The sequence below is a fragment of the Sporosarcina sp. NPDC096371 genome, from assembly GCF_044762865.1.
Classification (GTDB): domain Bacteria; phylum Bacillota; class Bacilli; order Bacillales_A; family Planococcaceae; genus Sporosarcina.
Map to the genome: position 1 here is coordinate 288,358 of NZ_JBIWFE010000002.1, position 115,343 is coordinate 403,700.

At 43.0% G+C, this 115,343-nt stretch carries 110 protein-coding genes, 1 tRNA gene and 1 riboswitch (2 of these 112 only partly in view); of the genes, 86 read left to right on the top strand and 25 right to left on the bottom strand.

Annotation, left to right across the window (positions count from 1 at the left end; translation table 11 throughout):
* The 21 genes from ACIQ0H_RS07340 to pcp all read left to right on the top strand — a co-directional run.
* Positions 1-384: the end of an aldehyde dehydrogenase family protein gene (locus ACIQ0H_RS07340; RefSeq protein ID WP_403412896.1), read on the top strand. The gene continues 1,095 nt to the left of window position 1, outside the view; only the last 384 of its 1,479 coding nucleotides appear in the window; the start codon falls outside the window, past its left edge; its stop codon occupies positions 382-384.
* A 24-nt stretch (positions 385-408) separates the two neighbouring features.
* On the top strand, positions 409-1,575 hold the full coding sequence (locus ACIQ0H_RS07345; protein WP_403412898.1) for a saccharopine dehydrogenase family protein: 1,167 nt from the start codon (positions 409-411) through the stop codon (positions 1,573-1,575).
* A gap of 15 nt (positions 1,576-1,590) precedes the next feature.
* On the top strand, positions 1,591-2,781 hold the full coding sequence (locus ACIQ0H_RS07350) for an acyl-CoA dehydrogenase family protein (protein WP_403412900.1): 1,191 nt from the start codon (positions 1,591-1,593) through the stop codon (positions 2,779-2,781).
* Between the two features lie 190 nt (positions 2,782-2,971).
* A complete protein-coding gene (locus ACIQ0H_RS07355; RefSeq protein ID WP_403412902.1) occupies positions 2,972-3,199 on the top strand; it encodes a hypothetical protein in 228 nt (75 codons plus the stop codon).
* Between the two features lie 61 nt (positions 3,200-3,260).
* A complete protein-coding gene (locus ACIQ0H_RS07360; RefSeq protein ID WP_403412904.1) occupies positions 3,261-3,959 on the top strand; it encodes an AIM24 family protein in 699 nt (232 codons plus the stop codon).
* A 124-nt stretch (positions 3,960-4,083) separates the two neighbouring features.
* Positions 4,084-5,259: an aminotransferase class I/II-fold pyridoxal phosphate-dependent enzyme gene (locus ACIQ0H_RS07365; RefSeq protein WP_403412906.1), complete on the top strand. Its 1,176-nt coding sequence runs from the start codon at positions 4,084-4,086 to the stop codon at positions 5,257-5,259.
* A gap of 226 nt (positions 5,260-5,485) precedes the next feature.
* The gene (locus ACIQ0H_RS07370; protein WP_403413443.1) at positions 5,486-5,851 is read left to right on the top strand and encodes a DUF2089 domain-containing protein; all 366 of its coding nucleotides are present in this window, start codon (positions 5,486-5,488) and stop codon (positions 5,849-5,851) included.
* Positions 5,852-5,863: 12 nt separating this feature from the next.
* Positions 5,864-6,250 (top strand): hypothetical protein, encoded by a 387-nt coding sequence (locus ACIQ0H_RS07375; RefSeq protein WP_403412908.1) that lies wholly within the window; start codon positions 5,864-5,866, stop codon positions 6,248-6,250.
* A 9-nt stretch (positions 6,251-6,259) separates the two neighbouring features.
* The gene (locus ACIQ0H_RS07380; protein WP_403412910.1) at positions 6,260-6,541 is read left to right on the top strand and encodes a hypothetical protein; all 282 of its coding nucleotides are present in this window, start codon (positions 6,260-6,262) and stop codon (positions 6,539-6,541) included.
* 330 nt (positions 6,542-6,871) lie between these two features.
* Complete coding sequence (locus tag ACIQ0H_RS07385; RefSeq protein ID WP_403412912.1) at positions 6,872-8,605, top strand: ABC transporter ATP-binding protein; 1,734 nt, start codon at positions 6,872-6,874, stop codon at positions 8,603-8,605.
* 481 nt (positions 8,606-9,086) lie between these two features.
* Positions 9,087-9,746, top strand: a complete 660-nt coding sequence (locus ACIQ0H_RS07390) for a GntR family transcriptional regulator (RefSeq protein WP_403412914.1) — start codon at positions 9,087-9,089, stop codon at positions 9,744-9,746.
* A 91-nt stretch (positions 9,747-9,837) separates the two neighbouring features.
* Positions 9,838-11,139: an MFS transporter gene (locus ACIQ0H_RS07395; RefSeq protein WP_403412916.1), complete on the top strand. Its 1,302-nt coding sequence runs from the start codon at positions 9,838-9,840 to the stop codon at positions 11,137-11,139.
* Between the two features lie 57 nt (positions 11,140-11,196).
* Complete coding sequence (locus ACIQ0H_RS07400; protein WP_403412918.1) at positions 11,197-11,982, top strand: carbon-nitrogen family hydrolase; 786 nt, start codon at positions 11,197-11,199, stop codon at positions 11,980-11,982.
* A gap of 21 nt (positions 11,983-12,003) precedes the next feature.
* Positions 12,004-12,693 carry a DUF2848 domain-containing protein gene (locus ACIQ0H_RS07405; RefSeq protein ID WP_403412920.1) on the top strand — a complete coding sequence of 230 codons (690 nt, stop codon included), beginning with the start codon at positions 12,004-12,006 and terminating at the stop codon, positions 12,691-12,693.
* Positions 12,694-12,738: 45 nt separating this feature from the next.
* Positions 12,739-13,086 carry a cupin domain-containing protein gene (locus ACIQ0H_RS07410; RefSeq protein ID WP_403412922.1) on the top strand — a complete coding sequence of 116 codons (348 nt, stop codon included), beginning with the start codon at positions 12,739-12,741 and terminating at the stop codon, positions 13,084-13,086.
* Between the two features lie 391 nt (positions 13,087-13,477).
* Entirely contained in the window at positions 13,478-14,209 is a 732-nt protein-coding gene (locus tag ACIQ0H_RS07415; protein ID WP_403412924.1) for a class I SAM-dependent methyltransferase, read from the top strand.
* A 63-nt stretch (positions 14,210-14,272) separates the two neighbouring features.
* Positions 14,273-14,392, top strand: coding sequence for an RAxF-45 family protein (locus ACIQ0H_RS07420; protein ID WP_403413445.1), 120 nt, complete (start codon positions 14,273-14,275; stop codon positions 14,390-14,392).
* A gap of 147 nt (positions 14,393-14,539) precedes the next feature.
* Positions 14,540-16,405 (top strand): ribosomal protection-like ABC-F family protein, encoded by a 1,866-nt coding sequence (gene abc-f, locus ACIQ0H_RS07425; protein WP_403413446.1) that lies wholly within the window; start codon positions 14,540-14,542, stop codon positions 16,403-16,405.
* Between the two features lie 211 nt (positions 16,406-16,616).
* Positions 16,617-17,186, top strand: a complete 570-nt coding sequence (locus tag ACIQ0H_RS07430) for a TetR/AcrR family transcriptional regulator (protein ID WP_403412926.1) — start codon at positions 16,617-16,619, stop codon at positions 17,184-17,186.
* A gap of 69 nt (positions 17,187-17,255) precedes the next feature.
* Complete coding sequence (locus ACIQ0H_RS07435; protein ID WP_403412928.1) at positions 17,256-19,457, top strand: YhgE/Pip family protein; 2,202 nt, start codon at positions 17,256-17,258, stop codon at positions 19,455-19,457.
* Positions 19,458-20,864: 1,407 nt separating this feature from the next.
* Entirely contained in the window at positions 20,865-21,473 is a 609-nt protein-coding gene (gene pcp, locus ACIQ0H_RS07440; RefSeq protein ID WP_403412930.1) for a pyroglutamyl-peptidase I, read from the top strand.
* A 134-nt stretch (positions 21,474-21,607) separates the two neighbouring features.
* Here the strand turns inward: pcp and ACIQ0H_RS07445 are convergent, their stop codons facing one another.
* Positions 21,608-22,486 (bottom strand): SDR family oxidoreductase, encoded by an 879-nt coding sequence (locus ACIQ0H_RS07445; protein WP_403412931.1) that lies wholly within the window; start codon positions 22,484-22,486, stop codon positions 21,608-21,610.
* Positions 22,487-22,677: 191 nt separating this feature from the next.
* On the opposite strand from ACIQ0H_RS07445, the gene ACIQ0H_RS07450 reads away from it, so the two are divergent.
* The 3 genes from ACIQ0H_RS07450 (at position 22,678) to ACIQ0H_RS07460 (ending at position 26,260) form a co-directional block, all read left to right on the top strand.
* The gene (locus tag ACIQ0H_RS07450; protein WP_403412933.1) at positions 22,678-24,804 is read left to right on the top strand and encodes a beta-propeller domain-containing protein; all 2,127 of its coding nucleotides are present in this window, start codon (positions 22,678-22,680) and stop codon (positions 24,802-24,804) included.
* Between the two features lie 212 nt (positions 24,805-25,016).
* A complete protein-coding gene (locus ACIQ0H_RS07455) occupies positions 25,017-25,763 on the top strand; it encodes a threonine/serine exporter family protein (RefSeq protein WP_403412935.1) in 747 nt (248 codons plus the stop codon).
* A gap of 41 nt (positions 25,764-25,804) precedes the next feature.
* Positions 25,805-26,260, top strand: coding sequence for a threonine/serine exporter family protein (locus ACIQ0H_RS07460; protein WP_403412936.1), 456 nt, complete (start codon positions 25,805-25,807; stop codon positions 26,258-26,260).
* A gap of 40 nt (positions 26,261-26,300) precedes the next feature.
* Here ACIQ0H_RS07460 and ACIQ0H_RS07465 read toward each other — a convergent pair whose 3' ends face one another.
* Positions 26,301-27,968 carry a sensor domain-containing protein gene (locus ACIQ0H_RS07465; protein WP_403412938.1) on the bottom strand — a complete coding sequence of 556 codons (1,668 nt, stop codon included), beginning with the start codon at positions 27,966-27,968 and terminating at the stop codon, positions 26,301-26,303.
* Positions 27,969-28,271: 303 nt separating this feature from the next.
* Here ACIQ0H_RS07465 and ACIQ0H_RS07470 point away from each other — a divergent pair, with 303 nt between their 5' ends.
* Positions 28,272-29,177 carry a DMT family transporter gene (locus ACIQ0H_RS07470; RefSeq protein WP_403412940.1) on the top strand — a complete coding sequence of 302 codons (906 nt, stop codon included), beginning with the start codon at positions 28,272-28,274 and terminating at the stop codon, positions 29,175-29,177.
* 38 nt (positions 29,178-29,215) lie between these two features.
* Here the strand turns inward: ACIQ0H_RS07470 and ACIQ0H_RS07475 are convergent, their stop codons facing one another.
* From ACIQ0H_RS07475 to ACIQ0H_RS07490, 4 genes are read right to left on the bottom strand one after another with little or no spacing between them, the layout of a single operon-like run.
* Complete coding sequence (locus tag ACIQ0H_RS07475) at positions 29,216-29,923, bottom strand: hypothetical protein (RefSeq protein WP_403412942.1); 708 nt, start codon at positions 29,921-29,923, stop codon at positions 29,216-29,218.
* On the bottom strand, positions 29,923-30,666 hold the full coding sequence (locus ACIQ0H_RS07480) for a hypothetical protein (RefSeq protein ID WP_403412944.1): 744 nt from the start codon (positions 30,664-30,666) through the stop codon (positions 29,923-29,925). Before ACIQ0H_RS07480 ends, ACIQ0H_RS07475 begins: the two co-directional genes overlap by 1 nt.
* Complete coding sequence (locus tag ACIQ0H_RS07485) at positions 30,638-31,546, bottom strand: ABC transporter ATP-binding protein (RefSeq protein WP_403412946.1); 909 nt, start codon at positions 31,544-31,546, stop codon at positions 30,638-30,640. The genes ACIQ0H_RS07480 and ACIQ0H_RS07485 overlap by 29 nt, the downstream gene beginning before the upstream one ends.
* Complete coding sequence (locus tag ACIQ0H_RS07490; RefSeq protein WP_403412948.1) at positions 31,543-31,926, bottom strand: GntR family transcriptional regulator; 384 nt, start codon at positions 31,924-31,926, stop codon at positions 31,543-31,545. The genes ACIQ0H_RS07485 and ACIQ0H_RS07490 overlap by 4 nt, the downstream gene beginning before the upstream one ends.
* 265 nt (positions 31,927-32,191) lie before the next feature.
* Here ACIQ0H_RS07490 and ACIQ0H_RS07495 point away from each other — a divergent pair, with 265 nt between their 5' ends.
* Together ACIQ0H_RS07495 and ACIQ0H_RS07500 are read left to right on the top strand one after the other, a co-directional pair.
* Positions 32,192-33,934 (top strand): ABC transporter ATP-binding protein, encoded by a 1,743-nt coding sequence (locus ACIQ0H_RS07495; protein WP_403412950.1) that lies wholly within the window; start codon positions 32,192-32,194, stop codon positions 33,932-33,934.
* Positions 33,918-35,744, top strand: coding sequence for an ABC transporter ATP-binding protein (locus tag ACIQ0H_RS07500; RefSeq protein ID WP_403413448.1), 1,827 nt, complete (start codon positions 33,918-33,920; stop codon positions 35,742-35,744). The genes ACIQ0H_RS07495 and ACIQ0H_RS07500 overlap by 17 nt, the downstream gene beginning before the upstream one ends.
* Before the next feature lie 54 nt (positions 35,745-35,798).
* Here ACIQ0H_RS07500 and ACIQ0H_RS07505 read toward each other — a convergent pair whose 3' ends face one another.
* Together ACIQ0H_RS07505 and ACIQ0H_RS07510 are read right to left on the bottom strand one after the other, a co-directional pair.
* Complete coding sequence (locus ACIQ0H_RS07505) at positions 35,799-36,269, bottom strand: YusW family protein (protein WP_403412951.1); 471 nt, start codon at positions 36,267-36,269, stop codon at positions 35,799-35,801.
* A gap of 199 nt (positions 36,270-36,468) precedes the next feature.
* Complete coding sequence (locus ACIQ0H_RS07510; RefSeq protein ID WP_403412952.1) at positions 36,469-37,488, bottom strand: DUF2804 domain-containing protein; 1,020 nt, start codon at positions 37,486-37,488, stop codon at positions 36,469-36,471.
* 67 nt (positions 37,489-37,555) lie between these two features.
* Between ACIQ0H_RS07510 and ACIQ0H_RS07515 the strand changes: the two genes are divergently transcribed.
* The 5 genes from ACIQ0H_RS07515 to ACIQ0H_RS07535 all read left to right on the top strand — a co-directional run bounded on the left by ACIQ0H_RS07515 (position 37,556) and on the right by ACIQ0H_RS07535 (position 40,942).
* A tRNA-Ala gene (locus tag ACIQ0H_RS07515) sits at positions 37,556-37,628 on the top strand.
* Positions 37,629-37,714: 86 nt separating this feature from the next.
* Positions 37,715-38,443, top strand: coding sequence for an amino acid ABC transporter ATP-binding protein (locus ACIQ0H_RS07520; RefSeq protein ID WP_403412954.1), 729 nt, complete (start codon positions 37,715-37,717; stop codon positions 38,441-38,443).
* Positions 38,444-38,578: 135 nt separating this feature from the next.
* Complete coding sequence (locus ACIQ0H_RS07525) at positions 38,579-39,097, top strand: sigma-70 family RNA polymerase sigma factor (RefSeq protein ID WP_403412955.1); 519 nt, start codon at positions 38,579-38,581, stop codon at positions 39,095-39,097.
* Positions 39,090-40,397, top strand: coding sequence for a DUF4179 domain-containing protein (locus ACIQ0H_RS07530; protein ID WP_403412957.1), 1,308 nt, complete (start codon positions 39,090-39,092; stop codon positions 40,395-40,397). Before ACIQ0H_RS07525 ends, ACIQ0H_RS07530 begins: the two co-directional genes overlap by 8 nt.
* 59 nt (positions 40,398-40,456) lie before the next feature.
* Positions 40,457-40,942 (top strand): amidase domain-containing protein, encoded by a 486-nt coding sequence (locus tag ACIQ0H_RS07535; RefSeq protein WP_403412959.1) that lies wholly within the window; start codon positions 40,457-40,459, stop codon positions 40,940-40,942.
* Between the two features lie 169 nt (positions 40,943-41,111).
* Here ACIQ0H_RS07535 and ACIQ0H_RS07540 read toward each other — a convergent pair whose 3' ends face one another.
* Positions 41,112-41,957: a DegV family protein gene (locus tag ACIQ0H_RS07540; RefSeq protein WP_403412961.1), complete on the bottom strand. Its 846-nt coding sequence runs from the start codon at positions 41,955-41,957 to the stop codon at positions 41,112-41,114.
* Positions 41,958-42,128: 171 nt separating this feature from the next.
* On the opposite strand from ACIQ0H_RS07540, the gene ACIQ0H_RS07545 reads away from it, so the two are divergent.
* The gene (locus ACIQ0H_RS07545) at positions 42,129-42,710 is read left to right on the top strand and encodes a nitroreductase family protein (protein ID WP_403412963.1); all 582 of its coding nucleotides are present in this window, start codon (positions 42,129-42,131) and stop codon (positions 42,708-42,710) included.
* A gap of 216 nt (positions 42,711-42,926) precedes the next feature.
* On the opposite strand, the gene ACIQ0H_RS07550 is transcribed toward ACIQ0H_RS07545, so the two are convergent.
* Positions 42,927-44,324, bottom strand: coding sequence for a dipeptidase (locus tag ACIQ0H_RS07550; RefSeq protein WP_403412965.1), 1,398 nt, complete (start codon positions 44,322-44,324; stop codon positions 42,927-42,929).
* 154 nt (positions 44,325-44,478) lie between these two features.
* Here ACIQ0H_RS07550 and ACIQ0H_RS07555 point away from each other — a divergent pair, with 154 nt between their 5' ends.
* Positions 44,479-45,714, top strand: coding sequence for a hemolysin family protein (locus ACIQ0H_RS07555; protein ID WP_403412967.1), 1,236 nt, complete (start codon positions 44,479-44,481; stop codon positions 45,712-45,714).
* Positions 45,715-46,502: 788 nt separating this feature from the next.
* On the top strand, positions 46,503-47,048 hold the full coding sequence (locus ACIQ0H_RS07560) for an RNA polymerase sigma factor (protein ID WP_403412969.1): 546 nt from the start codon (positions 46,503-46,505) through the stop codon (positions 47,046-47,048).
* A 99-nt stretch (positions 47,049-47,147) separates the two neighbouring features.
* Here the strand turns inward: ACIQ0H_RS07560 and ACIQ0H_RS07565 are convergent, their stop codons facing one another.
* Positions 47,148-47,333 carry an SE1832 family protein gene (locus ACIQ0H_RS07565; protein ID WP_403412971.1) on the bottom strand — a complete coding sequence of 62 codons (186 nt, stop codon included), beginning with the start codon at positions 47,331-47,333 and terminating at the stop codon, positions 47,148-47,150.
* A gap of 24 nt (positions 47,334-47,357) precedes the next feature.
* A complete protein-coding gene (locus ACIQ0H_RS07570) occupies positions 47,358-48,422 on the bottom strand; it encodes a hypothetical protein (RefSeq protein WP_403412973.1) in 1,065 nt (354 codons plus the stop codon).
* A 225-nt stretch (positions 48,423-48,647) separates the two neighbouring features.
* Here ACIQ0H_RS07570 and ACIQ0H_RS07575 point away from each other — a divergent pair, with 225 nt between their 5' ends.
* Positions 48,648-50,573: a cation:proton antiporter gene (locus tag ACIQ0H_RS07575; RefSeq protein WP_403412975.1), complete on the top strand. Its 1,926-nt coding sequence runs from the start codon at positions 48,648-48,650 to the stop codon at positions 50,571-50,573.
* Between the two features lie 98 nt (positions 50,574-50,671).
* Complete coding sequence (locus tag ACIQ0H_RS07580) at positions 50,672-51,235, top strand: NADPH-dependent FMN reductase (RefSeq protein ID WP_403412977.1); 564 nt, start codon at positions 50,672-50,674, stop codon at positions 51,233-51,235.
* A 64-nt stretch (positions 51,236-51,299) separates the two neighbouring features.
* Here ACIQ0H_RS07580 and ACIQ0H_RS07585 read toward each other — a convergent pair whose 3' ends face one another.
* Both ACIQ0H_RS07585 and ACIQ0H_RS07590 read right to left on the bottom strand, forming a co-directional pair.
* Positions 51,300-51,434 (bottom strand): hypothetical protein, encoded by a 135-nt coding sequence (locus tag ACIQ0H_RS07585; RefSeq protein WP_403412978.1) that lies wholly within the window; start codon positions 51,432-51,434, stop codon positions 51,300-51,302.
* Positions 51,435-51,439: 5 nt separating this feature from the next.
* Positions 51,440-52,717 carry a tetratricopeptide repeat protein gene (locus ACIQ0H_RS07590; RefSeq protein ID WP_403412979.1) on the bottom strand — a complete coding sequence of 426 codons (1,278 nt, stop codon included), beginning with the start codon at positions 52,715-52,717 and terminating at the stop codon, positions 51,440-51,442.
* Between the two features lie 724 nt (positions 52,718-53,441).
* Between ACIQ0H_RS07590 and ACIQ0H_RS07595 the strand changes: the two genes are divergently transcribed.
* The 15 genes from ACIQ0H_RS07595 (at position 53,442) to ACIQ0H_RS07665 (ending at position 72,805) form a co-directional block, all read left to right on the top strand.
* The gene (locus tag ACIQ0H_RS07595; RefSeq protein WP_403412981.1) at positions 53,442-55,607 is read left to right on the top strand and encodes a DNA topoisomerase III; all 2,166 of its coding nucleotides are present in this window, start codon (positions 53,442-53,444) and stop codon (positions 55,605-55,607) included.
* 86 nt (positions 55,608-55,693) lie between these two features.
* Complete coding sequence (locus tag ACIQ0H_RS07600) at positions 55,694-56,296, top strand: hypothetical protein (protein ID WP_403412983.1); 603 nt, start codon at positions 55,694-55,696, stop codon at positions 56,294-56,296.
* Between the two features lie 59 nt (positions 56,297-56,355).
* A complete protein-coding gene (gene ybaK / locus ACIQ0H_RS07605; RefSeq protein ID WP_403412985.1) occupies positions 56,356-56,850 on the top strand; it encodes a Cys-tRNA(Pro) deacylase in 495 nt (164 codons plus the stop codon).
* 144 nt (positions 56,851-56,994) lie between these two features.
* Positions 56,995-57,627 (top strand): YczE/YyaS/YitT family protein, encoded by a 633-nt coding sequence (locus ACIQ0H_RS07610; protein ID WP_403412986.1) that lies wholly within the window; start codon positions 56,995-56,997, stop codon positions 57,625-57,627.
* Positions 57,628-58,098: 471 nt separating this feature from the next.
* Positions 58,099-59,337: an ABC transporter substrate-binding protein gene (locus tag ACIQ0H_RS07615; protein WP_403412988.1), complete on the top strand. Its 1,239-nt coding sequence runs from the start codon at positions 58,099-58,101 to the stop codon at positions 59,335-59,337.
* 77 nt (positions 59,338-59,414) lie between these two features.
* Complete coding sequence (locus ACIQ0H_RS07620) at positions 59,415-60,347, top strand: carbohydrate ABC transporter permease (protein ID WP_403412990.1); 933 nt, start codon at positions 59,415-59,417, stop codon at positions 60,345-60,347.
* Entirely contained in the window at positions 60,344-61,165 is an 822-nt protein-coding gene (locus ACIQ0H_RS07625; protein WP_403412992.1) for a carbohydrate ABC transporter permease, read from the top strand. Before ACIQ0H_RS07620 ends, ACIQ0H_RS07625 begins: the two co-directional genes overlap by 4 nt.
* 38 nt (positions 61,166-61,203) lie before the next feature.
* Positions 61,204-64,260 (top strand): glycoside hydrolase family 2 TIM barrel-domain containing protein, encoded by a 3,057-nt coding sequence (locus ACIQ0H_RS07630; RefSeq protein ID WP_403412994.1) that lies wholly within the window; start codon positions 61,204-61,206, stop codon positions 64,258-64,260.
* 367 nt (positions 64,261-64,627) lie between these two features.
* The gene (locus ACIQ0H_RS07635; protein ID WP_403412996.1) at positions 64,628-66,292 is read left to right on the top strand and encodes an amylo-alpha-1,6-glucosidase; all 1,665 of its coding nucleotides are present in this window, start codon (positions 64,628-64,630) and stop codon (positions 66,290-66,292) included.
* A gap of 12 nt (positions 66,293-66,304) precedes the next feature.
* Complete coding sequence (locus ACIQ0H_RS07640; RefSeq protein ID WP_403412998.1) at positions 66,305-67,171, top strand: DMT family transporter; 867 nt, start codon at positions 66,305-66,307, stop codon at positions 67,169-67,171.
* A gap of 134 nt (positions 67,172-67,305) precedes the next feature.
* Positions 67,306-68,304: a LacI family DNA-binding transcriptional regulator gene (locus ACIQ0H_RS07645; protein ID WP_403413000.1), complete on the top strand. Its 999-nt coding sequence runs from the start codon at positions 67,306-67,308 to the stop codon at positions 68,302-68,304.
* A 221-nt stretch (positions 68,305-68,525) separates the two neighbouring features.
* Entirely contained in the window at positions 68,526-69,593 is a 1,068-nt protein-coding gene (locus ACIQ0H_RS07650; protein ID WP_403413002.1) for a hypothetical protein, read from the top strand.
* A 78-nt stretch (positions 69,594-69,671) separates the two neighbouring features.
* Positions 69,672-70,862 (top strand): glycine C-acetyltransferase, encoded by a 1,191-nt coding sequence (locus tag ACIQ0H_RS07655; protein ID WP_403413004.1) that lies wholly within the window; start codon positions 69,672-69,674, stop codon positions 70,860-70,862.
* A 65-nt stretch (positions 70,863-70,927) separates the two neighbouring features.
* Positions 70,928-71,632, top strand: coding sequence for a DNA alkylation repair protein (locus tag ACIQ0H_RS07660; RefSeq protein WP_403413005.1), 705 nt, complete (start codon positions 70,928-70,930; stop codon positions 71,630-71,632).
* Positions 71,633-71,860: 228 nt separating this feature from the next.
* Positions 71,861-72,805: an L-threonine 3-dehydrogenase gene (locus ACIQ0H_RS07665; RefSeq protein WP_403413007.1), complete on the top strand. Its 945-nt coding sequence runs from the start codon at positions 71,861-71,863 to the stop codon at positions 72,803-72,805.
* A gap of 611 nt (positions 72,806-73,416) precedes the next feature.
* On the opposite strand, the gene ACIQ0H_RS07670 is transcribed toward ACIQ0H_RS07665, so the two are convergent.
* The 5 genes from ACIQ0H_RS07670 to ACIQ0H_RS07690 form a co-directional block, all read right to left on the bottom strand.
* Positions 73,417-74,769 carry a YjiH family protein gene (locus ACIQ0H_RS07670; RefSeq protein WP_403413009.1) on the bottom strand — a complete coding sequence of 451 codons (1,353 nt, stop codon included), beginning with the start codon at positions 74,767-74,769 and terminating at the stop codon, positions 73,417-73,419.
* Positions 74,770-74,937: 168 nt separating this feature from the next.
* Positions 74,938-75,624, bottom strand: a complete 687-nt coding sequence (gene bshB2, locus ACIQ0H_RS07675) for a bacillithiol biosynthesis deacetylase BshB2 (RefSeq protein ID WP_403413011.1) — start codon at positions 75,622-75,624, stop codon at positions 74,938-74,940.
* A gap of 10 nt (positions 75,625-75,634) precedes the next feature.
* Positions 75,635-75,985 (bottom strand): YojF family protein, encoded by a 351-nt coding sequence (locus ACIQ0H_RS07680; RefSeq protein WP_403413013.1) that lies wholly within the window; start codon positions 75,983-75,985, stop codon positions 75,635-75,637.
* 201 nt (positions 75,986-76,186) lie between these two features.
* Positions 76,187-77,020 carry a bifunctional hydroxymethylpyrimidine kinase/phosphomethylpyrimidine kinase gene (thiD, locus tag ACIQ0H_RS07685; RefSeq protein WP_403413015.1) on the bottom strand — a complete coding sequence of 278 codons (834 nt, stop codon included), beginning with the start codon at positions 77,018-77,020 and terminating at the stop codon, positions 76,187-76,189.
* A gap of 63 nt (positions 77,021-77,083) precedes the next feature.
* The gene (locus ACIQ0H_RS07690) at positions 77,084-77,350 is read right to left on the bottom strand and encodes a hypothetical protein (protein ID WP_403413017.1); all 267 of its coding nucleotides are present in this window, start codon (positions 77,348-77,350) and stop codon (positions 77,084-77,086) included.
* A gap of 114 nt (positions 77,351-77,464) precedes the next feature.
* On the opposite strand from ACIQ0H_RS07690, the gene ACIQ0H_RS07695 reads away from it, so the two are divergent.
* Genes ACIQ0H_RS07695 through ACIQ0H_RS07715 form a run of 5 tightly spaced genes read left to right on the top strand, consistent with a single transcriptional unit; the run spans position 77,465 to position 79,838 of the window.
* Positions 77,465-78,238, top strand: coding sequence for a DUF4230 domain-containing protein (locus ACIQ0H_RS07695; protein WP_403413019.1), 774 nt, complete (start codon positions 77,465-77,467; stop codon positions 78,236-78,238).
* Positions 78,231-78,917, top strand: a complete 687-nt coding sequence (locus ACIQ0H_RS07700; RefSeq protein WP_403413021.1) for a uracil-DNA glycosylase — start codon at positions 78,231-78,233, stop codon at positions 78,915-78,917. The genes ACIQ0H_RS07695 and ACIQ0H_RS07700 overlap by 8 nt, the downstream gene beginning before the upstream one ends.
* Positions 78,918-78,964: 47 nt before the next feature.
* The gene (locus tag ACIQ0H_RS07705; protein ID WP_403413023.1) at positions 78,965-79,141 is read left to right on the top strand and encodes a uracil-DNA glycosylase; all 177 of its coding nucleotides are present in this window, start codon (positions 78,965-78,967) and stop codon (positions 79,139-79,141) included.
* Positions 79,138-79,401 carry a YwdI family protein gene (locus tag ACIQ0H_RS07710; protein WP_403413025.1) on the top strand — a complete coding sequence of 88 codons (264 nt, stop codon included), beginning with the start codon at positions 79,138-79,140 and terminating at the stop codon, positions 79,399-79,401. The genes ACIQ0H_RS07705 and ACIQ0H_RS07710 overlap by 4 nt, the downstream gene beginning before the upstream one ends.
* Before the next feature lie 56 nt (positions 79,402-79,457).
* Positions 79,458-79,838: a DUF423 domain-containing protein gene (locus tag ACIQ0H_RS07715; RefSeq protein WP_403413027.1), complete on the top strand. Its 381-nt coding sequence runs from the start codon at positions 79,458-79,460 to the stop codon at positions 79,836-79,838.
* A gap of 165 nt (positions 79,839-80,003) precedes the next feature.
* On the opposite strand, the gene ACIQ0H_RS07720 is transcribed toward ACIQ0H_RS07715, so the two are convergent.
* Complete coding sequence (locus tag ACIQ0H_RS07720) at positions 80,004-80,381, bottom strand: spore coat protein GerQ (protein ID WP_403413029.1); 378 nt, start codon at positions 80,379-80,381, stop codon at positions 80,004-80,006.
* Positions 80,382-80,411: 30 nt separating this feature from the next.
* The gene (locus ACIQ0H_RS07725) at positions 80,412-80,831 is read right to left on the bottom strand and encodes a cell wall hydrolase (protein ID WP_403413031.1); all 420 of its coding nucleotides are present in this window, start codon (positions 80,829-80,831) and stop codon (positions 80,412-80,414) included.
* Between the two features lie 97 nt (positions 80,832-80,928).
* Between ACIQ0H_RS07725 and ACIQ0H_RS07730 the strand changes: the two genes are divergently transcribed.
* Positions 80,929-81,780, top strand: a complete 852-nt coding sequence (locus ACIQ0H_RS07730) for an aminopeptidase (RefSeq protein ID WP_403413033.1) — start codon at positions 80,929-80,931, stop codon at positions 81,778-81,780.
* Between the two features lie 41 nt (positions 81,781-81,821).
* On the opposite strand, the gene hemQ is transcribed toward ACIQ0H_RS07730, so the two are convergent.
* The gene (hemQ, locus tag ACIQ0H_RS07735; RefSeq protein WP_403413035.1) at positions 81,822-82,571 is read right to left on the bottom strand and encodes a hydrogen peroxide-dependent heme synthase; all 750 of its coding nucleotides are present in this window, start codon (positions 82,569-82,571) and stop codon (positions 81,822-81,824) included.
* 175 nt (positions 82,572-82,746) lie between these two features.
* Here hemQ and lipL point away from each other — a divergent pair, with 175 nt between their 5' ends.
* Complete coding sequence (gene lipL / locus ACIQ0H_RS07740; protein ID WP_403413037.1) at positions 82,747-83,586, top strand: octanoyl-[GcvH]:protein N-octanoyltransferase; 840 nt, start codon at positions 82,747-82,749, stop codon at positions 83,584-83,586.
* 51 nt (positions 83,587-83,637) lie between these two features.
* Here lipL and ACIQ0H_RS07745 read toward each other — a convergent pair whose 3' ends face one another.
* Positions 83,638-84,273: an RsfA family transcriptional regulator gene (locus ACIQ0H_RS07745; protein WP_403413038.1), complete on the bottom strand. Its 636-nt coding sequence runs from the start codon at positions 84,271-84,273 to the stop codon at positions 83,638-83,640.
* A 315-nt stretch (positions 84,274-84,588) separates the two neighbouring features.
* Here ACIQ0H_RS07745 and ACIQ0H_RS07750 point away from each other — a divergent pair, with 315 nt between their 5' ends.
* Together ACIQ0H_RS07750 and ACIQ0H_RS07755 are read left to right on the top strand one after the other, a co-directional pair.
* Positions 84,589-85,896: an HD domain-containing protein gene (locus ACIQ0H_RS07750; protein WP_403413040.1), complete on the top strand. Its 1,308-nt coding sequence runs from the start codon at positions 84,589-84,591 to the stop codon at positions 85,894-85,896.
* Positions 85,897-86,037: 141 nt separating this feature from the next.
* A complete protein-coding gene (locus ACIQ0H_RS07755) occupies positions 86,038-86,544 on the top strand; it encodes a YwgA family protein (protein WP_403413042.1) in 507 nt (168 codons plus the stop codon).
* Positions 86,545-86,588: 44 nt separating this feature from the next.
* Here ACIQ0H_RS07755 and ACIQ0H_RS07760 read toward each other — a convergent pair whose 3' ends face one another.
* The gene (locus ACIQ0H_RS07760) at positions 86,589-86,774 is read right to left on the bottom strand and encodes a 2-hydroxymuconate tautomerase (RefSeq protein WP_403413044.1); all 186 of its coding nucleotides are present in this window, start codon (positions 86,772-86,774) and stop codon (positions 86,589-86,591) included.
* Positions 86,775-86,841: 67 nt separating this feature from the next.
* Between ACIQ0H_RS07760 and ACIQ0H_RS07765 the strand changes: the two genes are divergently transcribed.
* A complete protein-coding gene (locus tag ACIQ0H_RS07765; protein ID WP_403413046.1) occupies positions 86,842-87,366 on the top strand; it encodes a YwhD family protein in 525 nt (174 codons plus the stop codon).
* A gap of 294 nt (positions 87,367-87,660) precedes the next feature.
* Here the strand turns inward: ACIQ0H_RS07765 and ACIQ0H_RS07770 are convergent, their stop codons facing one another.
* Positions 87,661-89,724 (bottom strand): transglycosylase domain-containing protein, encoded by a 2,064-nt coding sequence (locus ACIQ0H_RS07770; RefSeq protein WP_403413048.1) that lies wholly within the window; start codon positions 89,722-89,724, stop codon positions 87,661-87,663.
* Between the two features lie 317 nt (positions 89,725-90,041).
* Between ACIQ0H_RS07770 and ACIQ0H_RS07775 the strand changes: the two genes are divergently transcribed.
* From ACIQ0H_RS07775 to rpoE, 24 genes are all read left to right on the top strand, one after another.
* A complete protein-coding gene (locus ACIQ0H_RS07775) occupies positions 90,042-90,473 on the top strand; it encodes a YwiB family protein (protein ID WP_403413050.1) in 432 nt (143 codons plus the stop codon).
* Positions 90,470-92,137, top strand: a complete 1,668-nt coding sequence (gene argS, locus ACIQ0H_RS07780) for an arginine--tRNA ligase (protein ID WP_403413052.1) — start codon at positions 90,470-90,472, stop codon at positions 92,135-92,137. The genes ACIQ0H_RS07775 and argS overlap by 4 nt, the downstream gene beginning before the upstream one ends.
* A 215-nt stretch (positions 92,138-92,352) precedes the next feature.
* A riboswitch (cobalamin riboswitch) is annotated at positions 92,353-92,503 on the top strand.
* A 118-nt stretch (positions 92,504-92,621) separates the two neighbouring features.
* On the top strand, positions 92,622-93,584 hold the full coding sequence (locus tag ACIQ0H_RS07785) for an ABC transporter substrate-binding protein (RefSeq protein ID WP_403413054.1): 963 nt from the start codon (positions 92,622-92,624) through the stop codon (positions 93,582-93,584).
* Complete coding sequence (locus ACIQ0H_RS07790) at positions 93,577-94,572, top strand: FecCD family ABC transporter permease (protein ID WP_403413056.1); 996 nt, start codon at positions 93,577-93,579, stop codon at positions 94,570-94,572. The genes ACIQ0H_RS07785 and ACIQ0H_RS07790 overlap by 8 nt, the downstream gene beginning before the upstream one ends.
* A 1-nt stretch (position 94,573) precedes the next feature.
* Entirely contained in the window at positions 94,574-96,046 is a 1,473-nt protein-coding gene (locus ACIQ0H_RS07795) for an adenosylcobinamide amidohydrolase (protein WP_403413058.1), read from the top strand.
* Positions 96,046-97,002, top strand: a complete 957-nt coding sequence (gene cbiB / locus ACIQ0H_RS07800) for an adenosylcobinamide-phosphate synthase CbiB (RefSeq protein WP_403413450.1) — start codon at positions 96,046-96,048, stop codon at positions 97,000-97,002. The genes ACIQ0H_RS07795 and cbiB overlap by 1 nt, the downstream gene beginning before the upstream one ends.
* Positions 96,989-98,068, top strand: a complete 1,080-nt coding sequence (locus ACIQ0H_RS07805) for a pyridoxal phosphate-dependent aminotransferase (protein ID WP_403413059.1) — start codon at positions 96,989-96,991, stop codon at positions 98,066-98,068. The genes cbiB and ACIQ0H_RS07805 overlap by 14 nt, the downstream gene beginning before the upstream one ends.
* Positions 98,050-98,634 (top strand): bifunctional adenosylcobinamide kinase/adenosylcobinamide-phosphate guanylyltransferase, encoded by a 585-nt coding sequence (locus ACIQ0H_RS07810; RefSeq protein ID WP_403413061.1) that lies wholly within the window; start codon positions 98,050-98,052, stop codon positions 98,632-98,634. Before ACIQ0H_RS07805 ends, ACIQ0H_RS07810 begins: the two co-directional genes overlap by 19 nt.
* Positions 98,635-98,638: 4 nt before the next feature.
* A complete protein-coding gene (locus ACIQ0H_RS07815) occupies positions 98,639-99,469 on the top strand; it encodes a cobyric acid synthase (protein ID WP_403413063.1) in 831 nt (276 codons plus the stop codon).
* Position 99,470: 1 nt separating this feature from the next.
* Positions 99,471-100,235: an adenosylcobinamide-GDP ribazoletransferase gene (gene cobS, locus ACIQ0H_RS07820; RefSeq protein WP_403413064.1), complete on the top strand. Its 765-nt coding sequence runs from the start codon at positions 99,471-99,473 to the stop codon at positions 100,233-100,235.
* The gene (locus ACIQ0H_RS07825) at positions 100,208-100,792 is read left to right on the top strand and encodes a histidine phosphatase family protein (protein WP_403413066.1); all 585 of its coding nucleotides are present in this window, start codon (positions 100,208-100,210) and stop codon (positions 100,790-100,792) included. Before cobS ends, ACIQ0H_RS07825 begins: the two co-directional genes overlap by 28 nt.
* Positions 100,744-101,142 (top strand): bifunctional adenosylcobinamide kinase/adenosylcobinamide-phosphate guanylyltransferase, encoded by a 399-nt coding sequence (locus ACIQ0H_RS07830; protein WP_403413067.1) that lies wholly within the window; start codon positions 100,744-100,746, stop codon positions 101,140-101,142. Before ACIQ0H_RS07825 ends, ACIQ0H_RS07830 begins: the two co-directional genes overlap by 49 nt.
* Positions 101,142-101,723 (top strand): cob(I)yrinic acid a,c-diamide adenosyltransferase, encoded by a 582-nt coding sequence (locus ACIQ0H_RS07835; RefSeq protein ID WP_403413069.1) that lies wholly within the window; start codon positions 101,142-101,144, stop codon positions 101,721-101,723. The genes ACIQ0H_RS07830 and ACIQ0H_RS07835 overlap by 1 nt, the downstream gene beginning before the upstream one ends.
* Positions 101,724-101,726: 3 nt before the next feature.
* On the top strand, positions 101,727-102,212 hold the full coding sequence (locus ACIQ0H_RS07840; protein ID WP_403413071.1) for an ECF transporter S component: 486 nt from the start codon (positions 101,727-101,729) through the stop codon (positions 102,210-102,212).
* Positions 102,209-102,892 carry a hypothetical protein gene (locus ACIQ0H_RS07845; protein WP_403413073.1) on the top strand — a complete coding sequence of 228 codons (684 nt, stop codon included), beginning with the start codon at positions 102,209-102,211 and terminating at the stop codon, positions 102,890-102,892. The genes ACIQ0H_RS07840 and ACIQ0H_RS07845 overlap by 4 nt, the downstream gene beginning before the upstream one ends.
* Before the next feature lie 375 nt (positions 102,893-103,267).
* Positions 103,268-105,418 carry a (Fe-S)-binding protein gene (locus ACIQ0H_RS07850; protein ID WP_403413075.1) on the top strand — a complete coding sequence of 717 codons (2,151 nt, stop codon included), beginning with the start codon at positions 103,268-103,270 and terminating at the stop codon, positions 105,416-105,418.
* Positions 105,419-105,673: 255 nt separating this feature from the next.
* On the top strand, positions 105,674-106,870 hold the full coding sequence (locus ACIQ0H_RS07855; RefSeq protein ID WP_403413077.1) for an acetyl-CoA C-acetyltransferase: 1,197 nt from the start codon (positions 105,674-105,676) through the stop codon (positions 106,868-106,870).
* 19 nt (positions 106,871-106,889) lie between these two features.
* Complete coding sequence (locus ACIQ0H_RS07860; RefSeq protein WP_403413079.1) at positions 106,890-107,741, top strand: 3-hydroxybutyryl-CoA dehydrogenase; 852 nt, start codon at positions 106,890-106,892, stop codon at positions 107,739-107,741.
* Between the two features lie 15 nt (positions 107,742-107,756).
* Positions 107,757-108,893 carry an acyl-CoA dehydrogenase gene (locus ACIQ0H_RS07865; protein WP_403413081.1) on the top strand — a complete coding sequence of 379 codons (1,137 nt, stop codon included), beginning with the start codon at positions 107,757-107,759 and terminating at the stop codon, positions 108,891-108,893.
* A 266-nt stretch (positions 108,894-109,159) separates the two neighbouring features.
* Positions 109,160-110,299 carry an acyl-CoA dehydrogenase gene (locus tag ACIQ0H_RS07870; RefSeq protein WP_403413083.1) on the top strand — a complete coding sequence of 380 codons (1,140 nt, stop codon included), beginning with the start codon at positions 109,160-109,162 and terminating at the stop codon, positions 110,297-110,299.
* A gap of 13 nt (positions 110,300-110,312) precedes the next feature.
* Entirely contained in the window at positions 110,313-110,936 is a 624-nt protein-coding gene (locus tag ACIQ0H_RS07875) for a TetR/AcrR family transcriptional regulator (protein WP_403413085.1), read from the top strand.
* Between the two features lie 30 nt (positions 110,937-110,966).
* Entirely contained in the window at positions 110,967-114,224 is a 3,258-nt protein-coding gene (gene icmF / locus ACIQ0H_RS07880) for a fused isobutyryl-CoA mutase/GTPase IcmF (RefSeq protein ID WP_403413087.1), read from the top strand.
* Between the two features lie 466 nt (positions 114,225-114,690).
* Complete coding sequence (locus ACIQ0H_RS07885) at positions 114,691-114,855, top strand: hypothetical protein (protein WP_403413089.1); 165 nt, start codon at positions 114,691-114,693, stop codon at positions 114,853-114,855.
* Positions 114,856-114,936: 81 nt separating this feature from the next.
* Positions 114,937-115,343 carry the 5' portion of a DNA-directed RNA polymerase subunit delta gene (gene rpoE, locus ACIQ0H_RS07890; protein ID WP_403413091.1) on the top strand. The gene runs 145 nt beyond the window's last position, so 407 of the gene's 552 nt are visible here — the first part of the coding sequence; the start codon lies at positions 114,937-114,939; its stop codon lies off the right edge, out of view.

Genomic DNA, 115,343 nt, shown 5'->3' on the forward strand with positions numbered 1-115,343 from the left:
CCGACGTTATTTACAGATGTGAAGTGGGATAGTCGTTTGGCGCAAGAAGAGATATTTGGTCCAGTGGTGTCATTGATTGAAATTGGTGATCTAGATGAGGCGATTGAAGTGAATAACAGTGTGAAATATGGGCTTTCCAGCTCAATTTTCTCGCGGGATGTCAACCAAGCATTTCGGGCGCAACGCGATTTGGATACAGGAATTGTCTATGTCAACGCAGGGACGACTGGGGCTGAAATCCATCTACCTTTCGGCGGAACGAAAGGAACGGGGAATGGTCATCGTGATTCGGGTGTAGCGGCACTAGACGTCTTTACGGAGTGGAAGAGCATTTATGTGGACTTCAGTGGCAAATTGCAACGTGCCCAGATTGACACGGAATAACACCATAGGTAAGGAGATGAAAATATGAAAGTCGTCATACTCGGTGCGGGTTTGATGGGAAAAGAGGCGGCGCGTGATCTTGTGAAGAGTGATGATGTTGACAAAGTGTATTTGGCGGACTTGAATGTTAAGCCTGCGGAAGAATTCGCGGAGGGGCTAATGTCTGAAAAACTCGATATTCTATTGCTTGATGCGAAAAATGATGTGCAATTGCGCGATGTCATGTCACTTGGCGATGTCGTTATCAATGCACTGTTCTATACATTTAATGAAAAAGTAGCGCGGATGGCTGTGGAAATCGGTGTTCATTCCGTCGATCTTGGTGGCCATATTGGCGGTGCAACAGACGCAGTACTAGGTCTTGTAAAACAGGCAGAAGCGAAAGGGATAACGATTATTCCGGATCTTGGTGTGGCGCCTGGGATGATCAATATTTTGACGGGTTACGGGGCAGAAAAGCTCGATAAAGCCGAGTCGATTCACATATATGTCGGTGGCATTCCTGTAAAGCCGGAGCCGCCGCTCAATTACAATGTCGTCTTTTCGTTGGAAGGTGTATTTGACCATTATACAGACCCTTCTCACGCCATTCGTGATGGTCAGCTGGTAGAAATCCCTTCGTTGTCCGAGATTGAACCGATCTATTTCGACAAATATGGTGAACTAGAAGCATTCCATACATCGGGCGGTACATCGACTTTGACAAAATCGTTCCCCACTGTCAACACCCTTGAATATAAGACAATTCGTTATAAAGGACATGCGGAAAAGTTTCAGTTACTTGTCGATCTTGGTTTATTGGCACGTGATAATGAAGTGGTAGTTGCCGGCAATGCAGTTAAAGTCCGCGATGTCATGCGGGAACAATTGTCACCACAACTACGACTGGGTAATAAATTGGACGCGGTATTGTTGCGAGTGATTGTCAGTGGCCAGAAGAACGGGTCTCCTGTTACGTATACGTACGATTTGATCACGGAAAAAGATACGACGGTCAATGAAACAGCGATGGCACGGGCAACAGCGAATACCATTTCGGTTGTAGCGCAGATGATTGGCAACGGCACGATTACGAAGCGCGGCGTCCATCCGCCAGAAAATATCGTGCCAGGTGCTTTATATATTGAAGAGATGAAAAAACGTGGGGTTCTCATTGTGGAAACGGTTGAGGCGAACAATGCCTCTGCTTAAGGGAGGGATATAAAAATGGACTTCGGATTCACGGAAGAGCAAAGCATGCTGAGGAAAACGGCGCGTCAGTTTGTGGATGACGAAATCATACCGCATATCCAGAAGTGGGATGCGGAGGGTGGGTTTGATCCGGGCATTTGGAAAAAGCTCGCGAATATAGGTTTCATGGGTGTTTGTGTGCCTGAACAATATGGCGGTAGTGGTATGGATTATAATTCACTGGCAATTTTATGTGAAGAATTGGAACGGGGGGATACGGCGTTTCGAACGGCGGTCTCTGTTCATATTGGTTTAAATTCGATGACGCTTATGCAGTGGGGGACTGAAGAGCAGAAACAGAAATATTTAATCTCGCAGGCTAAGGGTGAGAAAATAGGCGCTTTTGGATTGACGGAACCTGGCGCGGGATCCGATGTGGCGGCAATGGCGACGACCGCTGTGAGAGACGGAGATCACTATGTATTGAATGGCCAGAAAACATGGATTTCTCTTTGTGATGTGGCGGATCATTTCCTCGTTTTTGCGTATACGGATAAGACGAAAAAGCACCATGGGATTAGTGCGTTCATCGTCGAACGGACAACGCCAGGCTTTTCATCCAAGGCGATTAAAGGCAAGTACGGGATTCGTGCGGGGAATACGGGCGAGTTGTTTTTCGAGGATATGCGTGTACCGGCCGCCAATCTATTGGGCGCGGAAGGCGAAGGCTTTAAAATTGCAATGGCGGCACTTGATAACGGTCGCTTCACGGTCGCAGCGGGAGCGGTTGGATTAATCATGGGTTGCCTTGAAGAAAGTGTGAAGTATTGTCAGGCACGCGAAACCTTCGGCAAGTCGATTGGTAAACACCAGCTTGTGCAGCAAATGATTGCGAATATGGAAGCCGGCTATCAGATGAGCCGTCTGCTTGTTTACAGGGCAGGTGAGCTGAAAAATAAAGGTCTACGCAACACGCGTGAGACGTCGCTTGCGAAATGGCAAGCCTGTGATTTTGCCAATAAAGCGGCGGATGATGCTTTCCAAATTCATGGTGCTTATGGCTATTCAGATGAATATCCAGTAGCGCGGTTCTTGCGTAATTCAAAGGCACCTGTCATTTACGAAGGAACGCGCGAAATTCATACGATTATGCAGGCGGAATATGTGCTTGGCTATCGAGAGGATAAAAAATTGAGCAATATGTTACCGGAATGGCCGTTTCAGTGAGTGTGAAATCCTGGAGGGAAGTCTCTTCGGGATTATTTCTTGTTGAAAGGGTGTGTCGAAGGTCCTGATTCGCTGATAAGTGATTGGTGGGCGCCGATAAATCGATCTTGAACGCCGATAAATGACTAGCGAACGCCAAAATAATTTGTTTTGGGACTTCGTTGAGGGATTATTGATTAGGGGGGATGATTTGAAAGAGTTACTCGATTTTCTAAATAAACTAGAGGACAAGAAAATATACTATAAGTTGGATAAAGTTAGAAATGAGTCGATTATGGTAGAGGTAGCCGTTCCGGGTGAACGGTGGGAAGTAGAGTTTATGGACGACGGCACGATAGAAATTGAAAAGTTTATAGTTGATGGCGATATGTATGAAGGAAGTGAGTTGAAATATTTATTTGAAAATTTTAGTGATTGAATCTTTCTTCAATCATTAACGTATGTATAGGCAGTGTGAGTTGCTGAAAGGGGAGTTATAGATGGGGAAATATACGATTAGTGAATTCATTAAACAGACGAAGCAAGATGAGCAGGTCAGAGAGAATTTTGAATTGGAAACACCACGTATTTTAGAAGTGAATTTAACAGACCTTGTGTGGGCGAAGACGGGCTCTATGATTTCCTATACGGGGCAGATTAAGTTCGAACGAGAAAGAATCCTCGAACATGGTGTGGGCATGATGTTCAAAAAAGCGCTTACGGGTGAAGGTACTTCGTTAATGAAGGCAACGGGCAATGGCCGGCTATATTTGGCGGATCAAGGAAAAAAGATCACCATTTTTGACTTGAATAATGAAGCAATCACGGTCAATGGTAATGATCTTCTAGCGTTTGAACCTAGCATTGAGTGGGATATAAAACTCATGCGAAAAGTGGCTGGTATGATGTCGGGTGGATTGTTTAACGTTACGTTGCGAGGAACGGGCAAGGTTGCCATCACAACCCATTTCGAGCCATTAACGTTACTTGTGCGTCCGGGAGAGTCTGTCATTACAGATCCGAATGCAACTGTCGCTTGGTCTGGTCACTTAACACCAGAATTCCGCACAGATATCAGTTTCCGGACGTTCCTAGGTCGTGGTAGCGGAGAATCTATTCAAATGGAGTTTAAGGGTGAAGGTTTTGTCATTATTCAACCGTTTGAAGAAGTCTACATGACCAATAATAGTTCTTCCTAAGTGTGTAGCAAAGAAAGTTTGGGGCTAGGGGGATTGATCTTTCTAGTCTTTTTTGCAGTAGTCCCGCAGTTTGTGATAAACTATTCCCTAAAAACAATTGCTCACAAACAAGGAGTGCTTTTCATTGAAGATTGAACCTTCGTTAAAAATGTCTATTTTTGAACCTGCTATTTTCGGAGATTTAAAAGCAGCTGCCGAAGCGAAAAAAGCAACTGGCGCTGAAGTTATCGATTTGAGTCTTGGAAGTCCAGATCTTCCTCCAGATGAAAAAGTGAGACGTGTTTTATCTGAACAAAGCGCTTTGGCGACTACATACGGTTACACACTAAGTGGAACAAAACGATTTAATGAAGCGGTTGCGAATTATTACAAACGACGTTCCAACGTTACGCTCAACCCTGAAACGGAAATCATTCAAACAATGGGGTCACAAGAAGGATTGGTCCATTTACCGCTAGCCTTTTGTAATGAAGGGGATATCGTACTGACAACGAACCCTGCCTATGTGGCATATGATGCGGGCATTAAGCTTGCCGGTGCAGTTCCTCATTATATGCCGTTGCGTGCGGACAACGGATTCTTACCTAATTTTGATGAAATACCAGAAGAGATTGCACAAAAAGCGAAGCTGCTCATTTTGAATTTGCCGGGTAATCCAGTGCCCGCTTTGCCTGATGCAACTTTCTTTGATAAAGTCATCGCGTTTGCAAGGAAATATAACATCCTTGTTCTTCACGACGCAGCCTATTCGGAATATTATTTTAGCGGTGATTCCCCGATCAGTTTCCTATCGACTACGGGTGCGATGGAAGTTGGAATGGAAATCAATTCTTTATCGAAAAGCTTTAGTCTCGCAGGTGCGCGCATTGCCTATATTGTGGGGAATGCGGAGATGATCAGTATTATCAAGCAGCTGAAATCAAACTTAGATTTCGGGACATTTGGACCGATTCAAGAAGCAGCTGTGACTGCACTTGATAATGCCGAAGAAATTACAGACCGTTTGCGCAAGGAATTTTCAGAACGCCACAACGTGTTAATGAACGGATTAACCGAAATTGGCTGGTCTGTAACCCCTTCGAACGGGGGGATGTTCGTTTGGGCAAAATATCCGTATGACATGGACGACAAGGCATTCGTTTTCAAAGCGATTGAGCAATGTGGCGTCGTCATGGTTCCTGGAAGCATATTTGGCTCTGAAGGTGCCGGATTTGTGCGGCTGGCGCTTGTACAGAAAGTAGAAGCATTGCGAAAAGCGGTCGATCAATTGAGCGAGTTAGAAATTCATTCATTGAAATAAAAAAAGGTTAGAAAGGACGTGCCATCGTCTTTTCTAACCTTTTTAAGTTGTGGAATTAGGGGTGTCCATAAAATTTATTGATTTTGTTATTGTATTTGTTTGTTGATTTGCATTTGTAAATTGATTTATTTAATATGGATATTAATAATATTGATTTTGGTCGTTGATTCGATTGATTATTTATTGTATGATGAATACAAATGAAAGGAGGGAACTAAAGTCTATCATGGCCTATCAAGTTATTAGTCAATGTCCTGTTTGTAGTGAAACACTAAAAATTACGAAGCTCCATTGTTCGTCTTGCCACACCACCATTGAAAATGAATTCGAATTGTCTAAACTGGCATCGTTATCGAATGATCAACTTCGTTTTGTCGAAGTATTTCTGACATGTAGGGGAAACATTAAGGAAGTTGAAAAAGAACTGGGAATATCTTATCCAACGGTGCGTGGCAAACTGAATGACGTTGTTAGTTCCCTTGGTTACGAAACGAAGAAGAAAAATGAAGTAGATGAGAAAAAGGTAGTGGCGATGTTGGAAAGTGGAGAAATAACTCCGGAAGAAGCCATTAAGCTATTAAAAGACGAATAGGAGGAATGAACATTGAGTGCAGAAATTGAAAAAATAATAACGATGGTACAAGAGGGGAAAGTTGATGCAGCGAAAGCATCAGAACTCATCCAAGTATTAAAAAATCGAGAATCTGGCAGTAATCTTTTGTCTAAATCACCTGTATATGCTGATAAGACGCTGAAAGTCCGTGTCGTATCTGCGGAAAACGACAATGTTTCAGTTAATGTTCCCATTAAACTTGTAAAAGTTGTTTTATTGGCCGGGCATAACATCGCTGCTAGTATCCCACAATCGGAAAAGTATGTAAAAGATATCGATATCGGCTTACTTCTGGATGCGATTGAGAATGAATTGGATGGTCAAATTGTTGATGTTAAATCTGCAAATGGCGATACAATTTCAGTTACGATTGAATAGGGTATCCATATGCTAAACGTAAAGGTGAAAACAAATGCAGTTCGACTCTCCATTCCAGTTCCTTATGTGATTCTCAATATTGGTATTTCTATCATTTCTTCAGAACTTGTTAATCGACTTATCAACAAATGGGTGAAGGAGTCTATGAAGGAAAAAGAACAAACATTTACGATGCCGCTATTGAATAAAAAAGAACTCAAAAGTATCGTGAATGAACTAAGAAAACACAAAGGGCTTAGACTAGTCGATGTCAAAGCGAAGGATGGCACGGAAGTTGTTATTAGGTTATAAGCTGCTTGATAAACTGAATGTACTGTCTCGCCGATAAGTGACGTTGCGGCTTGACTATTGTTCAACGAACACAAGTTAATCCATATACTTTGCGACCACTGTCTAATTCCTAAAGTTCTTCGGTCTTAAGAACTTGAATGGTCTTCTCAGCGGTCTTTTTATCGTTGGGAGTGGGTCTGATTGCCGATTTCCTTCGCACGGATGTATTCAACATAAACAGTTAGATTTATATATTCCGAGCGACAAAGTGAAGTTTGTTGATATTGAGTTTACATAAATCTGTTAAAATAAACTTATCAACAAAGATTCAACGGATTGAGGTTATGCACAATGGAAAAGAAACAAGTCGGCTTGAAGCCGTTTTTCTCTCTTATTTTATCCACAGGAATTCCGAAGCTCGCTTTAACAGTCGGTTTAACGGCGGGTGTGTTGACAACGCTTGCGGGCTTGGTTGTTCCGTTATTAACGAAAAATCTAGTGGATGGTTTTTCAGTTGCTTCGCTAAGTGTCCCGATTATGATTGCAATTGGGGTAGCATTTATTCTCCAAGCGGTGATTGATGGGGTGTCCATTTATTTACTCAGTTATGTAGGGCAGAAAGTAGTGGCTAGGCTAAGAGAGCAGATGTGGACAAAACTGATTCGTTTGCCTGTCAGCCACTTCGATAAAGAATCCAGTGGTGAAACGGTGAGCCGTGTTGTCAATGATACTGGCATTGTTAAAGAATTGATTACACAACATTTTCCGCAATTCATTACAGGTATCATTTCAATTATCGGTGCGGTGATCATTCTACTTGTGATGGACTGGAAGATGACGCTCATTATGTTGATTTCGGTGCCAATTACAGTAGCGATTATGATTCCATTAGGAACTAGAATGGCAAAGATTTCTCGCGGCTTGCAGGACGAAACAGCTGTATTTACAGGTCATATTCAACAGACGCTTGGTGAAATCCGCTTAATGAAGGCTTCTAATGCGGAAGTGAATGAAGAAGCGAGTGGAAAAGCTGGAATTGACAAGTTATTCAAATTTGGTTTGAAGGAAGCTCGAATTACTGCATTGATTGCTCCTTTTATGTACTTGGTTATCATGGTCGTCATTGTCATGATTATTGGATATGGTGGTATGCGTGTTGCGAGTGGCACGATGTCTACAGGTGAACTTGTTGCGTTCTTACTATACTTGTTCCAAATCATTTTCCCAATTACATCCTTTGCGATGTTCTTCACGCAGTTGCAAAAGGCAAAAGGCGCAACAGAGCGCATTATCGACATTTTGGAACTACCATTGGAAGAAGGGCAAGATGGTTTGGCGATGGATATTGCGGGCAAACCTGTTCAAGTTATGGGTGTATCGTTTGCCTATGAAGAAGATGAGCCTGTCATTGGAAATGTGTCTTTTGAAGCGCAACCAGGTGAAATGATTGCCTTTGCCGGACCAAGTGGTGGAGGGAAAACGACAATGTTTGGGTTGCTGGAACGTTTCTATGAACCGACAGCTGGTGAAATTCGAATTGGTGACACGCCTATTAAAGAGATGTCAATGGCGTCATGGCGCAGTCAAATTGGTTACGTATCACAAGAAAGTGCGATGATGGCTGGGACGATTCGTGAAAATTTATGCTACGGTCTAAAGGATATGGAAAGTATTCCGGATGAAAGACTGTGGGAAGTCACTGAAATGGCCTATGCGGATGAATTTATTAAAGGATTTTCGAAAGGCTTGGACACAGAAGTCGGTGAGCGCGGCGTCAAACTTTCGGGAGGACAAAGGCAGCGCATTGCTATTGCTCGAGCATTTTTACGAGATCCTAAAATATTGATGATGGACGAAGCAACTGCGAGCCTTGATAGCCAATCGGAAGGCGTTGTACAAGATGCGCTCACACGTCTAATGGAAGGGCGTACAACTTTTGTCATTGCTCACAGGTTATCAACAATTGTCGATGCAGATAAAATTATTTTCATCGAGAATGGGCAAGTAACAGGTAGTGGCACACATCAGGAATTGACGCAATCTCATGCGTTGTACCGGGAATTTGCGGAACAACAGTTGGCGTAGAGAGATCGATTACGAGTGACTGCTATTACCCTTTATCAAACGGAAACGGTCACTCGACAATACTAAATAACCCGCGGTACGGTATCTTTTCTCCGTGCAACGGGTTATTTTTCATCATGTGAAAATGGTTCAGCTTTTACTAAAATAGTGTAAATTGAAGCATTGAGCAGTTCACGTCGCCTAACTTGAATAATAGGACACTACATTAGGGAGGTTATAATTTATAAAAATACAGCTTGAATATCTTATCTTTGGCTTTACTTTTTGTTCTTCTTTTTAGTTTTCAAGAAGGGAATTGAGAAATCATATACAAAGGAAATTATTTTTTTTTTTTGGAAATAGGTTCGAGAAGAAGGGGTGTATCACGCGAAACTGCCCCTTTTAATTAGTTTGAAAGGGATTGACAAAAGAAACAAGAGATACTAGAATGAAAATTAAGATTTCTCTGGTATGCCACATACCAGGAAGGGGGAGATGAAAAATGAGCCTATTTGAAGTACAGCAATCTCTTTCTCTAAAACAACAAGCCTATGAAGGGATCAAAAATGCAATTGTTTTGCATGAAATACCTCCTGGAAGTGCTTTGTTTGAAAGAGATCTAAGCGAAAACTTGAAAATCAGTAGAACACCAGTGAGGGAAGCGATTCTTTTATTAGAGATGGAAGGGTGGCTGACGTCGATACCGAGAAAAGGTACTTTTGTAAGTAAAATAACGACGTCGGATGTTGAAGAAGTAATTCAAATTAGGAAAGCGCTTGAGCTTCTAGTTATCGAGCTACTTATCCCCAAGATTACGGAGGGGGATGTCAAACAGCTTCATGAAATTTATGTGAAACAGCTTGATTATGTAAAAGACAATGGACAATTTATTTCGATAGATAAGGATTTTCATATTTATCTAGCTGAACTGAGTGGCAACCAGCGTTTGATAAATTTAATGGGTACAATAAGTGATCAAATTAGGTGGTTTGGTGTCAGTGCATTGAATTTGCCGAATCGGAACGAACAAACATTAAAAGAGCATGCATGGATCATTGAATGCTTAAAAAATAAAGAAGTTGAAAAAGCAAAAGAGGCTGTGTCAGAGCATATCGAGCATACTCGTTTGGCTATTCTATCCAGTGTCGGCTTAAGTGAATAAGGGATGATTACGAATCTTATTGTTTTAATGGGGGAACGATAAGAATCGGATGAAATGTATGCGTTTACATTCGAAGGGGGAGGGGAAATATATGTCCAAGGTATCTGCAGCAAAGTTAGTAGAAGAGGCGATGGATCAAGAAATTAAAAAACCATCACGCGTCCGATGGTGGTTGGCTTTTATGTTTTTCCTTATTGGATTGATTGCTTATATGGATCGGTCTAACATTGCCATAATTGCCAAGCCGATGATGGAAGATTTGAATATGAGCAAGGTTCAATTTGGTATGTTGGCATCAATATTTTCTTTAGGATATGCGCTTTCTCAAATTCCTGCTGGAATCATTGCGGAGCGTATTGGGGCAAGGAAGATTGTGATGATTGCCTTAATTTGGTGGTCAGTATTTACGGGGTTAACGGCGATTGTTAAATCTCATGGGTTATTAGCGCTTGTACGTTTTATGTTTGGGGTTGGGGAAGGGCCGATGTATCCGGGGAACGTAGTATTTAATACACATTGGTTTGCGCAACAGGAAAAAGGGAGGGCCGCAAGTGCGTTGTTAGCTGGATCTTATTTTGGTCCAGTGATTGCCCCTGTGATAACTGTCGCTATTTTTCAAGCATGGGGATGGCAAGCTGTTTTTTATATCTTTGGAGCGGTGGGCATACTGGCTGCATTAATCTGGTATGTAGTTGGTCGCGATAGACCAGAGGAACATCCATTGGTAAACAAGCAAGAACTAAAAGTAATTATGGAGAATCGAGCGGTTAAAGGAGACAAAAAGGCTCTTGCACCTTGGAAAAAATTCTTGAAAAATGGTCGGTTCTGGGCGCTTGGTATTCAATACTTTGTTGTTTTGTATATTATCACCTTCTTTCTAGTTTGGCTGCCAACCTATTTGATGGAAGCTAGAAACTTTTCGCTAGGCGATATGGGATTCGCAGCGAGTTTACCATGGTTAGGCATATTTATCACGGTTATGACAGGTGGAGCAATTTCCGATATGTTAGTGAAAAAAGGGAAATCAAAAATGATTGCACGGGGTTCGCTTGCGATAGCTGGGTTAGTGGTCTTCGCAGGATCCATGTATTTGGCGGCGTATGCTACGATTCCGTGGATGAATGTAGTATGGTTGACAATTTCGTTAGGTGCACTCGGATTTCCGGTGATCGCTTCATGGTCAGCGGTCATGGATTTGGGGAATGAATTTTCTGGTTCTGTATCCGGCTGGATGAATCTTTGGGGAAATCTTGGCGCTTTTGTATCTCCCGTTTTGTGTGGATGGCTTGCTCAAAACATTGGCTGGGAGGCTACTTTATTAGTGAGTATTGTACCTGTTGCATTTGCTATTATTCTTTGGTTTGTTGTTCGTCCAGATCGAGCATTGGTATAACTATTTAGCTATTGTGGCATGCCACATACCACAGTGGAAATAGAGGGGGAAATGAAATTGAAGTATGCAATTTATCAAATGGATATTATAGCTGGAAAGCCGTCTGAAAACAGGGGGAAAGTAAAGGAGTGGGTGGAAAAGACAATGGAATCCATCTCCCCGGATATTCTTGTTCTGCCTGAGATGTGGACGACCGGTTATAACTTAGCTGTTCTGGAGGAAGTGGCGGAAGAGAACGGGCAGGATACAGTTCCGTTTTTAGCAGAGCTTGCGAAAAGGTTTAATGTGAATATTATTGGCGGTTCTGTAGCTAATAAAAAGAATGATCGTATTTATAACTCTTCTTTTGTGGTGAACCGGTTGGGGGAACTCATCTATGAATACGATAAAATTCATCTTGTCCCAATGTTGGATGAACATCTTTATTTAGAAGGTGGAAAGAAAAAAGTACGTGTATTTGAATTGGACGGCGTTAAGATGGGCGTAATTATTTGCTACGACTTACGTTTCCCGGAACTTTCGAGAGAATTGGCGCTTCAAGGAGCTGAAGTGCTCCATGTTGTGGCGGAGTGGCCAACAGCTAGAAAAGAGCACTGGCATGCATTACAAAAAGCGCGAGCCATTGAAAATCAAATGTTTGTCGTTTCATGTAATTCTGTCGGGGAGTATAACAATGTTGAATATGCCGGGATGTCTATGATTATAGATCCATGGGGAAGTGAATTATCAGTAGGAAAAGAACAGCGCGAAGAAACGATCGTAAATGATGTATCTTTGGATCTCGTTGCAAAAATACGAAAAGATGTACCCGTATTTTCAAGCAGAGTACCAGAATTATACTAATGAATAAGGACGTGACGAAGAATGGAAAACAAATTGATACTAAACATTCAAGATAGTGATAGAAAATTAGAACTTAGCGTGAAAAACATATTTAATGCAGGTTATGCAGGAGTGAATCAGGAAAAAGTACAAGCGCATATCGATGAATTGTCGGAGTTAGGCGTTAAAATTCCTTCAACTATTCCAACATTGTATCCAGTGTCGAATCAGTTGGCTACCTATTCAGACACTATTCAAGTTCAGCATCAGGAAACAAGCGGAGAAATTGAGTACGTAGTAATCTGGTCGAATAACACAATGTATGTCACCGTGGGGAGCGATCATACTGACCGGAAACTTGAAACCTTCAGTGTCGCAATGTCTAAGCAAGCATGCCCCAATATTTTAGCGCAAGAGGTTTGGAAATTTGAAGATGTAGCGAATCATTGGGATCAAATTGAATTAACATGTTGGATCAAATCAAACGGCAAAGAAGAGCTATATCAAAAAGGTACTTGCGGTGATCTTATGTCTCCAAAAGCTTTAATTGAGAACTTCGAAGAAATGGAAATTAATCGGGATGGAAATGTTTTTTATTCAGGAACTATTGGAACAGTCGGAAGTTCGTTGGCGTATGGAGATGAGTATGTAATTGAAATGAAAGATCCCGTACTAGATCGAGTGATAACTCATCACTATCGATTGGAATATTTGCAAGAAGAGATAGGATAAGGCGGTAGGAAGTTTCCGATAAAATTGCTTGATGGAGGGGTTACTTTGTCCAGACCAAAAGTAGAGTTTACTAAATATCAAGATTTTCTAGCAGAACCGATCGAAGGCCCAGTGAAAGGCTTGAATCAAAGAGTTATTTCGCAAGACCCTGAATCAAAAAATCTTTGTCGTATTCTTGAATTTGAGCCTGGTACAGACACTTCGCCAAATGGTGTCCAGATACATGATTATTGGGAAGAGTTATATATTGTTGAGGGTTCAGTGATCGATTTAACATTAAGCAAGGAATTTACTAAAGGAATGGTAGCATCCCGGCCGCCTGGAATGGAGCACGGGCCTTGGAAATCTATACAGGGCTGTACAATGTTTGAAGTGCGTTATTATAAAAAGTGATGTTGAATTTTTAGCGTCAGGTGCCTATTAGGTTAAAATAAATTCAGGTACAAACCATTCCAGTCACTCAACTTTCGTACTTAAATACAGTATGGTGGTGTGAGAGGTCGGGAGTTAGTAGCACTTGATTTGACGAACTGACAGAAATATATGCCATGTATCGGGAATTTGCGGAGCAACAATAGGGGAGGTCAGATTCTCTATGCCGGTCATAAAGTTTAAAATGAGGGGAGTGCTGAATCATTGCGATTCGGCACTCTTTTTTAGCAGCTTCAAACCATCAAAGTTTCGATGCAATTAGGCCGTGGTGTAATTGATCTACCAGCTTGTTGAATTTTGTGTGAATGGTATTATGGAAGAATAGAGTTCTAATGCATAGGAGATGTTTGGGATGAAACAAAACAAATATGATGATGAACATTTTTTCACGGAATATAAAAAAATGGAGCGCTCTGTCAAAGGGCTTGAAGCGGCAGGGGAATGGCATATGTTTGAGCCGTTATTGCCGACATTACAAGGTAAAACGGTGCTAGATTTAGGCTGCGGTTTTGGCTGGCACTGTCGCTATGCTCGTGAACAGCAGGCAAGCTCAGTGATAGGCGTCGATTTATCTGCCAACATGCTGCAACAAGCACGCGAATTAACGGATGATCTCGGAATTACGTATGTCCAGCTTCCGATTGAGGAAATTGCGTTTGACGATGAACAATTTGACGTGGTCATTAGTTCATTAGCATTCCACTACATCAAATCATTTGAGGATATTTGTAAGAAGGTGTTCGATTATTTAAAGCCAGGTGGCACGTTCGTTTTTTCGGTAGAACATCCAATATTCACTGCCCGTGATGAACAAGATTGGTATTATGACGATCAAGGAAACCGTCTGCATTGGCCTGTGGACCATTATCAGACTGAGGGATTGCGAACAACATCATTTTTGGCGGACAATGTTATGAAGTATCATCGCACGTTGTCCACATATATGAATAATCTAATTGCAGCTGGTTTTACGTTAGCGGCTGTAAAGGAGTCGGTGCCGTCCGAGGCCATGTTGAAGGAAATTCCAGGAATGGAAGACGAAAATCGCAGACCGATGTTTTTAATCATCTCAGCAAGAAAATAGTGTGAATTAGTGCAGGGATATGTTAAACTATTCTCACTAGTAGTGAAACGGAGGTGAGGAATGATGTTAGATACTGTGTATGCACGTGAAAGTTTGTTGGAATATTTAGCTACTTCATGTGCGATTACTCATGAAATTTCGCCTAACGGGATACGTCTGTCCTTTTTTAGCCAATTTCAGTAATCACACAGCTGTTTAGCACTCATTCCTTACGAGAATTTTTTAAGGGAAAGATCGCTGAAAAGCGGTCTTTTTTGTGTTGTTTAGGCACCTTGCGCTTTTCAGGAGTTGCTTCCAGCTGTGACCACAGAACGAAGGGAAGCGGAAAATATGATCTGTACAATACAACAAATTAGCAAAATGCTAGGTGGAAATACAATATTTGAAAATCTTTCATTAGACATCAAAACAGGAGATAAATTAGGTGTCGTTGGACGCAATGGTAGTGGGAAAACAACATTATTTAAGCTTATTGCAGGAGCGGAACGACCAGATAGCGGTGCGCTACATTTTAAAAAGGGAACGAAAATTGGTTATTTAGCGCAAATCCCTTCATTCGCCAAAGAAACGACGGGCCTTGATGTGCTGAATAGCGCATTTGAAGAGTTAAAGGCTATGCAGGCGAAAATGGCGCAGTTGGAAGTAGAACTTGCTACTCCCCAGCATGATGATATGAGTAAATTGCTACATCAATATGGAGATCTGCAGGAAGAATTTGCTCGGCGTGACGGCTATGCCATCGATTCGGAAATCGATAAGGTAGTCAATGGTTTGCAACTACAAGCATTTGTAGGGAGATCTTTCGGACAGCTCAGTGGGGGCGAACAAACGAAGATTATGCTTGGCAAGCTGTTATTGACGAAGCCCGATTTACTGTTATTGGATGAACCTACGAATCACTTGGATTTATTCGCAGTCGAGTGGTTGGAGGAGTATTTAACGGAGTATCAGGGAACAGTTGTCATCGTTTCGCATGACCGTTACTTTTTAGATTGTGTCGTAACGAAGGTTGCTGATTTGGAAGAGGGAGAACTTCACCTTTATTACGGAAATTACTCGGCTTTCCTTCAAGAAAAAGAACAGCGGCTAATGCGAGAATTTCAAGATTACGAAGAGCAGCAAAAGAAGATTAAAAAGATGAAAGAAGCTATTAAACGGCTTCGGCTGTGGGCTAACGAGGCCAATCCTCCAAATGCGGCCTTACACCGACGAGCACGTAATATGGAACGGGCGTTGGAACGAATGGAAAAGGTACGAAAGCCGTTGATCGATCCGAAGAAAATGGCGTTGTCGTTTGAAGCTGCACCCCGAAGTGGCAAGGAAGTGGTTGTCATGGAAGGTATTACGAAATCATTCGGGCAACAGCCATTATTGAAAGAAGCCGATTTTCATGTCTACTGGAAGGATCGAACGGCAATTGTTGGCCGCAACGGTAGTGGGAAATCGACGATTTTGAAGATTTTATTAGGCGAGTTGCCGGTGGATAGTGGTCTTAGCAAATTGGGGAGCAATGTGAAAGTAGGATTCCTGTCACAGCATTTTGAAATTGCTGATCCGAAAGCCCGTCTTATCGATGTTTTTCGTGCAGATGTCCAAGTGGCAGAGGGAGAGTCGCGTCATCTATTAGCAAAATTCATGTTTTACGGGCCGGATGTGTTCAAGCGCATTGGTGATTTAAGTGGTGGGGAACGGATGCGACTTCGTTTGGCGCAGCTCATGCATCAAGATATCAATTGCCTTGTGTTGGATGAACCGACGAACCATCTGGATATTGAATCACGCGAAGTGCTTGAAGAAGCGCTGGAAGATTTCACAGGTACCATCATTGCGGTTTCACATGACCGTTACTTTTTGAATAAATTATTCACACGCACAGCGTGGCTGGAAGACGGCGTGATTACGACGTTTGACGGTCCGTATAATTGGGCACGTGACAAATGGCAGGAGCTTCAAAGTCGCATGGTGGTTGAAATAACCGAGCCAGTGTCAATAGAGGTGCGGAAACCGAAAAAAGAAGTGGCAACTGTAAATGTAGAAGAAGAAATTGCAAAGCTTGAACTTGCTGTCACTTCATTAGAAGAAGAGATGGAATGTGAAACGGATTGGGAGAAGTATGAATTATTAACGGCGGAAGTGACTGTTATGAAGGAACAATTGGAGTCCTACTATGATAGTTGGATGAATGAAGCAGAATAATTGTTGAAGCCTGGAGAAGGAGTGACCCTTTTCTGGGTTTTTTTATTGCATCCAAAATCCTATTTCACTAATGAACAAACTTTGAATGCCAATCATAGTTCATTCCAAATAAAAAGCTTGCATCATTCCCCTATCCGGCGTAATATAATGACTGTGTGACCGGAATTGTATTTCGGTCAGTAAATGAATCCCTTCAAAGTGAGGTGGAGAAATGGATCGCAGGCAAGAGATTTTAGAGGCGGCAGCAAAGTCATTTTCGCTTTTCGGCTACAAAGCAACGACGATGGATCAAGTGGCCAAGATTGCGAACGTTGGCAAAGGAACCATTTATACGTTTTTTGCCAACAAGGAAGAGTTGTTCAATGCAATTGTTGTGAAAATGATCCATGAGATGCGAGTGGAAGCAGATTCGGTTGCTGTTGAAGGTGCATCCTTTGAACAAAATGCACATGCTAGGCTCATGCGTATGCTTAAATTCCGTGAAACGCACCAATTGTACGCCATGCTTGTGGATGAAGAGAAAGAACTTCGGACACCAGCAGTGATTGAAGTGCTTGTAACAATAGAACAAGAAATTGTTTCTTATATCAAAAATAAGATTGAAAAGGCGGTAGCTAGGGGTGAGTTGAAACCTTGTGATTCCGAGCTTGTCGCTTATTTGCTGTTTAAAGCATACATGGCACTTGTGGCTGATTGGGGAAAAAACCATGATACGGAACTTGAAGAACAGCGTATTGTTGCATTATTGAGTGGGACCATTTTCAAAAGTCTCTTAGTCTGAGACTTGTTTTTTTATTCGTTAATGACCATTTGAGGAAAGTGGTCAACTAGTTCTAGAGGAGTGTGTAATATGAAGAAATCAATGACTTGGGGAGAATGGAAAAAATTGCTGCGCACGCGAAAAATGCTTGTGCCAATGATTGCAATCTTGTTTATCCCTGTTTTGTACGCTGGAATGTTTCTCTGGGCGTTTTGGGATCCTTATGCCAATATGTCAGATCTACCTGTCGCAATTGTCGATTTAGACAAAGGGGCAGAAATGGAGGGCGAGAAGCTAACCTTAGGGAAAGAAGTGACCGATAAATTAGTCGACAGTAAGCAGTTTGATTTCCAGAAGGTCTCGAAAGCAGACGCGGAAAAAGGACTTGAAAACCAAGATTATTATGTCGTCATTGAAATACCGGAAAATTTCTCGCAGCATGCAACAACGCTGTTGGATGATAATCCGGAGAAATTGACAATGGTTTATAAACCAAATGAAGGTTTCAACTTCCTATCCGCACAAATTGGAGAAACGGCGATGGACCGAATTCGTGCGGAAGTGAACGAACAAGTTGCTTCGACTTATGCAGAGAAGTTATTTGATTCCATTATGGAATTGGGTGATGGTTTTGGTGAAGCGGCGGACGGTGCAGGTGAATTGCATGACGGAGCTACTAAATTAGTAGATGGTGCAGATGAATTGAAAGGCTATCTTGAAACGTTAGCAAGTAGCACAATTACACTGGCAGATGGCTCCGATAAGATTGCCAAAGGAGCGAGTGATGCGGCGGAAGGTGCTGCTACGTTGAATCAAGGGCTTGGCGCATTATCGCAAGGGTCCGCGGATCTGCTAGCGGGAGCACAAAAGGCTGAAGCGGGTGCTGGTGGATTGAACGATGGCATCGCAAATTATACAGCAGGTGTCGGGCAACTGGCAGCCAGTTATGGACAGATTGGCCAAAAAGAGAAAGAATTCAACACAGCTATTGGCTCGTTAAGTGAGAAATCATCCGAACTAAACGCGGCAGCTGGAAAACTAGCAACAGGTTCAACAAATTTAACTGGCGGCATCGATCAGTTATCGGATCAACTTGCACCATTGATTGGATCGCTTCCGGAAGAACAGCAGGCGGCTTTGAATGCAGCACTTGGACAGCTGAAACAAGGAAGTACTGAACTGTCGGCAGGCATGCAACAATTGACTGCTGGAACGAATGCGTTATCAGGAGGGGCATCAGAATTGAATGGTGCTGCTGGTCAACTTGCTGGCGCACATAGCGAAGCGTTAGCTGGACTCGGCAAATTGAATGGCTCTTCTACACAACTTCTCGAAGGAGCAAATGCCTTAGCGGCAGGAAACAAAGACCTTGCATCTGGCGTAGCACAATTAGCGGAAGGTGTAACGGCGGCGCAGAAAGGCTCATCTGATTTGGCATCTGGTCTTGCTTCATTGACAGAAGGGTCAGGTACGCTGAAAGAAGGAACAGATACATTGGCATCGAAATCGCAAGAATTAGCCGATGGATCTGGAACTCTTGCTGATGGTTTAGCGGAGTTGGATGAAGGGACACTAACACTGCAAGAAAAACTAGCGGAAGCGAGTGGCACTGCGAGTGAAGTGAATCCGACAGACAAAACGTATGGCATGGTAGGATCCCCTGTGGATGTTGAGAAGGAAGGTATTAACCATGTGCCGAACTATGGTACAGGATTTGCACCGTACTTCTTGTCACTCGGATTATTTGTTGGCGCATTACTGCTATCCATCGTCTTCCCACTTGTGGAGCCTGCGACGAAACCAACAGGCGCATTGGGATGGTTCTTCAGTAAAGTATCCGTTCTTGCCATTGTAGGCTTGTTGCAAGCACTGATTGCAGTAGTGATTATCAAATTTGCGCTTGGAATGGAAGTCAATAATATGCCGATGTTCATTCTAACGGCAATTATTACAAGCTACACATTCATCGCGATTGTCCAAATGCTTGTGTCAATCATGGGTGATCCAGGACGTTTCGTCGCGATTATCATCCTTATTTTACAGTTGACGACAAGTGCGGGGACATTCCCACTTGAATTGATTCCAGCACCACTGCAAATTTTCAACACATTACTGCCGATGACGTATTCCGTCCAAGCGTTCAAGGGCGCTATTTCGATGGGTGACCTATCATTCGTTTGGATGAACAACGGGATTCTCGTTGGATTCATGGTTGCGTGTTTGGTAATTACATTCGGTTACTTCGCGCTTCTTTATAAGAGAAGATATTCGAAGGAAACAGTGGAAGCATAACAAGGAAAGCCCCTGACGGCAGATGTCAGGGGCTTTGTTTTATTTATCATTAATCTTTTTTAACTCAAAATAGGTTGCTTCAAGCTGTAAAATAAGTCTTTCATTGTTCACAATAAAAAAACTAAAAGGATTTAAATCGTTTTTGTCATTTGTAATTGTTATAGACCTTATTTTATCATTGGGATTAAGCCCTAAGTTGCCTTCTAATCGATTGACTCTACTATAAACCAGAAATGCATCGGCATTAGAATAAACCGTATCAATATAGATTTTGGGATTTTCTATGGAATACTGATACGACTTATAGTTAGCAATATCTTCCGACGAGAACAAGTCTCTAGTTATAACAATGTCGTCACCAATGACTTTCTGACCTTTTGGGTATTCTGACGCGTCATTATATATATAATTAAATCCAAGTAATTTATCAATTTTCCAAGTACCAAAGAGAAATTGTTCTGAGATTTTATCTAATGGATTTTTGGGAAAACTAATCAGCGAAGCATCATTTGAATGGGGTTCTGATGCTTTGATTACACTTGATTGAGAAGTGGAAGATTCAAATTCCTTATTAGGTTGGAAGCCAAAAGATAGACCCCCAATAGAATTGTTACTAATATTATCTTTTTCATTTTACCCAACCTTTCGATGTATTATTACTATAATATCCTTAATTTTAAAAATTATGTCTTCGACGGAAGCCCACTATCTCTTGTAATGCTTCTATTCTTTCATATGTAACTTCTAATTCTCTCTTTAAGCGTTCGTTATCCTGTTTTACATGTTCCATCAATCGTTCTCCCCTAGGTGGGGTCACGCCAACATTCCGCAGAAAACATAAGCTAAGGATATTTTCCACCATACCCCCTCGTTTTTGGCGAGTTTTAAGTGAGTAGGGGCTGGCCAGAAAGACAGTGAAATCCGACTTTCTGTGACAGCCCGGTTTGCACGTTAAACAATGCGTTCTTTCTTTACTTTTCATCATGTACTACTGTATAAAAAGTGACATTTTCCAGGAATAACAATAGAAAAGACCGTGATAGGAGAGCGTCAGCGGCCAAAATTGCATCTTTGGCCGCCTTTCACCAAGTAAGAAACTCTCTATTCACTTATTCCCATAAAGCATTTGTACTCTGTGTATTTGTGTTTTTGGATAGCGCCGGATGAACGATTACCATACGATTACCGAAAAAGTCTGTGGGGCGGCGAAGTCGCCCCACAGATCAAGACATCTCGGTAATCGTATAGAAAGCGTTCAATCCAAAGCATTCCAAAAAAAAACGATACACGGAGTCTAAGTATTTTGTCGTTTTTACCTAATCAACAGGCGTGATAATTTTTCTTATTAGTATGTATGATACTATGAATAATTTCAGTTATACTCAAAAGAAAAGGGGTGTGTGAATTTTGAAAACACTATTGTTAACTGGCTTCGAACCGTTCTTGAAATTTCCGGTGAATCCGACGATGCAGATTGTTGAAGAGTTACATGGACAAGTCATCGGGGGGTATCACATACATAGTGAAGTACTGCCTGTGGATTTCAAAAAATCGGGGGATGTGTTGATGGGACATATCGAAAACATTCAGCCTGATGCAGTGATTTCTCTAGGTCTAGCAGGAGGACGTTCTAAAATGACACCCGAGCGAATTGCTATCAATGTGAGTGACGGGCCTGTTGATAATAGTGGACATGCTCCTGTTGATGAACCCATTGAAGAAAATGGAGCGGATGGTTATTTTTCAACACTGCCGGTTCGAGAAATGGTGAATGCATTGCAAGAGGAAGGTTTACCTGCTGAGATTTCGAATACGGCGGGCGCTTATTTATGCAATCACGTCATGTACCGTGCGCTGTATTTTGCGCATGAACAGCGAGCTGATATGAAAGCCGGTTTCCTTCATATCCCAGCTTCACATGAACTGGCTATTCAGCATGGTAATATTCCGAGCTGGTCTCGTGAAGATTTACAAAGAGGAGTCGTCACATGTATTGAGGTATTAGGCAAAGAATGATGCTAATAAAGTACGCCTTTCAGAGAAATACTTCTCCGGAAGGCGTATTTGTTTTTACATAGAAAATTATAAAATCTCGAACTGTGGATAAGTTGTAACGTAGAGATTTGGCGTCTAGGCTCCAGCGCTTTTGTTCAGGATCCTACAAAATCCCCACCGTCAATATGGATGGTTTGTCCGGTCATATAACTAGAATCACTGGAAGCTAAAAATACATAAGCAGGCGCATTTTCGGCAGGTTGGCCACGTCGTTTTACCGGTGTGTTTGCACCATGCTGTTTGACTTTCTTCTTATCAAACGATGCCGGGATAAGTGGCGTCCAAATGGGACCCGGTGCGACAGCATTTACGCGGATGCCTTTGCCTGCTAAGTTCAGTGCGAGCGAACGCGTAAACGAAGTGATTGCTCCTTTTGTTGCAGAGTAATCCAACAAATCTACCGAGCCGTTATAGGCCGTAATAGACGATGTATTGATAATGGCATCGCCGTCTGTCATTTGTTGCAAAGCAGCTTTTGTTAAATAAAACAGGCCGAAGAAGTTCGTGTCGAACGTTTCACGAAGTTGGTCACTTGAGATGGAGAGGATATCGTCTTGTGGAAACTGTTTCCCAGCATTGTTGACAAGTATATTCAAACTGCCAAATTCATCAACAACTTCGTCAATCAGTTGTTCACAATGTTCTTCCTCGCTAATGTCAATCCGGATTTTCAGTGCCTTCACACCATGCGCTTCAATCAGTTTCACCGTTTTATCTGCATCAATATCCTCTTGCTCGCTCAGATAAGCGATGGCTACGTTTGCACCTTCTTTGGCAAAAGCAACCGCTACTGCACGTCCAATCCCACTATCTCCACCTGTAATCAAAGCGTTTTTCCCTTTTAATTTTCCCGATCCTTTATAGTTCGCATCGTCATAGAGCGGTGCAGGTTCCATTTCAGCTTCTACACCCGGTTGTTGATTCTGTGTTTGCCCTTGAATGTTCCCATCAATTTCTTCGTATTTATCCTTCATTGAGTAATTTCCTCCTAGACATCTGACTTATAAAGAAGTTATCCCCAGTCATCGAACGAGCTAAACGACTATATCAATTAAGTGGAATAAGAAGAATGCAATCTTTCAGAAAATAATTTCTTTTTAGTGTAACCAAATCAATCGATCAGAGTCTAATGATGTAACAAACGAAAAGGAAAGGGTTGGTCATTTTGAGAAAATCGACTATTGGACTCATCGCAGCCGTTTTTATTACCGTAGGTGCAATTACATCCTCTGCTTTAACCAATCAAGAGACGGTGGTGGCAGCTACCAGTAAGGTTGCCGATCAAGGATGGAGCAAAGACTTTTTCAAGACCGTAAAGTTGAACGATCTTTTTGTTACCAATGTTAAAGGCAAACGGGTAACGGCGGATATTACACTTAGCAATAAGGGAAAGACGGCTCATGTAAATGGAATTGAACCGGGTTCCTATACACTTCATGTGAAGCCCAGAGTGGTGGATGGCAAGAGGTACGATGCGCATACATTCAAGTTTAGCCTGGGTGAAACACTCAAATCTGTTGCCTCTGCCAAAGAGCTCATCGCATATTTTGAGCGTGCGAAAGTGCAACAACCCAATGTGGGCATAGAAATGGAGACAGAGGAATCAGACCTTGCCGATTCTTCGGCAAATAAATCAACGGGTTCATCCGATCATTCGACGACGAACAACCAGGTGGAAGGGGTCGATGAAGCCGATATTGTCAAAACGGATGGCGATTATATTTACGCAGTTGCCGATGGTAAAGTGTTGATTACAGACATTCGAAATCCGAAAAGTATCCAAAAAGCCGCGTCTATTAAAATGGAGGAAGGATTTTATCCGTCGCAATTATTCCTCCGTGGTAAAACGCTGGTCGTCCTAGGTGAGAAATATGAACCTTATAAGGAAAATGAAAATGCGAGTGATAGCAAAAGGCTGATGCCTGTAAACGGCATGACAATGGTGCGGTTGTACGATGTTTCGAATCCAAAAAGTCCAACATTGATTCGTGAAGTTGGCGCGGAAGGCTATTTGAATGGTGCACGGAAAACGGGGGATATGCTGTACTTCATCACGAATGTGCGCCCATACTTCTGGGCTTTGGAAAAGTTTGATGGAGATGTGTTGCGTCCGAGTATGTACGATTCCAAAGGTAGTGCGGACGCTCAGTTAATCGATTACAAAGACATTGCGATTCTACCTGGCGCAACGGAACCATCGTATTCGGTCATAACAGCTATCGATTTGTCATCACCAGCTACGAATAAAGTCGTCACAAAAGGTTATTTAGGCAGTAGCGAGCAGTTGTATATGTCAGAAAAAAATCTCTATCTCACTGCAACTTCATATGATAATATGCCAATTGCTAATGCAGGTGCAACAGATACGATGATGTGGAATCCAGGTACCGCAAATACTGAGCTGTTCAAGTTTGCATTGAAAGGAACCAGTGTGACGTTCCACAGTTCTGCGGAGTTAGAAGGTCAATTGCTGAACCAGTTTTCGATGGATGAACATAAAGGCCATTTTCGTGTTGTCATGACGGAAGGGACTACATGGGATGACAAAAATCCATCCAAAAATCATCTCTTCATATTGGATGAAAACATGAAACTCACAGGCTCTGTCAAAGGACTTGCGAAAGGCGAGCGTATCTATTCCGCACGCTTCATGGGAGATAAGGCGTATATGGTGACGTTTCGCGAAACGGATCCACTCTTTGTCATTGACGTAGCTAACCCGGCCGCTCCCAAAGTACTCGGCGAACTAAAGATTCCGGGGTTCAGTAATTATTTGCACCCGCTGGACGACAATCATCTTATTGGATTCGGCTACGAAACGGTTGCTGAGAAAAATCCAGAAGGCGGAGAACCGAACATTTTAACGATGGGTATGAAAATTTCTTTGTTTGATATTACCGATTTTGCGAATCCGAAAGAGCAAGATACGGCAATTATTGGTGGGAGAGGAACCTATTCACCTATTCAATATGACCATAAGGCCTTGTTCCAGCATAAAGAGCGTAATTTATACGGTTTCCCAGTCATGGTGTACGATGAAACCGGCAAAGACCATTATGTTGAGCTTCAAAGTTCGGGAGCGCTTGTCTACGAGATAACGCCCGAAAAAGGGATTGTGTTGAAAGGGGATTTATTGACGAAGAATACACGGGGAGAGCAATACGCAGATTGGGATAAAGAGATTCAACGTATGCTTTATAGTAAAGATAATTTGTATACGGTTTCCATGAAGGAAATTAATAATTATAGATTGGATACATTTGCGCCGATTAGTGGCGTGAAAATGGATTGATATGACAGGATAACAGGCGGACCGGCTTTAATGCTGGTCCGTTTTTGTTCTGTGAATTAAAAAAGTTACCCACTTGTGGGTAACTTTTGAACAGGCTTTATGCGTGGATAAGTAAAATGGTGTGGTGATAACTTTAATCTTTTGACTTTGCACATTGTTATTTACAGTCTGCTTCGTTAAGATTATTCAAAAGGGCACTGGAGGAAGCGAAAATGTCAGCAGTTGATAAAGAAATGGCGATAGATTGTTGTCTGCTCGCGGGGCGTCTTATGATGGAAGCGGGCGCCGAGACGTATCGTGTTGAGGATACGATGGAACGCATAGCTGAAACGCAGGAATTGTCCGCGACACATAGCTTCGTCACGCCAACAGGGATCATCTTTACGCCAGGGAGTCCGCATCATACCAAACTGATTAGGATTAAAAGTCGTTCAACGGACCTAGAAAAAGTAGCGCTTGTCAACGATGTGTCACGCAAGCTATCGACAGACGAATATACGCTTGAACAAGCGTATGCCAAACTACAAGAAATTGAACAATCCAATGTCATGTTCCCGTTATGGATGCAAGTGATCGCAGCGGCTGTCGCAAGCGGGTGTTTTCTTATTTTATATGAAGGTTTTTGGTCTGATGTCCCTTCAGCTGTTTTTGCTGGTGGAATCGGATTTTTCATCGCGACAAAAATCCAAGAGCTAACGAAAGTAAGTTTTTTTGCAGAGTTCGTGGCTGCATTATTTATCGGTCTCATTGGTTTCGGCGCAATCCATGTAGGACTTGGGACAGAGTTGGATAAAATCATTATCGGATCTGTCATGCCTCTCGTTCCGGGGCTACTGATAACGAATGCGGTCCGCGATTTGATGGCAGGTCATTTTGTCTCTGGCTTATCAAAAGGTGCAGAGGCATTTCTAACGGCTTTTGCCATTGGTGCTGGTGTGGCACTTGTTTTATCTTTTTAGTGTAGTTTTTGTACGTGTCCTAAAAAGTGAGGTGAAGAATATTGGCATGGGTGATACAGGCGGTACTCAGTTTTCTAGCGGCGGCAGGGTTCGGAATTATTTTTAACGCACCACGTAAGATGTTATTCTATTGCGGTTTTGTTGGAATGACGGGTTGGCTTATTTATAGTACGTTCAATCAGTATTCAGGTGATCCTGTGCAAGCTTCTTTCCTTGGTGCTTTTGCGGTCGCCATTGTTGCACATCTATTTGCTAAACGCTTCAAAATGCCGATGATTATCTTTAGTGTTGCGGGAATCATACCCCTTGTTCCTGGAGGGATGGCTTATAATGCGATGCGTCATATCGTTGAAAATGATTATATAACGTCCATTTCGTTTGCCTCGCGTGCTTTTATGGTTTCAGGTGCTATTGCAATGGGGCTTGTTTTTGCAGAAGTGATGATCCAACTGATTTTCAAAACGAGCATGCGAAGGAAAAAAAGGAAAGTAATATGAAAATGGAGTGCCTTGTGTGTTCAAGGCACTCCATTTTTTCTTATTTATCAAATACAATTTTATCCGCGCTAACAGGAGCACTAATATAATAGCCTTGGATAGCGTCTACACCCATGGTTTTGAGCAGTTCAAATTGCTCTTTCGTTTCGACTCCCTCTGCAACAACATATAAACCCATTGATTTTCCGAGCTTAATCATGCCTTCGACAAGTTGTTGGGTCTTTGGATGCGTTAATAGGGAGCGAATGAATAGCTTATCGATTTTAACCTTCGAGATAGGTAAACTTTGCAAGAAACGGAATGATGCATAACCCGTTCCGAAATCATCAAGCGCGAATTTAATGCCCTCTTCTTGTAACTCTTTCATCTGAAGGGTGATGGACTGTTCTTCTTCGGCTTGAAGTGCAAATTTCTCCGTAATCTCAAGTTGAATGCTGCTTGGAGGGCAGCCTGTTTCTTCAAAGATTTTGGCGATTTTGTCTTTCATGCGAGAATTGCTAAACTCACGTACAGAAGTGTTTACTGCGATATCGATGTCGTGTCCATTGTTGTTCCATTCAGCCGCCAATTTAGCGGCATCTTCCAGGACGAATGCGCCAATTTCGTGGATGAGCCCGTTTTCTTCCGCGATTGGAATGAGTTCGTCCGGTGCAATGTTACCAAGCTCGTCATCTTCCCACCTGACAAGTGCTTCGTACATATTTATTGTGTCTGTTGCCACATCAAATTGCGGTTGGTAGACGACGTGTAAATTATTATGATCTAGCGCGGTCAGCAACTTGCGATCGATGATTGCTCGCCTATTCAGTTCTTGGTGGGATGCGGCAGATAGAGAGGCGATTTTTTTGCCGCCATTGTCTGTTACTTCCTTCGTCGCGACTAATGCAGCTTTAATCAGATGGGTGTATGTTTGTTGATCTTCTGGGTAACGAACGATACCCCCGCTGACGGAAAGTGGTAGGGCGCTATTTTCGATATAGATGGGTTGTTGCTCCAAGAATTCTAGAAAACCTTGTACATACCAGTCTCCGAACGGCGTAAGAACAACGAATTCGTTGACACCAATTCGTGCAATCGGATTATCTTGGAAAAATCGCTTCAGGCGATTAGTGAATGATTTAATCAGTTCTTTTTCCAATTCGGGGGATTGCAAATCTTTTAACGTATAAAAATGATCAATCGTTATGTAGACAAACGAGAAATGCTTATCTTCTGCGATAGATTGATTTACAGCTGTTTCAAGCTTATACCGACTCATCAGTCCAGTTTCGTAGTCGATGTAGGCAATTTGCTGGAGTTGCTCCCGTAAGCGCACATCATCCGTGATATCGAGTTCAAGGAGTGTGACAGAAGCAAGTTCTCCACCATCATTCATAAAGGGAATGGCGATCATAGTGACGAAGTAAGGTTTAGTTAGGCGAGTTATTTTTTCGGCGGTGCCAAACCATGTCTTGCCACTTGTGACAAAGCTCCAAACAGCGTGTGCTTGGTTTTGGCCTGCATCTGTCTCAGGGAACATTTGCCATAAGGTTTTGCCAAGAATCCGTTTGGGTGTCCAATTGCTAGTTTCCAAGAAGTTTTTATTGGCATAGAAGATGGAACCTTCGCTATCTATGCGACTTACCATATAAAATTGCTCAAGGCTATTCATGATATCTGGTAGTTCGAGTGATTCGGGCGCAAGATTATCGTTCTGTATTTTTGTCATGATTTAGGGCTGGCAAAGGCTTAAAACTTTAGTCAAAAGAAAAGCCAACCTACACTTCCTTTCTGTGAGAAATTTGAAAAAGCAAGATACTCGCTTGTTTCATCACGAGATAGGATTTGTGATGGACTTCCGAGTTCTTACGGGTTTATGATAGGTCATAAGTGAATGGTGCTAGTATCATGTTTAGAATGTACTATACTCCTATTATAAAGAAGTTTTCCCTTCTGTACATCATGAAAATGAAAGGTAAGTGACAATTTACTTATATATAGATATTACGGCTTGCATGTAGGGGGTAAAAAGGTGGGAAGAATAAAGGGTATTGTGATGATTATCACAGGTGCTATGCTTTGGGGTGCCACAGGACCTATGATGGAGTGGATCCTGTTGAATGGCGACATGTCGGTTTCCTACATGCTTACAGTACGTCTGCTAATTGCAGGGACTTGCTTGCTATTCATGTTGAAATTGCGTGGGAAACGGATAGGCCTTCCGTGGAAACAAAAGGTTTGGGCGCGGCAATTATTGATTTTTGGGGTACTAGGAATGCTTGGCGTTCAATTCACGTTTGTAGCCTCCATTGAATCAAGTAACGCAGTTATTGCGACGTTATTTCAGTTTCTTGCGCCAATCTTCATTATTATTTTTGTAACGTTTACGCAAAAAGTATGGCCGCCCGTGGTACAAGTATTAGGGATGTTCGTGACGCTTATCGGGCTTTTCTTACTATTAACGAATGGCTCATTCTCCGGATTTGCCTTAAGTAAAGTAGCGGTCGCGTGGGGAATTGCACTAGGATTCACTTTTTCATTTTACACATTGTATCCGGTCCGACTTATGCAAGAATGGGGCGTACTACTCGTCATCGGTTGGGCAATGATTATCGGCGGATTGACACTTTTTGTGACGAATCCCTTGAATGTTATCCTCCATCTCGATTATCTAGCCGATTGGGGCGTAACAGCCATGCTCTGCCTTGTTATTATTGTTGGCACGCTGGCATTCATTTTATTCATGAGTAGCATGAAATACATATCTCCGGTAGAAACAAGCATATTATCGAGCTTTGAGCCACTGACTGCAATGGTTATCTCTGTCCTATGGTTTGGCCAAGTACTTGGCATGTGGCAATTAGCTGGAGGAATTGTCATGCTGATTGGTGTGACATGGTTATCGATTGCGGGGAGTAAGAAGAAGGCGGAAGAATAGAGAAGGACCGATTCCCACTAGGGGGCTCGGTCCTTTTGTTATTTTTCAACGAATTCGATATATCCTCCCGTTAATGTTTCAATTACGACATCTTTTGGAACAAGTAAATGGATAATAAGAGGTCTTGAGGTACTGCTACCTATCGATGGATTACGAAAGCCCTTGCTGGTCATTTGGTTCAACAAAGTAGCATCATGAAATGTGGCTTTCCGAATTTCAGTAAGCGGCTGTCTAGGAACGGTGATTGTAGCATCTTTCCAAATCGGTTTCGTCACATTAACCATATCAGAAGCATCCTGCTGGTCGAAAAATAGCATTGGTTTATAAATAAACTCCTCAATGATTTCATCAGCATCATTTTTTCGTTCGATATAGATATAGGCGCTGTCATAAGAATTTTGGATTTTGAGCTTTTCGCCTGCTGGATGTGTCCTTTTTTCAATGAGCAGTGAAGAAGGGATGAATTCACTGATTTCACCAGAGCTAATGGAGTTATCGAGTTCGAAGTAATCTGATTCCGTTAATTCGCTTGTAAAAGAAGGTGGCTGATGCTGTTGCTCAACGAATTCTGAAATAACGAGCACTGCGAGTAGAAATACCACATAGCCGGTGATCAAGGCGAAATGTAGCTTTCTACTGAAGTGAATAGTTGCCCGCTTGACGGCGGTTTTACGTAATCTGAGAAAGAAGAATACGATGGCGATGATAAAAAGAATGGGCAAGAGAGAAATGATTCCGTAAGCCATTATTTTCTTACCTCCAAGCGATTTGTAATAGCTATGCAGATAGCAAATAACCCAAGAGTAGTACCGCTCACCTTCAATAAAAAGAGAGCAATTGAACGTTCACTCCCGAAAAATGCGAAACCATTTTGAGTTAAAGAGATGCCGCCCGATGTGCTATCTATGATCTCTAGGAAAATCCACCCCCCTATGAATAGTAAAATAAAAATCTTATTCAGTTGGATAAACATGCCGATTGTATAACCTGCCATAAAGAACAGCATCGTATAAGCGATGGCTGTGGCAATCCTGATGAAAAAGTCAGACGGTGCTGCAATAAGACCCGGTGTACCAAGGACGATATCTCCAAATCGCAAGAGCGCATATAATTTCACGACTGAGCCAGTCAAAACAGATGTGACCCCGCCAATAACGGAAGCGGTGAGTATGAATAGGAAATTGGCTAGTTGGTAGCTTAACCGATTCGTCACAAACGCAAAAGACTCGTTTCGTTGTGCGGCAGACGTTAATATAAATCCTAAAATGAGTGCCCAAAATAAGGTAAACCATACAATTGTGTCGTTTGAAAGGTTATGTTCATAGGTAGTAATCGTATCAAATCTATGTGAGTACACATTGCTTAGGCTTGCGAAAAGCAGGACAACCTGCGAAAGAACAAGTGTCGTGAACGCCGCTGCATTAGCATTCATCTTAAAACGAAATTGCCGAATGACAATGTCAAAGAATTTCGGTTCGGTCAAATACATCATCGATTGCTCCTTTCGTTTTGGCGGTTAAAGCGATATAAGTATCATTCGCTGAAACAGGTGAAATGGTTATGCCGTCCGCTTTTAGTCGTTTGATCTCATCTTCAGTAAATATGTTTTCAACTGTCCATTCAGCATAGGGGCCAAGCGTGTGTTGGTTAACGATGTTTTTACCTTCAGTGTGGATGGCCAACAGCTCTGCCTTTCCTTGTAATGTAACAAACATCTCCTGAAGGACAGTGATAGAACCGTGGAATTGAATCGTCCCATCATGAACAAGCAGAATATCTTCAAGCAGATCCTCGATTTCTTCCATATGATGACTCGACAATAAAATCGTCCGCGGGTGAGCCAAATAATCTTTTAACAGTGCACGGTAAAAGTCTTTGCGTACCGCAGCGTCCATGCCTGTCGTCGGCTCATCAAAAATGGTGAGTGGACAATGCGCAGCAATCCCGATGACGGCATTGAACGTGCTCTTTTTCCCTTTCGATAAAAACCGATGCTTTGCCACTTGATGAAATCCAAAATAACTGATGAGGCGACCAGCGAGGTCTGCATCCCAATTTGGATAGAAGCGCCGACACTCATGCAAAATATCTTGCAAAGTCATTGCGTCCGGGAAGTTCATGGCATCATCAATGAAAATCGTGTTTGCCGATACTTTTAAATTATTAAAGGGTTTTTCGCCGAAAACCTGTACAGTTCCAGAAGATTCTCTTAGGAAACCGGCAATCATTTTCATCAGCGTCGTTTTACCGACCCCATTTCGTCCGATCACACCAGTTAGCACGCCTTCTCCGATGGTGAAATTCATATCATTTAGCACTTGATGAGTCCCGTATGTTTTTGTGACATTGCTGCATTCAATCACAGTCATGAGTCATTCCCCCTTTTTTGTGCGCGTTCTGCTTCAATCATTGACAGTAGGTGATGCTCATCAACACCAAGAAGTGTGGCTTCGGTGAGCAATTCTTGAATGAGTCGCCGTAGCGTTTCTTCTTTCCGTTTGGCCAGCAACTTGTCGCGTGCATCTGGTGCCACAAATGTGCCGAGACCACGCCGCTTATAGATAATTTCTGCTTCAAGCAATAACGTCAGCCCCTTTCCTGCCGTTGCCGGATTAATGTTGAAAAGTTCTGCCAGCTGGTATTGTGAATAGACTTTTTCATCGGCGGGCAGCGTTTCATCAATAATGGTCTTCTCAATCCACTCTGCAATTTGTACATAAATCGGCTTCGAACCGTCCGTGTCTAGCAAGTGCGTCACCTCCTAAATCCTAGTGCATTACTGTTGTAATGTACTATATGTCGTTTTGGAATAAAATGCAACTTTCAGGAAGATTGATGGGTATGAGGGTCCTGGTTTGCAATGTAAGGGGGATTGAGTGCAAGCGAAAAATTAAGTTACATTCCGAAATGTCTCATAATTCAGTCCGATCGGCTATACACATTACATCTCCTATGGCATAATAAGGTCTACTATTGAATAATTCGTGAAACGAAAGAGTTTTGGGGGTCAAAAAATGAAAACAGTTTTTGCTTATGCGAAGCCATATAAATGGCCGATTGTCATTGCATTATTGCTAATGTTGCTGGAATTATCCGTTGAACTTATTCAGCCGTTACTCATTCAAAAAATTATCGATGACGGTATTTTAGCGAGAGATGAAGCCGTCATTTGGACATGGGGCAGTGTCATGATGGGACTTGCCTTCGTGGCTTTAATTTCTGGTGTCATTAACTCCTACTTTGCAGCGCATGTCGCACAAGGTTTTGGTTATGATCTGCGGCAAGCACTTTTTCGGCAAGTGCAAGCATTTTCCATGGCCACTTTCCTGCGATTTCCAACGGCTGGTCTGATTACTCGCTTAACGAGTGATGTGACAATGACGCAAAACATCCTATTCATGGGTCTTCGCATTATGATGCGTGCACCGTTGCTAGTGGTCGGAAGCTTATTCATGGCATTTGTTGTCAATGCAAAGCTCGCAATCTGGTTAGTCATTGGGGCACCGTTTTTAGTGATCTTCCTTTATTTCATGGCGAAAAAAGGGGTCAGCTATTTTGCTAGGGTGCAGAAAAGACTAGATCGAGTCAACCGTGTCATTCAGGAGAATTTACAGGCGGTTCGGCTTATCAAAGCCTATTTGCGTGGTATGTACGAGGCAAGTCGATTTTCCGAAGTGTCCGACTTACTTAGAAAAGATACAGTCAAAGCAATGCGTATGATGGAATTGATTTTGCCGGTTTTGTTACTCGTTATGAATGCCAGTCTAATGGCGGTTTTATGGTTCGGTGCCGCTGAAATCCGCGATGGCGGTGTGCAAGTTGGAGAGCTTGTTGCGATTGTTAACTACGCGATGCGAATGACAGGGGCATTCTCGATGTTTGCCTTTATCATCATTGCGTTCTCTCGGGCGAAAGCGTCGGCAGAACGAATGGAAGAAGTATTACTGGCGGACGAAGACCTGGAAATCCGTACGACTGAAAGTTCAGGACTAAGCCAGTTGGAGGGCGACTTGCGCTTTGACAATGTGTCGTTCAACTATCCAGGGAAGCCAACACCTATACTTGACCGCGTTTCGTTTCATGTATCTGCAGGAGAGAAACTCGCCATTATGGGCGCGACCGGCTCTGGTAAATCGACCTTGCTGAATTTAATCCCGCGTATTTTCGAAGCGACTGACGGGCAAATCTACGTTAGTGGAACCGAAGTGAAGGAATGGGCGTTGAAGGAATTGCGCGATACGATTGGACTTGTACCACAGCAGTCCATTTTATTTACAGGCTCGATTTTGGAAAATTTGTCGTGGGGAGATACCGATGCGCCAGTAGATGAATTGGAACAGGCAGCGAAAAAAGCGCAAATCCATGAGTCTATTGATTTGTTCCCGCAAAAGTACGGCACTCGAGTGGGGCAAAAAGGGGTCAACTTATCAGGAGGACAAAAGCAGCGGCTGTCCATTGCGCGTGCACTTGTCCGAAAGCCATCCATTCTTATTTTAGACGATAGTACGAGTGCACTAGATGTCAAAACGGAAACGGCATTATGGGATGCTCTTGATGGGGAAGCCGCAACGATGCTTGTCGTGACCCAAAAAATTCGAACGGCACAAGGGGCAGACAAAATCCTGCTTCTCGATGAAGGTAAGGTTGTCGGTTATGGAACACATAACGATTTGATGGAGCAATCTGCGCTTTACCGAAAAATAGCACAATCTCAATCGGAAGAGGAGGTGGAGTCCAGTGCTGCGCGTAATTCGTAAACCATTTGGCTATGAACCAATCATAACGAAAGACGATTTAAAAGACCCTAAAAAGAAAAAGGGAGAGCGTGCAAGTAACTGGAAATCGGTACTCCACCGAATTTGGAAACTTGTCGATGAACAGCGGGGGTTGCTTATTACAGTCCTGACTCTCGTTTTTGTCAGTTCTGTATTGACACTACTGGGTCCACTAATGATTGGGAAAATCATTGATAAACACATTATCGCGATGCAATTTGATGGCCTTGGTGGACAAATCGGCCTGCTGATCGCCATTTACATTGGACTGTCATTTGCGACCTATTTTCAAAGTTTCTGGATGGTCGGCATTGCACAGCAAACGATTTTTCGATTACGGACGAGTTTGTTTGCTCATCTTCAAAAATTGCCTGTGACGTTTTTCGATAAACGACAGCATGGTGAATTGATGAGCCGTGTGACAAATGATATTGAAAACGTCAGTCAGACGTTGAATAGTTCATTTATCCAAGTGTTTTCAAGTGTCTTGACGTTGACGGGAACACTCGCCGTTATGCTTTATTTAAGTCCAATGTTGACATTACTGACGATGATCATCGTCCCTGTTATGTTTGTAGCTATGCGCTGGATTACGCGGCGCACGGGACTCTTGTTTAAAGAACAGCAGCAGGCAGTCGGTGAATTGAATGGGATGATTGAAGAAACGATTTCTGGTCAGCGTATCGTCAAGGCATTCTCTCAAGAACAACATGTGATGGAGGAGTTCGCGGAGAAAAGTGAACGACTTCGTCGTACGGGTTTTTGGGCGTTGACGTATTCGGGGTTCATTCCAAAAGTGATGAATATGTTGAATAATGCTGGTTTTGCAGTCGTTGCGGGTGTCGGCGGATTGTTAGCGCTACGGGGCGATGGCGTCGTGACGATTGGGACGATTGTTATTTTCTCGGAATTCGCACGCCAATTCACACGACCACTCAATGACCTTGCTAATCAGTTCAACACAGTGCTGTCGGCAATTGCTGGAGCAGAGCGTGTATTTAAGATTATTGATGAGCGAGCTGAAGACGACGAAGCAAGCGGGCATACGGATACGATTTTGCAGGGGGACGTTGAGTTTCGTCATGTGTCATTCGGTTACGCAATAGAAACCGATGGCTATACGGTTGATGATGTATCCTTCCATGTCAAAGCGGGGGAGACCGCGGCATTTGTCGGGGCAACCGGGGCAGGGAAGACGACAATCATGCAATTATTGGCTAGATTTTATGAAGTTGATAAAGGTGGCATCTATATTGATGGTGTCCCTATTAGTGAGCTACCACGAAAAACATTGCGTAGTCAGACGGCATTTGTCTTGCAGGACCCGTTTCTTTTTGAAGCGACTGTGCTTGAAAATATTCGTTACGGTAAGTTAGATGCAACTGACGAAGAAGTGATAGAAGCGGCGAAGAAAGCCAATGCACATAGCTTCATTAGTCGTCTGGAAGATGGATATGACACGGTGTTGACTGCGGACGGGGGAGAAATTTCACAAGGGCAGAAGCAGCTGTTATCCATTGCAAGAGCGCTTGTCGCAGATCCGGTTCTGCTTCTGTTGGATGAAGCGACGAGTAGTATTGATACAGTGACTGAACTACAAATTCAAGAAGCACTCGATCGACTCATGGAAGGTAGAACGAGTTTTGTGATTGCGCATAGATTGAACACGGTGAAGAAAGCGGATACCGTTTATGTAATGGAACAAGGGAAACTAATTGAGTCGGGCAGTCAACAAGAATTGATTGAACAGCAAGGGGTTTATTACAACATGTTGGTGGAGTCGAAAGTATAACGAGAAAAAGGCTACAAGGATGCAGTTGTCCTTGTAGCCTTTTCAAATGGATGATCATTTTATATCTTCAATATTAAGTCTTGTTCCATCATCAAAGTCGACCTCGAGATCGAACTTAGAGTAAGCTTCCAACCCGTACCATTTTAAAATCTTATCAGTAACTTCTTGCTGGGGAGTGTCTTTGGTAATTAAAATGTCCATAAAAAGTTTGTCAATCTCATTCATGGCATCGGTGCCAGTTAGTTTCACGTTGGTTAGTTTGTTTTCATAATCTACCTTCAATTTTTTATCGATTTCGTAATCAGCTTCAATCGCATCCTTGCCGTCCACCTCGATATCGAGATCGAAGGATGTGAAACCATAGCCACCGCCAGTTTCAAGGGAACCGCCTTCTTTTTCTTTTTCATGAATAAGCGTAGCATCTTCACGGTTCGGCTTATCCGCATTATTCCCCATATTACCGCACCCGCTTAGTACCCAAGCACCCATCAATGCAACAACACCAGCTAATTGAAGTTTTCTCATCTAATCGACACCTTTCCATTTGTTTGTCTATCCTTTGTATTGCCTAAATAGGAAGGAATTAAACAATAAGCTCCAATAGGTTGCCGTCTATTATGCTGGAGGCTGGATTTGAAATTTGTGCTATCCGTTGATTCAAATAAAAAAACCGACTTTTCAGCCGGCCCGAAAAAATTATAATATATAAGGACGGTTGTTCCATTTACCATTTTGCGATATGTTCCTCCTCGCACCCAAGCATATTACGAATATGAAGCGTTGAGTCGTCTTGAAGTAGTACTTTCCCATTGAAGTAGCCAACGAGTTGGTGGACCTCTGAACGTGCCACTTTGACATTAGTCACGGCTATACGTTCAAAAAAAGGTGAAAATGTGATGTCGACTGTCTTCGAAAACTTTGTTTGAATTTTCCAAGGCCTCATAAAATTATTCTTGTCGTATGTAAACAGGACGTCTTCATGAATTTTTGTCATTTTACCATCCACAAATACGGCATTTTCTGTCATCCCCGTACCATCGGTCCACTTCCCACCGAAATTGAGCCCGATTCGGCGATTGCCAAGGCGCTGCGATGCCATTGCCCAGTTCCATTCCGCTTTGCGTGGCCAGATGCCTCGTCCATAATCAAGCACAGCAAAACTGTATTCTGGATTGAAATCATATCGCTTGTCACCGATTTTTACAAAGCCAGCAGTCGGTAGCGAATGATGCTTTGCGGTGAATTGAAAAACATCACGACTTTTAGGGATGACGACATGTAACGATTCATCGTTTGGCGGATGCGTAATATGAAGATCCGCATGAAGTACTTCATTGTCAAAGTCTTGGATGGTCACGGATAGATGTGTTTCCCCTTGAATATTGACAATCTGGACAGTTAAGTTGTCATTCACGAATTTGACGCTATCTAGAACGACTTCAGGCATTTTGACATTGCGTCCGACGGGGATGGTAATTTGTTTTTCATAAAATCGTTGCGTTTCGTAATCCAAAATATAGACACAACAGACAGCCGCATAGTCGATATGCCTGATTGTCGCGGAAAACAGTAAATCCTCCCCGTACACACACCAATAATTCCACTTCTTCTTACGCAAGAAATGGCCCGTCAAATTACTCTGGATGAGAGGTTGCCGTGCAAAACCGATTGCTTCAGGATTCAATAAGCCTTTGCCGTCACATAGCGCAACGGGTCCGGTGATTTCTCTTTCTGCGTGCTGCATGAAGACTCCCCCTGCCTATTGTCTTTTTTGAATCTTATTGCTATAATTCTTATTGTACCAAATTTTCGGGGCATTAGCTCAGCTGGGAGAGTGTCACGCTGGCAGTGTGAAGGTCAGGGGTTCGAACCCCCTATGCTCCATATGTTCATGTAAAAGCATCCGGTATAGCAGGATGCTTTTTTTGATGCGTAAGACTGAATAGAAACCTGTTATGGGGAGTGATTTTTTGATTTCAATTAAACAAGTCAATAAATCGTTTGGCGATCAGCAAGTGCTGACAGACGTCTCATTAGAAGTGGGAAAATCCAAAGTCATTGCTGTGATTGGACCAAGTGGGGCCGGAAAGTCAACATTGATTCGGACGATTAATGCACTGGAACCAATTGATGATGGGGAAATCCTAGTGAATGGCATTTCGATTCATGCAAAAAAAACAGATATTCGTAAGGCGCGATTGAATATCGGTTTCGTTTTTCAGAATTTCAATCTGTATCCATTTTTGACTGCACTTCAAAATGTGACGATGGCGCCAGTCAAAGTAAAAGGGATGAGTAAAGAAGCGGCGAACAAGAGGGGCAAGGAATTGCTAGAATCTCTTGGACTCGCCGATAAATTCGATGCGTATCCAAATCGCCTTTCGGGAGGACAGCAACAACGAGTTGCGATAGCACGGGCACTCGCTATGGATCCGCAAGTCATGTTATTCGACGAACCGACATCCGCACTTGATCCAGAAATGGTGACAGAAGTGCTTGATGCGATTCGAAAACTAGCGCATGAAGGCATGACGATGATTGTTGTCACGCATGAAATGGGCTTCGCTAAAGAGATTTGTGACGAAATCGTCTTTATGGCAGACGGTAAGATTGTAGAGCAGGCTCCGCCATCAAAATTCTTCACCAACCCGGATTCGGAACGGGCTAAGAACTTTTTATCTAAAGTGCTAAACCATTGATAGTTTGAAAGAATGGGAAAAGGTGCTGACACTCATGCAGTTCATTTGTATGGGTATCAGTCCTTTTTTATTTTAATGAACTTTTTTTCTTCTCGTATGTCTAATGAATAACAAGGGTGAGAAAGGGGTGGTATTGTGAATGAATTTGAACTTGCAAAACGGGCGATAAAGCGCGATGAACAAGCATTTTTAGAGATAATTCATCTTTATAAAGAAGCGCTTTATAGAACGGCTTTTGCTTTTTTGAAAAATGAACATGACGCCATTGAAGCTGTGCAAGAAGTGACGGTACGCGCCTATAAAAAAATACATACTGTGAAAAAGCCGCATTTTTTAAAGACCTGGCTTATCCGGATAATGATGAACTACTGCCAAGATCAGTTAAGGAAGAAAAAACGTTTTACATCGAGTGAGGAACTGCAGGAGCTAGGAAATGAAACGAACTATATCTATCTTGAAATTGAAGAAGCACTTGCAATATTGCCTGAGGCGGAACAGCGCTTGATTCACCTGATGTATTTTCAAGATACCAAAATCAAAGACATTGCGGTTATTGAAAATATTCCAGAAGGTACAGTGAAGTCGAGGCTCCATAAAACATTACGGACATTACGAAGTTTTCTTTCGGAGAAAGGGGATGCGGACAATGTTTGAAAACGAAGAAAAACAACTACGTGAAGCTAGATTCAAGCTGGAAGATTTGCCGATTCCAGATGTACAGCTAGACGATGCCATTCAGCAGGGGTTTATCATTGCTGACTCTGAGTGGAGGGCGAAACGCCGGAAACGTCGGAGGTCGCTGTGGACCGTGGCTGTCGCAGCCATCTTTTTATTCGCATTCGTAACGTCCATTCGAGTGTCGCCTGCTTTTGCTCATGCGGTCGCTTCGATTCCTGGAATGGGGAAACTGGTGGAATATATTCAGTATGACAAAGGGTTACAGGAAATTATGGATAACGAGTATTACCAATCGCTTCATGCTAGTCAGATGAAGGATGATATTACGTTGACGATTGATGGTGTCATTTTAGATGAAAGTGGAATTGTGATTTCGTATACACTGGAAGCGCCTTATTCTATTAAGGATTTAGATTATAAGGACATCAAACTTTATCATAACGGCAAGGAAATGCCACCTGGCACGATGTCCTATAATAATCCTGACCAAAAGCATGCCAATCGAAGAGAAGACTTGATCCAAATTGTATTCGGAGAGAAGCCCTCTTTGAAGGGCCGAGATTTTGTCTTTGAGCTTCGATTGAAGAATGCGAAAGAAACGGTTTTCTCCCTTCCTTTCACATTGCCGAAAGAAGTGAAGAAAGGTAAGGTTTTTGCACTCAATAAAGAGATAAAAGTGGAAAATCAAAAAATGACGATTCAAGAAGTGACCATATACCCTCTGCGTGTAGAAGTGAAAATGGCTTTTGATGAATCAAACACGCTGGAAATCCTGAACTTTGAAGATTTACGCATAGAAGATGATCAGGGAGAAGTGTGGAGTAGCACTCGAAATGGGTTTGTTGGACAGGGTGGAAATGCTTTTTATTTGGAAAGCAATTACTTTAAACAACCTAAAAAGCTGTATCTTAAATTGGATAAAATGCAGGCGATACCGAAAGATGAATCGTACCTTCTTGTGGATTTTCAGGAGCAGGAGGTTCTCAAACAGCCTTCCGATGGTAAATTCGAAGTGACGACGATAACGCCAACGATGTTGGAAGGACGGGTGCGAGGGAAAGCGTTTGAGTCGGAGCTCAGTTATTTCTTATTTTCTATGACAGAAGATGCCGATGGCAATGTAGTTGACCATGCCTCGCAAAGCAATTGGAACTACGAAGGGTATGAGTATTATAAAATCGAATTTGAAAAACAGCCATACAAAAACCCAATACGCATCAATTTCTCTGCCTACCCAAGTTACATCAATGGGGATATTTCCGTCGAGCTAAAGTAATCGTCTATGCATGCCCCCCTCCCGTCATTCATAAAATGAAGGGAGGAGGGATCCAATTCATGTACGACAGAGAAGCAGCTGTCCGGTACGCAAACCAATGGTGGGATGGCCGCAATCCGGCATTTCCATCGTTCGATGTGGACTGTACGAATTTTATTTCCCAATGTTTGTTGGCGGGTGGTGCGCCGATGCATGGCTATCCGAATCGTGAACGCGGGTGGTGGCTACAAGGCGGGACGTGGAGCTTCAGTTGGTCAGTGTCCCATTCGATGCGCTGGTATTTAGCCACCTCGAAAAAAGGGTTAACAGCCACACAAGTGTCCTCGGCTTACGAGTTGGGATTAGGGGATGTCATCGTTTATGACTTTGAGGGCGATGGCCGATTCGATCATTCAACCATTGTTACGGCGAAGGTAGATGGTGTTCCATACGTCAATGCGCATACGTTCGACGCGCAACATCGCCTGTGGGACTACAAGGATTCCTATATGTTTTCTCCAAATGCTAAATACATCTTTTTTAAAATTAACGACATGTTTTCATAACAAAAGCAGTCCGTCTAGTGGAGGCGGACTGCTTTTGTTTTCGTTCTCGTCTAGGCTCCGGGCGCCAGACGCTCGAGTCGCTTCAGACTTGCTGATAAAGGCAAAGAGCGCCTTTATCTTCAAGTCTTCCAGCGCTTGTCGCGTCTAAGCAGGCGCCCTGCGCTTTTGTTCAATCAAACCACAATACAGCGAGCGTACCTTCTCCTGCGTGAACGGCAAGGACGGAGCTGATATCGCCAATTCTCACTTCTAAATCAGGCACCTGTTCGGTGATTAGGTTTTTCAAATGCACCGCCTGATCCAAGACATTACCGTGCATGAGGTGGACGGTTTTTCTACCCGCATGATGGCTGGTCGCTATCTTATCGACCAAATATTGTAGTGCTTTCTTCTCGGAACGCACTTTATCGACAGCGACCAATTCACCTTCCTTGGAAATTTGAACAATCGGTTTTACTTTTAACAAACTACCAAGGAAAAACTGCACACCGCTCATTCTGCCACCCTTGTACAATTGGTCGAGCTGGCCGATTAGAATAAAGTTATGCATCGTTCCCGCCATTTTCTCAAGCTTGGCTTTAATTTCAGGCACGCTTGCCCCTCTATCATACATATCCATACCCTTTTCGATTAACCCGGTAATGCCATAGGACAGGGATAGGGAGTCGATAAACATCACAGGAAATCCTGCAAGTTCCGCTCCTGAAGTTGACGAGGTAAGCGTACCGCTTAATTTACTCGATACATGAATCGCAATAGCTTGCTCATACTGCTCCGCAATCACTTTAAAGCGTTCTGCAAATTCTCCGGCAGAAGGCTGTGATGATTTTGGAAACACTTCCGCATCTTTTATTTTCGCATATAATTGGTCTGGATTTAGGTCGACCCCGTCGACAAACTGTTTTTCACCGAAATGTATATTCAAAGGCACTGAAAAGAAGTCAGGATGTTGTCTAAGTTCTTCTGAAACGTAGGCGGTGCTGTCTACAATCCATGCAATCGGCTTTTTATTCATAAACTAAATCAATCCTTATCAATGTTATTGTGACTTTTATTACTATACCACGAAAAGTAATTGAGATGTATTCTGAAAATTATTGGTAGAGAGATATCTTGGTAGTGAAGTGCCAATTATGCTTCAGTTGAGGTATAATGAACGCAGTATGACATAAAGGGGATATGAGTGATGAATGAACAGGCTTTGTCTGTAAGGGATGCAATTATTTCGCGTCGTTCGATAAAGAACTTTAATGGTCAGCCGGTAGATCCGGAAAATATTGCTGAAATACTTGAGGATGCAACATGGGCGCCGAATCATGGTAACAGAAATCCATGGCGTTTTGTCGTGGCAGCCGATAAAGCATACGTGAAGTTTCTAGACGTTTTGCGAGAATATGGCGTTGCAAAATGGCAGGATTTATCGGAAGAAGAGCTCGGAAAACAAATGAAAAAATTCACGGGACCGGGTGCAGTCGCATTCGTCATCGTTCCTGAAGATGCTCGTCAGAAAGAACGTCTTGAGGATTACGCAGCTGCAAGTATGTTCATCCAAAACGTTCAACTCCTCGCGTGGGATAAAGGGATTGGGACATGCTGGAAAACACCTGGCTTCCTCGATAACCCGAAATTTAGAGCAGAACTCGGCGTCCAACAAGGTGAACGAATCATCAGCATGCTGCAATTTGGTTATTTCGATGAAATACCGAAAGCACGTCCACGAAAATCACTTGATGAGATCGTCACATATTACGGACAGGACGAGGAATAACAAAATAAGTTGCGCCAGGATTGTATGTGATCATGCAGTCTTGGCGTTTTTTTATGGGGTGAAAAAATAGTGTGGGATGTTCAATGAACTCGGCGAAGTTTCCAATCGATCGAGCAAAGCGTCCAACCAACACCAAAACAAGCACTCCATCATCGGCGAATCAACCTCAATCGCAACAAAAAACCGGACTCTCTCTACGAGAATCCGGCATAGTCATTACTTTTTCAATTCATCTTTCGTGAAACTACCAATTTCATAGTAATAATCACTAATAACGCGTAATCCTTGATCGAAGTTCTCCAAATGGAAGTGTTCGTTTGGTGCATGGAAATTTTCCGATGAGAGGCCAAAGCCCATTAAGACAACCGGTAACTGTAAGATTTCATCGAAAGCTGCGACAATCGGAATCGATCCGCCGCCTCGCGTATAGGCAGTTGGTACGTTGTATACTTTTTCGTACGAGCGACCCGCAGCTTGGATAGCAGGATGATCGAATGGCGTGATGAATGGTTTCCCTTTGTCGAACTCATTCACTGTCACCGTTACGCCCGCAGGTTTATGTTGCTCAATGTGGGCCTTCAGCTTTTCAATGATTTCGTCTGGGTCTTGGTCGGGAACGAGGCGGCACGTCACTTTTGCGCCTGCTTCTGCTGGTAATACTGTTTTGATGCCTTCCCCTGAAAAACCGCCAAATATGCCGTTCACTTCAAGCGTTGGACGGGCCCATGTGCGCTCAAGATAGGAAAACCCTTTTTCCCCGAACAATTCCGTCACACCGACTTCTTCTTTCAAAGCTTCTTCAACAAAACCAAGTGCTTGGTAAGCCTCACGCTCTTCGTCAGACAACGAACGAACGTTATCGTAAAACCCTTCGATTGCAATCGTGCCTTCTTGGTCTCGGAACGAAGCCAGTACTTCTGCTAGTGCATGAATAGGGTTTTGTACGCCGCCTCCGTATAAGCCGGAGTGTAGGTCGCTTTTTGCTCCTTGTATGTCAATTTGCACGCCGCATAGTCCGCGCAATCCGTAACAAACTGCTGGTTGCCCCGGTCCTTGCATGCCTGTATCCGAAATGACAATGACATCTGCTGCCAGCTTGTCCTTGTTCGCTTCAATATATTTCTCCAAATTTGGACTACCGATTTCTTCTTCGCCTTCAATAAAAAACTTCACGTTGACGGGTAAGCTACCCGTTTTTTGCATTAAAGCTTCAACTGCTTTGACGTGCATGAATACTTGTCCTTTATCATCACTCGCGCCGCGCGCATATAATTTATTATCACGAATTGCGGGTTCAAATGGGGCACTTTCCCATAAGTGTAGGGGATCGACGGGTTGTACATCGTAATGACCATAGATAAGAATCGTCGGTTTGCCTTCCGCATGAAGCCAATCTCCGTAGACAACAGGATGTCCATCGGTTTCATCAATCGACAGGTTTTCAAGTCCCGCCTTTTGCAATGAATTCTTAAGCCACTCCGCGGCCTTTTGCATATCGCCTCTATGTTCAGATAAAGAACTGATACTTGGAATCTGAAGAAATTCTGTTAATTGTCCGAGATGTTCATCGCGTTGTTCTTTAAAATAACTGTCAAGTGTCTCTAAGTGAGTCAACATAATCCCTCTTTTCTAAAAAATTTCGCTAATAAAAATAGTATAGCAGAATCTTTAGAAATGGAGTGAACTAGACAGACGTAAATATGAATAATATGGTATGCTATCTTAAATAAAGAAACGGAACGGATACCAATCATGGGAGGAAACGCTTTTGTTTATAGCACTTGGGTTCTTTTTATTCATGTCGTTTTTCCTATCGGGAAGTGAAACGGCGCTAACAGCAGTAAATAGGATGAAGGTCCAGTTTCGTGCGGATCAGGGGGATGTGCAGGCTATCAGGCTGCAGAAACTGATTTCGAAACCGGACCGTATGATTACGGCGATTTTGATTGGCAATAATATCGCGAATATTATGATGCCGACGATCGTGACGATGATTGCAATCGACAAAGGTCTTAGTGTCGGCTTATGGACAGGAGTATTGACGGTTGTTCTGATTGTTTTTGGCGAGGTGTTACCGAAGACGATTGCCGCGACTTTTGCTGATCGCGTTGTCTATATAGTTGCGCCGACGATTATCCTTTTTGTGAAAATATTAACACCGCTTACCGCCGTACTTTCTTTGTTCACGAATATTTTTATTCGCATTATTTCGAAAGGGACTGTGAAGGAAGCGAAGTTGACAAAGGACGACCTGAGATCTTTGGTTGACATTGCTTCTGTAGAGGGCATGTTTAAACAGGAAGAATCGGATCGGTTGAAAGAAGTGCTCGATTTTCCTGAAAAAGATGTGTCGGACGTTCTTGAAACGCATCGAACAGACATCGTGGGGCTACCAATTGAAGCGACGTATGAAGAAGTGCGTGAAACAATCCTTGAATATTTCTATACACGCTATCCTGTTTATGAAGAAAACATGGATACGATTGTCGGTGTGTTTTATTCGAAGATGTTTATCGAATGGTCGATGAATCCTGACAAGAAGCTTGGTGAGTTGATAGACCGTAATCCGTTATATGTCGTACAGTCTGCTAGTGTTGAAAAAGTGTTTAAGATGATGCTAGCGAAGAAGAAGCATATGGCGGTTGTGTTGGATGAATACGGCGGAACGCTTGGCATTGTGACGCATGAGGATATTATCGAAGAGATGATTGGGCAAGATATTGAAGATGAGACGGATATTGATGAAGAAGTGCTTGTCTATGAAAAAACGGCAACTAAGCTAGTCTGTCATGGACGACTTGAGATTGTAGAAGCGATGGAGCTACTTGATATCGAATTACCGATGGATCACGACACGCTTGGTGGATTCGTCCTGCAGGAACTTGGTCATGTTCCCGAGCCGGGTGAGCGGTTTACATACGACCATTTGCGTTTTGAAATTCAGGAGATGGAACGTAGCCGGATCATCCGTATGACGATTACACTTCCAGAGAATGAATCATGATCGAACCCCCTTACTCACTCGTTTATTTTCGGGCTGCTTTGGGTAAATGATTCACGATAGTTAAATGGATTTGAAGGAAAGAGTAGCTAGGAATGATTCCATCATTCCTAGCTACTCTTTTTAATCTCCTTATTGTGAATCATAACCTAGCGCGTCCCTACAATAAGTCAGTGAAAAATGCCGTTACTTGTAAAGGGGAGAATAGACAACTTTCTTTAGGTAGTGGAAGTGCCCGAAGATGCAATTTCGGTCACGTTTGCACATTGTACAATATGTTCCTTCTTCACTTTTCATCAAGTAACACTGAATAGAAGAAGACAATTCCAAGAATAACAATAGATAAGGCCACTTCAGAAGAGCATCAGCGGCCAAAATTGTATCTTTGGCCGCTTTTCACCAGATAAGAAATTCTCTATTTCCTTGTTTCCATAAAGCATTTGTACTTCGTGTATTCGCACTTTTGGATGGAGACGGATGAACGAACACCATACGATTACGGAAAAAACTGCAGGGATGCGACGGAGTCGCACCCCTGCAGATCAAGATATCACGGTGATTGTATAGAAAGCGTTCAATCCAAAGCAGTCCAAAAAGCACTATACATGAGTAGCAAGCATTTGCTTGTTTTTGGCCAAACAATAGGCGTGGTATGGGGTGGATTCGACCTAGTCACTGAATGTTCACAGTCCCTTACACGTTTGTAAGTGAACTGAAAGAGAATACGATGGTTTGAAATGTTGAGATTGTTGATAATAGGGTTAACAGATAGAAGGCGGAGGCGTTATCCTATGAAAATTAATCTAAACGGGTTGTACGAAGAATACGGCCGATACATATATCATCTATGTCTTAAATTGACACGTAATAAAGAAGAAGCAGAGGACCTCATGCAAGACGTGTGGTTGAAAGTGGTTCGTTACAGCGGGCGTATGAACGAAGTCGATCATATGAAAGCATGGCTGACGACGATTTGCATGAATACATTCAGAGATCGTTATAGAAAAGATGTTAGAAGAAGTAAGCATGTCATGAATCAGCCAGATACACTTGATGTACCCATCCTTGACCTTGTGCCAAGTGAGAATCTTACACCAGCTGAGTTGGCTGAACAAAATGATATCCAATCACTTGTTCAGCAAAAAATCGGTGAACTGGATGCAATTTATAGAAAAACAATCGAATATTTCTATGTCCATCAATACTCACTTATCGAAATTGCAGATGTGATGAAGGTATCAATTGGAACCGTGAAGTCTAGGTTATTCCGGGCGAAGAAATATTTGAAAGAATTAATAATGGATGATACGACAGTGCGTGAATACGTAATGGTCTAAGTGTTGAAGTCTAGCGTTCCTGCTTCAATACTTGTACGCTACAACTTAATGTAAATAAAATGAAAGAAAGGCTATCCAATTCCCGGGATAGCCTTTCTTTCATTCAAATTCCGCAAGTTGTTTATTCAACTCTGCCAATCGTTCTTCCATTGTGGCAAGACGTAACTCGGCTTTTTTGACGAAACTATTATTACCCGTCGATTCAAGCTTCTCGATATCTCCTTGCAGATTGATATAATCCATTTTGAGTTCAAGAATCGCGTTCGTTACTTGACTTTTATTCATAAGGAAAACACCTCAACTTTTCCCCTAGTGTAGCATATTGAACGCTGCATTTCCCACTGTCTCGCCCGTTTGTCGTTTAGGATACTCGAGGAAGTAACGAATGGCTTCACATGTGGCATCTTTGCCATCGCCAATGCCAAGAGCTGCTTGACGTGCAATGGCTTTTTTGCGAAGAGGTTCATGCAACAATGGTTCCATGACGGCGTTTAGTAAGCTAGACTGTTTTACTTTTCGACCTAAACCAAGATGAATGAATCCGTGTTGTTCTTTCGGAAAGGCGAGTCCCAGTTCAAATTCATTTTGTGCCAGCACAACGCAAGGGATACCCATCACCGCCACCTCATACGGCATATAACCGGATGCGCATAAAATAACATCTGCATCTGCGCATACCTCTGTGAAATTATGCGGATGCTCTAATATGGTTGTGTTGCGTCTTCCGAGGGCCATCATGCGAAGTGTACTCGTATCATGTGCATAGTGTTCACCCACAACAACCGTTACTTTGAGCGGTATTTGAAGTTGCATCATATGCCGTAAAGCCCGATATGTTAAGTTTCCGGTGTCCTCATTCCCGAACGAAATAACAAGGTGGGGTAGAGGGCCTGGCCGTTCTTTACGAAGGCCAATTTGTTTCAATGAAAGCAGCTTTTCATCAGCCATAAAGCTTTCGATTCCAACAACATAATGATCTAACACTTTATCATTCGGTTCGGCATACAATGTTTGAAATACAAGATCCGCTAAAGTACCTCCATCACCGAAGTCATCGAAATGAATGATGGTAGGGACGAGTTGACGAATTTGCTCGACCTCCTCCCGAAAAGTAGAGCCACTATCGCGAATTAAAAGATCGGGCCTCATCGCCGTAATGGCTTGTAAGAAAGCCGTGCTATTCACGGTGGACACTGTTCTGAATCCATCGGGTGCAGGTGGTGAACCTGCTCCGCATAGGAATACGATATCTGCTTCCTCGGCCATTTCATGTGCAATCATGGCTGCTCTACGTGCGGGGTATGTCCCTTTTTCATCTGATTGGGAAATATAGATAGCAACTCTTTTCTTTTCTTGTCCGTCTATTGGAATCACCCTTTCATTTGCGATTAATCAATCCATCCCTCCACAGTATGTAAAAAAATAATTGGATATGCATATTGACTAGATTCCTATCTCCTAATCAGGTTATAGGGTGGGGAAGAAAATATTATTTTTTTAAAAAATTGACTGACAATTAATTCGGATTATGTGGATTGGAACTTCCGATATGTTACACTACTACTATTTAATCGATGTTTGGGGGATGGGGTGATTTCAATGTTTGATTCACTGCTATTTGATTTGATGCTAGTTGTTCTCATTGGAATTTTGTCGCAATGGCTAGCGTGGCGTTTTAGGATGCCGGCAATCGTTGTGATGTCGGTTGCGGGGTTACTAGTGGGGCCTATATTTGACCTCATTAATCCAAAGGAGAGTATGGGGGATCTTTTTAGTCCCATTATTACATTTGCTGTTGCGATTATTTTGTTCGAGGGTAGTTTGAATCTAGACTTTAAAGAAATTAAAGGATTTAGTAAGCCGGTTGCGCGGATTGTCACTGTTGGTGCGTTCATCGCATGGATTGCGGGATCACTGGCGGCGCATTATTTAGCGGGGCTATCTTGGGCGGTTGCCTTTATCATTGGTGGTTTGTTTATTGTGACGGGTCCAACCGTTATTTTGCCGTTGCTGAGGCAGGCGAAGTTGAAACCGCGTCCGGCAGCCATTCTAAAATGGGAAGGGATTGTTGTTGATCCATTCGGTGCGCTCCTAGCAGTATTCGCTTTTGAGTTCATCAAATTTTTGAATAAGGAAGAAACGTTGGCGGCGTTACTGTTATTCTTTGTCGCATCCGCTTTTGCGGTTGTCTTAGGGTGGGGAGTCGCTCGAATCGTTGGCAGAGCCTTCGAACGAGGTAGCATACCAGAATTCTTAAAAGCACCTGTTCTTTTTGCGTTGGTCATTTTTACATTCGTTTTTGCGGATGAGATTATGCATGAAACGGGTCTTCTAGCGGTTACGGCAATGGGGATGACGATGGCTAATATGCATTTGACGACACTAAACGACATCCGCCATTTCAAGGAGAATATATCTGTCCTACTGATTTCAGGAATTTTTGTCATGTTGACAGCATCGCTTGATCCGCAAGTTCTGATCGAAATCTTTAATCCACATATTATTCTATATGTCTTGGCGATGCTATTTGTTGTCAGGCCATTGTCGATTTGGATTTCGACCTACGGTACAGAGTTGAATAACCGTGAAAAGCACCTCATTGGATGGATTGCACCTAGAGGAATTGTGGCGCTTACTGTATCAGGCTATTTTGCAACGATATTACTGGACAATGGCTACAAGGATGCAGAATTGCTGACAGCCTTAACGTTTGCGCTCGTGTTCTCGACAGTTGTACTACATGGGTTTTCAATCGGTTTCCTGGCGAAAAAGTTAAATCTTACGACGACGGACGAATCGGGTGTACTTATTGTAGGGGCCACGCGGTTTGCAGCTGGGTTGGCACAATCGGTGAAGGAGACTGGTAATGAGGTTTTGCTCATTGATCGGTCATGGGCAGGTCTGTCATATGCCAGGCTACGGGGACTAAATAGTTTCGTTGGGGATATCCTGTCGGAACAGGTCGAATACCATCTCGACATGACGCCGTATCGCTACATTCTTGCGATGACGAAGACTGATATATACAATGCGCATATTTGCGCGGATTTCGCACCGGATCTTGGGAGTGACTATTTGTTTCAGACTGCGTTTCATGTAGGCGATGATGTCGAAGCCTTTAGGATTACTGGAGGACAATTGCTGTTTTCACCTGCTATATCCATTTACGATCTGGAAGAACGCATGAGTGCGGGTCACGTTTTCCGGAAAACGTTCATTACGAAACAATATAGCTATACACAATATTTACGAGAACGAGATGATAAATCAATCCTTCTCTATATCCAGCGTGCGGACGGCATGATTGAATTCTATACACCGGAAATTGAACTACAAGCCTTTGCAGGAGATGCGATCATTGCGCTTACCACACAGGCGAAAATGATTGAGCGTGTAAAGGAGAGACTCGAGGAAGAAAATAGCGATATCGTTATCCCTTATGAACAATTAGAGGAACAATTTATGGAGGATGAGAAAACAGAAAAACCGATGATTCCTGGCGATGCACCTCTTTCGGCAAAATGAATACTAGCAAGAAGTGGTTGTCCGAGCCGATTTTTGGGTCGGCAACCTCTTTTTTTGGTACGATAGACTTTGATCATTAGTTATTAGGAGGATTGTCATTGAAAGTTTTGTTTGTGGACGGGACCATTATCGGCAGCAAAACAGGTGTTGTTCTCGAAACTGTAAAAGGATATATTGAAGAAACCGGTTGCGGTTATGAACTAGAGTACTTAAACTTTGCAGACTATAAGCATCAAATTGTCGATGGGCGTCCGCTATGTGAATATAACGACGACATGCAGCAGCTTGTCAAAAAGTTTGAAGAAGCAGACGGCTATATCCTGGCATCACCCATTTTTCAGGGGTCAATCCCAGGTGTGTTAAAAAATGCTTTCGATATGCTGCATCCACATACGATGCGTTACAAACCGGTATCTATCGTCGCAAACGGTGGTACATACCAACATCATCTCGTCATCGAGAACCAGTTGAAGCCCATTTTGGACTACTTCCGCTGTCTTGTGACACCGAATTATGTCTATACACATATGAGTCATTTCGATAAGGATAATACAATCATAGATGACGACGTGCATAACCGCTTGCGGGAACTTGCAAGGGTTTTTGTGAAATATGCGGAAATGAGTCAAGGTTTATCGAAAGATGTATTGGATGAAAAATAATAATATACGTATAAACCCCGCCGTCACACCCAGAAGAAAATGGGTGTGGCGGCGGGGTTTGATTTTATGCTTGATGAATGGTTGAAGCCATTGCTGTCTTTTGAGGGTGGTTCACTTCATCTTGATAAGGTGTGATGTTTGGCGCTGAAACGATTGAAATAACAGATACTAATAGAACAGTGCTTAAAAACTTTTTCATAGATATTACAACTCCCCGTATATACTTTTTGTTGCATGTAAACACAATTTATGAAGTTCGTACGCCTTTTTGTATTGCTTTTTTTGGGCGTAGTATTCAGCGAATTCCTTGGCTAATTCCTGCAAATACTTCCAATGTTCATGTTTGAAGTAGTAGTCGATACTGAGTTGTGTAAGCTTTTCATAATCAGCATAACGACCTTGTAAGTAATATACTTTCCCTTCAGTGACCTGTAAATTGATTTTGTCTTCTTCGGAATGACAAGCGGATCGCGTGAGTTCAATATTACTTTGTACCTCGTCGTAGGCTTTTAATTCTAATAATAATTCCAACCTTACCCAATAGGACATGAACAAATTTCCAAGGTTATGTTCTTTCTTCAATACAATACAATTATCGATTACTACCAAGGCCTGGTGATAATCTCCTTTATCTCTGTGAATCAGTGTTAGATTATGTAAAAGAATCAGGTAGGTTCTTTTAGTAACATCATGTTCTAAAATGTTGAAGCCTTTTTGGATATACATTTCTGCAGCTTCATAATCCTTTGTTGTTCGATGGAGAATGGCCATTAAGTTATAACATTCGGCTGTTTTTTCCCAGTTATGTGAATTCAAATGAAGCGATTTGGACTTTTCTGCAAAAACAAGTGCCTCAGCATAACGATAGAGACGGAAATAGGCTAATGCAACATTGAAATTGAGTCGTGCTTGGAGCAAAGTATCTTCATTTGTTTTTAAAACATGAATAAAGAAAGGAATGCATCCCTGATAGTTGCTGGTAATATAATAATATAATCCGGAAATATAATTATACTTTTCACGAATCCTCGTGTTTAAATTATGTAAGGCATCCTGATCTACTGAGGGGGCAATTTTGTTCATATAGTACTGCTTAAAACTTCCAAAGTCCTCAGCTTTAAAAAATTCAAGACATCTTAGTAACCTAAAGTATAATTCCTGATGTAATGACTGGATATGCGTAAGGCACTTTTCATGTTTTTCACGAAGAGATAATGCATCTTCCAATCGATCTGCATTTAAAATATCCTCATATTGTGCTAACAGTACTGTCATTTTTTTATCGATTACATATCCATTTGTTAAATAGCCAGAGGGAACGGATAGTCGTTTTGCTAGTAAAACTAATATCTCTTGCGAAGTTGCAAAATGACCTCCCTCGATATTGCTGTAATGAGGTGTAGAGGTAATATCATGACTGACTGTGGCCTGTGTCATGTTCTTTGAGTTTCGTAGTTCTTTTAATCTTTTCCCGACATGCATATGACTCTCCTACTTTCTGAAACCGCAGGAAGGTAATTAGGACTGGTTTATTTGCTTTTAATTCTAAATAGTCCTTATACTACTCATAATATAATTGTAATTCGACCTGGTCAAGCACGAAAATAAAAGAAAACTGTAAATTCACTCGTTTTCCTCCTGCAAAAAGGGCTTCATTCATCGTTTTTTATCGAATCTTTGTCTTTCCGCAAAGATTTGCTGTATTTAGGGTCTTTAAAAGTAGAAAAAAGTCTTGATTTATAACATTTTTTCGTAATACTCAATCTATTTGAAATGTGCTATATTTAGGTTGCAGTTCAACATATCTCATGCAAAAGAGTTTATGTAAAAACGCCCACTGATTTAACAAGTAATGTTAGTTGAAAGGAGAATGTGTACACACCTTTTTGATGTTAGGCCATTAATTAGATTTGACGGTGATTGTCCAATGTTTGATGAGGATGGATACATACATAAGCCCTCCTGCGTCGCAGACAGGAAGGCTTATGTATCTTTCGCGCGAAAAAGGTCGTATGCATTCGCAAACCCTCACATTATAGTATCTTTTGTAAGCCCCATAAACTTCGCTTATTCTTCTTTTTACTCCAAGCCAACCCTCGCTTTTTTGATTTGAATCCATTGCTGTTACCTAGGTTGAAATGGTGACCAACAAGCGCACAACCCGATTTTCCTATATAATCGATGAATGAGGAAAGGGGATTTTTTTATGTCTAAATCACTTGTATTAGCTGAGAAGCCGTCCGTAGCACGCGATATTGCGCGAGTGCTCGGCTGCAATAAAAAAGGAAACGGATTTCTAGAGGGAACAAACTATATTGTCACGTGGGCACTAGGCCATCTTGTGACGCACGCAGATCCAGAAGGGTATGGCAGCGAATTTAAAGAGTGGAAGCTTGAACATTTGCCGATTATTCCGGAGCCATTCAAGCTTGTGCCGATTCGTCAAACATCGAAGCAGTTCAATGCGGTGAAAGCGCAACTCAAGCGCACTGATGTCAAAGACGTTATTATCGCGACAGATGCGGGACGTGAAGGGGAGCTTGTGGCACGCTGGATTTTAGAGCAGGCGAAAGTTCGTAAACCTGTGAAACGTTTGTGGATTTCATCCGTTACGGATAAAGCTATTAAAGATGGCTTTAACAATTTGAAAGACGGCCGTGCATATGAAAATCTATATGAGGCGGCGGTTGCGCGTGCAGAAGCAGACTGGGTTGTAGGTATTAATGCAACGCGGGCGCTGACAGTGAAATACAATGCGCAATTGTCAACGGGACGCGTGCAGACGCCAACGCTTGCGATGATTGCGGAACGTGAAAAGCAAATTCGTGACTTTAAGCCAAAAACGTTCTATGGTATGCAGGCATTAACGGAAACGGCAAAGTTCACTTGGCATGACAAAGCAGGTCAGACGCAGTCATTTGATAAAGACACGGTTGAGAAGTTGATGGGCAAGCTTGACGGGGCCCGTACAGGGAAAGTGACAGATGTAAAAACGACGCCAAAATCGCAGCCAGCACCACATTTATTTGATTTGACGGAGTTGCAAAAAGAAGCGCATCGTCGTTGGTCGTGGTCGGCCAAAGAGACGCTATCGACATTGCAAAATTTATATGAACGCCATAAAGCGGTGACTTACCCACGTACAGATTCGAAGCATTTAACTTCTGATATGGAGGGCACTTTAAAAGAACGTATTAAAGCTGTGGATATTGGGCCATACCGTAAAGCGGTCAACACGCTATTGCGTTCAGGGAGCATTAAGCCACAGAAGGGTGTTATCGATGACAAACGAGTATCGGATCACCATGCCATCATTCCGACAGAGGAAACGCCGATTCTTCAGAGTTTATCTGATAAAGAGCAACGTTTATATGATTTAATCGTCAAACGTTTCCTTGCTGTCTTCTTCGGTTCGTTCCGTTATGACCAAGTGACGGCGGAACTTGTGGTAGGCGGAGAAATGTTCAAGGCGAAAGGTCGCACCATTACTGATGAAGGTTGGAAAAAGGTTTATTCGTCAGAAGAACAAGAAGCAGATACGGACATGCTTCCTTCATTCAAAAAAGGTGAAGAAGTGGGAATTCGCGCCATTGTTATGACAGAGGGAAAAACGAAGCCACCTGCACGCTTTAACGAAGGAACATTGCTTGCCGCAATGGAAAACCCTGCACAATTCATGCAAGGTGAGTCGAAAGAGCTCATCAAAACAATTGGTGAAACGGGTGGACTTGGAACGGTTGCAACACGTGCGGATGTCATCGAACGATTATTCAACTCGTTTGTTATGGAGAAAAAAGGCAACGATATTTACACGACATCAAAAGGGCGCCAGTTGCTCGAACTTGTTCCGGAAGATTTGAAATCACCCGCACTCACTGCGGAATGGGAACAAGGGCTAACCAAAATCGCCAATGGGCAGATGAAAAAGTCGGCGTTCATGAAAGATATGATCGATTTTTCAAAACGTACTGTGACAGAAATTAAAACAGATGATAAAAAATTCAAACATGATAACGTAACAGGGAAAACTTGCCCGGATTGTGGAAAACAGTTGCTAGAAGTGAACGGCAAGCGTGGAAAAATGCTTGTTTGTCAGGATCGGGAGTGTGGACACCGAAAAAATGTCTCGACGCTGACAAACGCAAGATGTCCAGTGTGCAAAAAGAAATTGGAGTTGCGCGGGGAAGGCGACGGCAAGATTTTTGTGTGTAAATGTGGCCACCGCGAAAAGCTGTCTGCATTTGAAAAACGTCGTGGCAACTCGGGCGGGAAGAAAGCGGATAAGCGAGATGTTCAGAAGTTCTTAAATAGGCAAGAAGAACCAGAAAACACAGCTATGGCAGATGCACTAAAGAAGCTGTTCGAGAAATGAGACTTTTGACCTTTTGACGGATTTATTTGGAAAATTAAAATGTGTATACTAGGAGGAATAGAAAAATCGTAAGGTGGTGAAGGCACATGAATACTGTAATGGTATCCACATCGGCGGGTGATCATTTGCAACGCTATGATGCAATTCGGCGTAAAAATGCTGAAAGTGCTTATAATCGTAGTTTGCAGTACAATGGACGCAATCAAGAGCTAGTGGAAAAACTGGAGGCTTTATTAATAGGGAAAGACGAACCGCAACTCATTCAACCTGAAAAGCGTGCATTACCGGAGCTTAATGCGGGGCAAATGAAGAAAGTTGTACTTCCGATTGGTAAAACGCTTGAGGAAACCATAGATCTTTGGCGGGATGTGCGAGCAACTGCCATTTCTGTGCCGGAACCAACAATTATAGATCATCAACTTGTAGCCACAGCGTCTGCAAAGATTATGCAGGTAGAAACGCAAATTGCGTTACAGAAATTGGCGCAATCAGAATTCGAAGTAGAGATGGCAAACGAGGAAATCAAAACTGGAAAAAGGGTATTCTACGAAATACCGCCAGGCTTTGATCGGGAAAAATTTATGATGCAAAAACGCTTTGAACAAATGATTTCAGCGTATTCTTTTCAGGTAGAAGCCAAGCGGAATGGTTATGAAATTGGCGAACCAAACTTTTCGAAAGTTATGTAATGATTGTAAAAGGTCACCCCGTGGGGTGGCCTTTTCTATCAGATAAGGGGGGGAGAATTATGGCAAAACAGAGTCGAGCGGCGAAGACCAATGCAGTTAGGCTGTTGGATGGTCTAGGGATTCACTACGAACTAATGGAATATGATGTGACGGATGGCTTGTTAGACGGTGTTTCTGTTGCTGAAAAAACGGGTCAAGAAGTAGAAAGTGTCTTCAAAACACTAGTGACAATGGCGGGTCCGCGGGAGTTATTTGTCTTCTTAATACCGGTGGCGCTTGAACTTGATTTGAAAAAAGCGGCAAAGGCTGCTGGGGTGAAAAAGTTAGATATGCTACCTGTGAAAGATTTAATGAAAGAAACGGGCTATGTGCGCGGGGGCTGTTCTGCAGTTAGCATGAAGAAAAACTACCCGACGTTCATCGATGAGTCTGCGCAAAGCATACGTATGATGATTGTGAGTGCAGGGAAAGTGGGGCTACAGATGAAGTTAGTTCCAGAAGAGTTGGCACGTGTCACAGAGGCTGTATTTTGCGATATTGTAAAAGATAGTTAGGCTACGTCTTGCGGATGACACAAAATATGGCATGTTATATCTAGTTTAGTAGGCAATGAACATGTTATAATGGATAGATTGAAAACGTAACATTCATGCGGAATAGGCATGAATGTTCTTTTACGTGTAGAGAGAAGGATTTGTATGAGAAAGATTTTACTATGGCGCTGGGCGTTTTATTTTATCGGTCTACTGGTTGTGTCCCTTGGAATTTCAATGACTATTAAAGGACAGAAACTAGGGATAGGGCCTTGGGATGTGCTTCATGTCGGATTATATCAGCATTTCGGTTTGACCATTGGTACGTGGGGAATCATTACTGGATTCCTTATTGTCATTGCAACGGCGGCTGTATTGAAAGCGTGGCCGAAAATTGGCACCTGGCTAAATATGCTGTTACTTGGTATCTTTATCGACCTATTTAACTGGTTGTTACCGGATTTCACTTCATTTGGTGCACAAACGGTTATCTTTACATTAGGTGTTATTGTGATGGGGTGTGGTGCTGGTCTCTATATTTCACCTAATATAGGTGCGGGACCACGAGATAGTTTGATGCTCGTCCTTGTTGAAAAGACGGGAGCCAGTGTGAAGAAAGTACGAACGACTCTCGAAGTCATTGTCGCGATTGTCGGTTGGTTATTTGGAGGACCTATTGGGATTGGTACAGTACTGATTGCATTATTCTTAGGTCAAATGGTTCATTATACATTGCCCCAAAGTCGGAAATTACTGATGAAAATACTAGGTGAAGAAGATGAGCAGTTTTTACATTAATCGCTCAGTTTAAGAGTCTCCTTCCTCGACGCAAAGCGCGGGTGGGAGACTCTTCAATTTTTTGCCAATCATACTATGATCATTTGATTGAATAATTAGTCTCCGGTTTGATTGAAGAGATCAAATGATCGTCGTCTATAATGTCATTTAGGGCATGTGAAGTAATGGTAGACCCATTATTTTAGTAAAACCAACTATCAGTGGATATTTGGATTTTTGAATTGAACTATTTTGTTGGAAAATCAGGAAAAACTCCCTCGAAAAATGGGACATTTGAAGTGGAATAGCTTCATTCTAACACTATTAATCATACTTGAAGAAAAAGTATCCATTAAAAGGATACTTTTTTTGATATAGCAGCTCCTGAAAACTTTCTCCTCAATTTTATTTTACTAAAAATTATTAAAATTATATTTACTTTTAGTAAAAGTCAGAATATAATGAAGGTGTTCAAGAAGGGGGAGGAATATTATGAAGTTATCGAAAATTAAATCTGTTTTCTTTTTATTTCTTGCAGTTACGTTGCTATTAGTGGGGTGTAGTTCATCAGCTGGGGAGAAAGGTGATACTACACAAGATGGTAAAGTTAAACTCCGCTTTGCTACTTGGGATGTTGGCGATGATGTTAACTTACAACAAGATATGATCGATAAATTCAATGCATCACAAGACAAAATTAAAGTGGTTTTGGAGTCTTATGGCAGTGAATATGACACGAAAATTACAGCAGGTATGGGTGCAAAAGATGCCCCGGATATTATGTATATGTGGAACTACCCACAATATAAGGATGCGCTAGAGCCACTTGATACTTACCTTGAAAAAGAAGGCGCAGAGTTTAAAGATAATTTCTATGAAACGCTATGGAACTACAATTCAGCAGATGGACAAATTTTAGGATTACCAGTTGGCTATACTACACACGTTGTTTATTACAACAAAGCGCTGTTTGACGAGGCGGGTGTTGATTATCCAAAATCGGGTTGGACTTGGGAAGATCTTCAAGAAACAGCTAAGAAAGTAGCAAACAAGGATTCAAAAGTAAGCGGTTTCGCGTTTTCTGGAAAGCCTGATCCATATGATTTCGAAATGTTCCTATGGAGTAATAACACATCTTATGTCGATGAAGAGGGAAATTTAAAAGGTAATGTTGATTCCAAGGAATCAGTAGAAGTATTTGAAATGTTCCAGAACATGGCGAAGGATGGCTATGCCATCACGACAGAAGGTTCTGGGTCAACAGAAATGAAATCTGGTAAAGTTGCTATGTTTGTCTATGGTGCATGGGGATTAACACCATTAAAAGAAGCGGGCATTGACTATGGCGTGGTGGAATTACCGTCATTTAAAGACAAAAAAAGCGTCAGTATTTTAAGTTCTTCAGGTGTTTCTATCTATAAAAATTCAAAACATAAAGATGAGGCATTCGAATTTATCAAATTCTGGACAAATGAAGAAGCGAATAAGGAAAGAATCGGCTTTGAGCTACCTGTTTTAAAATCAGTTGTAGAAAGCGAACAACTTGAACATGATGAATTGAAAAGTGTGTTCTATACGATGCTTGAACAGAGTGATGGATATACACCTGCATCATTTATCGTTAAAAATTGGAGTCAAATGTCTGAGGATTTGAAATTCACGTTTGAGTCCATGTTGAATCCAAGTACATTATTGGATCCGAAAGAGGCATTAGGTAATGTAGCGAAGTAAAAATATCATTCTTTGATGTGGTAAAGCACCTTGTAAGTGCTTTACCATATTTTCTAATCTGACGAAGGGGACATCTTATGCAAAATATAACTGAGAAAAAGAAGAGTTATCAGCTCATAAATAGAAAAGTGCCCTATTTATTTATAATGCCGTGGATTATTGGATTTTTAGTGTTTACCTTAGGACCACTTATTTTTTCGCTAATTATGAGCTTTTTTAATTGGCCAATCACGAGTGAACCAACGTTTGTTGGATTTGATAATTACAAAACAATGTTTACTGAGGACCCACAGTTTTATAAATCAATATTGATTACGTTTAAATTTGCTGCGATTTTTGTGCCACTGAATTTGGCGATTGCATTAATTTTAGCATTGCTTATTACGCAGCCGCTAAAAGGGATGAAATTTTTCCGCACAATCTTTTATTTACCAGCAGTTGTTTCGGGTGTAGCGATTTCAATCATTTGGGGATGGATTTTCAACTCTGAATATGGAATTTTAAATTATTTGCTTTCGGTAATTGGGATCGAGGGTCCAAAGTGGCTTGTAGATCCGAAGTGGGCAATCTTCACAATCATAATAGCGAGTGCCTGGGGCGTCGGTATTATGATGTTAATTTTTTATACCGATATAAAAGGGATTCCTTCAGAATTGTATGAAGCTGCTGCGATTGATGGCGCAGGACCATTACGTCAGTTTATCAGCATTACGATTCCAAGTATTACACCTACAATTTTGTTTAACGTTATTACGTCCGTTATCGGAGCGTTACAACAGTTGGCCTTGGTATTACTACTGACCGGCGGCGGTCCTTTAAAATCAACTTATTTCTATGGATTATACGTGTATAATAATGCATTTAAACATCATCAATTAGGTTATGCAAGTGCAAATGCATGGTTTATGTTCATCGTTATTTTAATACTAACAGCGCTCATCTTCAAAACATCTTCTACATGGGTATTTTATGAAAATGAAGTGAAAAAAGAAGGGAAGAAGAAAAAATGAAGATGTCAAAAGGATATAAAATTATCATATTCGGTCTTCTAGGGATATTTTCATTATACTTCTTATTACCGTTTGTCTGGGTAGTCCTTTCAGCATTAAAAACAGAAACAGAAGTATTTAGTTATCCCCCAAAAATTTTCCCGGAAAGTTTGCAATGGCATAACTTTGTAGATGCATGGAAAAGTCAACCGTTCGGCGTCTATTTAAAGAATTCCGTCATTGTTACGGTAATGACAACGCTTGGTCAACTTATTTCCTGTTCATTAGTTGCTTATGGGTTTGCTAGGTTTGACTTTAAGTATAAAAATCTTCTATTCATCCTAATGCTTGCGACAATGATGATTCCTTGGGATGTTACGATGATCCCGTTATATATGGAATTCAATATGTTCGGTTGGATTAACACATTAAAGCCGTTAATCGTCCCAGCATTTTTTGGATCAGCTTATTACATCTTTTTGTTAAGACAATTCCTAATGAGTATACCAAAGGATCTTGAAAATGCAGCCCGCATTGATGGGGCAAACGAATTCCAAATTTTCTTCAAAATATTCGTACCGATTATGAAAGCTCCGCTGATCTTAATTGCAGTTCTAAATGTTTTGTCCGTATGGAATGACTACCTTGGTCCATTAATTTATCTTCAAGACCAATCAAAATATACATTGGCACTAGGACTCGCAGCGTTTAAAGGAGTTCATGATCTTCAAATTTTACCGATTATGTCAATTACATTAGTCATGGTTATTCCGCCAGTTATTATGTTCCTGATCGCACAAAAATACATCGTCGAAGGAATTAGTGGGTCCATTAAATAAACAAAAAAATATCATAGTGTTATATGGGGGAAGATAAAATGCGTCGAGAAATGAAAAAATGGGAAAATATCCATCTAACGGGAATCAATAGACTCCCTGCTCATACCGATTTTTATAGATATGAAACGATGGACAACGCACAAATGTTTAGTAAAGAAAAAAGTAAAGGGTATTCATTGCTAGATGGAACGTGGAAATTCTTATTTGTAGATGCACCGGAGCTGTCACCGCAAGGATTTGAAAAAGAGGACTTCAGCATTGACGGGTTAGACGATATGGAAGTTCCTTCAAGTTGGCAAATTAAAGGCTATGGAAATATGCATTATACAGATGTTTTGTATCCGTTTGCCATCAATCCACCGTTTGTGCCGCAAGAAAATCCGACTGGCATCTATTTTAGAGAGCTTGTTGTTTCCGATGTAACTGACGGTGAAGCGCTTATTTTAAAATTTAATGGTGTAGATTCTGCATTTGATGTGTACATAAACGGACAACATGTTGGTTATAGCAAAGTATCAAGAGTGCCGTCCGAATTTGATATTACGGCATATGTGAAGGAAGGAAGTAACCGTCTTACTGTAAGAGTCTATCAATTTTCAGATGGAACGTATTTAGAAGACCAAGATATGTGGTGGCTTTCGGGTATCTTTAGAAGCGTTGAACTGTTTACCATTAACAAAAATACGCTTTGGGATGTTCATGTTGAAACAGTGCCTGATGAAAACTACGAGAATTTCACATTGAAAATTGGTGGAGCGTTTTTAACAGACCAAATAAATGAAGTAGTTGCTACGCTTTACCATCATGACGAACAAGTCGATCAGTTTGACATGGAAGTGGTTGACGGGAAATTCGAAGTGAGTAGAATCCAAGAAAAACCACTTTTATGGAATGCAGAGGAGCCGAACCTATATACACTTCTTCTCGAGTATAACTTGTTAGATGGAAAGGAAATTGTGCCACTACGTATAGGTTTCCGTGCCATTGAGGTTATTGACAACGAAATTCGTGTGAATGGAAAGCGGATTTTCTTTAATGGGGTGAATCGCCACGACGCACATCCAAAGACAGGTAGAACAGTAAGTTACGACGATATGCTTAAGGATATTAAAATGATGAAACAGTACAATATTAATGCTGTTCGTTCAGCGCACTATCCAAATAATGATGTGTTCTATGATTTATGTGATGAATATGGTCTTTACGTTATTAATGAAGCAGACCTTGAATGTCATGGTTTTGAAAATACCGGAAATTACAATTGGATTTCTGACAATGAACTATGGGAAAAGCAATATGTAGATCGAGCAGTACGTATGGTGAAAAGAGACCGTAACCATCCAAGTATCATCATGTGGTCACTAGGAAATGAATCAGGCGCTGGTAGAAACTTTACTGCAATGTACAATGCCATCAAGGCGATTGATTCTACTAGATTAGTACATTATGAGGGAGACAGAAATGCGGCATACAGTGATGTTTACACGACGATGTACACGCGCTTAAACCGACTTGAAGAAATCGGTAAGGATGAAGAAGGCAAGAAGCCTCATATTTTATGCGAATATGGACATGCAATGGGGACTGGCCCTGGCGGCTTAACGGAATATCAACAAATCATGAGAAAATATCCTAGATTGCAAGGTGGCTTCATCTGGGAATGGTGTGATCATGGAATTGAAACGACAAACGACAATGGCGAAACCTACTATTTATATGGTGGAGATTATGGTGACTTCCCGACAAACGGCAACTTCTGTATTGATGGACTTGTATTCCCGGATAGAACTCCGTCACCAGGACTTTTGGAATACAAAAAAGTGGTTGAACCGATTGTCACTGAGGAAGTAAACATAGCTGAAGGAAAAATCCGTATTAAGAATTTATACGATTTTAAAAACCTGAGCGGAGTGACCCTTCGTATGGAAGTAAAATCAATCGGTACACTTATCGAAGAAAATGAAATGAAGTTACCAAATATCCAAGCACATGAATCGTTGGATATTACTTTGCCAGTAGATGTAGTAAAAGCTGCCCAGCATGACGATGTTCGAATCTACTTAAGCTATCAGGAGACTGAAGATACTCGCTATGTGGAAAAAGGTCATGAGATTACAAAAGAAAGCTTTTTATTAGAATCTACAAAAATTGAAAAAGAAGTAAAGTCTGTCACTTCAACAGGATCTGACTTTGTAATTAAGGATGAAGGTGCTCAGCTCACAATTGAGAATGACCGGTTCGAGGCTGTTTTCTCAAATGTGTATGGAACACTTGAATCTTTCAAATCTGAAGGGGAAGAAATTATTAACAAAGGACCCGAAGTTACCCTTTGGAGAGCGATTATCGACAATGATATGTACAAAAAGGATGACTGGATTAATAAATATTTCCTTAAAAATACCAAAGAACAATTAGCAGATGTTACTTACGAAGTGACAGCAGATTATGTAGATGTGAAGATCACGAAGTTTTTATCTACTGTGAACCAGGCATGGGGCTTCCACCTAACATATCATTATCGTGTGACGAAAAATGGTGCCCTAAATATTGATTTACAAGGTGAAAAGGTATTACGAGGCCATGAAATTCCAGAAATACTGCCACGAATTGGCGTTACGATGCATCTTAACGAGGACTACAACAAAGTTACTTGGTATGGACGCGGTGATTCTGAATCGTACCAGGATACAAAACGTAGTCAACCAATTGGTTTATATAACAAAACGATTCAAGACATGCATACAGATTATGTATACCCACAGGAAAATGGTTCACGCTGCGATACTTCTTTCCTAGCTGTAGCTAATGATGAGCAAGCATACCTAGTTAATTTTAAAGAAACGTATGATTTTACAATCCGTGATTACGAAACAAGTGCGCTTGAAGAAGCCAAGCACCGCGGTAATATTAAGAAGTCACCATTTACAGTGTTGACGATTGATTTCAAGCAAAGTGGTGTGGGAAGTAATAGTTGTGGTGAGGAACAGTTACCTCCGTACAGAACTGTAATTGAGGATTTCCATCTTCAATTTGAAATTAGAAAAATAGACAAGAGTAGTCTAGTGGAAGAAAGTAAATTTTTCACGGCCCAGTAAGAAGTAAGCAGGGGAAACCCTGCTTCTTATTTCGATCAATTACGCCTCGGCGTAATTGCGTCCAGATTTTTTTTCGAGCTTGAGGCCTACAGGAAGTAGGTCATGCAGTCGTTGCGACAGGACGTCGCGCACCTAGACTGCCTTCTTAAGTTCCTCTGAAAATCTATGACATTCGCCGGAGGCTTGGGCCTGCACGATGCAGGTCATGCAGGCGTTCCCGCAGGACGTGGCGAACTTAGCTTGCGTTCTACTGTTCGGCAGGGAGTTCAGGCTTCCTCTGATTTTGAAGTGCAATCCGGCATCCTTCCCGCCGCTTATTGAAGTAGGGGACATCTGCTGATTCAAGTTAAAAAAGGAGCAAAAGCCTATGAAATTAAATATAAAAGAAATCCCTTTTTCTCGATTTGGTTCTTATTTTTGTGTATCAAAGGAAAAGGATACAAAGGAAATTTATATACGTGATGTTCATGGTGGAGATGATGCACCATCAAAATTATTTAAATTGGATCTGTTACAGGATGGCATTGAACAAGAATTTGACATCGCCGCTACAGAAACGTCCTTGCGCTTTTATTTAGTGAAAGATATTGAGAAATATGCAGAAATCATTATTCCGGAAGAAGATGAGCTTCATATTGAGGCAAGTGGGGTTGAAGTTCGTTTACAAGCTAGTAAAGTGAAGTACGATACCCTTCACGAATATGAGGATGGCATGTATGAATATCATATTTATCCGAAGGAATTAAAGCTGATGATCAGCAAGCTTTCGGGTGTGATGTCTGTTGACGCGCCGTGGAATGTGATTGGCAATGATTATATCGACATTCGTATGAGTAATGGGCACTTTGTTATTGAAAGCTATCGCACCGTTTTTAAACCGAAAGAGTATGCAAGTTTTCAAGCAGGAAAAGAAAAGGTTGAGCAACTCTATCAGGAGTGGGTTGAAAATAATACCGAGAAAAATGAAGTATACCAATCCTCAATTGATCGTGCGGCCTATATTACTTGGTCAAGCATCGTTCACCCGGATGGATTATTAAAAAATTATGCCATGTATATGTCAAAGCTTTGGATGTATAACATCTGGTCTTGGGACAATTGCTTTAATGCGTTACATATTGGTGCGAAGTATCCGGAGCTGTCTTATTCTCAGCTGAAGATTTTTATGGACACGCAGGATGAATCGGGAGCATATCCAGACTTTGTGAATGATAAGTTTGTGTCTTATAACTGTATTAAACCACCAGTCTTCGCATACGCTTATGAAAAATTGATGGAAGTGAATGACTACTTTAAGGAAGAGAATCGTCTAAGAGAGGTTTATGAATCTACTAAAAAAGTAATGCTTTACTTCGATCTATACCGAACGTATGAAGGTAGACTTCCACATTATAAGCACGGTAATGACTCAGGTTGGGATAATTCCTCCTTGTTCCATAGCGGAATGCCAGTTGAGGCACCAGATCTTGCTAGCTTTTTAATTCGAACATATGATATTTTAACGAAATTTGCTAATCTTCTTGGAGAAGAGGAAGAAGCAAAGCAATTTACTGAAAAAGCAGACACACTTTTCTCCTTATTAATGGAACGACTTCATGATGAAAATGGCTTCTTTGGTCGTGTTGGCAAGGATGCTAAGAAAATTGACATCCGCTCCAGCCTGATTTTGCGTTTACCGGTTTTAATCGGATATCGCCTAGATAAAAAAATCATGGACCAACTTGTAGAGGACCTTGTGAAAAACTTTGAAACGAAATATGGATTTGCAACGGAAATGCCATCAAGTCCATTATATAAGGAAAATGGTTACTGGCTTGGACCGATTTGGGCCCCAGTTACCTATCTTTTCATTGATTCATTAAAGAGTTTTGGTTACGCTGAGGTTGGAGAAAGAATTAAAGAAAAATATCTAAATCTCACACTTATCGGCGGTATGGCAGAAAACTTTGATCCGTATAGTGGAAAAGGGCTCGTTGATACTTCCTTTACTTGGACATCAAGTGTGTTCCTATCGTTAATCGAAAGTAAGTAGGTGGAGGATTAAATGCGGAAATATATTGGAGAACTAGGGCTTGCGGTAGTTGCTATTATTTGGGGGAGTGGATTTGTTGCAAGTGCAGTGGCACTCGAACATTTCACGCCATACCAAATTCTTGCAATTCGTTTCCTTATTGGCGTTATTTTGTTGACCCTTGTCTTTTTTAAGAAACTAAAGAACATCAAAAAAAGTACAATTATTAAAGGGTCAATCATTGGAATCTTTTTATACTTAGCATTTGCTCTACAAACGGTCGGGTTGGTGTATACGACCCCATCCAAAAATGCTTTTTTAACCGCTGTGAACGTGGTCATTGTACCGTTTATTGCATTTTTCATTTTCAAACGAAAAATGGACAAGTTTGAGTTATCTGGTGCATTACTTGCGATAATTGGCGTTGGAGTCTTGTCACTAAAGCTGTCAGGTGGCGTCAATTTCGGGGATTTTCTTACACTATTATGTGCAGTAGCATTTGCATTCCATATTTTCTACACAGCACAGTTTGTAAAGGACGAAGACCCTGTTCTGTTAACGGTAATTCAAATGGCAGCTGCAACTGTGTTAGGACTTATTGTAGTCCTTTTCAAAGGAGAAACAAATTTTGTAGCAAGCTTTGAAGGTGTATCGGCTGTTTTATATTTGGGTGTATTCTCCACCACGATTGCTTTTTTACTGCAGACAGTTGCTCAAAAATTCACAACCGAAACAAAGGCGGCAATCATTTTATCAACAGAGGCATTCTGGGGAATGGTATTCTCCGTTATTATTTTGAGCGAGGTTTTAACCGGCAAAATGGTCATTGGAGCGATACTAATCCTTGTAGCCATTATTATTTCGGAAACGAAGCTGAAATTTCTTAAAAAAATTCCGTAAAGAAGCAGTGTAGCAAGAGCCGTCACGAAGAACGGCTTTTGCGAACAAGCCTATGGAAAGCATCCGCCTGAAGTAGAAATTGAAATTGATTTCATTTCATTATAGAAATAAATCGAGCAAAGTAGGTATGGAAAATGGCGACGATTAAAGATATAGCAGACTTAGCGCAGGTTTCTATGGCAACAGTTTCTCGAGTGTTAAATTATGATGAAACACTCAATGTGACCCCGGAGACAAGAAAGCGAGTTTTCGAAGCGGCAGAGGAATTAAACTATGTCATCACCTCGAAAAAGAAAAAGGCGAAAAAGAAGGGGAACATTGGGCTCTACTATTCTTATTCACTTGAAGAGGAATTGGTTGATACCTACTATCTTTCTATTCGGGTAGCACTAGAAAAAAAACTTGAAAGTCTGGGGGTGGAATATTTTAAAATTACAAAGGATGATACTAAAAAAAGTTTTTCAAAATTAGACGGAATCATCTGCCTTGGAACTTTTAAAAAAGCGGATATCGAATTGATTAAGAGCTATGACAAACCGTCTGTGTTTGTAGACGCAAATCCTGATGAAAGTGTTTTTGACGCGGTGGTGATTAATTTTAATTCGGCAACGAAAAATGCACTTAACTATTTAGTAGAGTTTGGCCATGAAAATATTGGCTTTATCGGTGGTATTGAGACTGATATGTTCGGCAACGAATTCAAAGACTTGCGGCAGGACGTTTTTGAAGCCTATTTGAAGGAAAAGGGAATTTTTAAGGAGGATTTCGTTAAAATTGGGGGCTACACTCCAAAGGATGGCTACCAGATTTTAAAAGAAATGCTAATCCAAAATGAAAAACCAACAGCTCTATTTGTCGCAAATGATTCAATAGCAATCGGATGCTACAAAGCGGCCTACGAATTAGGTGTTAAAATTCCAGAGGATCTCAGTATCGTCGGTTTCAATGATGTTTCCTCTGCGCAATACATGGTTCCACCGCTTACTACAGTGAAGTTGTACACAGAAATCATGGGGGAAGCCGCAGTTGACTTACTGCTTGAACGCATCGCAACGAAACGGGAAATATGTAAGAAAATAACGATTCACACGAAGCTTATTGAAAGAGGTAGTGCGACGAAAGTGAAAAAATAACCGGAAGCACTACGAGACATAGGTTTCTTGGTAGTCTTCTTAGTCTATTTAGTGAAAAATTGACGATGACATCAAAAAAACAATTAAAAAATGGGCAATGGTAGATGTGTACAATTACTTCCACCGCTTTTTAGTAGTTATTTAAAGCACAGGCTAGTAAGCTGTGCTTTTTTTTATTGTTCGTGCATAGAGTAGTCGTATGTAAAGAAAGGATGATCGACATGTACGGAACGATAACCCAATACATGGGGACAGCCTATACAGGATGTGGGATCTCCCATAAATACGATACCTTAATTGCGTCAGCTTCGGAAACACTCTTTTTGAAATGCCCACCTACAAATATGCTGTCAACAGTCTTACATGAAACTGCCACAAATTATGTAAAACGAGGCTTTGACGTTGATAAATTCATGGACCCTATACAACCAGAAAAAACGGATGCAATTTTTGTAAAAGGTCCGAACTTGCTTTTCATACAAGCATCGCATCCCGTTGCCCTAGAACCTGCGGAAATCGGTGGGAGACACCGTGTGATTAGTTTTTATGATATTTACGATGAAAAGAAATTAAGTGAACGAAACGGATTGATTGTCGAAAGTTTGACAGAAGCGGAAGTAGCGCTACGCAAAGCGTTAGACTCACTCGCAACTGCAAAGAAAATCCACGATGATTGGGAAGTTCTTAACATTAACCGAATGATGTGGGAGCAACATGAAAACTTAATCGAATCGTTGAAAGAAGAACTATTTGGCACCATCAGGTTGAACAAGAAAACGACTGTTTCGCATCGACTGATCGGTTCATTAACGTCTGGTGGTGCACAGGATTTTATCCCCTCGATTACAAAAGGTTTGGAGAGAAGAATGCTTATTAAAGGGCTGCCTGGTACGGGGAAATCAACGCTGATGAAATCGATTGGAGCAGAGGCGGAAAGACGTGGATTTGATGTGCTGTATGGCTGGTGCGGCTTGGATCCTAACGGCGTAGATCTTGTTCAAATACCTGAATTATCGATGTGCATATTTGATTCGACGCTACCACATGTCTACGATGTCGAGCGTCCAGGGGATGAGATACTCGATCTTGTGTCTATGTGTGTAGAAGATGCTGAAGCGGAAAAAGAAATTGAAACGATTCAGGAGACTTATAAAGAAATTATGTTAGATGCTACGGGTTATATGCAGGCTTATGCACAGGCTGAAAATAAAATGAAAGTGACGATGGATTCAGCTGTCAAGCAATCGGTATTTGAATCGAAATCAAAGGTATTGTTGGAATTGTCATAACAAATATGCTCTTTATCATACGATTGGGCCAATCGTGTGATAAAATGAAAGCATCATTTGTTTGAAAGGAAGATTATTTTGTCAAAAGTACTCGATGCATTTTTACAAGAAAATTTACAAGATCTTCGTAACCAAGGATTATACAACGAAATCGAACCTGTCGAAGGTCCGAATGGCCCGATCATTAAAATTAAAGGTAAAGAACTTGTAAACTTGTCTTCCAATAACTACCTAGGTCTCGCAACGGACGAAGATTTGAAGCAATTAGCGATTGCAGCAACGACTAAATATGGTGTTGGTGCAGGAGCGGTTCGAACAATTAACGGGACGCTGGATATTCATATTGAGCTTGAAAAAAAGCTGGCTGCATTTAAAGGGACGGAAGCGGCAATTTCTTATCAGTCAGGATTCAACTGTAATATGGCGGCAATTTCAGCTGTCATGGGTAAAAAAGATGCGATTCTTTCGGATGAATTGAATCACGCTTCCATCATTGACGGCTGCCGTCTATCAGGTGCAAAAATCATTCGTCTCAATCACCAAGACATGGATGATCTTCGTGCGAAAGCGAAGGAAGCGACGGAGTCAGGTTTGTATGAAAAAGTAATGTATATTACAGACGGCGTGTTTTCAATGGATGGCAATATCGCTAATCTTCCAGAAGTCGTGAAAATTGCTAAAGAGTTCGATTTGATCACGTATGTAGATGATGCACACGGGTCAGGCGTCACAGGTAAAGGGAAAGGGACTGTGAAGCATTTCGGTCTCGAAAAAGAGATTGATTTCCAAATTGGTACATTGTCGAAAGCAATCGGCGTCGTAGGTGGCTATGTTGCAGGATCTCAGCAATTGATAGATTGGCTGAAAGTCCGTTCTCGTCCATTCCTATTCTCGACTGCACTGCCAGCGGGCGATGTAGCGGCGATTATGGGTGCGCTTGACAAAATTACCGAATCTACAGTGTTGCATGACAAACTATGGGACAACGGTAATTACTTGAAAGAAGGGCTTGCTAAGCTTGGTTTCAATATCGGTGCTTCTGAAACGCCGATTACGCCATGTATTATTGGTGAAGAAAAGCTGACGCAACAATTTTCAAGTCGTCTTGCCGAAGAAGGCGTATATGCAAAATCTATCATTTTCCCAACAGTTGCGAAAGGGAAAGGGCGCGTACGCAATATGCCGACCGCGGCTCATACGAAAGAAATGCTTGACGAAGCGCTTGCTGTTTACGAAAGAGTTGGCAAAGAGCTAGGCGTCATTAATTAATAAATAATAAACCCTGGATGGCCATTGTGCTGTCCGGGGTTTATTGCCAATGGGAGGCTATTTTGATGACTTTTGAAGAAGTGATGGCGGAGCTTGAAGCTTATGGCAATGAACAGACGAAGAAAACGTTTTTGAATCATGGAGCACCTGAACCACTTTTTGGGGTTCGTGTAGGAGATATGAAGAAAATTTTGAAATACATTAAGAAAGATCAAGATTTAGCACTTCGCCTGTATGAGACTGGTAATTATGATGCAATGTATCTGGCGGGACTTGCGGTTGACCCTAAACTGCTGTCTGAGGAGGATATCAGGCGATGGGTTTCAGAGGCGAAATGGTACGCGGTTGCGGAATATACAATCGGATGGGTTGCAGGTGAAAGTCCATTCGCACTCAAATTGGCGCGCGAATGGATTGAATCCGAACAGGAGATGATAGCCGTTGCGGGTTGGAGTACATACGCCAATTACGTGATGTATGCAGGGGCAGATGTATTAGATTTTGATGAAATACGTTCACTACTGCTGCGTGTTCAACAGACGATTCATCAAGCACCAAACCGAGTTCGTTATGTGATGAACCAATTCATCATTTGTGTAGGTGCGTATGTGCCGGAACTTCGTGATCTCGCGAAAAGTGTCGCGGAGACAGTTGGGAAAGTGCATGTTGATGTAGGTAATACAGCGTGTAAAGTGCCAGTTGCAACGGATTATATCGAAAAAGTCCTGGCACGTGGTGAGCCGAAGAAAAAGAAAACATTACGTTGCTAATAGAAACGTATATAAAGCACATACTCCTATAAACAGAAAAAGCCCGCTGAGTTGAGCGGGCTTTTTCTGTTTATTAGGAAGACATATATTCATAAGTAAATTTGCATTGTCTTTTCCGTGAGTACGTTTTATAATGAAATTAAGTTATAAAATCAACGGATTTAAAAAATGATAATATTAGTGTACTCTCCAAAAATACAAACGTTCGTGAGTGAGGAGCATTTTAAAATGAAAAAAATCATGGTGACAGGAGCGCTTGGTCAAATCGGTTCGGAATTGATCACGAAGCTTCGTTCGGAATATGGTAAGGAAAATGTATTGGCAACGGATATTCGTCGTACGGATGCATCAGAGGATGGCCCTTTTGAAATTCTTGACGTGACAGATACGCAGAAAATGCATACGCTTGCAAAAGACTTTGGTGCGGATACAATGATGCATATGGCGGCGTTGTTGTCTGCCAAAGCGGAGGAAGAGCCGTTATTTGCATGGAATCTTAATATGGGCGGGCTTATGAATGCGCTTGAAGTATCGCGTGAACTGAATCTACAATTTTTCACGCCGAGTTCAATCGGTGCATTTGGACCATCAACGCCAAAAGTAGATACGCCTCAAGATACATTGCAACGTCCAACAACAATGTATGGTGTCAATAAAGTCGCGGGTGAATTATTATGCGATTATTACTTCCATAAATTCGGATTAGACACGCGCGGTGTCCGATTCCCAGGACTTATCTCGTACGTAGCAAAACCAGGCGGTGGAACAACGGATTACGCGGTGGATATTTATTATAAAGCGCTTGAACAAGGGAAATACACATCGTATATTGCGGAAGGTACATATATGGATATGATGTATATGCCTGATGCATTGCAGGCGATTGTCGATCTAATGGAAGCTGATTCCTCGAAACTAGTTCACCGCAACGCATTTAACGTGTCGGCGATGAGTTTCGAACCGTCTCAAATCGCAGCTTCCATTCGCAAGCAAATTCCTACATTTGAAATGGCATACGATGTCGATCCAGTGCGCCAAGCAATTGCTAACAGTTGGCCGGATTCAATCGATTCATCAGTAGCAATCCAGGAATGGGGCTTCAAAGCTGACTATAACTTGGATAAAATGACTGAAGATATGCTAGCGAAATTGAAAATAAAATTAAATGCTTAATATGAAAACCGCGGGAATGCTTCCGCGGTTTTTTTGTGGAGAATTATTTATTTTTGTGCGCGAAGTGATAGCCTAGGCGTGCAAAGAGTCGTCCTCCGCGCGCGAAGCGATAGTCCAAACGCGCAAAGAGTAGTCTTCCACGCGCAAAGTGATAGTCCAAACGCGCAAAGAGTGGTCTTCCGCGCGCAAAGCGATAGTTCCAGCGCGCAAAAGTAGTCCCTCGCGCGCAAAGCGACAGTTCCAACGCGCAAAGAGTGGTCTTCCGCGCGCAAAGCGATGGTTTCAACGCGCAAAGAGTGGTCTTCCGCGCGCAAAGCGATAGTTTCAACGCGCAAAGCGATAGTTCCAACGCGCAAAAGTAGTCCCTCGCGCGCAAAGCGACAGTCCAACGCGCAAAGAGTAGTCTTCCGCGCGCAAAGCGTAGTCTTCCGCGCGCAAAGCGATAGTTTCAACGCGCAAAGAGTGGTCTTCCGCGCGCAAAGCGATAGTCCAAACGCGCAAAGAGTAGTCCCTCGCGCGCAAATTGCATCTGTTGGTGCGTATAAAAGTTACGGCAAGGATATATTTATCAAAAAACCCCGCAAACAGTCTGCGAGGTTTTCCGTACTTTATTAAAATAGTAAGTGTGCAACACCTGCAATGATTGGCAATGAAATTAATGTGCGTAGTAGGAAAATAACAACTAGATCAAAGAAGTTAACCGGGATTTTTGAACCAAGAAGCAATCCACCGACTTCTGCCATGAAAATCAGTTGTGTCACCGAAACAGTGGCGACGACGAACAGCGTTAAGTCAGACGTGATAAGACCTTCTGCTAAAATAACTGGAAGGAACATGTCCGTGAACCCGACAACCATGAGTTGCGCGGCGTCTGCCGCTTCGGGAATACCGAGGACGGTTAGAATCGGTTCGAACGGTTTTCCTAAAATCGTGAAGACGCTCGTATACTCTGCAAGAACGAGGGCGACCGTCCCGAAAGCCATGACGATTGGTATAACGCCGATCCACATATCAAGGACATTTTTAAATCCTTCTATAAACATCTTGATGAAAGAACGGTTTGCATCGGCTTTCTTTAACGCGTTTTCAAGACCATGGGATAAGGCGCTATATCCTTCAGGCAATTTTTCATCATCGCCAGTAAATGGTCTCCCGTCAATGTACTCTTCTTTTTTTCCGGCTAGCGGATAAATACGAGGCATAATGAAAGCGAGCACAAGACCAGCAAAAACGACTGTTGCATAGAAAGGCAAGAAATACGTCCCAAGTCCAACATATTCAATGATGATAATGGAGAACGTAATCGATACGACGGAAAATGTCGTTCCGACGATTGCGGCTTCTTTTTTTGTATAATAGCCTTCTTCATACTGTTTACTCGTTAACAATACCCCGATTGTTCCGTCCCCAATCCATGATGTAAGGGCATCAATCGATGAACGGCCAGGTAATTTAAATACTGGTCGCATGACTTTTACCATCATGGTTCCGAAAAATTCAAGTAACCCAAAATTCAATAGTAGTGGTAAAAGTAGTCCGGCGAATAAGAAAATGGTGTATAGGAATGAGACCAATCCATCTGGAGAAAGAAGTAGCCCACCAGTATTTTCATTCCAAATCGCTTCAGGTCCAACTTTGAATGTCACCATGATCGCGAAGATAGCTCCGATAATACGAGTGACTGCCCAGAATGGAGTCACTTTGAATAAATTCACCATAAATGATGGTTTGGTATGATCTGGTCTAACAAATAAAAACAATGTAGAGCCAAGTGCAGCGATGACAATAATAATCATTGCGGCCATAGGCATTACGGGTTCAAGTGTGACCGCCAAAATATTTGCGAACTTAGCGATCGGTACTTTCCACTCTTCCCCAAATTTTAATGGAATCATGAATAGAATAATCCCGAGAATAGATGGAATTAGAAAATAAAACCACGTAGATAATGAAAACTTTTTCATGTACATCCCCCCATGTAAAACAAATCACTGTGTATATAATGAATATTTATACATACTAACTTGTTTATTTTCCTTTGTAAATAGAGTATATCCTATTTCCATTTTTCAGTCTATTAATTATTATAAAAAAGACACAGTCTGATTGACTGTGTCTGCTAGTCTTTACAGTTATTCAAAATCCCGATTCCAATTATACGTATAGAAACGCTCATTATTGAGCCATTTTAATGCATCTGGATCTTTCGCTGCTAATTTTGTCTCCATCTCCTGCATCATCCAAACTGTTTGGGATGCATGGGCGTTTAACGTCGCAATTTTTTTGTCGGCAACTGCTGTCACATCATGTAGCACATCGGGTTCACCAATCAGTTCAACTGTATTGTTGGCAAAGGCGATGGTATAGATGACGGGACGAACCGTTTCATCCATACGTCTAACCGCACGGATGACTGCGCGTGCCGTTGCATCGTGGTCGGGATGGACGGAAAGGCCCGGATAGAACGAAATAATAAGTGAAGGATTCGTTTCTTCTATTAAATCTGTTATGAGTTGGACCATTTTTTCATCGTCTTCAAATTCAATTGTCTTGTCGCGTAAGCCCATCATGCGCAAATCATCTAGCCCCATTGCTTCGCAAGCTTTTTGAAGTTCGCCTTTACGGATTTGCGGTAACGTTTCGCGGTTAGCAAATGGTGGGTTACCGAAGTTACGTCCCATCTCGCCGAGTGTTAAGCAAGCATAAGTGACGGGCACGCCCATTTCTCGATACGATGCAATTGTGCCGGATACGCCAAATGCTTCATCGTCTGGATGGGGGAATACAACAAGTACGTGACGTTCTTTTTTTATCATCAAAAAGGCCTCCTTAATATGTGAATGGTGTTTCGCTTATTTCAAACGCAATCGCAAGCTTTCCTTCTGGATCAAGACCTGCCATTAGCAAACGACCGTGTTCATCAAGCTTATAATGCGTGATACCTTGCGCATAAATCCAGCCCGAGGGCAGTTTTAGACCGATGCGATGTGGTGAATCACCAGCAACTTTTCCGAGTTCAAACTTTACGATGACGTTGCGGATAAATGCACCGACATTAAAAAATCCTTCATTGAAATGAGCGGCATAAGAACCGTTTGTTGTTTCAAGATGGATATAGACATCTTTATTGGCAAAGGAAGTAATGAGTTCCTGTAAATGATCGGGTTTTACTTTTTCCATGAGTAGTCCTCCTTAACACTGTAACTGTGCTTCCTATTTAGTATATAGAAAAAAAGTATTGAAAGCGATTGACGCGGCTTGATGATGCAGGGGGTAACTAACAGGTGGGAGTCCAACGAAACTGTCAATGCGTCCAACAAAAAAACGCCAAGAGAATGTTCATGACTCTCTTGGCGTTTATATAACGCTGATACAGCTGTATTAAACCTCTGTTGTTGTAATTGCTGGTGCGTCAAAACGATTTTTCGCACCGTGCATAACAGGGCCGACATAGTCGTTCAATTTCCAACCGTTAGCAATCGCGGCAGTTACGAATTTTTTAGCTTCCAATACAGCTTCTTGGACTGGTAAACCATTTGCAAGATTTGCTGTGATGGCAGCCGCGAATGTGCAGCCCGCGCCATGATTATAATGTGTATCTGTTTTCTCGGCTTCCAGAAGCGTAAATGTGCTGCCGTCATAGAATAGATCCACAGCTTTATCATGCTCAAGTTGTTTGCCACCTTTGATGACAACATTACGAGCGCCAAGAGAATGGATTTTTGCTGCGACTGTTTTCATTTCTTCGATCGTTTTTGGTGTTTTTGTGCCTGCAAGTTGTCCTGCTTCGAACAAGTTTGGTGTGACAATTTCCGCTTTTGGTAAAAGGAATTCTACCATTGCGTCAACTGTACCAGGGTTTAGCACTTCGTCATCGCCTTTGCAGACCATAACTGGATCGATGACAACATGATCGAGACCAGATTCCGCAATTGCGTTTCCAACAATTTGGATAATTTCTTCTGTGCTAAGCATTCCTGTTTTAATGGCGTCAATCCCTGTTGAAAGGGCTGTTTTAATTTGTGCTTTCAAGACGTCAACTGGTAATGAATAAACGCCGTGTGACCAATGATTGTCCGGATCCATTGTTACGATAACTGTAACAGCTGTCATCCCATATGTTCCGTGCTCCTGAAATGTTTTTAAGTCGGCCTGAATGCCAGCGCCGCCTGATGTATCGGATCCTGCAATAGTTAGTGTTTTTTTCAACGTCATAGTGTGAACGTCTCCTTTTGGTTGGAATGAACTATGAATGTATCTTATCAAATAAATTAAAAATTACAAAGAACCTAGATCCTCTGCCGTCATCATTTTTACAACGGAATAGGCTAGAAGTGTTGCAATCAGGAAAGTCACTACTGCAGTTTTGTAAAGTCCATTCAAGACCAGCCCGATGACAAGTGCGAAAAGAACGAGGATTCCACATCCGAAAAGAAGTAGAAAAATGATGAGTCCAATATTTTTAGAACGCTCGGGTATATTGTCGGCTTGTTTTGCGGCTGCTGCTATTTTTTTTATCTTGTCTCGTAGTTGCATGTCGGCCATATCGCATCTCTCCCTCGCATAATCGTACCATGTCTTTCTAGTTGTTTCACCTGCAACTTTCCTATAATCTAAACGTATAAGATAGTGTCGAAAAAAGAAGGAAAGAGGGATGTTGTGAAAAAGGGAAAAAAAATAGATGATATGGAACGCTTGTTGAAAGAATTGAAGATGGCAGAAAAAGAATCGGCCGTGACAGTAGATGAAGTGAGAGGTCGTCCATTTGGATTTTGGCGTGCTGGTAAACTATTCTTTTCAGTTTGGAAAAAGTCATTTCTGGCAATCGCCTTACTGATTCTACTGTTAATAATCGCCTTGCCGTTTATTACGTTTTTTATTTTGAAACAGGGAAGCACATATACGGAACAGAAGGGTGCATTTTTGGAGCAAATTCAAGAATTGAACGAGCTTGCCACGGCTGAGGCTTATACGAAAGTAATTATTGAACGCCAAGATAATACATTGTTTGGACAAAGCATTGGACTGAATGTACCAGGAACGAAACGGCAGCTACTAGTTGTCATACCGGGATCGGTAAAGGCGGGCGTTAACATGTCCGGTTTGACGGAAAAAGATGTCATCATTGACGAGGACAAAAAAACGGCGAAGCTAACATTGCCACCCGCTACTTTTTTAGGAGGGGCAGAAATTTATTTTGATAAAGTTGAAGTGTACTCCTACGAAGGTATTTTCCGTGAGAAGGCAAATATTGAAGAAGCTTACGAACTTGCTGCGGAAGCGAAAGAACTTATATTGGAAGAAACAGCAGGACAAGGTGTGTTGACGATGGCGCAACAGAATGCCGAGAAAACATTACGGGAAATGTTTTCATTTGCGGGGTATGATGTGACAATTGAATTTAAGGACAAAGTAGACGTAGCGGATGAATAATATAATATTGGGTAACGATTGGGATGCCGTCCTAAAAGAAGAGTTTACAAAACCGTATTTTGTGAAGTTACGCGAATTTCTCGAAAAGGAATATGCGGAGCAAACGATTTATCCACAGATGGATGATTTGTGGACGGCTTTTAAATGGACACCATTCAATGACGTGAAGGTTGTCATTTTGGGACAAGACCCGTATCACGGTCCTGGACAAGCACATGGATTGAGTTTTTCTGTACAGCAGGGTGTGAAAATTCCGCCGAGTTTACGCAACATGTTCAAAGAACTTGTAGCGGATATCGGTTGTCCTGTTCCGGGAAATGGAACATTGACGGGGTGGGCGAAGCAAGGCGTTCTCATGCTAAACACAGTGCTGACTGTGCAGCAAGGACAAGCCCATTCGCATCGCAAGCAAGGATGGGAAACGTTTACGGATGAAGTCATTCGGCAATTGTCAGAGCGTGACGAGCCGATTGTGTTCATTTTATGGGGACGCCATGCGCAGGACAAGAAAAAGTTGATTGATCTATCACGTCATGCGGTGATTGAATCGGTCCATCCAAGTCCACTCAGCGCAAGTCGTGGATTTCTTGGTAGCCGCCCGTATTCAGCTACAAATCAGATTTTAGAGTCGTGGGATGAAAACCCAATTGATTGGAGCACAACAGACGGTGTACTTTAATTTGCACGTCTGGCGTGATAAAGTGGAAGTGAATAGAGGGAATTGAAATGACTGTGAATTGTTTTCAATGCCAATATTTCTTCGTGACATGGGATCAGCAAAATCCCCGCGGGTGTAGAGCGTACGAGTTTAAAACGCGGGAACTGCCATCGCTCGTCGTGAAGCGATCATCCGGCATGGATTGTTTGAAATTTGTTCAGAAGAAAGGGGATATGAAACGGTGATTTCATATGACCGCATCATCTTGGAAATGGAACGACAATTAAGCGTAGCAAAACGTGCGAATGACGAGCGTACTATGCGCGAGGCATTATCGGCTATGAGGTCACTTTGTGAAGTAGCACTTGGCGGGAATAGCGTTAAGCAAGAAGAGAAAGTTGTTCCAAAAATGCTTGTAGTGCCTGACGTGCAGTCCATCTCTTCATTAGAAGGAAAGCCGCTAGAGGAAGAAGATGCAAATGGCGGCTCGTTATTTGATTTTTGATCGACTTGCTTCGGTGCAAGGTGTAATTGATTTATAACAGGAAAGTAGGGAGAATCATGCCATTTTTCATTATCGCGGGTGCTGTTAACGCAGCGATCGCAGTCGCATTTGGAGCGTTTGGTGCACACGCACTAAAAGAAAAGCTGTCTGAACATTACTTAGCCGTCTGGGAAACAGCTGTCCAGTATCAAATGTTTCATGCGATTGGATTACTTGCCATCGGAATCCTTATGAGCTCATCATTGTTCGGCGCAACGACACAGTTAACATGGGCAGGTTATTTATTGCTTGCCGGTATCATTATTTTCTCGGGTAGCCTATACGTATTGAGTCTATCTGGAATTGGTATACTTGGTGCCATCACGCCAATTGGCGGCGTCGCTTTCATCGCTGGTTGGATTATGCTAATCATCGCGGCGGTTAAATATACAAGCTAAAACAGGGGGATATCCTCCTGTTTTTTTGTTGCTAGGAATGTCCGCCTGGCGAGGAAATCGATCTGGTTTGAACTACGGGTCTGATCGTTCTATTGTGAAATTAATTTCATTAATTAAAGAAAAAATCTTCCATGAGCCCTTACAGGCAAATGGAAGATTTTTTGGTCATTGCGTTTGAGGGAAATAGTTCAGTTTGCCATCAAACTCTGCGTAATCAAAGTAAATCATCGGGAACAGGAATTCATGGCCGGTTGCGGTTTCATTGAGAATCACATGGTCGCGGCCGGCAGCTACGACTGTTCCAACGATGGCTTTTGTATTCTTTCCTGAATCAAGTGCATGTTCAAATGAAAAATTAAAAGTGCCGGGCTGACCGATATTCAGCCGTAAAATGTTTTCGATATATGATTGCTCGCGAAATGGTGGTCCGGACGGCGTCCCAATCGGCAGCCCGGGACTAGGCGGTCTGCCGCTCGGGATTGTGACTGCTGGCGGTACGATATGCTGATTTTGATAGGTAGGGTTCCAATAATATTGGACCATTTCTTCATCCTTTCTATTTGTAAGATAAGATTAAACAGTAGGGCAGTCTTCAGTAGTTGGTGAAAAGAAGCAATGCGATTTAAATCGACCGGTGTTCCATTGACCATACCATTGTGCTGGACAATCGCCTGTAGGCATGAAAAACCATAGGGATCGTTCGCCGGGGTTAAAACGTTCGCCGTTGATGACGCGTCTGGCAAGTCTTTTATCCTGCTCCCGCGCACGCTGATAAAAATAACTTTTCGTTGTCGCTTCAAAGCCGCCGGGGCGTTGGTATACCATCTGCTCCAATGTCCGGATATCATTAAAGTCCAAACAGCTGGCAAGCACGCGGTTGACCCCAACATTCCCAACTAAGAGCATGCCTAGCTGACCATCACCTTCGGCTTCAGCGCGCATCAAACGCGCTAAGAGATCCACTTCTTTCTCGTTGGCCTTTATGACCGCCACCGCACAACCTCCTTGAAGAATCATATGAAGCAAGTGTATGAAAAATGACTGGGAATTAGGAATGGATAAAGTAAACTTAGAGAAAGGGGGAGATTGTTTGCGTATTCATAGTATTACTTCAGATTTTTTAAAAATGTACGAATCCAAGAAAGAACTGAACCTACCCGATTTAGAAGCCTATATTGACGCTCATTCGGAGGTATTCAATCACTACTTCCCAACCCATTGTCCCAAAACAGCAGAGCGTCTTCATGCGGCGATTGAGAAATATCCCGTGCAGATTGGAGACATTCGGAGCATTTCGAAACGATTGCCCGGGATTATCGCAGAAATCGATGAACTGTATACGAAAACATTCGATACTGATCTTGATATTCAATATACGGTGCTTGTCGGAACATACGGGTCAAATGCATTTGTAACAAGGGAAATTAAGGGTGATATTTTCTTTGCAGTAGAGCAACTATCACCTGAATTGGATAACCTGAAAGTGATAACTGCTCATGAAATCGGCCATGTGACGCATTTTTCATTTGCTGCTAGACAAGAGATGGATTGGGCAACAGTTGATTGGACGCATGGATTGACATCGCTGTACACGGAAGGAGTCGCGACCTATTTATCTAAAAAAATCGTGCCTGGGTTGAACGAATCGGTCTATTTCACATACGATGACGCAGGTGAGCCATGGGTGACTTGCTTTAGGCAGCGTAAAGTCGAAGTAAAGCAACGCTTTTTGGAAGACGTGTTGTCTGGTTGGGACATGGCAAAAGAAAAAGAATGGTTCCGCTTATCGGGCGGCAGTTATTTCGGTCATAACCGGCTGGGCTATTTATTAGGAACGGATTATATCGAATGCCTTGTAAACAGGATAGGGGAGGAAGCGGCGCTCGCGTTCTGGAATGGGAATGATGTGAAGAAAGATATTGTGACTTGGTTGGAAACATAAAAAAGGAAGCCGCTTATCGAAATGCGGCTTCCTGCTATGAATTAAAGATTGAAAAACGCTGCTTTTTTGTCGCCATCTAGAATTGTCCCCACGAAGAAGGACCCGAATTCGCCAAAGCGTGCGCTGACTTCGTCAAAACGCATTTCGTATACAAGTTTTTTGAACTGGAGTACGTCATCTGCAAACAGTGTGACGGCCCATTCGTAGTCGTCGAAGCCAACTGAACCGGAAATGATTTGTTTCACTTTTCCTGCATAGCTACGACCGATCATACTATGGCTGCGCATCATTTCTTTGCGTGTGTCCATGTCGAGCATGTACCAATTGTCGTCGCCATCACGCTTTTTATCCATCGGGTAGAAACAGATATATTGGCTACGTTGCAATTCTGGGTACAGACGTCCGCGAACAAACGGATTTTGATAAGGATCTTCCGTCGATTCACCTGCAAGGTAGTTCGACAGTTCCACGACAGAAACGTATGAGTATGCCGGAATCGTGAAGTCTGCGATCGCAAGTTTGTTAAATTCTGTTTCAAGCTCTTGAATTTCGACCATTGTTGGGCGAAGTGTCATAAGCATGAAATCAGCTTTTTGACCAATTACTGTATAAAAAGCATGGGCACCTGTTTTAGCGTCATCAGCTTTTTGGAGTTTTTCTAAATACACCAGAAATTCCTCTACTGCTGCCTGGCGTTGTTCAGGTGAAACCAATTTCCATGATGCCCAGTCCATCGTGCGCAAATCATGTAATACGTACCAACCATCGAGTGTCATTGCTGCTTCGTTCAATTGAATTCAAACCCTTTCTGAATAAACTTACATCTAAATCGAGTGTAGCATAGTTGTGTGAAAAAGCGGTTCACATATGCGTCGGTGTCACGAAATTGACATGAAGTGTCCTGCTGTTAACATTCATGAAAAACATGTATGCTAAGCGTATAAGAAATTAGTAGGGGACGTTTATATGACACACTATGAAACCTTTTTACAAATTCCAGAATGGCGCTTTGTGGATGAATCCATGTCAGCGCGCAGCCGTTCTGCGCTAGAATCCTTCGCCGCGGACGACACGCTATGCCATCTTGTCGGACAACAAATGAGCGTTCCAACCGTTCGCACATGGGTGCATGACCAAACGGTTGTCCTTGGTATTCAAGATCATCGACTCCCGCATATTGCAGAGGCCATTCCAGTACTTGAAGATGCGGGTTATAACGTAATCGTTCGTAATTCGGGCGGTCTCGCCGTTGTACTTGATAAAGGTGTATTGAATATATCGATTGTACTATCAGAGCACGATGCGGCTATCGATATTCCAGCAGGTTATGAAGTGATGTTTGCTTTCGTTCGCAGGTTGTTCCCAGAAGTGGGAGACCGCATCGAGGCCTATGAAATTGTTGGCTCATACTGTCCGGGTTCATATGACCTTAGTATCGATGGTCGCAAGTTTGCCGGCATTTCGCAGCGTAGATTGCGACAAGGCATTGCCGTCCAAGTCTATCTATGCGTCGAGGGAAGCGGAGCGGAACGGGCAGAATTGATCCGCAACTTGTACGAGATTGGTTTGCAAGGTGCAGAGACCAAGTTCAGTTACCCGGTCATTCAACCCGAAGTGATGGCATCCCTTGCCGAGCTAGTTGGGGAACCACTGACAGTCAACGATGTTGTGATTCGCATACAACTTCTGCTACGTGAGCTCGCGGACGATATGACCTTAGGCGGCTTCAAGCCAGAAGAAATGGAATTGTATACATTCTATTTAAACCGTGTCGTCGAACGTAATAAGAAAATGTTAAACAATTGAACATTTACATTTAAGAACTCGAAGTAATCTTCCATAGGGAAAAACCGCCAATCAATGATTGATTGGCGGTTCTTTCGTCACTAGATTACCGTTTTGTTCCATTGTGAAAATAGGTGCGGTACGATCTGTTTCATCTTCAAGTGTCACAAGTCGGCGTGCGCGATTCATGATTTGAACAAATTGCTCGTAATCAGAGCGTAGTGTTTTGTTTTCGAGTTGAAGTTTTTCAATTTCTTTTTCGAGCATTTCTGTTTTTTCATTCGCAATTTTGGCTGTCTGCTTCCAACGCATGGACTCGTTATCGCTGATGCCTGTATGATGCATACGTACGAGGTAAGCGATAACTGTATCGAGTGATAGCGCAGATAGTGGAACAGATACCTTGTGTTCCTCGTCAGCCCCTTGTGAAGGGGTATATAATTGTTGCCCCCGACGTTTGAAGTCTTTGCCTAGCACACGTATTGCTTGTTTTCGCTCTTTTTTCGCATCGGTTAGTTCTTTTTCATAATCCTGCCTAACTACGGCGTTCCACCTAAATCCGCAAGCTGCGGCCGTTCGATTGAGCGCGTCTCCGACTTCTTCAAAGGCGCTCAATTGTGTGCTTCCTTCGCGGACATGCCGCAACACCGTCTCTGCCAATAAAATATCATTTTCTTCAATCCAAGCATCCTGTCTAACTTTCACCATCTCCGTGCCTCCCGCCATAAATTCATAGTTTCTTTCTACGGCTAGTGTGGACAGGGTTTCACTACTTTATTCATAATGAAAAAAGCATTCTATCTTTTTTTCACTCAAATGAACCTTTTTCCTTCTTTCAACAATGCGTATGATTGAATATACTTAAGACAACGAGTTGACTTGAATCAGTAGCGGTCACAAATTTTGAGAGGCAGGCAGTGTAAGAGTGCGAAAAGGGAAGGCATCCTGCCGCCCCTCGCGACAACTGCATACCCGCGTCCGCGGGCGAAATTATGCCAAGGTGTAATTGAATGGAGGTATACGATGGACTACAAAGACGAAAAATTGGTCGAAGAAAAAGTGTTCAAAGACCCAGTACACCGCTATATCCATGTGCACGATAAAGTCATCTGGGATGTAATTGGTACAAGTGAATTTCAAAGACTTCGCCGAATTAGACAGCTTGGGACGACCTATCTTGTGTTCCACGGTGCAGAGCACAGCCGTTTTCACCATTCACTTGGCGTCTATGAAATCGTGCGGCGCATCATCGACGATGGCTTTAATGATAGACCCGAATGGAATAATGAAGAACGACTCGTGACACTGTGTGCAGCTTTGCTACATGATCTTGGGCATGGTCCGTTTTCGCATGCGTTTGAAAAAGTATTTCATCTTGACCATGAAAAGTTTACACAAGCCATTTTACTTGGAGACACGGAAGTGAATGCAGTACTATGTCGTGTGGCACCTGACTTTCCGCAAAAAGTGGCGGATGTCATCGGGAAAACGTATCCGGACAAGCTTGTCGTTAGTCTGATATCCAGTCAAATTGACGCTGATAGAATGGATTATTTACAACGTGATGCTTATTTTACTGGCGTGTCATACGGTCATTTTGATATGGAGCGTATTTTACGTGTCATGCGACCAGCAGAAGAACAGGCAGTTATTAAGTATAGTGGTATGCATGCGGTGGAAGACTATATCATGAGCCGTTATCAGATGTACTGGCAAGTTTATTTTCATCCTGTTTCGCGCAGCGCTGAAGTTATTTTGACGAAGATTTTACATCGTGCAACGCACTTGCATGATGATGGTTATATATTTAAACAACAACCTACTCACTTCCGCTCATTTTTTGATCGGACATTTGAGCTTGCAGATTATATCGCCCTTGACGAAAGTATTTTATTGACGTATTTCCAGATGTGGATGAAGGAAGACGATGCCATTTTATCGGACTTATGCTATCGCTTTATTAACAGAAGGCTATTCCAATTTGCGGAGTTTGATCCAGCGACGGAATATCGGAAAATTGGCGAGCTGGAGCAATTGTTTAAGCAGGCGGGCATTGACCCGGCTTATTATCTTGTTGCGGACTCATCGTCTGATTTACCCTATGATTTCTATCGGCCAGGTGAGGAAAATGAACGTCTGCCAATCTACCTGCAAATGCCGAATGGCGAGTTAAGTGAGTTATCACGGTCATCGGATATCGTGGATGCGATTTCGGGTAAAAAACGAACAGATCATAAAATCTACTTCCCAGAGGATTTATTGAACGAAGGCAAAGAAAAAAATCCATTGTATGGACAGATTTTAACTATAATCAATCGCGCTGAGGCGTGATTGCGCCCAGATTTTGAATTGAGCTTGCTCAATTAACTCCTTTCAAAATCTGTGGCATCCGCCGGAGGCTTCAACTTCATTTAGCTGGAGTTTGAACCTCCAGCTAAATGAAGTTAAAAGGCTAAGAAAGGGGTGGCTCTCTTGTTGCAAGAGCATGCCAAGATTGTGCAATTCATTTCAATTGCGAATGAAGTGAAGGGTAGAAAAAAGATGCAAAAGATGATCTATATCGCGAAGAAGATGAATTTCCCGTTTGCGGAAAAATACGAGTTACATATGTATGGACCTTATTCGGAGGAATTGACGTTACGTATGGAAGAGCTATGCGTGATGGGATTTCTTGCAGAACAGTGTACGGACAAGGGGTCGTATGTTCAATATAGCTACACAACGACGGCTGAAGGAACACGTTTTCTGGAAACTGCAGAGCAGCCGCATGAAGCGCTTGGGGTATGTATTGAGCGGATGAATGGGAAGAGTTCCAGGTTCCTCGAACTGGTGTCGACTTTGCTTTATTTCGATCATCTTAACATGGACGAGCAAATCGCCAAAGTCCATATTGTGAAAAACAAACTGAACTTCTCTGAGCAGGAAATGACGGATGCCTTCGATTTCATCGCGGAATTGGAGCAGTGTTCCGTACAGTGAAAAATAGGCTGTCCCATTCGAAGAGAGAATGGGACAGCCTTTGATTATTGATCACTAAAAAGTTTTCCAGCGACAGCATAATGGCTTTTCGGCATTTCCTCGATAAACACAACCACGTTTTCAGCAGGTGCGCCAGTTGTTTCAGCGACAGCTACTGTTACTTTTTCGCATAGTGCACGTTTTTGTTCCTCAGTGCGACCTTCCAACATTTTTACAGTTACATAAGGCATTCCAGTTCCCCCTTTCTGCATATATTCGGTATAGTGTATATACTATCAGAGTTGGAGGTCTAAACGAATGACAAATGAAGAAAAACCGAAACAGAAAATGGGTTTTACAATTATAAAAGATGATCCGACAGATGGTCATAAAGGATTCGGAATTGGATCATTATCGCTAGAAAACGTGTCGCCTGTCATTATTGACGTCGAGGAAGGCGTAGCGAAGATTGAAATTGGTGCCATGCATGCGAGAAGTGATACTGAGCGAGGCATCAAGTTCACAATTAACCGTGAAGATTCAGCAGGCGGAAAACCGTACTGGCTTGTCTGGGTGACCATCGACTTTAAAGAAAATGGACCTTTTTATGCGGGCGTTACGGCTTGTGAAATGGTCGTCAACCGTGAGAAGCGTCGCGGTTATAAAATACTTGCAGATCACGTCAACCGAATGGATAAATCCATGAAGCGCCAAATTATGGTGGATTATATGGATGATAAATCCAAAAAAGTACTTGTTGAATTTCTTTCGGGACATAACAAAGAGATGTGGGATCGCAGCGAAGCGAAATTACACGCCGATCTTGGCGTTGAATCACTATGATTATGAACAATGTGTGAACTTTTCGGCATAGTTCTCCTTCTAAGGTTGAATGTCGGCCTGAAAGGAAGTACACTGAAAATATAGCTTGTAAATGTAAGCTAGGACAACCGAAATTGTGTATTTTCTGACGAGTGTTGTATCAAACAAACCCAAGCGCGATATAATATTCGACAGGACACCCTGGACGGTAAAAAAGCCTTCCTCTCTTGAATTCATTCGAGAGAGGAAGGCTTTTTTGATTGTAGGGAAATCAAGTATCAGATGTTTGTGGTGTCTACGCGCAAATCACTCCATTTACTCAAAAAACGAAAACGGGAATAACTCTAATTTCTTAGGTTCACCATCTTCACCAACTGAAGAACGCTGCTCCCTCAAGGTCTTGTCCGTGCACAATTTTTGGGGCATATCCTTCTCCTTTACATAGACGAGTCGTTGCTTTTCGCATTCGTTAACTGCGATGCCGCCCGTTTCCACGTCGATAATCACACCGTTTACGCCTTTAGGTGGGATGAAAGGTTCAGCTGGTTTACCGCGATGTACTGTTTCCATGAACTCAATCCATACTTTTTTCGAAGGGGCCTCATCTTGTGCATCGTTCAATTGCTTGCCCACGTCGTATCCAGTCCAAATACCTGCCGTAAGGGAAGGAGTGAAGCCAATCAAATACTTATCGGAAATCGTTGAACCGGATTTTGCAGCGTATGGTCGTGTTTGTTTTTGACGCATGGAAAGTCCGGTGGAGGAAGTATAATCATTGAACACCGGATCGAACATTCCTGTCATTAAATGAGTCAGAACGGATGCGTCCTGTTCAGAAATAGCATGTTTCTTACTTTGTTTGGGATGTTCATACACTGTATGGCCCTCGGCGTCTGTGATGGAAAGAATGGTCATGGGCTTAATATCGTAACCTTCCGATGCAATTCGATTGTAGGCACCAGTCATATCGGATAGCGTGACGTCTGATGTGCCGAGTGCGACAGCAGGTGAATTAGGAAGTACAACATCTACGCCTAGTCGTTCTGCCATTTTACTGAACTTTTTATACCCAATTTCTTCAAGTGTTTTCACGGCATAGATATTATCGGAAATAGCCAATGCTTGTGCAAGTGAAATTGGATGCCCGGCAAATTTGCCGTTGACGTTGTTCGGTTCATACGTTGAACGACCATCGTCATATGTGAAGATTGTTTTTTCTGATGTTAAAAAAGTGAGTGGATTGAAGCCTTCCTCAAGTGCCGCGGCATACAACACGGGTTTTATGGCAGAACCGGGTTGACGCTTTGCTTGGGTTGCTCGGTTAAATGGGCTTTCTGTGTAATCGACTCCGCCAACAAGCGAAGTGATGTAACCGGTCATTGGTTCTATGGACATGAAGCCAATTTGTAATTCGGTATCTGGCATCCATTTGGTAATCGCTTCTTCTGCGCTTTTCTGATGGTAAGGGTCTAATGTTGTTCGGATCGTCCATCCACCTTCTGCGGGAGAACGCCCTTTTGCAGCGAGAACTTTTTCAGCTTCTCGCCATACTTCATCTAAAAAGTAAGGGGCGATGCGCTTTTGGTCTGCCCATTCACTGGCTTTCACCGTGATTTGGGCAGCATTGGCCCGCTCTTCTTGTCGTTCAGTAATAAATCCTTGCTGTTCCATAAGGGCAAGGACGAGCATCTTCCGCTCCTTCGACTTTTCAGGATTGTCGACGGGCGAATAATTGGAAGGACCTTTGGCGATAGCGATAATGACAGCTGATTCTTCTAGGGTCAGGTCTTTTGCTGACTTTCCAAAATAAAATTTACTTGCCGCCTCGACGCCATACATGCCATGTCCGAAGTACACGGTATTCATGTAGCCTTCTAGAATGACATCTTTGTCGTAAAATATTTCCATCCGGTATGCGTATAGCGCTTCTTCGATTTTCCGTTTCCATGTCTTGTCAAACGTCAAATATAGGTTTTTCGCATATTGCATGGTAATCGTGCTGGCCCCTTCTACCTTGCGTCCAGCTTTTGCATCTTTCAAAAGGGCACCGGCAATTCGCCTATAATCAAAACCGTTGTGGTTATAAAAATTTTTATCTTCTGTTGCAATCAACGCATCAATTAGAAAGGGTGACATTTCATCGAGATCCACCCAATAGCGACGTTCCGCAGTGAAACGATCACCAATTTGTTTACCGTTTTTATCGAGAAAAACCGAAGCTTTTGGCACACTTAAAGAAGGGGCTCCTGTCACTTGAGCGTATATTCGAAGTGCTAAAAAAACAGTTAGTACCGCCGTCAACGCGGTAACAGAAAGTAGCAATAGCCGCTTAAGATTCTTGCGTCGCTTTACTTTTTTTAAATACTTTACACGCTGCATACAATCCCGTCCCGTCCGTTTCGATGCCTATAGTATGTGACGGATGAAAAGAGATTAAACGGAATGAACGTAAAAATATACATAATAGTATTCGTAAAATTTGTACTGGATTTGTACCAAATCGGTCGGATAGATTGGAATCTAGAAGCGAAACAGGATATAATAAAAAGATGTATGTATTAGGAAAAGCGGAAGGCGCCTGCTAGATGCGACAAGCGCTGGAGGACTTGAAGATAAAGGCGTTCTGTGTCTTTATCAGCGAGTCTGAAGCGACTCGAGCGCCTGGAGCCTAAACAATAAAAAAGGACGGTGAGCGTATGGAAACGCAGGATAGGGTACGCAAAGTGGATATCCAGCTCCATTCGTCAATCCGGCATCCCGGACAAGAACAGGAGATTCATGAGTTAAGCCTAACAGGACAACTTATTGAAAAAAAGGGTAAACGCTATTTGAAATATGAAGAACAACAAAATGGTCGCGAGGTTATGACGACGGTTAAAATGGGTGCGGAAGATGCACTTATATTACGTAGTGGTGCGGTTACGATGCGCTTGCCTTTCATCCTAGACGGAGAACGGCCAGGGACTTATGGTAGCGGACCAGCATCATTTGACTTGCTCGTCAAAACGACGCAGCTTGAATGTAGTGAACAAACAGGACGATTCCGTGTAGCTTACGAGTTACATGCGGAAGGATCTTTACTTGGCATATACGAATTGACCATTACATATACGGAGGGAACACTATGAACGCAGTAGAACAGATCCAACAAGAGGTAAAATCAGCATTGCGCGCGGCAGTTATTGCGGCAGAACTAGTAGAAGAAGCAGCGATACCAGACATTATGCTGGAAACTCCAAAAAGTAAAGACAACGGGGATTACGCAACAAACATCGCGATGCAACTGACAAAATTGGCGAAAAAGCCACCACGTGCTATTGCGGAAGCAATTCTTGAGAAATTGGACACGTCAGCAACTTCCATTGAATCCATCGACATTGCGGGCCCAGGGTTCATGAATATCAAATTGAAAACAGATTACCTAGGCGATGTTGTGAAGACGGTTCTGGAGCAGGCAGAAAATTATGGCCGTTCAACTTCTGGCGCAAATGAAAAAGTTCAGGTGGAATTTGTATCTGCTAACCCGACTGGGGATCTTCATCTAGGCCATGCACGTGGAGCGTCACTTGGCGATTCACTTTGTAATGTCCTCGATTTTGCAGGTTACGATGTCGCACGCGAATACTATATTAACGACGCAGGTAATCAAGTGCATAATCTTGCGAAATCCGTGGAAGCGCGTTATTTCCAAGCGCTTGGTTTAGACATGGAAATGCCTGAGGACGGCTACCAAGGAAAAGATATTATTGGTATTGGAGAAGAGCTTGCGAAAGAATTTGGCGATAAATACGTCAACGTTGCTGAAGAAGAGCGTTATGCATTTTTCCGTAAGTACGGACTTGATTTCGAATTGGAAAAATTGAAGAAAGACCTAGCTGATTTCCGCGTATCGTTTGATGTATGGTTCTCGGAAACTTCATTATATGAAAACGGTAAAATCGACGTTGCGCTCGACAAATTGCGTGCAAACGGCCATGTTTTTGAAGAAGACGGTGCAACGTGGTTCCGTTCAACAACATTTGGCGATGACAAAGATCGTGTACTCATTAAAAATGATGGAACATATACGTATTTGACACCAGACATTGCTTATCATGAAGATAAATTATTCCGTGGCTTCGACAAGCTCATTAACATTTGGGGAGCAGATCACCACGGTTACATCCCGCGTATGAAAGCGGCAATTGAAGCCCTCGGTTACGATCGGGAAACACTGGAAGTCAGTGTGGCGCAAATGGTTCAGCTGTATAAAGACGGCGAGAAATTCAAAATGAGTAAGCGTACAGGGAAAGCAGTGACATTGCGTGAACTTGTAGAAGAAGTGGGTCTTGATGCAGTTCGTTACTTCTTTGCTATGCGTTCAGGCGATTCTCAAATGGACTTTGACCTCGATCTTGCGATTTCACAGTCCAATGAAAACCCTGTGTACTACGCACAATATGCGCATGCACGGATTTCTTCCATCTTGCGACAAGCCGGTGAAGCAGGACTAGCTGCATCTGTGGCTAACGTTTCTTTATTGCAAGCGGAAAAAGAATTGGATTTGTTGAAGAAGATTGGTGATTTCCCACAAGTGGTGAGTGATGCGGCAAGAATGCGCATTCCACATCGCGTCGCAACTTATATTCAAGAACTGGCTGCAGCATTCCATAGCTTCTACAATGCAGAAAAAGTATTGGATCCAGCAAATCATGAATTGTCAGAAGCACGACTTGCACTTATCACGGCAACACGTACGACTGTTGCAAATGCACTAAAACTGATTGGTGTTTCTGCCCCAGAAAAAATGTAATTGAATGGACCGCTACGCTGAGGATGTTTTCCTTGGTGTGGCGGTTTTTTGATGGGAGGAAAGTTATAGTTTGCAATCAAAACCTAGTTGAGTGCAAGCAAACAACATATGTACGCAAGCAAATCCCGATGGAGTGCAATCTAACCTGAGTTAAATGAAAGTAAATCAACATCGACACCTTCAAAAGTTGTAGTATACTGAAAGATGTACAAAATTACATAGCCAAACATAAAGGTGCCTCGCCATCAAAGACGAGGTTAAAAGGGAAGTCGGTTGAAGTCCGACGCGGTCCCGCCACTGTAAGTGTCGACACGTTGCTAAAACGTGACCACAAGTCAGGAGACCTGCCTTTATGAATCATCCGTAAGCCTACGAGGATAGGTTTGGTGGAAATCGATGCGTCCACGCATCCGTATTTTTACTAAAACATTCCTCCGTGCTCATGCGGGGGATTTTTATTTGGAACAAATAGGAGGAAAATGATATGAAAAAGATGTGGCCATTATGGCTAATGTCACTACTTGCAGTGTTTGTCCTCGCGGCATGCGGAACTGCAACAGATAAGCCTAAAGTAGATGCAACACCACAGGAAGATGTCGCTTCTCAAAAAGATTTTCCACTAACGATAACGGACGCAGTCGGCAATGAAATTACATTGGAAAAAGCGCCGGAAACGATTGTTTCCATGCAGTCTAGCAACACCGAAATTTTGTTCGCGCTTGGACTAAATACTGAAGTCATTGCTGTTAGTGACTACGATAATTACCCTGCAGAAGCACTTGAAAAAGAGAAAATCGGTGGTCAGCAGTTTGACGTAGAGAAGATCGTTGCGATGAATCCCGACATCGTCTTTGCCCACGAAATGGGGCTAAGTACCGGTGAAGAAGGTCTCCAACAAATCCGTGATGCAGGAATCCCTGTCTTCGTTGTGAAAAATGCAAAAGATTTTGAAGAAACGTATGCAACAATCGTAACAATCGGACAAGCAACAGGTAAATCAGAAGAAGCTGAAAAAATCATCGCAAATATGAAAGAGAAAGTTGAAGAAGTGACATCGAAATTAGCTTCCGTTGACAAAAAGAAGACGGTTTTCGTAGAAACATCACCGGCACCGACTATCTACACACCAGGTAACAATACGTTTATGAATGAAATCCTCAACATGGTTGGAGCAAAAAATATTTCCGCTGACCAAGAAGATTGGTTCATGATGTCTCCAGAAGAAATCGTTAGCCGTAATCCGGAAGTCATCATTGTGATGTATAGCTATATTGACACAGCTGTCGAAGATGTTTACAAACGTGATGGTTTTGATTCGATTACAGCTATCAAAAACCAAGCAGTTGTTCAAGTGGATGAAAACAAGACAAGCCGTACAGGTCCACGTCTTGCAGAGGGGTTGGAAGAAGTAGCAAAAGCTATCTATCCAGAGGCTTTTGGTGAATAAATCTAGCGTTGCCTATATCGTGTCTATCGCCACACTTGCTGTGGCGATTTGGCTCGGTGTATCGATCGGCTCGGTGAATATTCCGATCAGTACGTTATGGAATACAGGAGCAGATGAGACAGCTACGAATATTTTATGGAAGATTCGTATGCCACGCGTCGTATTGGCAGGACTAGTTGGCGCGTCACTTGCAATTGCAGGAGCCGCTTTTCAAGGACTGCTCAAAAATCCGCTCGCTGATCCATACACCCTCGGAGTGTCATCCGGCGCCTCTGTCGGCGCTGTGATGACGCTTTTTTTCGGTATTTCCATCCCGATATTTGGCAACTATACGCTACCCATTTTTAGTATGGTCGGTGCAGCATTGACGATGTTCCTTGTGCTAGGATTTGCACGCCTCGTCGATCGTGCGCTGAAAATGGAAACCATTATTTTAACAGGCATCATCTTCGGCTCGTTTCTGGGTTCCGTGTTATCGCTAATGATTGCTTTAACTGGTGAAGAACTGCGACAAATTATCGGCTGGTTGCTCGGCAGTGTATCGATGCGTGGTTGGAATTATGTCACGATGATCTTGCCGTTTGTCCTCATTGGTTCCATTATGCTTTGGCTATGTCGCCTTGAATTAAATGCCATGTTGTTCGGCGAAGAGCGCGCTCACCATTTAGGGGTCAATGTGAAGCGCAGGAAATTCATGATTTTAATTGGGGGGTCCATCCTGACAGGTTCGGCAGTTGCTGTGTCAGGGACAATTGGCTTTGTCGGCCTCGTCGTGCCACATATGACGCGCCTGCTATGGGGGGCTGATCATCGTCATTTATTGACATTATCGTTCTTGAATGGTGCATCGCTTCTGATTATTTGTGATCTCATTGCACGGACGATTATTTCGCCAACAGAATTGCCAGTCGGTGTGATTACGGCATTTATTGGCGCGCCAGTATTTGCATTTATTTTCTACAAACAACGAAGGAAGGGGGCGATGTGATATGCTGCAAGTTTACAACTTAACGGGTGGTTACGGTAAGAAACCTGTCGTGAAATCCATCACATTCGATGTCAAGAAAGGCGAAGTACTCGGCATTTTAGGTCCAAACGGTAGCGGGAAATCAACGCTACTGAAGCTCATTTCGGGGATTCTTCCGAATCAGGAAGGTTCTGTCATGATTGACGGGCAACATGTGACGGTTTACTCGCAAAAAGAATTCGCTAGAAAAGTAGCTGTGTTACCGCAGCTCCATGCACATGCTTTCTCGCATTCCGTTCATGAAACGGTGTCGCTCGGTAGGTATCCGCACCAGTCCGGGCTTTTTTCTTCTTGGTCAGTAGAGGATGAACGTGCGGTCAATGAAGCGATGCAGCATACAGCGATTACGCGGTATACAGATACGCCGATTGAATTGTTATCAGGCGGGGAACAGCAACGTGTTTTCGTAGCACAAGCACTTGCTCAAGAAGCGCCGATTTTGTTGTTAGATGAGCCAACGAACCATCTCGACATCGCTCACCAACAACAATTAATGGATACTATTCGCAGGCAAGCGGTCGATAAAGGGCTGACCGTCGTATCGGTCTTTCATGATATAAATTTGGCATCGTTGTATTGCGACCGCTTGCTCGTGATGGAAAAAGGACAGATTGCGGCCATGGGAACTCCGCAAGAGGTTGTGAAAGAGCGCATTGTGGAACATGTCTATCAGGCGCGCGTTAAAACACAAGCGCATCCTGAACTACCAAAGCCACAAATCACACTTCTTCCTGATATAAAGGAGGAGATAATACCGTTCACTGTAGGCATCGATGATTTTACGGTGTCATCGGACTACGTTTCTTTACGCACGGCAGGTCCTTTGAAAACGATGTCATCTGCTGTACATAATGCTGGCACTGGCTGGTATCGCGCATTCGTCAATCGTCATGTCGATACCAATTATCATTGCGATGATGTCAAAACAGAAATGGCTAGCTATTTGGAACAACAAGGGTTTCATGTGGCAGATACGGTAGGTATGATGACTGCGGTGACTACGGAACATGTGGAAATTGAAACGTACGAAGGGGATTTTGGTTCGGTTTTAATCGCGGTGACGGCAGGAGTTGGCAACGCGGTCGATGTGTCGGAAGCGCTCCACCGGGACAGAGAACAGCGTATTGGTACCATCAATACATGGATCATCGTCAACGGCACATTACCCGACGAAGCCTTTATTCAAGCCATGATTACGGCGACGGAAGCGAAGACCAAAGCGCTGCAGGTCGAATCTATAAAAGACCCATTGACGGGCACCATCGCGACAGGGACATCGACGGACAGCCTGCTTGTCGCAGCAACACAACAGGGTCAATTCTTACCCTATGCGGGACCGATTACGCCGCTTGGGAAATTGATTGGACATGGCGTCTTTGATTGCACAATTCGGGCTATCCGTGCCTATAAAACAGCGAAAGGGTGGACGATTTGATTCCTGCACATTTTGTTGCGATTGCTATTGGATTTTTACTGGACCGTATCATCGGAGATCCGCCGACTTGGCCGCATCCAGTTCGCTTGATTGGCACCTTTATATCTAAATCGATCGCCGTGTTGAATAAAGGACGATTCCGCACGGCTAAAGGGGCATTTACGCTTTTTATCACCGTTGGCATCGTTTTCCTGATTGTTTTTATCATCGTTGCGTACGCTTATCAAATGCATCTCTTCGCTGGTATTATTGTTGAAGGGATTCTGGTCGCCATTGGACTCTCACAGAAAAGTTTACGCGATGCGGCACTGCGTGTGTACGAACCACTTGTCGCGGGCGATGTACCGCAAGCGCGCACGAAGTTATCGGAGATTGTGGGTCGGGATACAGACAAACTAGGAGAAAGTGACATTGCACGCGGAGCAATCGAAACGGTGTCTGAAAATACATCGGATGGCATCACGGCGCCTTTGTTTTGGGCATTTTTACTCGGTGCACCAGGTTTGTGGGTATACAAAACGGTTAACACGCTCGATTCAATGATTGGTTACAAAGATGAACGTTATGAAAAGTTTGGGAAGTTTTCTGCGCGTGCAGATGATGTGTTGAATTTCATTCCGGCACGAATTACGGGCTTTCTCATTGTTGTGTATACATGGAATGAAGGGAAGTTATCTTTGATGAAACGGTTTACGGGTTGGAACCGTGATGCCAGGCGACATCCAAGTCCCAATAGTGGTTTCTTGGAGGCGGCAACGGCTTGGCAACTGGGCATCCAACTTGGCGGCGAAAGTACATATCGTGGCAAAGTATCTAAACGACCGGAGATTGGTCCGGGAACTGTTCCACTAACAGCGACACATATTAAATTGACGATTAAACAAATGCATACAGTCGCCTTCGTTTTTTGGTTAGCCATGACTGTGATTGGAGTGTTCGTGAATGCAGTTGCCTGAGCACGGTGCAAATCCGCATCATGTCTATGCAAAAGTAGGTCTCGACTTGCCGCAGCGTGTGTTGGATTTTAGTGAAAACGTCAATCCTGCCGGTCCTCCGCAAGCAGTTATTGCGATGTGGCCGGATTTGTTGGCAGAAATCGGGTCGTATCCAGATCCGGAAGGACAACCCTTTTTGTCTGCGGTTGCCGACTTTCATGGGATTCCGCAATCATTGTTATTTGCGGGGAATGGGGCTGCGGAACTGCTTGCACTTGTAGCGGAACGGTATCGGGGGAAACGAGCGATTGTGGTCCATCCAACGTTTTCAGAGTATGAAGCGACTTTGACAGCTAAACAGGTTGAGATTATCCGCGTTGTGGCATCGGAAATGAATGGATTCATGTTACCCTTACAGGAAATTAGGCAAGAGATGGCATCGGCCGCTGTTCTTTACCTATGCACGCCAAACAATCCAACGGGCATAATGCCCACACGCGAGGATTTGAATGACATTATCCGTTACGGAGCCGAGGTTGGCTGTGACATCGTGTTGGACGAAGCCTTTATCGATTTTGTTGATGAATCTCTATCATTCATTTCAACCATCCAAGAAAATCCCCATGTAATCGTCGTTCGCTCGATGACCAAAATGTATGCTATTCCAGGGATAAGGCTTGGTTATATGGTCGCAAGTCCTGCTGTTATCGAAGGCATTAAAATACTTGCGCCTCATTGGAATGTTAACGGGTTGGCTGCTCGGATTGGGGCGGTTTGCTTGCTGGAAGAATCGTTCTGCGAGCAGGCGATCCAGCATAGTCAGCGTCAACGTGAACAGTTCACCGCATTTCTGATGGCGAGGGGTTGTACGGTTACGAATTCTGTGACGAACTTTTTGGCATTCAAGTTGGGAGCAAATCTGGATGCCACCAAGTTCTATCGGGATTTATTGGGACGGGGGATTGTCCTTCGTCATTCTGAGAACTTTCGCGGAATGGACGGCGAATGGTTTAGAATCGGTATGAAAAATGAGGCGGAGATGGCTGTGCTGAAAGAGGAGTTAAAGCGATGGTTTGCGGAAAATTAACGTTCATAAGCGGCGGTGTTCGCAGTGGGAAAAGTGCTTATGCGGAACGATTACTCGTTGAGGAGGCTGGGCGCTACGGTGGACGTTTGGTTTATATCGCATCTGGTACGGCAACGGATTCGGAAATGCAGGCGCGTATTGAGAGACACCGGCAAGACCGTGCACATCAAAACTGGCTGACATTGGAACAGCCCACTAAGTTGGATGAAATCGTGCCGACCGTTCAGCCAGGCGACTATGTCTTATGGGATTGCCTGACAACATGGCTGGCAAATGAGTTATACGAAGGTTGGGAAACTGGCAAGCCATGCATTGCCCAACCAGGATGTATGGAACAAAAAGCGCTGAAACTTTACGAAACAATCGATAAGCTAGTCAAGACAGTTGCGCATCTTGTGATCGTCTCCAATGAAGTGTTGGACGAGCTGCCGGCAAACGATGAAGAAACGAATCGCTACAGGCAATGGATAGGGCATATTCATCAGCAGATTGTCGTGACAGCGGATACCGCGATAGAAATGGACTACGGTATGGCGACTTATTGGAAAAATGGACAAGGGAGGTAACGGCATGAATGGACTGATTGTGTTAGGCACTGCATCAGATTCTGGGAAAACGATGATTTGTACAGCGCTATGCCGCATATTATCCGATGAAGGCGCGCGTGTGACGCCATTTAAATCACAAAATATGTCGGGCTTTTCCGCGACAACGGACAGCGGCGAGGAAATGAGCCGTGCACAATTCATTCAAGCGTTGGCGGCTAGAACGACTCCGTCAATTTATATGAATCCCATTTTGCTGAAACCAATGCCTAGGATGAAATCAGAAGTACTGTTCTTCGGGAAGAAGTTCGGGCCGGTAGCGGGAATGGCGTATCGGGAGCAGTTTTTCAATCAGGGCATAGAAGCGATTCAGACGTCGCTCGGTAAATTAGCAGAAACCTATGACACGGTGATTATTGAAGGCGCGGGAAGTCCCGCAGAAGTGAACCTCAATGATCGGGAAATTGTCAATATGCGTGTGGCAGAAATCGCGGATGTGCCTGCTGTATTGGTCGCGGATATTGACCGCGGCGGCGCGATTGCCTCGATTGTTGGCACGTTGCAATTACTTCCAGCTGCGCACCGTGAGCGTGTGAAAGCCATTATTATCAATAAATTTCATGGGGACGTCTCTTTATTCCAAGAAGGCGTTGAATATATTGAAACATATACAGGAATCCCAGTTGTTGGTGTGATTCCTTACAAAGGAAATCATGGCATTGAAGAGGAAGATGCGGATCGCCCAGTTATGCGTGCACCGCATGGCGTCGATATCTATGATGAATGGGCGGCCCATGTCAAAGCCCATTTGAACTGGCCGTTGCTGAAAGCCATCCTGTCGGAACCGAGGGAATAACATGAACGGTATGTTGTTGGCACTACAGTTTTTCACAGCAGTTCCGATTAACAAAGAATTGCCGCTTGGTCGAAAAGAAGTGACGACGATGTATGTGGCGCTCCCTTTTGTTGGAGCGGCAATTGGGTTCGCGATGTACGCGGTATCACTCTTGATGCTGGATGTGGTCAACGTGAGTACGCTCCTTGCATCGGTAGTTATCTTATTGGTGGGAATTGTACTAACAGGTGGCTTGCACTTGGACGGCTGGGCGGATACAGGCGACGCGTTCTTTTCTTATCGAGATCGTGCCAAGCGATTGGAAATACTGGATGACCCCCGTCTTGGCGCATTTGGCACGATGGCACTCGTGTTGCTAATCGTTGTCAAAATCGCCTTGTTCAATGAAATCCTACTGCGTGGGACGGGAAGTATGGCATTGTTTATCGCCATCCCTTTCTTAGCACGAGCGGGGTTGAACGTTTATTTTTCGACGACTCGTCTTGCCAAAGAGAAAGGAATTGCCCATTTCTTTAAGGAGAAGATGGCGGGGAATGTGGTAATGGGTTGTTCATTAGCAAGCAGTGTGTTGGTGTTGATAGCTGTGGGTTGGTGGATGAATAGTATTTGGATTCCAGTCGGTTTAAGTGTCGTATTAGCGATAGCGCTTTTCGTTTTTCGAAGATGGTCACTCAAACATTTCGGTGGCGTTAGCGGTGACTTATGTGGGGCCTTTATCGAAGGAACGGAGGTGCTGTTATGGATGACCGTTTTGTGCTTACTATAATTCGTCATCTGCCAACTGCTGGAAATCAAGAGCGCAAGTACATTGGCTGGACGGATGAACCAATTGTGGCAACTGCAACGAACTGTCAGCACGATGCACGATTTGTGTATGGCAGTGACTTAGTCCGTGCTCGACAGACCGCAGCACTGTATTTTCCAGATGCAAAGTATCATGCTGATTCGGACTGGCGTGAATGTCATTTTGGAGACTTTGAAGGAAAAACCTATGCGGACCTTGAAAAGGAAAAGGACTACCGACAATGGATTGATGATCCGTATACCTATGCACCACGCGGCGGGGAAAGTTTGATAGCACTTGAGAAGCGCGTCTTATCCGCATTAAAGCGAGTTTCCAATGGTGCAGTGATCGTGACACATGGTGGACCCATTCGGCTAATCCTGACGAGATTTTCCCCTGTGGAAAAAGCATTTTGGTCATGGGATATTCCGCATGGTTCAGGATATCGGCTAGAATGGCCAAGTGAGCAAGCGTTCAAGGAGGGGCAGCGATGCACGTCATTATCGGCGGTGCCTATAACGGCAAACGAGACTATGTGAGAATGATGGTAAAGGGACAGGAAGTGCAGTGGAATTGTATGGGTACCCAGTATACATGCGTTTCAGAAATTCCTAGGGTAATGGTATTTACGGAAATTGAAAAATGGCTTGGAGAAACAGATTTATCGGAAGCAGAAGCCATTGACTATGTGATAGAAACGGTAGAAGGTCAGGATACGATTGTTATTGTAACGGATATCGGGCGAGGAATTGTGCCGATTGATGCACAGCAACGCAAGTTACGGGATACTTGCGGGCGGCTCTATCAGCGGTTAATAGCGGAAGCGGATGAAGTGACACGGATTTGGTATGGCCTTGCACAAACTTTAAAGAAAAGGGGAGAGGTATAATGAAAATTTACACACGCACAGGAGATAAGGGGAAAACGAGTTTAATAGGCGGACGTGTGGATAAGGATAGTTTACGAGTCGAGGCGTATGGCACGATGGACGAATTGAATTCATTCGTTGGGAAGGCAATGACGGAGCTCGATGTGGCTATTTTTGCCGATATCTTAAAAGATCTAGAAGCTATCCAAAATGAATTATTCGATGGTGGTGGCGATCTCGCAAATGTAATGAAAGAGCGGCATTATAAATTAGCTGATGAGCCGATTGAAGTATTGGAACAGCGTATCGATGAATTGATGGATGAAGCACCACCGCTAGAACGCTTTATTTTACCGGGTGGATCGCCGGCTGCTGCAACACTCCATATTGCACGGACTGTTGCTAGACGCGCAGAACGCCAGACGGTGACGCTAATGAAAGCAGAAGAGGACGTTTCTCCAGTCGTACAGCGCTATTTGAACAGGCTTTCGGACTATCTTTTTGTCGCAGCGCGCATCGCCAATGCCCGAGTTAACGTACCGGATAACGAATATGTCCGAAGTGCAAAAGTGTTCAGAACGGATAAGAAAAAGGAGTCTTAAAACATGCAATTGAAAAGAATGACATTAACAGCATTGTTCGTGGCAATGTGTGCTGTTGGCGGCCTGATTAAAATACCATCGGCGGTGGGGTCGCTTGCGCTCGATACAGTGCCAGCTCTTGTATCGGCTGCTTTTTTACCGCCTGTATTTTCAGGTATAGCATCGATGCTCGGTCACTTGGCCTCTGCTATGTACGGAGGATTTCCAATGGGACCATTTCATATCATTATCGCACTTGAAATGTTGGTCATTGTCGTTATTTTTGCACGCATGCACCGAGCGGGTTATAAGCGTATGAAGTGGGTATTTTTCGTAATTGCCAACGGATTGCTGGCACCACTGCCGTTTTATTTCTTAGTATCTCCGGCATTTTTCTTGGGTGCATTGCAAGGGATTTTCGTCGCGACGGTGCTAAATGCTATTGTTGCGGCTGTTGTATTGCCTGCGCTTCAGCAAGTAGTGACCGGACGGATGGGAGCTTTACGATGAGAAATGCCATCGAGATTGGCAACGACTTTATTGTCACAACGGATAATTCGGGTGGCATCGGTGAAAAGCCCGGGGATCTGGTTGCCGTCCCAGACCGTGTCACCGCCTATTTCGCAGCGCGTGTTGCACTGCTGGAACAATGGGCGGGTCATGCGGAACCCGTCACCATACTTATCCACAATTTTAGTGGCAACGCGAGTTGGGAAAAGTATGTGGCTGGCGTGACGGATGTATTTCACGAAGTGGGGCTTGAGGTACCTGCGATTAGCGGTAGCACGGAAACGAATATGGAACTTGTGCAATCGGCGATGGCTGTTACGATGATTGGAAACAGGCAGAAGCCGCCGTTGATTGAAGAAGTGGCTTGGTTTACGTATGGCACACCACTTGTCGGTCATGAAGTGCTAGAACGTAAGGGGGAAGTTGCTTCTCTTCGATTACTAAAAGATGCATGGGCGAGTGGCATGATCCATCGCCTCTGGCCAATCGGCTCTAGTGGGATTTTACAAGAAGTCCGTAAAATGACGGGTGAAGAGAATGCAGAAGTCGAAACGGTATTAGAAAAAACGAAGTCGGCAGGTCCAGCAACGGTTGTTTTGGTTGCGATTCCAGCAGATAAAATAACCGAAGCTGAGGCATTTTTTGGTGCTATGTTGAATAAAATAGAAATAATTAATTAAAACCTGCGATGTCATTGCAGGTTTTTTTAGATTATGTTTCTGTCCAGTATAGTTTCGTGTGCGGGAGCTTTCCGAAAGCAGTGTATAAACTGAGCGAAGGCGCCTTAAAAGGGGGGAGGCCACCCATAGCGCCACAGCGTGTTTGAAGGGAATCTTTGATGCGTATCTGTAAATAGCATAATGTATGTAAGCGCTATCCAAAAAAAGCTTGCCAATCTACCACCAAGTCACTTAAACTTATCAAATATCTCTAAACATTTAAAAAGTGTTATTGACTGAACGCTCACTCATATTTTAAACTAGTACATAATGCATTAACATGTTTTCCGCAACACGATCACCACGATGTAAACAAAGGGGAAGGGGAGAGGACAAATGAACCCATTGCTTATCGTCAACTGGATTTTGTTTCTCGCAGTGACGGCATACGGTTTAGCACTGTTCACATATTTAATAAAAACTAGGATTCAATTTATCAAACTGGGAAGAAAAGAAGAATTCGATCATAACGTTAAAGAACGTCTCCGGAAAATATGGGTGTATGTTTTTGGACAGAAGAAATTATTGAAGGATAAGAAAAGTGGAACTATCCATTTGATGTTCTTCTACGGATTCTTGCTGGTCCAATTCGGAGCAATCGACTTGATTTGGAAAGGACTAAGACCGGGATCACATTTACCATTCGGTTCCGTGTATCCAGCCTTTACATTTTTCCAAGAAATTGTTGCACTGACGATTCTTGTAGCAGTTGTTTGGGCTTTCTATCGCCGCTACATTGAGAAACTAGTCCGTTTGAAACGTGGCTGGAAATCAGGACTCGTTCTTATTTTCATCGGTGGTCTAATGCTGTCAACACTGCTGGCTAACGGTATGGGTATGATTTGGCATGGTCACGAAGCGTCATGGGCAGAACCAGTTGCGTCATCCATTGCTACGATTTTCGGCTTCATGCCACCGACGGCTGCCGCAGTTGTTTTTTATATTGGGTGGTGGATCCATCTATTAATTTTACTCACGTTCCTTGTCTATGTACCACAATCCAAGCACGCGCATTTAATCGCAGGGCCAGCCAATGTCTATTTCCACCGACTGGATAACGCGGGCAAGCTGAAAGCAATCGATTTCGAAGCGCTTGAAGAAGCTGAAAATGAAGACGACATGCCAGCACTTGGAGTGGGCAAAATCACTGATTTCACGCAGGCGCAAATGATCGACTTCTACGCTTGTGTAGAGTGCGGTCGCTGTACGAATATGTGTCCGGCATCGGGAACTGGGAAAATGCTGTCTCCGATGGATCTCATTACAAAATTACGTGATAACTTAACGAATCATGGGGCACTTGTTACGAAACAAAAACCGTGGGTGCCAACGTTTGCGTTCAACAGTTCGAAAGGTAATCAGATTGCCCTAGCAGCTGGACTTGAAGGCGCAACGATGGATGATATTTACAACCCATCTCTTATTGGTGATGTCATTACGGAAGAGGAAATCTGGGCGTGTACGACTTGCCGTAACTGTGAAGACCAATGTCCAGTTATGAACGAACACGTTGACAAAATCATTGACCTTCGTCGTTATCTTGTCATGACAGAAGGGAAAATGGATCCTGATGCACAACGTGCGATGACAAATATCGAGCGTCAAGGGAATCCATGGGGGCTGAACCGCAAAGAGAAGGAAAAATGGCGCGATGCACGTCCAGACCTTCACATTCCAACGGTGAAAGAACTGAAAAAAGCGGACGAAGAATTCGAGTACCTCTTCTGGGTTGGCTCGATGGGTGCGTTCGATAATCGTTCACAAAAAATTGCGCATGCCTTTGTACATCTCATGAACGAAGCAGGCATCAAGTTCGCCATTCTGGGTAATAAGGAAAAGAACTCTGGCGACACACCACGTCGTTTGGGGAATGAGTTTTTATTCCAAGAATTGGCGACAGGGAATATTGAGGAATTTGAAAAAGCGGGCGTTACAAAAATTATCACGATTGACCCGCATGCATATAATATCTTTAAAAATGAATACCCAGACTTTGGATTTAAGGCTGAAGTCATTCACCATACGGAATTACTGTACGAACTTGTTGTCCAAGGGAAATTAAAACCGCAATATCCAATTAATGAAACCATCACGTTCCACGATTCATGCTATTTGGGCAGATACAACGATGTCTACGATCCGCCGCGTGAAATTCTCAAGGCGATTCCGGGTGTCAATCTGGTTGAAATGAAACGTAATCGTGAAGAAGGTATGTGTTGTGGCGCAGGTGGGGGACTCATGTGGATGGAAGAAGACACAGGTCATCGCATCAACGTCGCACGGACGGAACAAGCGCTTGAAGTAAGTCCGGGGATTATCTCTTCCGGTTGTCCATATTGCTTGACGATGTTATCTGACGGAACGAAAGCTGTCGAAGTAGAAGACAAAGTAGGCACATACGACATTGCTGAACTGCTCGAACGGTCCATTTTCGGTGAAAATGCACAGGCTGTTGAAGAGACGGAAGAAGAACCAGTTTTACAATAAACCACCGTGCGCCCTATACCAAGGGAACACCAGACATCCGATGACAGTAGCTGGAATCTTCTTGGAATAAATCATTGCAGAACTATCAGTATTATCGTAGAATTGAGGAAATGGGAGTCCGCGCACTCCCTATTTTCTTAATTTCCTACTGAGCGAGCGTTCAGTCAAACGTCGAAACAGTCAAATATACTAAGTAGAGGAATCACTTATTGTTGTTTATGAAAGCGTTACCAAAACGAACTCGGAGGCGATCCAATGACAAGAACAGTCATACTAGACGGAGCACGGACACCTTTTGCAAAATTAGGCGGTGCATTACAATCCCTAACGGCAAGCGATCTTGGCGGAATTGCTATAAAAGAAGCATTGAACCGTGCGGGCGTTGAACAAGCTGACGTCGATGAAGTCATCATCGGTACGGTATTGCAGGCAGCTCAAGGGCAAATTCCATCCAGGCAAGCAGCGACGAAAGCAGGACTGCCGTGGTCTGTGAAAACGGAAACCATTAACAAAGTATGTGCATCAGGTATGCGCAGCGTCACACTGGGAGATCAGCTGATCCGCCTTGGAGACGAAGAGGTTATCGTTGCAGGTGGTATGGAATCGATGTCAAACGCACCGTACTATTTGCCGAAAGGGCGTTTCGGCTTGAAAATGGGCGACACGCAACTTGTCGATGGCATGATCTACGATGGACTGTCTTGCTCATTCTCACCGGACCGGGTCCATATGGGGACTTATGGTAACTCGACAGCAGAGGAATTTGCATTGTCACGCGAAGGGCAGGATGAATGGTCACTTCGCAGTCATGAACGTGCACTTCAAGCCATTGATAACGGCTTGTTCGCAGAAGAAATCATTGCAGTCGACATCCCGCAGCGCAAAGGCGATTCGGTAAAAGTCGATACAGACGAAGCGCCTCGCCGCGATACATCACTCGAATCACTGGCAAGACTACGTCCGGCATTTGGCAAAGAGGGCAGTATTACAGCCGGCAACGCGCCAGGCGTCAATGACGGTGCGTGTGCGTTAGTGTTAATGAATGAACAACGTGCACAACAAGAAGGCAAAACGCCATTAGCGATCATCATCGGCCATGCCGAAGTGGCGATTGAACCACAAAACTTCCCGCAAACACCGGGACTTGTCATTAACGAACTATTGAAGAAGACGGGCAAGAAACTAGAAGACATCGATCTGTTTGAAATAAATGAGGCATTTGCGGCGGTAGCGCTTGCTAGTTCGCAAATTGCGGGGCTGGATGCAGAAAAAGTCAACGTCAATGGCGGAGCAGTTGCACTTGGACACCCGATTGGCGCAAGTGGAGCACGTATCATTTTGACATTGGCCTATGAATTGAAACGACGCGGAGGCGGCATTGGCATTGCATCCATTTGTTCAGGTGGAGGCCAAGGCGACGCGATTATGATTGAAGTACCGAAATCGGAATAGAGTTGGAGGAGTCGACATAATGGACATTCAAAAAGTAATGGTTATCGGAGCGGGACAAATGGGTGGAGGCATCGCTCAAGTATGCGCACAGGCTGGATTCGATGTGAAACTGAATGATATTAAAGAAGAATCCTTTGTCAAAGGACTCGCGGTTATTGCGAAAAACCTTTCCCGTAACGTTGAAAAAGGTCGCATGACGGAAGATGAAAAATCAACTGTTCTCGGTCGTATAACGAAATCACTTGATTTGCAAGATGCATCAGACGTTGACATTGTCATTGAAGCCGCAGTTGAAAATATGGACATAAAACGGTCGATTTTCGCACAACTCGATGGAATCGCACCGGCGCATGCCATTCTTGCATCTAATACATCCTCACTTCCTATCACGGAAATCGCAGCGGCAACAAGCCGTCCAGAGAAAGTAATTGGTATGCACTTCATGAATCCAGTGCCTGTTATGAAACTGGTTGAAATCATCAGGGGCCTTGCAACGGCTGATGACGTCTATAAAGCAGTTGAGGATATGACTGTGAAATTGTCCAAAACACCAGTCGAAGTAAACGACTTTCCAGGTTTCGTTGCGAATCGCATACTGATGCCAATGATTAACGAAGCCATCTATACGCTTTATGAAGGTGTAGCATCAATTGAAGCGATTGATGATGTGATGAAACTGGGCATGAATCACCCAATGGGGCCACTACAGCTTGCTGACTTTATCGGACTAGATACATGTTTGTATATCATGGAAACGTTACATGAAGGATTCGGCGATTCTAAATATCGTCCATGTCCATTGCTTAGAAAATATGTTAAAGCAGGTTGGTTAGGTAAGAAATCTGGTCGTGGCTTTTATGTTTACGACTAAAGGAGATTGTATGATATGAACTTAACATTCACCGAAGAACAGCAGATGATGCGTGAGATGGTACGTAACTTTGCAAAGGCAGAAATCGAGCCCTTTATCCCACAAATGGAAGCGGGGAAATTTCCGCGTGAAGTGTTGAAGAAAATGGGTCAACTTGGTTTGATGGGTATTACGGTTCCAGAAAAGTACGGTGGTTCAGGAATGGACTTTGTATCGTATATTAGCGCAATTCATGAACTGTCGAAGGTAAGTGCAGTTGTTGGCGTTATTCTTTCAGTTCATACTTCAGTTGGAACGAATCCGATTATGTATTTCGGTAACGATGAGCAAAAAGATCGCTATTTGCCGAAGTTAGCAAGTGGTGAATACCTGGGTGCATTCTGTCTGACAGAAGCATCCTCTGGATCAGATGCAGGTTCGCTAAAAACGCGTGCTGTGAAAAAAGAGGAACACTATGTACTTAACGGTTCTAAGATGTTCATCACAAATGGCGGGGAAGCCGATGTCTATATCGTTTTCGCATCTACAGACCCTTCGAAAGGGACTTACGGAATTTCGGCATTTATTGTCGATAAGGATACGCCAGGTTTAATCATCGGGAAAGATGAGCGGAAGATGGGGCTTCACGGTTCTCGGACAGTCGAGCTATCTTTTGATAACATGCAAGTGCCTGCTGAAAATCTTCTGGGCGTAGAGAACGAAGGCTTTAAAATTGCAATGGCCAACCTAGATGTAGGTCGCATCGGTATTGCTGCACAAGCACTTGGGATTGCAGAAGCGTCTCTCGAAGCGTCGACGGATTACGCAAAGGAACGTGTCCAGTTCGGTAAGCCGATTGCAGCCCAACAGGGTGTAGGGTTCAAATTGGCGGATATGGCAACTGCGGTCGAAGCGGCGAGATTGCTAGTTTACCGTGCTGCACAACTGCGTGCGGAAGGGTTGCCTTGTGGAAAAGAAGCATCAATGGCAAAACTATTTGCATCGAAAGCCGCGGTCGAAGGTTCGATTGAAGCGGTTCAAGTATTTGGGGGTTACGGTTATACAGAAGATTATCCAGTTGAGCGTTACTTCCGCGATGCCAAAGTAACTGAAATTTACGAAGGTACGAGCGAGATTCAACGCATTGTGATTAGTAAGCATTTGATGAAATAACGTAGATGTATCTACTATATATGTTGAATGAAAGAATCCTATCTACAACGCTTGGCGCTTCGGGATGCCTCCCGCGATAAGCCTGCTAGAAAACCACTAGTGGGGAGGGATTGAACTGCATCCCTCCTAAGTCTTATTGCTTCGGCTACCCCAGTAAGGCGCCTTCGCTGGAGATCAAGCGAGAATCATAAGTTCAACATAATTAGATTAAATAAATGTAGACTTATACTATAATGGGCGAGGGCGCTATCCAAGGGGGAAATGACATGAATTTTAAACTATCTGAAGAACATGAAATGATTCGTAAAATGGTACGTGATTTTGCAGAAAACGAAGTAGCACCAACTGCAGCAGAACGCGATGAAGAAGAGCGTTTTGATATGGATATTTTCAAAAAAATGGCCGAACTTGGCCTAACGGGGATTCCTTGGCCGGAAGAGTATGGTGGAATTGGTAGTGACTATCTTGCCTATTGTATCGCGGTAGAGGAGCTGTCGCGCGTGTGTGCGTCAACAGGTGTTACACTTTCTGCACACACATCATTGGCAGGTTGGCCGGTGTTTAAATTTGGAACAGAAGAACAAAAACAGAAGTATCTTCGTCCAATGGCGGAAGGTACGAAGATTGGTGCATACGGCTTAACGGAACCTGGTTCAGGCTCTGATGCAGGCGGGATGCGTACGACAGCAAAAGTAGACGGGGACGATTACGTTTTAAATGGCTCGAAAATCTTTATTACAAATGGGGGAATTGCAGATACGTATATCGTTTTTGCAGTAACGGACCCAGAATCGAAACATAAAGGCACAAGCGCATTCATCGTTGAAAAAGATTTCCCAGGTTTCTCTGTCGGGAAAAAAGAGAAGAAACTGGGCATTCGTTCATCACCGACAACTGAAATTATGTTCGACAACTGCCGCGTACCAAAAGAAAACCTTCTTGGGGAAGAAGGAGATGGCTTTATCATCGCGATGAAAACACTAGACGGCGGACGTAACGGCATCGCTGCACAAGCGGTCGGTATCGCACAAGGCGCACTTGACGCATCTGTCGACTACGCGAAAGAACGTGTGCAGTTCGGTAAACCAATCGCTGCCAATCAAGGAATTGGCTTCAAGCTAGCGGATATGGCGACAGCGACGGAAGCATCCAGATTACTGACATACCAAGCAGCTTGGCTTGAATCAAACAATTTACCATATGGCAAAGAGTCTGCGATGGCAAAACTAATGGCCGGAGATACGGCGATGAAAGTGACAACGGATGCTGTTCAAGTATTCGGTGGCTACGGCTATACGAAAGACTATCCGGTTGAACGTTTCATGCGTGATGCAAAAATTACGCAGATTTACGAAGGGACGCAGGAAATTCAACGTCTCGTTATCTCCCGTATGCTTACAAAATAATCGGGGGTGCAGGATGGAAAAAACACACAATGTAAAGTCGTCTGTTAAAGACGCGGTGCTGATCGAAAAACGACGTGAGCAGATGATTCAAGGAGCAGTAAAACTGTTCAAGGAAAAAGGGTTTCATCGCGCAACAACCCGTGAGATTGCCAAAGAAGCTGGCTTTAGCATTGGCACACTCTACGAATATATTCGGACAAAGGAAGACGTACTCTACCTTGTCTGTGACAGTATTTACAATGAAGTGCTCAGCCGCCTATCATCTCTTCCTAAACAGGAAGGGACGATAGACGGATTACGGATTGCGATCAGCCAATACTTCCATTTGATTGATGATATGTCTGATGAATTTCTTGTGATGTATCAGGAATCAAAATCATTACCAAAAGACGCATTACAATACGTCCTGAAAAAAGAAATGGAAATGGTTGCCCTGTTCGAAAGTCTGTTGCAGGCCTGTGCGAAAACAGAAGAGTTACGCATAGCGCCAGCAGACATCGGCATAGCAGCCCATCACATTGTTGTACAAGGACAGATGTGGGCTTTCCGCAGATGGGCATTGCATAAAAATTACACGATCGAAGAGTATATCCGTGTGCAAACGGATCAGTTATTCAGAGGGATAGTAGGGGAATAAGTAAGGTGCAAACAAAGGGGTGTTCCAAATATGGCGACAGTTGAAATTTACAAACCGAACCATCATATCCGGTTCGTCACGGCATCAAGTCTTTTTGATGGTCATGACGCATCCATCAATATTATGCGTCGTATCTTGCAGTCTAGTGGTGCAGAAGTCATCCATTTAGGACATAATCGTTCCGTTGAGGAAGTAGTCAATGCAGCGATCCAAGAAGACGTGCAGGGGATTGCCATTTCTTCTTACCAAGGCGGTCACGTCGAATATTTTAAGTATATGTATGATTTACTACAGGAAAAAGGGGCTCCCCACATCCGGATTTACGGTGGCGGTGGCGGTGTGATTATTCCGAAGGAAATCAAACAACTACATGATCACGGCATAGCCTGGATTTTCTCACCTGAAGATGGCCGTAAAATGGGGCTTCAAGGTATGATCAATCGCATGCTAGAAGAATGTGACTTTCTAACAGCGGTTGACGATGAACTGGGTAATCTGGAAAAAGCGACGCCGGAATCGCCAGAAGTGCTCGCCAATCTCATCACGTATGCGGAAGAAATGTACGATCAAGATGATGCCGTGGCAAAGGCGTTCATTGCGAAAGCGCGTACGCTTTCTAAACATACACCGGTTCTTGGAATTACAGGTACGGGTGGTGCTGGGAAGAGCTCGCTAACGGATGAATTAATCAGAAGATTTTTGCGGGAACTTCCGGATAAAAAAGTAGCGATTTTGTCTATCGATCCGACAAAGCAAAAAACCGGTGGCGCATTACTTGGCGACCGCATTCGAATGAATGCCATTTTCAACCATCGTGTCTTCATGCGTAGCCTCGCAACTCGTGGTTCCAGGTCTGAACTTTCCGGTGCGATTAAAGATGTACTTGATATCGTGAAAACAGTCGGTTTTGATTTAATCATCGTTGAAACAAGTGGTATAGGGCAGGGGGACGCAGAAATTACGGAAGTGTCCGATGCTTCGATGTACGTCATGACCAGTGAATTTGGTGCGCCAACACAACTTGAGAAAATTGATATGATCGACTTCGCTGACTTGATTGTCATCAATAAATTCGAACGAAAAGGTTCTGAAGACGCGCTTCGTCAAGTGCAAAAGCAATATCAGCGCAGTCATCTCCTATGGGATAAAGAGCTAAGCGACATGCCGGTCTATGGCACAATCGCCAGCCAATTCAACGACAAAGGAACGAATGCATTATTCGCTGCACTCGTTACCGTATTGAATGAAAAATGTGGATTGGACTGGGAAACGTCTTATGGACAATTCATCAAAACACAAAAACAAAACGTGATTATTCCAAATGACCGCCATCATTACTTACGCGAAATTGCGAGTACCGTGCGCGATTATCATAAAAAGTCTGAACAGCAGGTCAATCTTGCGCGTCGTCTATTCCAACTGGAAGGTGCCATTGAAGCCGTCAATGAAAAAGCGCCGGATGATGTGTTAACTGCATCTCTTCAATCGCTCGTGGATGGTGTCCGTGAAGAAATGACGGCAGAATCGAAACGCATCCTAGCGAATTGGGAACAGTTGAAAGAAGCCTATGCAGGTGATGAATTCATCACAAAAGTCCGAGATAAAGAATTGCGGACCGCATTAACGTCAACTAGTCTTTCAGGCTTGAAAATCCCGAAAGTGTCACTACCAAGATTCAAAGATTATGGGGAAATCTTGCGCTGGGTCTATAAAGAAAATGTACCGGGCTCGTATCCGTATACGGCTGGCGTTTTCCCGTTCAAACGTGAAGGGGAAGATCCGAAGCGTCAATTTGCGGGTGAAGGAACACCAGAACGGACGAACCGCCGCTTCCACTATCTGTCGAAAGATGATGACGCTAAACGGTTATCGACGGCATTCGACTCCGTAACCTTATATGGGGAGGATCCGAATGAGCGCCCAGACATTTATGGAAAAGTAGGCGAGTCGGGCGTCAGCATTTGTACGCTTGAAGATATGAAAAAGCTGTATGATGGCTTCGATTTGTGTGCGCCATCAACGTCAGTATCGATGACCATTAATGGTCCGGCTCCAATTATTCTTGCGATGTTCATGAACACCGCAATAGATCAACAAGTTCGCATCCAAGAGGAGAAGTTAGGACGTACACTGACAATGGAAGAGTTTGTGGAAGTGCGTACGGCGACACTTCAGGTTGTACGTGGTACGGTTCAGGCGGATATTTTGAAAGAAGACCAGGGGCAAAACACCTGCATTTTCTCGACAGAATTTGCACTCCGTATGATGGGGGATATTCAACAGTACTTCATCGACCAAAAAGTCCGCAATTACTATTCCGTATCGATATCGGGTTACCATATCGCCGAAGCGGGCGCGAATCCGATATCACAGCTTGCTTTTACACTGGCAAACGGCTTCACCTATATTGAGTATTATTTGAGCCGTGGCATGAATATCGATGATTTCGCACCGAACTTATCGTTCTTCTTCTCGAACGGTCTGGATCCAGAATATACGGTTATCGGAAGGGTCGCTCGCCGTATTTGGGCAGTGACCATGCGTGATAAATATGGTGCCAACGAACGGAGCCAAAAGTTAAAGTATCATGTGCAAACGTCGGGGCGTAGCTTGCACGCACAGGAAATTGATTTTAACGATATTCGCACAACATTGCAGGCGCTGATGGCGTTACAGGATAACTGTAACTCACTCCATACAAACGCCTACGACGAAGCTATCACGACGCCAACGGAGGAATCTGTCCGTCGGGCAATGGCTATCCAAATGATTATTACAAAAGAGCTTGGTCTTGCGAAAAACGAAAACCCGCTTCAAGGGACATTTATCATCGAAGAACTAACAGATCTTGTCGAAGAATCGGTTCTCCAGGAATTCGACCGTTTAAATGACCGTGGCGGCGTGCTTGGATCGATGGAAACGCAGTACCAACGTGGTAAAATTCAAGAAGAATCCATGCATTACGAAATGTTGAAACATACGGGAGAACTGCCGATTATTGGCGTCAATACGTATTTGAATCCAAATCCACCGTCTGCGGAAGACATTGATAACATGGAACTTGCACGTGCAACGCAACAAGAGAAAGAAACGCAAATTACTAATTTGCGTGCATTCCAGTCCACACATGCCGGTCAAACAGAAGAAGCGCTAAAGAAATTAACAGCAGCAGCGGTTTCCGGCGGTAACATCTTTGCTGAATTAATGGAAACAGTGAAAGTCGCAAGCCTTGGTCAAATAACAAACGCCCTCTACGAAGTCGGCGGACAGTATAGAAGAAATATGTAATACCAAAAGCGTAGGGCGCCTGCCTATACAAGAAACTCAGCCGCGAGGATAGCCAACTCCTCGCGGCTTTTGTGATTTTCTAGATTGTGGAATATCACGTCTATTGATTGCAACTAGTGCATAATTTGATCAAACACTAGCCACACCGCTCCTCGGTAAATCTGTCACAATTAAATTGTCGCAAGCTGACCGGAAATGGTCCAGTGAAAATAGAGGTTTCCAAGCCCTTCTCGCCAGTATTTTATGCGAAAAAAATGGTTAATCGATAAACGTGGTGGAACATATAAACAGCTACATAAATTGTGCGTAGGTACTTAAAAAAATATTTTGTGTTGCTATGCCCTCGTGAGCACTTCATTGCGATATAATGAATGTAAAATACTTTCAAAAAATAAATCGAAAAACGTGACATAGTTCGGCATCATTTTTTATACTATTAAGGTAATGGGGAAAAAGGAGGGGTTGTATGAAACGATCGAAGCACATCATCATGATTACAATTTTTATCCTCCTTGTTTATTTTCTTTATGATGATGGCTTAGGTGCCATTCCTTTCCTATTGGCAGCTATTTATTTGTGCTGGATTACCATAAAAGAGATCCAAAGCTTAAGAAAGAGTAAAAGAATGTAGCATATTACAGGCTTCATTGTATATAATGGTATGTATGTTTATGTTCAGAGAAAGGACGTGCGTCTATTGAATATCCGTGAAATGACAAAAGAACAACTATCGGAAGAATCGATGATTAATATCGCTTATGCGATTTTGACTGAAACACATGAAGCACTTACCCTACAGCAGCTAATGGATGAAATCCGTAAGCTTACAGGGATGACTGAAAAGAAGATGAAGGAAAAATTGCAGCAATTCTATACGGACATGAACATCGATGGCAGATTCCTTGCTATCAATGACAACCGTTGGGGCCTTCGTGAATGGTACCCAGTCGATCAGATTGAAGAAGAAACGGCACCAGTCGTTAAAGTCCGCAAGAAGAAAAAGAAAAAAGCGGCACTGGATGACGATGATGAAGACGACGATGTAGAAGATGATGACGAGGACGAGCTGTTCGATGAAGAGTTCGATGAACTTATCGATGAAGAGGATGACGACGAAGA

Excerpts from the sequence above, each read along its gene's own strand:
- ACIQ0H_RS07865 (WP_403413081.1), top strand. The coding sequence starts at position 107,757 with ATGAACTTAACATTCACCGAAGAACAGCAGATGATGCGTGAGATGGTA.
- ACIQ0H_RS07775 (WP_403413050.1), top strand. The coding sequence starts at position 90,042 with ATGGAAACGCAGGATAGGGTACGCAAAGTGGATATCCAGCTCCATTCG.
- ACIQ0H_RS07860 (WP_403413079.1), top strand. The coding sequence starts at position 106,890 with ATGGACATTCAAAAAGTAATGGTTATCGGAGCGGGACAAATGGGTGGA.
- ACIQ0H_RS07430 (WP_403412926.1), top strand. The coding sequence starts at position 16,617 with ATGGATCGCAGGCAAGAGATTTTAGAGGCGGCAGCAAAGTCATTTTCG.
- ACIQ0H_RS07810 (WP_403413061.1), top strand. The coding sequence starts at position 98,050 with ATGGTTTGCGGAAAATTAACGTTCATAAGCGGCGGTGTTCGCAGTGGG.
- ACIQ0H_RS07565 (WP_403412971.1), bottom strand. The coding sequence starts at position 47,333 with ATGAATAAAAGTCAAGTAACGAACGCGATTCTTGAACTCAAAATGGAT.
- ACIQ0H_RS07670 (WP_403413009.1), bottom strand. The coding sequence starts at position 74,769 with ATGAAAAAGTTTTCATTATCTACGTGGTTTTATTTTCTAATTCCATCT.
- ACIQ0H_RS07640 (WP_403412998.1), top strand. The coding sequence starts at position 66,305 with ATGCGGAAATATATTGGAGAACTAGGGCTTGCGGTAGTTGCTATTATT.
- ACIQ0H_RS07630 (WP_403412994.1), top strand. The coding sequence starts at position 61,204 with ATGCGTCGAGAAATGAAAAAATGGGAAAATATCCATCTAACGGGAATC.
- ACIQ0H_RS07825 (WP_403413066.1), top strand. The coding sequence starts at position 100,208 with ATGGATGACCGTTTTGTGCTTACTATAATTCGTCATCTGCCAACTGCT.
- ACIQ0H_RS07380 (WP_403412910.1), top strand. The coding sequence starts at position 6,260 with ATGCTAAACGTAAAGGTGAAAACAAATGCAGTTCGACTCTCCATTCCA.
- ACIQ0H_RS07495 (WP_403412950.1), top strand. The coding sequence starts at position 32,192 with ATGAAAACAGTTTTTGCTTATGCGAAGCCATATAAATGGCCGATTGTC.
- ACIQ0H_RS07805 (WP_403413059.1), top strand. The coding sequence starts at position 96,989 with ATGCAGTTGCCTGAGCACGGTGCAAATCCGCATCATGTCTATGCAAAA.
- ACIQ0H_RS07665 (WP_403413007.1), top strand. The coding sequence starts at position 71,861 with ATGAAAAAAATCATGGTGACAGGAGCGCTTGGTCAAATCGGTTCGGAA.
- ybaK (WP_403412985.1), top strand. The coding sequence starts at position 56,356 with ATGGCAAAACAGAGTCGAGCGGCGAAGACCAATGCAGTTAGGCTGTTG.
- ACIQ0H_RS07480 (WP_403412944.1), bottom strand. The coding sequence starts at position 30,666 with ATGTATTTGACCGAACCGAAATTCTTTGACATTGTCATTCGGCAATTT.
- ACIQ0H_RS07545 (WP_403412963.1), top strand. The coding sequence starts at position 42,129 with ATGAATGAACAGGCTTTGTCTGTAAGGGATGCAATTATTTCGCGTCGT.
- ACIQ0H_RS07815 (WP_403413063.1), top strand. The coding sequence starts at position 98,639 with ATGAATGGACTGATTGTGTTAGGCACTGCATCAGATTCTGGGAAAACG.
- ACIQ0H_RS07585 (WP_403412978.1), bottom strand. The coding sequence starts at position 51,434 with ATGAAAAAGTTTTTAAGCACTGTTCTATTAGTATCTGTTATTTCAATC.
- ACIQ0H_RS07750 (WP_403413040.1), top strand. The coding sequence starts at position 84,589 with ATGGACTACAAAGACGAAAAATTGGTCGAAGAAAAAGTGTTCAAAGAC.
- ACIQ0H_RS07455 (WP_403412935.1), top strand. The coding sequence starts at position 25,017 with ATGTCAGCAGTTGATAAAGAAATGGCGATAGATTGTTGTCTGCTCGCG.
- lipL (WP_403413037.1), top strand. The coding sequence starts at position 82,747 with ATGACACACTATGAAACCTTTTTACAAATTCCAGAATGGCGCTTTGTG.
- ACIQ0H_RS07475 (WP_403412942.1), bottom strand. The coding sequence starts at position 29,923 with ATGGCTTACGGAATCATTTCTCTCTTGCCCATTCTTTTTATCATCGCC.
- ACIQ0H_RS07350 (WP_403412900.1), top strand. The coding sequence starts at position 1,591 with ATGGACTTCGGATTCACGGAAGAGCAAAGCATGCTGAGGAAAACGGCG.
- ACIQ0H_RS07395 (WP_403412916.1), top strand. The coding sequence starts at position 9,838 with ATGTCCAAGGTATCTGCAGCAAAGTTAGTAGAAGAGGCGATGGATCAA.
- ACIQ0H_RS07795 (WP_403413058.1), top strand. The coding sequence starts at position 94,574 with ATGCTGCAAGTTTACAACTTAACGGGTGGTTACGGTAAGAAACCTGTC.
- ACIQ0H_RS07770 (WP_403413048.1), bottom strand. The coding sequence starts at position 89,724 with ATGCAGCGTGTAAAGTATTTAAAAAAAGTAAAGCGACGCAAGAATCTT.
- ACIQ0H_RS07870 (WP_403413083.1), top strand. The coding sequence starts at position 109,160 with ATGAATTTTAAACTATCTGAAGAACATGAAATGATTCGTAAAATGGTA.
- ACIQ0H_RS07595 (WP_403412981.1), top strand. The coding sequence starts at position 53,442 with ATGTCTAAATCACTTGTATTAGCTGAGAAGCCGTCCGTAGCACGCGAT.
- ACIQ0H_RS07745 (WP_403413038.1), bottom strand. The coding sequence starts at position 84,273 with ATGGTGAAAGTTAGACAGGATGCTTGGATTGAAGAAAATGATATTTTA.
- ACIQ0H_RS07765 (WP_403413046.1), top strand. The coding sequence starts at position 86,842 with ATGACAAATGAAGAAAAACCGAAACAGAAAATGGGTTTTACAATTATA.
- ACIQ0H_RS07875 (WP_403413085.1), top strand. The coding sequence starts at position 110,313 with ATGGAAAAAACACACAATGTAAAGTCGTCTGTTAAAGACGCGGTGCTG.
- ACIQ0H_RS07420 (WP_403413445.1), top strand. The coding sequence starts at position 14,273 with ATGTTAGATACTGTGTATGCACGTGAAAGTTTGTTGGAATATTTAGCT.
- ACIQ0H_RS07835 (WP_403413069.1), top strand. The coding sequence starts at position 101,142 with ATGAAAATTTACACACGCACAGGAGATAAGGGGAAAACGAGTTTAATA.
- ACIQ0H_RS07510 (WP_403412952.1), bottom strand. The coding sequence starts at position 37,488 with ATGCAGCACGCAGAAAGAGAAATCACCGGACCCGTTGCGCTATGTGAC.
- thiD (WP_403413015.1), bottom strand. The coding sequence starts at position 77,020 with ATGACGTTGAAAAAAACACTAACTATTGCAGGATCCGATACATCAGGC.
- ACIQ0H_RS07385 (WP_403412912.1), top strand. The coding sequence starts at position 6,872 with ATGGAAAAGAAACAAGTCGGCTTGAAGCCGTTTTTCTCTCTTATTTTA.
- ACIQ0H_RS07540 (WP_403412961.1), bottom strand. The coding sequence starts at position 41,957 with ATGAATAAAAAGCCGATTGCATGGATTGTAGACAGCACCGCCTACGTT.
- ACIQ0H_RS07840 (WP_403413071.1), top strand. The coding sequence starts at position 101,727 with ATGCAATTGAAAAGAATGACATTAACAGCATTGTTCGTGGCAATGTGT.
- cobS (WP_403413064.1), top strand. The coding sequence starts at position 99,471 with ATGAACGGTATGTTGTTGGCACTACAGTTTTTCACAGCAGTTCCGATT.
- ACIQ0H_RS07885 (WP_403413089.1), top strand. The coding sequence starts at position 114,691 with ATGAAACGATCGAAGCACATCATCATGATTACAATTTTTATCCTCCTT.
- ACIQ0H_RS07705 (WP_403413023.1), top strand. The coding sequence starts at position 78,965 with ATGACTGTGAATTGTTTTCAATGCCAATATTTCTTCGTGACATGGGAT.
- ACIQ0H_RS07635 (WP_403412996.1), top strand. The coding sequence starts at position 64,628 with ATGAAATTAAATATAAAAGAAATCCCTTTTTCTCGATTTGGTTCTTAT.
- ACIQ0H_RS07360 (WP_403412904.1), top strand. The coding sequence starts at position 3,261 with ATGGGGAAATATACGATTAGTGAATTCATTAAACAGACGAAGCAAGAT.
- ACIQ0H_RS07715 (WP_403413027.1), top strand. The coding sequence starts at position 79,458 with ATGCCATTTTTCATTATCGCGGGTGCTGTTAACGCAGCGATCGCAGTC.
- ACIQ0H_RS07600 (WP_403412983.1), top strand. The coding sequence starts at position 55,694 with ATGAATACTGTAATGGTATCCACATCGGCGGGTGATCATTTGCAACGC.
- ACIQ0H_RS07530 (WP_403412957.1), top strand. The coding sequence starts at position 39,090 with ATGTTTGAAAACGAAGAAAAACAACTACGTGAAGCTAGATTCAAGCTG.
- ACIQ0H_RS07690 (WP_403413017.1), bottom strand. The coding sequence starts at position 77,350 with ATGGCCGACATGCAACTACGAGACAAGATAAAAAAAATAGCAGCAGCC.
- ACIQ0H_RS07830 (WP_403413067.1), top strand. The coding sequence starts at position 100,744 with ATGCACGTCATTATCGGCGGTGCCTATAACGGCAAACGAGACTATGTG.
- icmF (WP_403413087.1), top strand. The coding sequence starts at position 110,967 with ATGGCGACAGTTGAAATTTACAAACCGAACCATCATATCCGGTTCGTC.
- ACIQ0H_RS07645 (WP_403413000.1), top strand. The coding sequence starts at position 67,306 with ATGGCGACGATTAAAGATATAGCAGACTTAGCGCAGGTTTCTATGGCA.
- ACIQ0H_RS07625 (WP_403412992.1), top strand. The coding sequence starts at position 60,344 with ATGAAGATGTCAAAAGGATATAAAATTATCATATTCGGTCTTCTAGGG.
- ACIQ0H_RS07535 (WP_403412959.1), top strand. The coding sequence starts at position 40,457 with ATGTACGACAGAGAAGCAGCTGTCCGGTACGCAAACCAATGGTGGGAT.
- ACIQ0H_RS07415 (WP_403412924.1), top strand. The coding sequence starts at position 13,478 with ATGAAACAAAACAAATATGATGATGAACATTTTTTCACGGAATATAAA.
- abc-f (WP_403413446.1), top strand. The coding sequence starts at position 14,540 with ATGATCTGTACAATACAACAAATTAGCAAAATGCTAGGTGGAAATACA.
- ACIQ0H_RS07720 (WP_403413029.1), bottom strand. The coding sequence starts at position 80,381 with ATGGTCCAATATTATTGGAACCCTACCTATCAAAATCAGCATATCGTA.
- ACIQ0H_RS07405 (WP_403412920.1), top strand. The coding sequence starts at position 12,004 with ATGGAAAACAAATTGATACTAAACATTCAAGATAGTGATAGAAAATTA.
- argS (WP_403413052.1), top strand. The coding sequence starts at position 90,470 with ATGAACGCAGTAGAACAGATCCAACAAGAGGTAAAATCAGCATTGCGC.
- ACIQ0H_RS07845 (WP_403413073.1), top strand. The coding sequence starts at position 102,209 with ATGAGAAATGCCATCGAGATTGGCAACGACTTTATTGTCACAACGGAT.
- ACIQ0H_RS07435 (WP_403412928.1), top strand. The coding sequence starts at position 17,256 with ATGAAGAAATCAATGACTTGGGGAGAATGGAAAAAATTGCTGCGCACG.
- ACIQ0H_RS07390 (WP_403412914.1), top strand. The coding sequence starts at position 9,087 with ATGAGCCTATTTGAAGTACAGCAATCTCTTTCTCTAAAACAACAAGCC.
- ACIQ0H_RS07485 (WP_403412946.1), bottom strand. The coding sequence starts at position 31,546 with ATGACTGTGATTGAATGCAGCAATGTCACAAAAACATACGGGACTCAT.
- ACIQ0H_RS07650 (WP_403413002.1), top strand. The coding sequence starts at position 68,526 with ATGTACGGAACGATAACCCAATACATGGGGACAGCCTATACAGGATGT.
- ACIQ0H_RS07445 (WP_403412931.1), bottom strand. The coding sequence starts at position 22,486 with ATGAAGGATAAATACGAAGAAATTGATGGGAACATTCAAGGGCAAACA.
- ACIQ0H_RS07850 (WP_403413075.1), top strand. The coding sequence starts at position 103,268 with ATGAACCCATTGCTTATCGTCAACTGGATTTTGTTTCTCGCAGTGACG.
- ACIQ0H_RS07590 (WP_403412979.1), bottom strand. The coding sequence starts at position 52,717 with ATGCATGTCGGGAAAAGATTAAAAGAACTACGAAACTCAAAGAACATG.
- ACIQ0H_RS07610 (WP_403412986.1), top strand. The coding sequence starts at position 56,995 with ATGAGAAAGATTTTACTATGGCGCTGGGCGTTTTATTTTATCGGTCTA.
- ACIQ0H_RS07660 (WP_403413005.1), top strand. The coding sequence starts at position 70,928 with ATGACTTTTGAAGAAGTGATGGCGGAGCTTGAAGCTTATGGCAATGAA.
- ACIQ0H_RS07615 (WP_403412988.1), top strand. The coding sequence starts at position 58,099 with ATGAAGTTATCGAAAATTAAATCTGTTTTCTTTTTATTTCTTGCAGTT.
- ACIQ0H_RS07575 (WP_403412975.1), top strand. The coding sequence starts at position 48,648 with ATGTTTGATTCACTGCTATTTGATTTGATGCTAGTTGTTCTCATTGGA.
- ACIQ0H_RS07370 (WP_403413443.1), top strand. The coding sequence starts at position 5,486 with ATGGCCTATCAAGTTATTAGTCAATGTCCTGTTTGTAGTGAAACACTA.
- ACIQ0H_RS07345 (WP_403412898.1), top strand. The coding sequence starts at position 409 with ATGAAAGTCGTCATACTCGGTGCGGGTTTGATGGGAAAAGAGGCGGCG.
- ACIQ0H_RS07785 (WP_403413054.1), top strand. The coding sequence starts at position 92,622 with ATGAAAAAGATGTGGCCATTATGGCTAATGTCACTACTTGCAGTGTTT.
- ACIQ0H_RS07560 (WP_403412969.1), top strand. The coding sequence starts at position 46,503 with ATGAAAATTAATCTAAACGGGTTGTACGAAGAATACGGCCGATACATA.
- ACIQ0H_RS07760 (WP_403413044.1), bottom strand. The coding sequence starts at position 86,774 with ATGCCTTATGTAACTGTAAAAATGTTGGAAGGTCGCACTGAGGAACAA.
- ACIQ0H_RS07700 (WP_403413021.1), top strand. The coding sequence starts at position 78,231 with ATGAATAATATAATATTGGGTAACGATTGGGATGCCGTCCTAAAAGAA.
- ACIQ0H_RS07680 (WP_403413013.1), bottom strand. The coding sequence starts at position 75,985 with ATGGAAAAAGTAAAACCCGATCATTTACAGGAACTCATTACTTCCTTT.
- ACIQ0H_RS07465 (WP_403412938.1), bottom strand. The coding sequence starts at position 27,968 with ATGACAAAAATACAGAACGATAATCTTGCGCCCGAATCACTCGAACTA.
- ACIQ0H_RS07505 (WP_403412951.1), bottom strand. The coding sequence starts at position 36,269 with ATGAGAAAACTTCAATTAGCTGGTGTTGTTGCATTGATGGGTGCTTGG.
- ACIQ0H_RS07620 (WP_403412990.1), top strand. The coding sequence starts at position 59,415 with ATGCAAAATATAACTGAGAAAAAGAAGAGTTATCAGCTCATAAATAGA.
- ACIQ0H_RS07855 (WP_403413077.1), top strand. The coding sequence starts at position 105,674 with ATGACAAGAACAGTCATACTAGACGGAGCACGGACACCTTTTGCAAAA.